The sequence below is a fragment of the Erwinia piriflorinigrans CFBP 5888 genome (assembly GCF_001050515.1).
In the GTDB taxonomy this organism is placed as follows: domain Bacteria; phylum Pseudomonadota; class Gammaproteobacteria; order Enterobacterales; family Enterobacteriaceae; genus Erwinia; species Erwinia piriflorinigrans.
Genome location: NZ_CAHS01000017.1, coordinates 1 through 115,343 on the forward strand (window position 1 = coordinate 1; position 115,343 = coordinate 115,343).

General features: G+C 54.2%; 99 protein-coding genes and 2 CRISPR repeat arrays (1 of these 101 running past the window's edge). Of the genes, 37 read left to right on the plus strand and 62 right to left on the minus strand.

All coding sequences use genetic code 11. From position 1 onward, the window contains the following. Positions 1-114: 114 nt before the first annotated feature. The gene (gmhB, locus tag EPIR_RS13090; RefSeq protein ID WP_023655917.1) at positions 115-675 is read right to left on the minus strand and encodes a D-glycero-beta-D-manno-heptose 1,7-bisphosphate 7-phosphatase; all 561 of its coding nucleotides are present in this window, start codon (positions 673-675) and stop codon (positions 115-117) included. 189 nt (positions 676-864) lie between these two features. On the opposite strand from gmhB, the gene metN reads away from it, so the two are divergent. From metN to EPIR_RS13125, 7 genes are all read left to right on the plus strand, one after another. Next, positions 865-1,896 carry a methionine ABC transporter ATP-binding protein MetN gene (gene metN, locus EPIR_RS13095; RefSeq protein ID WP_023655918.1) on the plus strand — a complete coding sequence of 344 codons (1,032 nt, stop codon included), beginning with the start codon at positions 865-867 and terminating at the stop codon, positions 1,894-1,896. Next, positions 1,889-2,542, plus strand: a complete 654-nt coding sequence (locus EPIR_RS13100; protein ID WP_023655919.1) for a methionine ABC transporter permease MetI — start codon at positions 1,889-1,891, stop codon at positions 2,540-2,542. Before metN ends, EPIR_RS13100 begins: the two co-directional genes overlap by 8 nt. Before the next feature lie 37 nt (positions 2,543-2,579). Next, positions 2,580-3,395: a MetQ/NlpA family lipoprotein gene (locus EPIR_RS13105; RefSeq protein WP_023655920.1), complete on the plus strand. Its 816-nt coding sequence runs from the start codon at positions 2,580-2,582 to the stop codon at positions 3,393-3,395. 135 nt (positions 3,396-3,530) lie between these two features. Next, positions 3,531-3,935, plus strand: a complete 405-nt coding sequence (gene rcsF / locus EPIR_RS13110) for an Rcs stress response system protein RcsF (protein ID WP_023655921.1) — start codon at positions 3,531-3,533, stop codon at positions 3,933-3,935. Then, positions 3,932-4,639 (plus strand): tRNA (N6-threonylcarbamoyladenosine(37)-N6)-methyltransferase TrmO, encoded by a 708-nt coding sequence (gene tsaA / locus EPIR_RS13115; protein ID WP_023655922.1) that lies wholly within the window; start codon positions 3,932-3,934, stop codon positions 4,637-4,639. Before rcsF ends, tsaA begins: the two co-directional genes overlap by 4 nt. Before the next feature lie 92 nt (positions 4,640-4,731). Continuing rightward, positions 4,732-6,450, plus strand: a complete 1,719-nt coding sequence (gene proS, locus EPIR_RS13120; RefSeq protein WP_023655923.1) for a proline--tRNA ligase — start codon at positions 4,732-4,734, stop codon at positions 6,448-6,450. A gap of 362 nt (positions 6,451-6,812) precedes the next feature. Further along, a complete protein-coding gene (locus EPIR_RS13125; RefSeq protein WP_023655924.1) occupies positions 6,813-7,835 on the plus strand; it encodes a hypothetical protein in 1,023 nt (340 codons plus the stop codon). A gap of 130 nt (positions 7,836-7,965) precedes the next feature. Here EPIR_RS13125 and arfB read toward each other — a convergent pair whose 3' ends face one another. Together arfB and EPIR_RS13135 are read right to left on the minus strand one after the other, a co-directional pair. After that, the gene (arfB, locus tag EPIR_RS13130; RefSeq protein ID WP_023655925.1) at positions 7,966-8,382 is read right to left on the minus strand and encodes an alternative ribosome rescue aminoacyl-tRNA hydrolase ArfB; all 417 of its coding nucleotides are present in this window, start codon (positions 8,380-8,382) and stop codon (positions 7,966-7,968) included. Next, complete coding sequence (locus EPIR_RS13135) at positions 8,379-8,933, minus strand: YaeQ family protein (RefSeq protein ID WP_023655926.1); 555 nt, start codon at positions 8,931-8,933, stop codon at positions 8,379-8,381. Before EPIR_RS13135 ends, arfB begins: the two co-directional genes overlap by 4 nt. Before the next feature lie 265 nt (positions 8,934-9,198). Here EPIR_RS13135 and rof point away from each other — a divergent pair, with 265 nt between their 5' ends. Further along, positions 9,199-9,462 (plus strand): Rho-binding antiterminator, encoded by a 264-nt coding sequence (rof, locus tag EPIR_RS13140; protein ID WP_023655927.1) that lies wholly within the window; start codon positions 9,199-9,201, stop codon positions 9,460-9,462. A 72-nt stretch (positions 9,463-9,534) separates the two neighbouring features. On the opposite strand, the gene tilS is transcribed toward rof, so the two are convergent. The 20 genes from tilS to rpsB form a co-directional block, all read right to left on the minus strand. After that, the gene (gene tilS, locus EPIR_RS13145; RefSeq protein ID WP_023655928.1) at positions 9,535-10,836 is read right to left on the minus strand and encodes a tRNA lysidine(34) synthetase TilS; all 1,302 of its coding nucleotides are present in this window, start codon (positions 10,834-10,836) and stop codon (positions 9,535-9,537) included. Positions 10,837-10,891: 55 nt separating this feature from the next. Beyond that, positions 10,892-11,287 carry a VOC family protein gene (locus EPIR_RS13150; protein WP_023655929.1) on the minus strand — a complete coding sequence of 132 codons (396 nt, stop codon included), beginning with the start codon at positions 11,285-11,287 and terminating at the stop codon, positions 10,892-10,894. Positions 11,288-11,319: 32 nt separating this feature from the next. Further along, the gene (locus EPIR_RS13155; RefSeq protein WP_023655930.1) at positions 11,320-13,479 is read right to left on the minus strand and encodes a lysine decarboxylase LdcC; all 2,160 of its coding nucleotides are present in this window, start codon (positions 13,477-13,479) and stop codon (positions 11,320-11,322) included. Positions 13,480-13,665: 186 nt separating this feature from the next. Continuing rightward, positions 13,666-14,625, minus strand: a complete 960-nt coding sequence (gene accA, locus EPIR_RS13160; RefSeq protein WP_023655932.1) for an acetyl-CoA carboxylase carboxyl transferase subunit alpha — start codon at positions 14,623-14,625, stop codon at positions 13,666-13,668. Between the two features lie 12 nt (positions 14,626-14,637). Then, on the minus strand, positions 14,638-18,120 hold the full coding sequence (dnaE, locus tag EPIR_RS13165) for a DNA polymerase III subunit alpha (RefSeq protein WP_023655933.1): 3,483 nt from the start codon (positions 18,118-18,120) through the stop codon (positions 14,638-14,640). Positions 18,121-18,150: 30 nt separating this feature from the next. Further along, positions 18,151-18,774: a ribonuclease HII gene (gene rnhB / locus EPIR_RS13170; RefSeq protein ID WP_023655934.1), complete on the minus strand. Its 624-nt coding sequence runs from the start codon at positions 18,772-18,774 to the stop codon at positions 18,151-18,153. After that, entirely contained in the window at positions 18,771-19,916 is a 1,146-nt protein-coding gene (gene lpxB / locus EPIR_RS13175) for a lipid-A-disaccharide synthase (protein WP_023655935.1), read from the minus strand. Before lpxB ends, rnhB begins: the two co-directional genes overlap by 4 nt. 3 nt (positions 19,917-19,919) lie before the next feature. Beyond that, positions 19,920-20,708, minus strand: a complete 789-nt coding sequence (lpxA, locus tag EPIR_RS13180) for an acyl-ACP--UDP-N-acetylglucosamine O-acyltransferase (protein WP_023655936.1) — start codon at positions 20,706-20,708, stop codon at positions 19,920-19,922. Positions 20,709-20,711: 3 nt separating this feature from the next. Continuing rightward, the gene (fabZ, locus tag EPIR_RS13185) at positions 20,712-21,167 is read right to left on the minus strand and encodes a 3-hydroxyacyl-ACP dehydratase FabZ (protein ID WP_023655937.1); all 456 of its coding nucleotides are present in this window, start codon (positions 21,165-21,167) and stop codon (positions 20,712-20,714) included. Between the two features lie 155 nt (positions 21,168-21,322). Then, entirely contained in the window at positions 21,323-22,345 is a 1,023-nt protein-coding gene (gene lpxD / locus EPIR_RS13190; RefSeq protein WP_023655938.1) for a UDP-3-O-(3-hydroxymyristoyl)glucosamine N-acyltransferase, read from the minus strand. 3 nt (positions 22,346-22,348) lie between these two features. Beyond that, complete coding sequence (gene skp, locus EPIR_RS13195; RefSeq protein WP_023655939.1) at positions 22,349-22,846, minus strand: molecular chaperone Skp; 498 nt, start codon at positions 22,844-22,846, stop codon at positions 22,349-22,351. A 121-nt stretch (positions 22,847-22,967) separates the two neighbouring features. Further along, positions 22,968-25,379, minus strand: coding sequence for an outer membrane protein assembly factor BamA (bamA, locus tag EPIR_RS13200; RefSeq protein ID WP_023655940.1), 2,412 nt, complete (start codon positions 25,377-25,379; stop codon positions 22,968-22,970). A 55-nt stretch (positions 25,380-25,434) separates the two neighbouring features. After that, on the minus strand, positions 25,435-26,784 hold the full coding sequence (gene rseP, locus EPIR_RS13205) for a sigma E protease regulator RseP (RefSeq protein WP_023655941.1): 1,350 nt from the start codon (positions 26,782-26,784) through the stop codon (positions 25,435-25,437). 9 nt (positions 26,785-26,793) lie between these two features. Continuing rightward, on the minus strand, positions 26,794-27,651 hold the full coding sequence (gene cdsA / locus EPIR_RS13210) for a phosphatidate cytidylyltransferase (protein ID WP_023655942.1): 858 nt from the start codon (positions 27,649-27,651) through the stop codon (positions 26,794-26,796). An 18-nt stretch (positions 27,652-27,669) separates the two neighbouring features. Continuing rightward, positions 27,670-28,422: a (2E,6E)-farnesyl-diphosphate-specific ditrans,polycis-undecaprenyl-diphosphate synthase gene (gene ispU / locus EPIR_RS13215; protein WP_023655943.1), complete on the minus strand. Its 753-nt coding sequence runs from the start codon at positions 28,420-28,422 to the stop codon at positions 27,670-27,672. 168 nt (positions 28,423-28,590) lie between these two features. After that, complete coding sequence (gene ispC / locus EPIR_RS13220; protein WP_023655944.1) at positions 28,591-29,805, minus strand: 1-deoxy-D-xylulose-5-phosphate reductoisomerase; 1,215 nt, start codon at positions 29,803-29,805, stop codon at positions 28,591-28,593. 148 nt (positions 29,806-29,953) lie between these two features. Beyond that, on the minus strand, positions 29,954-30,511 hold the full coding sequence (gene frr, locus EPIR_RS13225; RefSeq protein ID WP_023655945.1) for a ribosome recycling factor: 558 nt from the start codon (positions 30,509-30,511) through the stop codon (positions 29,954-29,956). Positions 30,512-30,633: 122 nt separating this feature from the next. Continuing rightward, positions 30,634-31,359 carry a UMP kinase gene (gene pyrH / locus EPIR_RS13230; protein ID WP_012440640.1) on the minus strand — a complete coding sequence of 242 codons (726 nt, stop codon included), beginning with the start codon at positions 31,357-31,359 and terminating at the stop codon, positions 30,634-30,636. A 154-nt stretch (positions 31,360-31,513) separates the two neighbouring features. Further along, positions 31,514-32,365 (minus strand): translation elongation factor Ts, encoded by an 852-nt coding sequence (tsf, locus tag EPIR_RS13235; protein ID WP_023655946.1) that lies wholly within the window; start codon positions 32,363-32,365, stop codon positions 31,514-31,516. Between the two features lie 201 nt (positions 32,366-32,566). After that, positions 32,567-33,292, minus strand: a complete 726-nt coding sequence (rpsB, locus tag EPIR_RS13240) for a 30S ribosomal protein S2 (protein ID WP_023655948.1) — start codon at positions 33,290-33,292, stop codon at positions 32,567-32,569. Between the two features lie 133 nt (positions 33,293-33,425). Here rpsB and EPIR_RS18760 point away from each other — a divergent pair, with 133 nt between their 5' ends. From EPIR_RS18760 to EPIR_RS13260, 5 genes are all read left to right on the plus strand, one after another. Next, positions 33,426-33,674, plus strand: a complete 249-nt coding sequence (locus tag EPIR_RS18760) for a hypothetical protein (RefSeq protein WP_157037532.1) — start codon at positions 33,426-33,428, stop codon at positions 33,672-33,674. Beyond that, a complete protein-coding gene (gene map, locus EPIR_RS13245) occupies positions 33,649-34,443 on the plus strand; it encodes a type I methionyl aminopeptidase (protein ID WP_023655949.1) in 795 nt (264 codons plus the stop codon). The genes EPIR_RS18760 and map overlap by 26 nt, the downstream gene beginning before the upstream one ends. Positions 34,444-34,535: 92 nt before the next feature. Next, a complete protein-coding gene (glnD, locus tag EPIR_RS13250) occupies positions 34,536-37,193 on the plus strand; it encodes a bifunctional uridylyltransferase/uridylyl-removing protein GlnD (protein ID WP_023655950.1) in 2,658 nt (885 codons plus the stop codon). A 92-nt stretch (positions 37,194-37,285) separates the two neighbouring features. Then, on the plus strand, positions 37,286-38,110 hold the full coding sequence (gene dapD, locus EPIR_RS13255; RefSeq protein WP_023655951.1) for a 2,3,4,5-tetrahydropyridine-2,6-dicarboxylate N-succinyltransferase: 825 nt from the start codon (positions 37,286-37,288) through the stop codon (positions 38,108-38,110). A 343-nt stretch (positions 38,111-38,453) separates the two neighbouring features. Continuing rightward, positions 38,454-38,846, plus strand: a complete 393-nt coding sequence (locus EPIR_RS13260) for a DUF3461 family protein (protein WP_012440633.1) — start codon at positions 38,454-38,456, stop codon at positions 38,844-38,846. An 86-nt stretch (positions 38,847-38,932) separates the two neighbouring features. Here EPIR_RS13260 and degP read toward each other — a convergent pair whose 3' ends face one another. Together degP and dgt are read right to left on the minus strand one after the other, a co-directional pair. Next, the gene (gene degP, locus EPIR_RS13265; protein WP_048697608.1) at positions 38,933-40,384 is read right to left on the minus strand and encodes a serine endoprotease DegP; all 1,452 of its coding nucleotides are present in this window, start codon (positions 40,382-40,384) and stop codon (positions 38,933-38,935) included. 147 nt (positions 40,385-40,531) lie between these two features. Next, the gene (gene dgt / locus EPIR_RS13270) at positions 40,532-42,037 is read right to left on the minus strand and encodes a dGTPase (protein ID WP_023655953.1); all 1,506 of its coding nucleotides are present in this window, start codon (positions 42,035-42,037) and stop codon (positions 40,532-40,534) included. A gap of 119 nt (positions 42,038-42,156) precedes the next feature. Between dgt and mtnN the strand changes: the two genes are divergently transcribed. Both mtnN and EPIR_RS13280 read left to right on the plus strand, forming a co-directional pair. Then, positions 42,157-42,855: a 5'-methylthioadenosine/S-adenosylhomocysteine nucleosidase gene (gene mtnN / locus EPIR_RS13275; RefSeq protein ID WP_048697611.1), complete on the plus strand. Its 699-nt coding sequence runs from the start codon at positions 42,157-42,159 to the stop codon at positions 42,853-42,855. A gap of 315 nt (positions 42,856-43,170) precedes the next feature. Then, complete coding sequence (locus EPIR_RS13280; RefSeq protein WP_023655955.1) at positions 43,171-43,425, plus strand: hypothetical protein; 255 nt, start codon at positions 43,171-43,173, stop codon at positions 43,423-43,425. Between the two features lie 99 nt (positions 43,426-43,524). On the opposite strand, the gene erpA is transcribed toward EPIR_RS13280, so the two are convergent. Beyond that, positions 43,525-43,869 carry an iron-sulfur cluster insertion protein ErpA gene (erpA, locus tag EPIR_RS13285; protein WP_012440628.1) on the minus strand — a complete coding sequence of 115 codons (345 nt, stop codon included), beginning with the start codon at positions 43,867-43,869 and terminating at the stop codon, positions 43,525-43,527. A 266-nt stretch (positions 43,870-44,135) separates the two neighbouring features. Between erpA and hemL the strand changes: the two genes are divergently transcribed. Beyond that, complete coding sequence (gene hemL, locus EPIR_RS13290) at positions 44,136-45,416, plus strand: glutamate-1-semialdehyde 2,1-aminomutase (RefSeq protein ID WP_023655956.1); 1,281 nt, start codon at positions 44,136-44,138, stop codon at positions 45,414-45,416. Between the two features lie 42 nt (positions 45,417-45,458). Here the strand turns inward: hemL and fhuB are convergent, their stop codons facing one another. From fhuB to fhuA, 4 genes are read right to left on the minus strand one after another with little or no spacing between them, the layout of a single operon-like run. Next, positions 45,459-47,435 (minus strand): Fe(3+)-hydroxamate ABC transporter permease FhuB, encoded by a 1,977-nt coding sequence (gene fhuB, locus EPIR_RS13295; RefSeq protein WP_023655957.1) that lies wholly within the window; start codon positions 47,433-47,435, stop codon positions 45,459-45,461. Continuing rightward, a complete protein-coding gene (gene fhuD, locus EPIR_RS13300; RefSeq protein WP_023655958.1) occupies positions 47,435-48,313 on the minus strand; it encodes a Fe(3+)-hydroxamate ABC transporter substrate-binding protein FhuD in 879 nt (292 codons plus the stop codon). The genes fhuB and fhuD overlap by 1 nt, the downstream gene beginning before the upstream one ends. Positions 48,314-48,327: 14 nt before the next feature. Then, positions 48,328-49,122, minus strand: coding sequence for a Fe3+-hydroxamate ABC transporter ATP-binding protein FhuC (gene fhuC, locus EPIR_RS13305; RefSeq protein WP_023655959.1), 795 nt, complete (start codon positions 49,120-49,122; stop codon positions 48,328-48,330). 48 nt (positions 49,123-49,170) lie between these two features. Then, positions 49,171-51,384, minus strand: coding sequence for a ferrichrome porin FhuA (gene fhuA / locus EPIR_RS13310; RefSeq protein ID WP_023655960.1), 2,214 nt, complete (start codon positions 51,382-51,384; stop codon positions 49,171-49,173). A 190-nt stretch (positions 51,385-51,574) separates the two neighbouring features. Between fhuA and EPIR_RS13315 the strand changes: the two genes are divergently transcribed. Next, positions 51,575-51,844, plus strand: coding sequence for a SymE family type I addiction module toxin (locus EPIR_RS13315; protein WP_023655961.1), 270 nt, complete (start codon positions 51,575-51,577; stop codon positions 51,842-51,844). A 56-nt stretch (positions 51,845-51,900) separates the two neighbouring features. Here EPIR_RS13315 and EPIR_RS13320 read toward each other — a convergent pair whose 3' ends face one another. The 5 genes from EPIR_RS13320 to hrpB all read right to left on the minus strand — a co-directional run bounded on the left by EPIR_RS13320 (position 51,901) and on the right by hrpB (position 62,278). Beyond that, entirely contained in the window at positions 51,901-52,332 is a 432-nt protein-coding gene (locus EPIR_RS13320) for an SMI1/KNR4 family protein (RefSeq protein WP_023655962.1), read from the minus strand. Then, on the minus strand, positions 52,329-56,591 hold the full coding sequence (locus tag EPIR_RS13325; protein ID WP_023655963.1) for an RHS repeat-associated core domain-containing protein: 4,263 nt from the start codon (positions 56,589-56,591) through the stop codon (positions 52,329-52,331). The genes EPIR_RS13320 and EPIR_RS13325 overlap by 4 nt, the downstream gene beginning before the upstream one ends. 12 nt (positions 56,592-56,603) lie before the next feature. Further along, the gene (locus EPIR_RS13330) at positions 56,604-57,053 is read right to left on the minus strand and encodes a DcrB-related protein (RefSeq protein ID WP_023655964.1); all 450 of its coding nucleotides are present in this window, start codon (positions 57,051-57,053) and stop codon (positions 56,604-56,606) included. 163 nt (positions 57,054-57,216) lie between these two features. Further along, positions 57,217-59,712 (minus strand): bifunctional glycosyl transferase/transpeptidase, encoded by a 2,496-nt coding sequence (gene mrcB, locus EPIR_RS13335; protein ID WP_023655965.1) that lies wholly within the window; start codon positions 59,710-59,712, stop codon positions 57,217-57,219. A 127-nt stretch (positions 59,713-59,839) separates the two neighbouring features. Continuing rightward, complete coding sequence (gene hrpB / locus EPIR_RS13340) at positions 59,840-62,278, minus strand: ATP-dependent helicase HrpB (protein WP_023655966.1); 2,439 nt, start codon at positions 62,276-62,278, stop codon at positions 59,840-59,842. Between the two features lie 77 nt (positions 62,279-62,355). Between hrpB and thpR the strand changes: the two genes are divergently transcribed. The 9 genes from thpR to panD all read left to right on the plus strand — a co-directional run bounded on the left by thpR (position 62,356) and on the right by panD (position 69,487). After that, positions 62,356-62,883, plus strand: coding sequence for an RNA 2',3'-cyclic phosphodiesterase (thpR, locus tag EPIR_RS13345; RefSeq protein ID WP_023655967.1), 528 nt, complete (start codon positions 62,356-62,358; stop codon positions 62,881-62,883). 9 nt (positions 62,884-62,892) lie between these two features. Beyond that, positions 62,893-63,597 (plus strand): DNA/RNA nuclease SfsA, encoded by a 705-nt coding sequence (gene sfsA, locus EPIR_RS13350; RefSeq protein WP_023655968.1) that lies wholly within the window; start codon positions 62,893-62,895, stop codon positions 63,595-63,597. 303 nt (positions 63,598-63,900) lie between these two features. Further along, positions 63,901-64,356 (plus strand): RNA polymerase-binding protein DksA, encoded by a 456-nt coding sequence (gene dksA, locus EPIR_RS13355; protein ID WP_023655969.1) that lies wholly within the window; start codon positions 63,901-63,903, stop codon positions 64,354-64,356. A gap of 70 nt (positions 64,357-64,426) precedes the next feature. Then, entirely contained in the window at positions 64,427-65,335 is a 909-nt protein-coding gene (gene gluQRS / locus EPIR_RS13360) for a tRNA glutamyl-Q(34) synthetase GluQRS (protein WP_023655970.1), read from the plus strand. Positions 65,336-65,393: 58 nt separating this feature from the next. Beyond that, a complete protein-coding gene (gene pcnB, locus EPIR_RS13365; RefSeq protein ID WP_240987366.1) occupies positions 65,394-66,824 on the plus strand; it encodes a polynucleotide adenylyltransferase PcnB in 1,431 nt (476 codons plus the stop codon). After that, complete coding sequence (gene folK / locus EPIR_RS13370; protein WP_023655972.1) at positions 66,821-67,300, plus strand: 2-amino-4-hydroxy-6-hydroxymethyldihydropteridine diphosphokinase; 480 nt, start codon at positions 66,821-66,823, stop codon at positions 67,298-67,300. The genes pcnB and folK overlap by 4 nt, the downstream gene beginning before the upstream one ends. 77 nt (positions 67,301-67,377) lie before the next feature. Continuing rightward, the gene (panB, locus tag EPIR_RS13375; protein WP_023655973.1) at positions 67,378-68,172 is read left to right on the plus strand and encodes a 3-methyl-2-oxobutanoate hydroxymethyltransferase; all 795 of its coding nucleotides are present in this window, start codon (positions 67,378-67,380) and stop codon (positions 68,170-68,172) included. Between the two features lie 15 nt (positions 68,173-68,187). Further along, a complete protein-coding gene (gene panC, locus EPIR_RS13380) occupies positions 68,188-69,042 on the plus strand; it encodes a pantoate--beta-alanine ligase (protein ID WP_023655974.1) in 855 nt (284 codons plus the stop codon). A gap of 64 nt (positions 69,043-69,106) precedes the next feature. Then, the gene (gene panD / locus EPIR_RS13385; protein WP_048697618.1) at positions 69,107-69,487 is read left to right on the plus strand and encodes an aspartate 1-decarboxylase; all 381 of its coding nucleotides are present in this window, start codon (positions 69,107-69,109) and stop codon (positions 69,485-69,487) included. Positions 69,488-69,563: 76 nt separating this feature from the next. On the opposite strand, the gene EPIR_RS13390 is transcribed toward panD, so the two are convergent. Then, on the minus strand, positions 69,564-70,334 hold the full coding sequence (locus EPIR_RS13390) for an ABC transporter permease (protein WP_023655976.1): 771 nt from the start codon (positions 70,332-70,334) through the stop codon (positions 69,564-69,566). After that, positions 70,331-71,257 (minus strand): ABC transporter ATP-binding protein, encoded by a 927-nt coding sequence (locus EPIR_RS13395; RefSeq protein ID WP_023655977.1) that lies wholly within the window; start codon positions 71,255-71,257, stop codon positions 70,331-70,333. The genes EPIR_RS13390 and EPIR_RS13395 overlap by 4 nt, the downstream gene beginning before the upstream one ends. Before the next feature lie 220 nt (positions 71,258-71,477). Between EPIR_RS13395 and can the strand changes: the two genes are divergently transcribed. Next, positions 71,478-72,140: a carbonate dehydratase gene (can, locus tag EPIR_RS13400; protein WP_048697699.1), complete on the plus strand. Its 663-nt coding sequence runs from the start codon at positions 71,478-71,480 to the stop codon at positions 72,138-72,140. A 112-nt stretch (positions 72,141-72,252) separates the two neighbouring features. Here can and hpt read toward each other — a convergent pair whose 3' ends face one another. Continuing rightward, on the minus strand, positions 72,253-72,789 hold the full coding sequence (gene hpt, locus EPIR_RS13405) for a hypoxanthine phosphoribosyltransferase (RefSeq protein ID WP_048697621.1): 537 nt from the start codon (positions 72,787-72,789) through the stop codon (positions 72,253-72,255). 253 nt (positions 72,790-73,042) lie between these two features. Here hpt and EPIR_RS13410 point away from each other — a divergent pair, with 253 nt between their 5' ends. Beyond that, positions 73,043-74,323 (plus strand): cystathionine gamma-synthase family protein, encoded by a 1,281-nt coding sequence (locus EPIR_RS13410; RefSeq protein ID WP_023655980.1) that lies wholly within the window; start codon positions 73,043-73,045, stop codon positions 74,321-74,323. Between the two features lie 312 nt (positions 74,324-74,635). Here EPIR_RS13410 and EPIR_RS13415 read toward each other — a convergent pair whose 3' ends face one another. From EPIR_RS13415 to cas1f, 10 genes are all read right to left on the minus strand, one after another. After that, complete coding sequence (locus tag EPIR_RS13415) at positions 74,636-75,313, minus strand: LuxR C-terminal-related transcriptional regulator (RefSeq protein ID WP_048697700.1); 678 nt, start codon at positions 75,311-75,313, stop codon at positions 74,636-74,638. A gap of 937 nt (positions 75,314-76,250) precedes the next feature. Next, on the minus strand, positions 76,251-76,979 hold the full coding sequence (locus tag EPIR_RS13420; RefSeq protein ID WP_023655984.1) for a helix-turn-helix transcriptional regulator: 729 nt from the start codon (positions 76,977-76,979) through the stop codon (positions 76,251-76,253). Positions 76,980-77,519: 540 nt separating this feature from the next. Then, a CRISPR array of direct repeats spans positions 77,520-77,908; the repeat unit is 28 nt; unit sequence CTTCTAAGCTGCCTGTGCGGCAGTGAAC. Positions 77,909-78,039: 131 nt separating this feature from the next. Next, on the minus strand, positions 78,040-78,594 hold the full coding sequence (cas6f, locus tag EPIR_RS13425; protein WP_023655986.1) for a type I-F CRISPR-associated endoribonuclease Cas6/Csy4: 555 nt from the start codon (positions 78,592-78,594) through the stop codon (positions 78,040-78,042). A 9-nt stretch (positions 78,595-78,603) separates the two neighbouring features. Continuing rightward, the gene (gene csy3 / locus EPIR_RS13430) at positions 78,604-79,608 is read right to left on the minus strand and encodes a type I-F CRISPR-associated protein Csy3 (RefSeq protein WP_023655987.1); all 1,005 of its coding nucleotides are present in this window, start codon (positions 79,606-79,608) and stop codon (positions 78,604-78,606) included. 23 nt (positions 79,609-79,631) lie between these two features. Beyond that, positions 79,632-80,573, minus strand: coding sequence for a type I-F CRISPR-associated protein Csy2 (gene csy2 / locus EPIR_RS13435; protein WP_023655988.1), 942 nt, complete (start codon positions 80,571-80,573; stop codon positions 79,632-79,634). Next, a complete protein-coding gene (gene csy1 / locus EPIR_RS13440) occupies positions 80,570-81,907 on the minus strand; it encodes a type I-F CRISPR-associated protein Csy1 (protein ID WP_023655989.1) in 1,338 nt (445 codons plus the stop codon). Before csy1 ends, csy2 begins: the two co-directional genes overlap by 4 nt. A gap of 460 nt (positions 81,908-82,367) precedes the next feature. Next, positions 82,368-82,664, minus strand: coding sequence for a BrnA antitoxin family protein (locus EPIR_RS13445; protein ID WP_023655991.1), 297 nt, complete (start codon positions 82,662-82,664; stop codon positions 82,368-82,370). Further along, positions 82,651-82,929, minus strand: a complete 279-nt coding sequence (locus tag EPIR_RS13450) for a BrnT family toxin (protein ID WP_012440588.1) — start codon at positions 82,927-82,929, stop codon at positions 82,651-82,653. Before EPIR_RS13450 ends, EPIR_RS13445 begins: the two co-directional genes overlap by 14 nt. Positions 82,930-83,002: 73 nt before the next feature. Further along, positions 83,003-86,302, minus strand: a complete 3,300-nt coding sequence (gene cas3f, locus EPIR_RS13455; RefSeq protein ID WP_023655992.1) for a type I-F CRISPR-associated helicase Cas3f — start codon at positions 86,300-86,302, stop codon at positions 83,003-83,005. Continuing rightward, the gene (cas1f, locus tag EPIR_RS13460) at positions 86,299-87,276 is read right to left on the minus strand and encodes a type I-F CRISPR-associated endonuclease Cas1f (protein WP_023655993.1); all 978 of its coding nucleotides are present in this window, start codon (positions 87,274-87,276) and stop codon (positions 86,299-86,301) included. The genes cas3f and cas1f overlap by 4 nt, the downstream gene beginning before the upstream one ends. Before the next feature lie 730 nt (positions 87,277-88,006). Between cas1f and EPIR_RS13470 the strand changes: the two genes are divergently transcribed. Then, positions 88,007-88,300, plus strand: a complete 294-nt coding sequence (locus tag EPIR_RS13470) for a hypothetical protein (RefSeq protein ID WP_023655994.1) — start codon at positions 88,007-88,009, stop codon at positions 88,298-88,300. 357 nt (positions 88,301-88,657) lie between these two features. Next, positions 88,658-89,585: direct repeats of the CRISPR family, unit length 28 nt; unit sequence CTTCTAAGCTGCCTGTACGGCAGTGAAC. A 186-nt stretch (positions 89,586-89,771) separates the two neighbouring features. On the opposite strand, the gene cueO is transcribed toward EPIR_RS13470, so the two are convergent. Beyond that, positions 89,772-91,382, minus strand: coding sequence for a multicopper oxidase CueO (gene cueO / locus EPIR_RS13480; protein ID WP_023655995.1), 1,611 nt, complete (start codon positions 91,380-91,382; stop codon positions 89,772-89,774). A 180-nt stretch (positions 91,383-91,562) separates the two neighbouring features. Here cueO and EPIR_RS13485 point away from each other — a divergent pair, with 180 nt between their 5' ends. The 3 genes from EPIR_RS13485 to speD all read left to right on the plus strand — a co-directional run bounded on the left by EPIR_RS13485 (position 91,563) and on the right by speD (position 93,689). Next, positions 91,563-91,910 carry a YacC family pilotin-like protein gene (locus EPIR_RS13485; RefSeq protein WP_023655996.1) on the plus strand — a complete coding sequence of 116 codons (348 nt, stop codon included), beginning with the start codon at positions 91,563-91,565 and terminating at the stop codon, positions 91,908-91,910. Positions 91,911-92,006: 96 nt separating this feature from the next. After that, entirely contained in the window at positions 92,007-92,864 is an 858-nt protein-coding gene (gene speE / locus EPIR_RS13490) for a polyamine aminopropyltransferase (protein WP_023655997.1), read from the plus strand. A 21-nt stretch (positions 92,865-92,885) separates the two neighbouring features. Continuing rightward, positions 92,886-93,689 (plus strand): adenosylmethionine decarboxylase, encoded by an 804-nt coding sequence (speD, locus tag EPIR_RS13495; protein WP_012440578.1) that lies wholly within the window; start codon positions 92,886-92,888, stop codon positions 93,687-93,689. 105 nt (positions 93,690-93,794) lie between these two features. Here speD and yacL read toward each other — a convergent pair whose 3' ends face one another. Further along, positions 93,795-94,157, minus strand: coding sequence for a protein YacL (gene yacL / locus EPIR_RS13500; protein WP_023655998.1), 363 nt, complete (start codon positions 94,155-94,157; stop codon positions 93,795-93,797). Between the two features lie 172 nt (positions 94,158-94,329). Next, the gene (acnB, locus tag EPIR_RS13505) at positions 94,330-96,927 is read right to left on the minus strand and encodes a bifunctional aconitate hydratase 2/2-methylisocitrate dehydratase (RefSeq protein WP_023655999.1); all 2,598 of its coding nucleotides are present in this window, start codon (positions 96,925-96,927) and stop codon (positions 94,330-94,332) included. Positions 96,928-97,797: 870 nt separating this feature from the next. Here acnB and EPIR_RS13510 point away from each other — a divergent pair. The 3 genes from EPIR_RS13510 (at position 97,798) to EPIR_RS13520 (ending at position 100,650) form a co-directional block, all read left to right on the plus strand. Further along, complete coding sequence (locus EPIR_RS13510; protein ID WP_023656000.1) at positions 97,798-98,556, plus strand: winged helix-turn-helix domain-containing protein; 759 nt, start codon at positions 97,798-97,800, stop codon at positions 98,554-98,556. 80 nt (positions 98,557-98,636) lie between these two features. Continuing rightward, the gene (locus tag EPIR_RS13515; protein ID WP_240987365.1) at positions 98,637-99,017 is read left to right on the plus strand and encodes a hypothetical protein; all 381 of its coding nucleotides are present in this window, start codon (positions 98,637-98,639) and stop codon (positions 99,015-99,017) included. A gap of 850 nt (positions 99,018-99,867) precedes the next feature. Next, positions 99,868-100,650 (plus strand): enoyl-CoA hydratase/isomerase family protein, encoded by a 783-nt coding sequence (locus EPIR_RS13520; RefSeq protein ID WP_023656004.1) that lies wholly within the window; start codon positions 99,868-99,870, stop codon positions 100,648-100,650. A 1-nt stretch (position 100,651) separates the two neighbouring features. Here EPIR_RS13520 and EPIR_RS13525 read toward each other — a convergent pair whose 3' ends face one another. The 3 genes from EPIR_RS13525 to EPIR_RS13535 are packed head-to-tail and all read right to left on the minus strand — an operon-like array spanning position 100,652 to position 103,747. After that, positions 100,652-101,848, minus strand: a complete 1,197-nt coding sequence (locus tag EPIR_RS13525; protein WP_023656005.1) for a thiolase family protein — start codon at positions 101,846-101,848, stop codon at positions 100,652-100,654. Further along, positions 101,811-103,313, minus strand: coding sequence for a class I adenylate-forming enzyme family protein (locus tag EPIR_RS13530; RefSeq protein WP_023656006.1), 1,503 nt, complete (start codon positions 103,311-103,313; stop codon positions 101,811-101,813). The genes EPIR_RS13525 and EPIR_RS13530 overlap by 38 nt, the downstream gene beginning before the upstream one ends. Further along, positions 103,313-103,747: an acyl-CoA thioesterase gene (locus EPIR_RS13535; protein ID WP_023656007.1), complete on the minus strand. Its 435-nt coding sequence runs from the start codon at positions 103,745-103,747 to the stop codon at positions 103,313-103,315. The genes EPIR_RS13530 and EPIR_RS13535 overlap by 1 nt, the downstream gene beginning before the upstream one ends. A gap of 46 nt (positions 103,748-103,793) precedes the next feature. On the opposite strand from EPIR_RS13535, the gene EPIR_RS13540 reads away from it, so the two are divergent. After that, positions 103,794-104,780 (plus strand): zinc-dependent alcohol dehydrogenase family protein, encoded by a 987-nt coding sequence (locus EPIR_RS13540; RefSeq protein ID WP_023656008.1) that lies wholly within the window; start codon positions 103,794-103,796, stop codon positions 104,778-104,780. A gap of 40 nt (positions 104,781-104,820) precedes the next feature. On the opposite strand, the gene EPIR_RS13545 is transcribed toward EPIR_RS13540, so the two are convergent. The 8 genes from EPIR_RS13545 to pdhR all read right to left on the minus strand — a co-directional run bounded on the left by EPIR_RS13545 (position 104,821) and on the right by pdhR (position 114,263). Further along, positions 104,821-105,432 carry a biotin transporter BioY gene (locus EPIR_RS13545; protein ID WP_023656009.1) on the minus strand — a complete coding sequence of 204 codons (612 nt, stop codon included), beginning with the start codon at positions 105,430-105,432 and terminating at the stop codon, positions 104,821-104,823. Beyond that, complete coding sequence (locus tag EPIR_RS13550; RefSeq protein ID WP_048697636.1) at positions 105,371-105,988, minus strand: energy-coupling factor transporter transmembrane component T family protein; 618 nt, start codon at positions 105,986-105,988, stop codon at positions 105,371-105,373. The genes EPIR_RS13545 and EPIR_RS13550 overlap by 62 nt, the downstream gene beginning before the upstream one ends. Next, positions 105,985-106,659, minus strand: a complete 675-nt coding sequence (locus tag EPIR_RS13555) for an energy-coupling factor ABC transporter ATP-binding protein (protein ID WP_023656010.1) — start codon at positions 106,657-106,659, stop codon at positions 105,985-105,987. Before EPIR_RS13555 ends, EPIR_RS13550 begins: the two co-directional genes overlap by 4 nt. Before the next feature lie 13 nt (positions 106,660-106,672). Next, complete coding sequence (locus EPIR_RS13560; RefSeq protein WP_023656011.1) at positions 106,673-107,377, minus strand: SDR family NAD(P)-dependent oxidoreductase; 705 nt, start codon at positions 107,375-107,377, stop codon at positions 106,673-106,675. A 106-nt stretch (positions 107,378-107,483) separates the two neighbouring features. Beyond that, positions 107,484-108,911, minus strand: coding sequence for a dihydrolipoyl dehydrogenase (gene lpdA, locus EPIR_RS13565; RefSeq protein ID WP_023656012.1), 1,428 nt, complete (start codon positions 108,909-108,911; stop codon positions 107,484-107,486). A 166-nt stretch (positions 108,912-109,077) separates the two neighbouring features. Beyond that, the gene (aceF, locus tag EPIR_RS13570) at positions 109,078-110,676 is read right to left on the minus strand and encodes a pyruvate dehydrogenase complex dihydrolipoyllysine-residue acetyltransferase (RefSeq protein WP_023656013.1); all 1,599 of its coding nucleotides are present in this window, start codon (positions 110,674-110,676) and stop codon (positions 109,078-109,080) included. 14 nt (positions 110,677-110,690) lie between these two features. Next, the gene (aceE, locus tag EPIR_RS13575; protein ID WP_023656014.1) at positions 110,691-113,354 is read right to left on the minus strand and encodes a pyruvate dehydrogenase (acetyl-transferring), homodimeric type; all 2,664 of its coding nucleotides are present in this window, start codon (positions 113,352-113,354) and stop codon (positions 110,691-110,693) included. 144 nt (positions 113,355-113,498) lie between these two features. Next, positions 113,499-114,263, minus strand: a complete 765-nt coding sequence (gene pdhR / locus EPIR_RS13580) for a pyruvate dehydrogenase complex transcriptional repressor PdhR (protein ID WP_048697707.1) — start codon at positions 114,261-114,263, stop codon at positions 113,499-113,501. A 556-nt stretch (positions 114,264-114,819) separates the two neighbouring features. Between pdhR and aroP the strand changes: the two genes are divergently transcribed. Next, positions 114,820-115,343 carry the 5' portion of an aromatic amino acid transporter AroP gene (gene aroP, locus EPIR_RS13585; RefSeq protein WP_023656016.1) on the plus strand. 832 nt of this gene lie beyond the right edge of the window, so only the first 524 of its 1,356 coding nucleotides appear in the window; it begins with the start codon at positions 114,820-114,822; its stop codon lies beyond the right edge, outside the window.

The window sequence follows — 115,343 nt, forward strand, 5'->3', positions numbered from 1 at the left end:
GTAAGCCGTTGTTCCGTGTCGATGGAGGCGCATTATAGGGAGGGTTCGCAGGAACGCAAGTGGAAATCTATAATAACTTACCACCTGCTTTATATTCATACGAAATGCTGTTTTTTAACCCTGTTTAATACGTCCAGGCAACTCTGCGAGGCTATTAAGCACCCAGTCGGCGGCATTCTCACCTTCTACGGTCACCGGTTTGCCGCTACGTACCAGCACCTTCTTACCGACGCCAGCGGCTGCGGCTGCCTGCATATCCTCTTTTTTGTCACCTACCATATAAGAAGCAGACATATCGATGTTCAATTCCTGCTGCGCAGTGAACAGCATGCCCGGCTGTGGTTTACGGCAGTCACAAGATTGCCTTAATACCTCTATAGTGCCGTCAGGATGATGCGGACAGAAATAGATGCCGTCCAGATCGACATCACGGTCTGCCAATGACCAGTCCATCCATTCGGTCAACGTCATAAATTGGTCTTCGCTAAACATTCCTCGTGCAATGCCCGACTGATTGGTGACCAGCACCAGCGCGAAACCCATCTGCTTTAGCTCACGCATCGCCTCAATGACGCCATCTATAAACTCAAAGTTGTCAATTTCAGAGACATAACCATGATCGACATTAATCGTGCCATCACGATCAAGAAAAATTGCGGGGACCTTATCAGTCACGTTGAAACTCCTGCTGCAAAAATTTGCCGTAGAGTATCGCATGATTGCCTTGAAAGAGAGAATGTCCGTTTGAATGACTTCGATTGATTTAGACGTCTGGATGCCTTACCATCCACTCAGTCCCAACATTGCGGGATACGGTTATCATCAACGCCACGGCTTAGCCCTATCACGATAATAAATAAATCAATGATTAAACTTTCAAATATTACCAAAGTGTTCCAGCAAGGTTCACGTACCATCACGGCGCTGTCTGATGTCAGTTTGCATGTGCCCACCGGACAAATTTATGGCGTTATCGGCGCATCGGGTGCAGGTAAAAGTACGCTGATCCGTTGCGTCAATCTGCTGGAGCGCCCAACCTCAGGTCAGGTTCTGGTTGATAATCAGGATCTCACGACGCTTTCAGAATCGCAGCTAACGCTAGCACGCCGTCAGATTGGGATGATTTTCCAACACTTTAATCTGCTTAACTCACGCACCGTTGCCGGAAATGTGGCGCTGCCGCTGGAGCTGGGCAATTTGACGAAAGGGGAAATTAGAACCCGCGTCACCGAGTTGCTGGATTTAGTCGGTCTGGCCGACAAACATGACGCCTGGCCTGCCAATCTTTCCGGCGGTCAGAAACAGCGCGTGGCGATTGCCCGTGCGCTGGCCAGCAATCCTAAAGTGCTGTTATGCGATGAAGCGACCAGCGCTCTGGATCCGGCCACCACACGCTCTATTCTCGAACTATTAAAAGACATTAATCGCCGTCTGGGCATTACCATCCTGCTGATCACGCATGAAATGGACGTGGTGAAACGCATCTGTGATTGTGTTGCCGTTATCAGCAATGGTCAGCTGATTGAGCAGGATACCGTCAGCGAAGTGTTCTCTCATCCTAAAACTCCGTTGGCACAGCAGTTTATTCAGTCAACGCTGCATCTGGATATTCCCGAGGACTATCAGCAGCGCCTGTCGTCCGAAGCCAGCGATACCGCCACACCACTATTACGTCTGGAATTTACCGGACAGTCGGTTGATGCCCCTCTGCTTTCAGAGTCGGCCCGGCGTTTTAACGTTAACAACAATATTATCAGCGCGCAGATGGATTATGCCGGAGGCGTAAAATTCGGCATTATGCTGGCCGAAATTCACGGCGAAGCCGCCAATATTCAGGCCGCCATCACGTTCCTGCAAGAACATCATGTAAAGGTAGAGGTACTGGGTTATGTCTGAGGCAATGATGTGGCTATTGGGTCGCGGCGTTTGGGAAACCCTGATGATGACCTTTGTCTCCGGTTTTTTTGGCTTTGTTCTCGGCCTGCCGGTTGGCGTGCTTCTCTACGTTACCCGTCCCGGACAGATTGTCGCCAATGCCAAACTGTATAGCGTGCTGTCAGCAACGGTGAATATCTTCCGTTCCATCCCTTTTATCATTTTACTGGTATGGATGATCCCCTTCACCAGGATTATCGTTGGCACATCAATCGGGCTACAGGCGGCGATTGTTCCACTTACCGTGGGCGCCGCCCCCTTTATTGCTCGCATGGTTGAGAATGCCCTGCTCGAACTACCCAGCGGTTTGATTGAAGCCTCCCGCGCTATGGGCGCAACCCCGCTGCAAATTATCCGCAAAGTTCTGTTGCCGGAGGCATTACCAGGTCTGGTGAATGCCGCTACTATTACCTTAATCACTCTGGTCGGCTACTCTGCAATGGGCGGTGCCGTCGGGGCAGGTGGTTTGGGTCAGATTGGTTATCAGTATGGCTATATCGGTTACAACGCCACGGTGATGAATACCGTATTAGTTCTGCTGGTTGTTCTGGTGTATTTGATTCAGCTCTGTGGCGATCGCATTGTTCGGGCTGTCAGCCATAAATAAACACAACTGTGATTTCTCTCTATATTAAGGAAGGGATATGTCTTTTAATTTGAAAACATTTGCCGCTGTAGGTGCGCTGATCGGAACCCTGGCTTTGGTAGGCTGCGATCAGAAAGCCAAAGATCCTAATCATATCAAAGTGGGCGTTATCGTTGGCAGTGAGCAGCAGGTTGCTGAAGTTGCAGCGAAAGTGGCCAAAGACAAATATGGCCTGGACGTTGAGTTGGTAACCTTCAATGATTACGTGTTACCTAATGAAGCGTTGAGCAAGGGCGATATCGATGCTAACGCTTTCCAGCACAAACCTTACCTCGATCAGCAGATTAAAGACCGTGGCTATAAGCTGGCTTCTGTCGGCAGTACTTTCGTTTACCCTATCGCCGGATATTCGAAAAAGATCAAGTCTCTGGATGAACTCCAGAACGGTGCCCAAATTGCCATTCCTAACGACCCCACCAATTTGGGTCGCACCCTGCTGCTGCTACAGAAAGTCGGCCTGATCAAACTGAAAGATGGCGTTGGCCTGCTGCCAACGTCACTGGACGTGGTTGAAAACCCGAAAAACCTGAAGCTAGTAGAGCTTGAAGCACCACAGCTACCACGTTCACTGGACGATCAGCAGATTGCCCTGGCGGTGATTAACACCACCTATGCCAGCCAGATCAATCTGACTCCGGCGAAAGACGGCATCTTCGTTGAAGATAAGAACTCACCTTACGTTAACCTCATCGTGGCTCGTGAAGATAACAAAGACGCGGAAAACGTGAAAAAATTCGTTCAGGCTTATCAGTCTGATGAAGTCAATGACGCGGCCAATAAAGTCTTTAACGGCGGCGCAGTAAAAGGCTGGTAACAGCTTAATGCGGGCAGCAGTCGCTGCCCGCAACGCTATTTATTCCTGCTGTATGCCCCTCCTGTACGCTATCTGCTTGTCATTTCTGCTCCAGCTTGCTTCAATAACGCCACTTCCCCGAATGAGGATTTTCCCATGCGTGTTTTACCGCTCTGTTTGTTAGCACTGACGCTGACAGGGTGTTCGTTGCTGACGCGGCCTTATAAACCCGTCACACCTTTTCCAACGTCAACACAAACCGAGTCAACCTCGAAGAAGCCGGCTGTGCATCCTGTTCCGGTAAAACTCTATACGGATCCTGCCGATCTGGTCAGTTTACCCTTCCGCGACCTCGGCGAAGTGTTTGGTGATGATTGCCAAAGCAATACACAAGATTCCCCACCAAACCTGGCCACCGCGCGTAAGCGTATGCAGCTGCGTGCCTCTGGCATGAAAGCCAATGCGGTGCTGGTGCACCAGTGCGAAATCGTCAATGCGACTCAGGGCTGCTTCCGCAAGGCGATATGTCAGGGCTCTGCACTCAAAGTCAGTAAGCCATGAGGGAATTCTCCTTCGCCCAGATTGGCGTGATCCACTCCCCGTGGAAGGAGAAGTTTGCCGTACCGCGTCAGCCCAGGCTGGTCGAAGACGGCGGCGGTGAGCTTCATTTGCAGGCCCCGTACAATCATCCGGATGCGGTAAGAGGTCTGGAAGCGTTTAGCCATCTTTGGCTACTGTTTGTCTTCCACCAGACGATGGATGGCGGCTGGCGTCCTACCGTTCGTCCCCCGCGTTTAGGCGGCAATGCGCGTATGGGCGTTTTCGCCACCCGCTCGACCTTCCGCCCCAACCCGGTGGGGATGTCACTGGTTGAGCTGAGAGGCATTCGCTGCCAAAAGCAGCAGGTCATTTTGCAATTAGGCAGCCTCGACCTGGTAGACGGCACGCCGATTATCGATATCAAACCCTATCTGCCCTTTGCCGAATCACTGCCTGATGCCAGTGCCGGCTTTGCCCAGCAGGCCCCCACTGCCGATATGCCGGTCAGTTTCAGCCCCGGAGCATGGCAGCAGCTGGTGCAATTGCAGCAACGCTATCCATACCTTGAGCGCTTTATCACTCAGGTACTGGCGCAGGACCCTCGCCCCGCGTATCGTAAAGGCGAAGAAGCCGGGCGCGAATACGCCGCATCGCTGCTGGAGTTCAATGTGCGCTGGCACGTTACCCCTTCGGGCAGCGAAGTCATTGCCATAGATCCACGTTAATTTATCACGGCATCTTTTGACTCCACCAACACGCTGCTACACTAGCGCACACACTTTTGGACTCTTTTTCCGTTTATATGGAATCGTAACTCATGCGCACTACTCAATATCTGCTCTCCACCCTGAAGGAGACACCTGCCGACGCTGAAGTGATCAGCCACCAGCTGATGCTGCGTGCCGGGATGATCCGCAAACTGGCATCTGGCCTGTATACCTGGTTGCCAACTGGTCTACGCGTACTGAAGAAAGTGGAAAACATCGTGCGCGAAGAGATGAACAACGCGGGGGCCATTGAAATTTCCATGCCGGTGGTACAACCCGCCGATTTGTGGCAGGAGAGTGGCCGTTGGGAGCAGTACGGCCCGGAACTATTGCGCCTGGTCGATCGTAGCGAGCGTCCTTTTGTGCTCGGCCCAACGCATGAAGAAGTGATTACCGATTTGATCCGTAATGAGCTGAGCTCGTATAAACAGCTGCCGCTTAATCTGTTCCAGATCCAGACTAAATTCCGCGATGAAGTACGCCCACGATTTGGCGTGATGCGTTCGCGTGAATTCATCATGAAAGATGCTTACTCATTCCACACCAGCCAGGGATCCTTACAGGAAACCTACGACGCCATGTACCGCGCTTACAGCCAGAGCTTCAGCCGCATGGGGCTTGATTTCCGTGCCGTGCAGGCAGATACCGGCTCTATTGGCGGCAACGCATCCCACGAATTTCAGGTACTGGCGCAGAGCGGCGAAGACGATATCGTTTTCTCTACCGAATCAGATTACGCAGCCAATATTGAGATGGCCGAGGCTCTGCCACCGGCAGGCGGCCGTGCCGCTGCCACGCAGCAACAGGTACAGTTCGCCACGCCTGAGGCAAAGACCATCGCCGAGCTGGTAGGGCAGTTTAATCTGCCGATCGAAAAAACCGTAAAAACCCTGATGGTCAAGGCGACCAAAGAGAGTGGCCATACGCTGGTTGCTCTGCTGGTGCGCGGCGACCATGAACTGAATGAAATTAAAGCAGAGAAGATCGATATCGTTGCCGCACCGCTGACATTTGCCAGTGAAGAAGAGATCCGCGCACAGGTTAATGCAGGCCCGGGTTCACTCGGCCCCGTTGGCCTGAACATGCCAATTGTGGCCGACCGCACCGTGGCTGCGATGAGTGATTTCAGCGCCGGAGCCAACATTGATGGTCAGCATTTTAGCGGCATTAACTGGGAGCGCGATCTGCCCCTGCCGCGTATCGCAGATATTCGTAATGTGGTTGAAGGCGATGCCAGCCCGGATGGTAGAGGCACGCTGTTGATCAAACGTGGTATCGAAGTCGGTCATATTTTCCAGCTTGGCACTAAATACTCTGAAGCGATGAAAGCCTCAGTACAGGGTGAAGATGGGCGTAATCAGACTTTGACCATGGGATGCTACGGCATTGGTATCACCCGTATCGTAGCTGCGGCGATAGAACAGAACCACGACGAGCGCGGGATTATCTGGTCTCCGGCGTTAGCGCCTTTCCAGGTTGCTATTCTGCCGATGAACATGCAGAAATCGTTCCGTGTCAAAGAGTTGGCGGAAGAGCTTTATCGTCAGCTGCGCGCTAAAGGTATTGACGTGATTCTGGACGATCGTAAAGAGCGCCCGGGCGTGATGTTTGCTGATATGGAGCTGATTGGCGTACCGCACAGTATTGTGATTGGCGAACGTAATCTTGACAACGAAGAGATTGAATATAAATCCCGTCGTGCCGGAGAGAAACGTTTAATTAAAACCCACGAAATCGTTGATTTCCTGGTGGCGGAACTAGCCCAGTAACTTATCAGGCAGACCGCAGCCGTTTCACGCAAAACCCCCTTTCGTTAATGAGCCAACGACTGGGGGTTTATTTATATCTGCAAGGTGACGTTTCTTTGCCCTTTAATCCCTCAAGCTGTCAATGTCTTCCGTGTCGGCCTGCCTGACTACCCTGCCGTTCGACACATCAGACACTCCCCCTTAAAATATCGAAACAATAGCAGTTAAGATATTAAAGATGATTAAAATCATTATAATCCGCGCCGGAATTCTCTCGAATCAATATACTAGCCGCAATTCATACACCACAAATTAGTCGGGAAAGTTAAAATAACATTTTAACTCTCGGCGACTATTCATTAAATCTGAAAGCAGAGAGAAAAATGAAACGCTTCACTGGAATTTGTCTTTTGGCCCTTTTTAAGCCAGCCGACGCTTTAGCCCATGTAAAATGGTTTGTTGATTACGACACGACAAAAGAACCTGTCCCCCTGATGGAAATGATGCAGTCTCCGGAATTTCTGGGACTGTTGTTCTTATCTACGCTGGTTATTTTCCTGACTTCCGTATTAGACAGAAAAATCCCCTCACCGATTGATGTCAGCCGCTGGCAGCCGCGCCTGCACTGTCTTGAAAGCCTGGTGCCTAAGGTGATGCGTTATGGTACTTCGGCATTCTTTCTGACTCTGGCGATATTTTTCCCTAACATCATCCTGACCCCAGAGCTGGTGATAGAAAATCCTGCTTTGGTTTATGTTCACTATCTGATTGCTTTCACTGCGTTTCATCAACGTACCAGCCTGATTGCTGGCGTGGCTATCCTGTTCCTTTATGGCTACGCTATTCAGCTGTATGGATTGTTCCATATGCTCGATTATCTGGTATTTATCGGAACTGGCGTCTATCTGATTATGCAGACGCTGCGCCCGGTAGCGCTACGCGGACTCGCAATAGAACTGGTACGTTTTACTCTCGCCTACTCTTTCCTGTGGGGCGCGATTGAGAAGTTCATGCACCCTGAGCTATTCCACCAGCTACTCACTGAACACAGCTACGTGGCAATGGGGCTTGACTGGTCGTTCTTTATTCGCGCCTGCGGTTTTGTTGAGTTCTGCTGTGCATGGCACATTTATAGCGGCAGGGCGGCGGGTTATGCCGGGATCGGCGTAATGGGCTTCTTTGTCACGGTGGCCGTTATTCCTTTCGGCATGATCGATTTCATCGGCCACTTCCTGTTTATTATCCCACTGGTCGCTATCTTATTTACTCCGCGTAAAAAACCGCTTTGTGCCACCGCGACCTGCAATACTTTTGGCTTTATATTTACGCTTGCGCTGTATATGGGCGTGTCTTATGCCACTTATTATATTTTGCACTTCTATATGCATATGCACTTATTTTCCTGACCTCATCTACGCTATCAGCCGTAGCGCTTAATCACTTAAAAGCCCTGGCGCCCTGATGGCGATCGCTCACAACAACGTCCTGGTTTCACCACCAGGACGTTGTCATTTTCAATGAACGACGATAACGGACTCAATCACCACGAACTTTGCTGCGCAGTGATTTGGTTGACGCTTTACGCGCCTTGCCTTCTAACCGCCTTTTCTTCGATGCCAGCGTCGGACGCGTTGCACGACGGGTTTTCTCCACCGTGGTCAGCTCCAGAATCAGATTCTCAAGACGCTTTAACGCGGCGTCACGATTCATCTCCTGACTGCGATACTCCTGTGCTTTGATAATCACAATCCCTTCCGGAGTGATAAGATGATGACTGACCGCCAGCATGCGCTGCTGGTAAAAGTCCGGCAGGCTGGAGGCGCGAATATCAAAGCGCAGATGGATCGCCGTCGAGCTTTTATTCACATGTTGACCACCAGCACCCTGCGCGCGGATCGCAGTAAGCTCGATTTCAGCATCAGGAATAATGATCCCGCGTGGCAGTACTATCACCTGTTTTTCCCGCCATCCTGCCACTGCTCGAATTGAATTTCCAGATGGTGATCGTCATCAGAAAGCCAGACCGTACCGTCCTGAATCGTCGCCTGAAGGGTCATTGAGCGTGAGGCCATTTGGGCCAGGGCGCTAAGCTGTTCGTCATTCAGATAACGCACCGTCAGATTGGGGTGCTGTGCCAGCTTGCTCTGCTGCTGTTGCCACCACGGCTGGGCTGCTCGTCCGTTATAGGCATACAGCCAGACCTGCTGCGAACGGCTACAGGCCTTTTTGATCCTGCGCTCATCAGGAAGCCCCAGCTCTATCCAGATATCAATACCATTGTGATCGTTGAGCTGCCACACCTCCGGCTCATCTTCAGCGCTCAGTCCGCGCGTGAAGACCAGACGTTCGTTGGCATGTACCATCCAGGCCAGAAGACGCAGCATCATCCTTTCTGCAGTTTCAGAAGGGTGGCGTGCCAGGGTCAGGGTATTGTCAATAAATACGTTACGGTCCATATCCGCGACATTAACCGTGGCTTTATAAATCGTTGCTTTCAGTGCCATAAGGATCCTTATCTCAGTTGCGCACTATTGTAACCCGATGACGCCTTAAATCACCTGATAACGGGCTGATTTCCCCAAAAGGGCTGTGCTATAGTCGGAATATTGCTAGCGAAACGCTCAAGGAGGTGCGGATGCAAAGGTATGGCGAACGAGAACAGGTGCCGTAACAGAAAGCACTCGGTGAGGTAGCAGCCGTTTTGCGCTACTCTCTATCCATCAGGGAACAGGCAGCACCCACTGCCGCAAGTTTATTAGGTGAGCAACTATGTTGACGAATGAAGTGTACAGACCGATCAACTGTGATGATTATGATAATCTGGAGCTCGCCTGCCAGAACAACTGGATGCTGGCGTTGACGTTAAAAAGCGGCGAGCAGCTGCAGGCAAAAGCGAAAGATATGGTGTCCCGTAAGAACGTGGAATATCTCAGTATTGAGGTTGCCGGAGCATGCCAGGAGCTACGTCTCGACCATATATTCAGCTTTAGCCATCCCCAACTCGGTACGGTGGTGGTCAGCGAGCCAGATTAACCCTCATCCAGCGGGTGGATCGACGATCTGCCCGCAGTTCCCGCCTTACCGCCTCCTCGTCCTTGCTCAGGTTTATCGACACCAGTCAATGTGCCAGGTTTTTGCGCCCGGCTGCACACTGCCCTCGTAGGTAACAAATACCCCCAGGGCGGCAATCAAACGATCGCCATAGAAAATTAGCGGAATGCGCTCACGCTGCCACGGCGGGATCCCATGCTCCTGCCACAGTTTTTTCAGCGAGCGGCTACCGACTCGACCAACAATGTGAAAAGCGCCCTGGGCCTGAAAACGCACGCTGACGATCTCTGCCGGCTGCGGATAACGCAGCGCGATCCCCGGTGATCGCGACAAGAGCTGTCCCAGGCCGTCCGGCAGCGTTAACGGTTGCCAGGGCGCAGACCATACCAGCTGGATCGTCCCCATTGGCAGCAGCGGCGGTAGCCAGTAGAGACGACCACGAAAACGCCGGACTTCACTGCTACCGATTCTGAGGCGCGGTTCTGCATCTGCGCGGCTACAGGCGACTTCCTGCCAGATACGCTGCAACGCGTCGCGTGACGGCATACTGCCGTGCTGTCGTGCAATCCAGCGCCGCAGCAGGGCAAAACGCCGGGCATCGCTCATCGTCAGCAGTGGGGTGAAATTCAACGCACCAGACTCATCCACCAGCGCATCAAGCGACTCGGACAGCAGCTCATCAAGCAGGTGCTCCTGCTCACCACACAGCTGCGCACTACGCGCCACCGCGCTGGCAAAATGGGGCCAGCGCTGGTTGAGCAACGGCATCACCTGTAAACGCAGGAAGTTGCGGTCGTAACGCGCATCCTGATTGCTGTCATCCTCAATCCAGTCGAGCTGGTAGCGATGCGCCCAGCTTTCCAGCTGCTGACGGCTTTGCGTCAGCAGTGGACGCAGATGACGACGATCTCCCTGACGCTGTTCCTGCGGCATCGCGGCCAGTCCGGCTGGGCCGCTGCCACGTTTCAACGCCAGCAGCAACGTTTCACTCTGATCGTCCAGATGCTGGGCAGTGAGCAGAGTTTCTCCCGCCTCAAGCTGCTGACGTAGCGCCTTGTAACGCGCCTGACGCGCCGCCGCTTCAATTCCCCCTTCCCGGGCATCGACCTGCACCCTGATCACCACCAGCGGCACCTGCCACTGCGCACACTGCTGCTGGCAGTGTGCCACCCAGCAGTCAGCCCGCGGATTCAACCCATGATGAATGTGAACCGCGCGCAGCTGTAGCTGCGGCCGCCGCTCTCTTAGCTGTACCAGCTGATGCAGCAGTACGCTGGAGTCAAGACCGCCGCTGTAGGCCAGCAACACGGCGTGCTCAGCCGCAAGCGAGTGTTCAAGATAAGCAATGGCAGACATGAGGCTCCTGACAAGAAGAGCCCGGCAACCGCGCCGGGCTTAACCGAAGGGTATTTTAGGCCTGGTACAGCTCTAACGGCAAACCATCCGGGTCATTAAAGAAGGTGAAAAGCCTGCCGGTCAGCGGGTCGCTGCGTACCGCTTCACAACCTATGCCATGATTTTCCAGATAGCGCGTGGCAGCATCAACATCATCGACGCTGAACGCCAGATGGCGTAAACCACAGGCTTCCGGCCGATCGACGCGTGCAGGCGGCACGGGGAATGAGAACAGTTCGATGGTGTAATCGCCATTCAGTGCCAGATCCCCTTTCCATGAATCGCGCTCCTGTCGGTATACCTCGCCCAGCAGGGTAAAGCCGAGGATATCGCAATAAAATGCCTTACTAACCTGATAGTCACTAGCGATAATCGCAACATGATGGACCTTTTTTAATGCTAAAACTGACATATCAGCTCCTGAATAGCACTTACCTGCCAACGTTAAACCGGCTCATTTTCACTATCCGGTTTCAGCACCCGCACCAGATACTGCCCCTCTTCGGTTAGGGTTGCACCATGAATATCGGTTTCAAAGCCGGGATAATGCCTGCCGATGGTACACAGCATCAGTAAGAAATCGAGCACCGGGCGGCTCTCTTCAGTAATCATCTCACCCGGCATCACCAGCGGCACGCCGGGTGGATAAGGCAGGATCATGTTGGCCGATACGCGCCCAACCAGCTGGCTGATATCAACCGTTTCCACATTGCCCTTTACCTGCTGCTGAAACATTTGATGGGGGGTCAACTTCATTTCCGGCAGCATGGCAAAGGCTTGCAGCATCAGGCGTGGCAAATCGTGTTGGCGGATCAGGCTGTGAATGCCCTGTGCCAGGGTCTGAATGCGCATATTGCGGTAGAAGTCAGGGTCCTCTGCGTAGAGGTCTGGCAGCATGTTTTTAACCCGCAGATTAAGATCGTAAGCGCGTTTAAACTCGGTCAGTCCGCGCAGAACGCTCATTGCCTTGGTTTTATCAATGCCAATACTGAAGAGGAACAGCAGGTTATAAGGCCCGGTTTTTTCCACCACCACGCCGCGCTCGTCAAGGAACTTGGCTACCAGCGCCGCCGGAATGCCCTCTTCTGCCATATCGCCCATCTCGCTCATTCCGGGCGTCAGGATCGTCACTTTGATCGGGTCCAAGTACATATGATCGGCATCGGCATCGCGGAAACCGTGCCACTCTTCCCCACCGGGCTGGATCGCCCAACATTCCGGTTCATCAATCCCGTCCGGCTGCCAGATATCGAAGAACCAGCCGTCTGACTCTTCACGCAAGCGCTGGACTTCGCGGCGAAAATGCAGTGCGCGCTCTACCGAACGGTTAATCAGACGTTTACCTGAGTTACCGCGCAGCATGGCCGCCGCCGTTTCGATAGAGGCTACGATGGCGTAGTTCGGCGATGTGGTGGTGTGCATCATATAGGCTTCGTTAAAGGTTTGTTCGTCGTAGTCGCCCTTAATGTGGATCAGCGAAGCCTGTGAGAACGCAGCCAGCAGCTTGTGAGTGGACTGCGTTTCGTAAATCACTTTACCCGGCGTGCGCTCCCCGCTCATGCCGCTCAGTCCCCGATAGATCGGGTGGAAGTTGGTGTAAGGCACCCACGCCGAGTCGAAGTGAATCGACGGCACCTCCAGCGTCTCTTTGATGTACTGCGTGCTGTAGAGCAGTCCATCGTAGGTCGAGTTGGTGATGACGGCATGTACCGGCCAGCCGGCACGCGGCGTTTGCGACACTTTCAGCGCGATGCTCTCTTTACTAAATTCGCGCTTCGGAATACCGCCGAGAATACCCAGCGCATTACGCGTTGGCTTCAGCCAGATGGGGATAATATCGCTCATCATCAGCAGATGGGTCAGGGATTTATGGCAGTTGCGATCTATCAACACGGTACTGCCTGCGGCGGCGGCGTACATCCCGACAATCTTATTTGAGGTGGAGGTGCCATTGGTGACCATATAGCTCTGTTCCGCGCCAAAGGTACGCGCAATGTACTCTTCTGCCTCAAGATGGGGGCCGGTATGGTCAAGCAGCGAACCTAACTCACTGACCGATATAGAGATATCCGCCTTCAGCGTATTGGCACCAAAGAAATCATAAAACAGACTGCCCACCGGGCTTTTCTGGAATGCCGTACCCGCCATATGCCCGGGAGTACAGAAAGTCGTTTTGCCCTCTTTAACGTAGTTAAACAGCGCTTTGGTCAACGGCGGCGTGATGGTATCGATGTATTCATCGGTATATTGACGAATACGCTGGGCGATCTCTTCACCGGCATTGAGCGCATACTCAAAGAACCAGATCGCCATACGCATCTCGTTGATGCCAACATCCATCGTCGAATGGGTATTAATAAATGCGTAGAGCGGCAGATATTCATTCAGCTGGTTGATCTCGCTACAGAGATCGAGACTGTACTCATCCCAGTCAAACACCACGCCACAAATGCGCGGATTATGCTCAATCAGTTTCAGCAAATCCTCGGCACCCTGCGGGTAAACGGTATGAAAACCCTGCTGTTTCAGTGAAACGTCCAGTTCACGGAAAGGCTCGTCTTTGTAGAAGACGTGATGCGGGCCCATGATGGCAATAATATTCATGACATTCTCCTTGATCGTTTTGCCTGCTCTACGCACGGCGTCAGACGGCAAAATAAGGATAGCCGGGCAGCAAGAGCACAGAAACAAAAAGGGCCAGACAGCAAATTGCAGCTGCAAATATCAGATCGAAATCCAACATTCGCAGTTCAATTCTCTGTCTGGCCCTTTATAAAGCAGAATCGGCTATCAGGCGTAACCGTAGCTCATCAGACGTTGATAGCGACGGTCCAGCAGTTCTGCGGTGGTCAGCGTATCCAGCTCGGCCAGATCGGCCAGCAGCTGTGCCTTCATTGACGCGCCAATCGCCAGCGGATCGCGATGCGCACCACCCAACGGCTCCGGGATCACGCTATCAATCAGCTTCAGCTCTTTCAGACGCGGGGCAATAATGCCCATTGCTTCAGCCGCCAGCGGCGCTTTATCTGCACTCTTCCACAGAATAGAAGCGCAGCCTTCCGGTGAAATCACCGAATAGGTGCTGTACTGCAACATATTGACCTTGTCACCCACGCCAATCGCCAGCGCGCCACCGGAACCACCTTCACCGATAACGGTACAAATGACCGGGACTTTCAGGCCGGACATCTCACGCAGATTGCGTGCGATAGCTTCCGACTGACCGCGCTCCTCTGCGCCGACGCCCGGATAGGCACCCGGCGTGTCGATAAAGGTAACGATCGGCATATTGAAACGCTCGGCCATTTCCATCAGGCGCAGTGCCTTACGGTAACCTTCTGGCGCGGGCATACCAAAGTTGCGACGGATTTTCTCTTTGGTTTCCCGCCCTTTCTGATGTCCGATAATCATCACCGGACGATCTTCCAGACGCGCAATACCGCCAACGATAGCTTTATCATCGGCATAAGCGCGATCGCCAGCCAGCTCGTCGAAGTCGGTAAACACGTTGCGCACATAATCCAGCGTATACGGGCGCAGCGGATGACGTGCCAACTTCGCGATCTGCCAGGCACCTAAATCGGAGAAGATTTTACGCGTCAGCTCAACGCTTTTATCGCGCAGACGCTGAACTTCTTCATCCAGATTAATATCCAGTTTTTCATCCTGACGGCCAACCGACTTAAGCGAATCAATTTTCGCTTCAAGCTCTGCGATTGGCTGTTCGAAATCCAGGTAATTAAGACTCATAATAATCCTGTTTTAGTCAAACTCTAGTTCCACCTGCTCCGATCCTATCAACGAGCGCAGATCGTTTAACAAACGATCGCTCGGTGATACGCGCCAGGTTGCACCGAAGCGCAACTTTGCCCGCGCATCCTCTCTCTGATAGTAGAGATGTACCGGAATTGTCCCCGAACGATAAGGCTCAAGGGATTGACGGAGACGGTTTAAAAGCTGGTCATCAATTTGCCTGTCCGTCAGCGAGATAGCAAGCCCGCGCGCATATTTTTCGCGTGCTTCATCGATGTCCATCATATCGCGGGCCATCATTTTAAGCCCGCCATTGAAGTCATCGAAGCTGACTTGCCCACTGACGATCAGGATACGGTCTTTCTCCAGCATATGCTGGAACTTGTCTAACGCATCTGTAAATAACATCACCTCCAGACGACCAGAACGATCGTCCAGCGTGCAGATGCCAATACGGTTACCGCGTTTAGTTACCATCACGCGGGCCGCCACCACCAGACCGGCTGCGGTGGTCATTTTTCCACGCTCGGTCGGGTGCATGTCTTTCAGGCGCTGTCCACCGACATAGCGCTCAATTTCTTTCAGATACTGGTTGATCGGGTGACCGGTCAGGTAAAGCCCTAAGGTTTCCCTTTCACCATCCAGCTGGACCTGTTCCGGCCACGGCTTCACGTCTGAGTAGGACTGCTCCACCTGCTCCGGGGCTTCTGCCAGCACGCCGAACATATCCACCTGACCAATCGCCTCTGCTTTCGCGTGCTGGTCGGCGGCTTTTAGCGCATCCGGCAACGCGCTCATCAAGGCGGCACGGTGCGGGCCTAAACGGTCAAACGCACCGGACATAATCAATTTTTCCAGCATCCGGCGGTTCATTTTTTTGGTGTCGGTGCGCGCGCACAGGTCAAATAGCTCGCGGAAATAACCGCCCTCGTTACGCGCTTCGATAATGGCTTCGATCGGCCCTTCACCCACCCCTTTGATCGCGCCGATACCGTAGACGATTTCACCTTCGTCATTGACGTGGAACTGATACAGGCCGGAATTGATATCCGGCGGCAGCAGCTTCAGCCCCATCCGCCAGCACTCATCCACCAAGCCAACCACCTTCTCGGTGTTGTCCATATCGGCGGTCATTACCGCCGCCATAAACTCCGCCGGATAATGCGCTTTCAGCCACAGCGTCTGATAGGAAACCAGGGCGTAGGCAGCGGAGTGCGATTTGTTAAAACCATACCCGGCGAACTTCTCTACCAGGTCGAAAATTTTGATCGCCAGCTCGCCGTCTATGCCGCGCGATTTCGCCCCGTCCTCAAAGCCGCCACGCTGTTTGGCCATCTCCTCCGGGTTCTTTTTACCCATTGCGCGGCGCAGCATATCAGCCCCGCCCAGGCTGTAACCGGCCAGCACCTGGGCTATCTGCATCACCTGTTCCTGGTAGAGGATAATGCCGTAGGTGGGTTCCAGCACCGGTTTGAGCGACTCGTGCTGCCACTGAATATCCGGGTAGGATATCTCTTCGCGCCCATGCTTACGGTCAATAAAGTTATCCACCATGCCGGACTGTAAAGGCCCCGGACGGAACAGCGCCACCAGCGCGATCATATCCTCAAAACAGTCGGGCTTCAGGCGCTTAATCAAATCCTTCATGCCGCGCGATTCAAGCTGGAATACCGCCGTGGTTTCCGAGCGTTGCAGCATATCGAAACTTTTTTTATCTTCAAGCGGGATCGCAGCGATATCTATCGGCGCTTCACCGCTTTTTGCGCGGCGGGCGTTAATCATCGCCAGCGCCCAATCGATAATAGTCAGCGTGCGCAGACCGAGGAAGTCAAACTTCACCAGCCCGGCATATTCGACATCATTCTTATCAAACTGGGTGACCGGATGGTTGCCGTTTTCATCACAGTACAGGGGGGCAAAATCGGTGATTTGCGTCGGCGCAATCACCACCCCCCCGGCATGCTTACCGGCGTTACGCGTCACGCCTTCCAGCTTGCGCGCCATATCGATCAGCGCTTTAACCTCTTCGTCCGCCTCGTAAATTTGCGGCAGCTGCGGTTCGGCAGCAAAGGCCTTTTCCAGCGTCATCCCCGGATCGGGCGGCACCAGCTTGGAGATGCGGTCCACAAAACCGTATGGGTGCCCCAGCACGCGCCCCACGTCGCGGATTACCGCTTTCGCCGCCATCGTACCGAAAGTGATAATCTGGGACACCGCCTTGCGGCCATACATTTCCGCAACGTGCTCAATCACCAGATCGCGTTTTTCCATGCAGAAGTCGACGTCAAAGTCAGGCATCGAAACACGTTCCGGGTTAAGGAAACGTTCGAACAGCAGGTCAAACTCCAGCGGATCGAGATCGGTGATCTTCAGTGCATAGGCCACCAGCGAACCGGCACCCGAACCACGCCCCGGCCCAACCGGCACATCGTTATCCTTAGACCACTGGATGAACTCCATCACTATCAGGAAGTAGCCGGGGAAGCCCATCTGATTGATCACGTTCAGTTCAATGTCCAGACGTTCATCATAGGCAGGGCGGCATTCAGCACGCACCTTCTCGTCCGGGAACAGGAATGCCAGACGCTCTTCCAGCCCCTGTTTCGACTTCACCACGAGGAAATCTTCCGTGGTCATCTCGCCCGTCGGGAACTGCGGCAGGAAATATTCGCCAAGACGTATCGTGACGTTACAACGCCGGGCAATTTCGACGCTGTTTTCCAACGCTTCGGGAATGTCCGAGAACAGCTCGCACATCTCCTCCTCGCTGCGCAGATACTGCTGCGGGCTGTAATGACGCGGGCGCTTGGGATCGTCAAGGGTGAAGCCGTCGTGGATCGCCACCCGGATCTCATGGGCATCAAAGTCCGATTCGGCAAGGAAACAGACTTCATTGGTGGCGACGACGGGCACGCCCTGCGCCACCGCCAGTTCTATCGCCGCGTGCAGATACGTCTCTTCATCGGGACGCCCAGTGCGGATCAGCTCGAGATAGTAGCGATCGGGAAAATGTTGCTGATAAAAGTTCAGGCACTCGTTCACCTGGGTATGGTTACCGCGCAACAGCATTTTGCCGATATCGCCACGGCGACCGCCGGAGAGCAAGATCAGGCCCTGTTGATGCTCGGCCAGCCAGTCACGATCGATGGTCGGCCCCGCTGGCCCGTATCCCCGCTGGTAAGCACGCGAAATCAGCAGCGTCAGGTTTTGATAGCCCTGGTTATCGGCGGCCAGCACGGTCATTTGCGTCAGCTCGTCGCCCATCGCGTCACTACTGACGTTGAAATCCGCGCCGATAATCGGCTTCATGCCCTGGCCGTGCGCCGTCCCGTAAAACTTCACCAGCCCACACAGGTTGGTAAAATCCGTCATGCCGATGGCCGGCATACCCATTTTTGCCGCGTATTTCACCAACGGGCCCGTTTTCGCCAGCCCATCGATCATCGAATAGTCGCTGTGGACGCGTAAATGAATAAAACGAGGTTCGGCCATCTGTGTTCCTGTTAACGCTAGGGAGAAGAATTACAGCGTGCGGGCAGCCGCAGCGGCCAGCTCGGCATCCAGCATCGCATTGCGTACCGGAGCAAAGCTACGGCGGTGCTGAGGCGTTACGCCAAACTGGGCCAGCTTTTCCATATGAACAGCAGTCGGATAGCCTTTATGCCGGGCAAAGCCATACTGGGGATACTGCTGATCCAGTTCGCACATCTCACGATCGCGCGTGACTTTAGCAATGATTGAAGCGGCGCCTATCTCTTGCACCAGGCTATCCCCTTTCACCACCGCCCGGCTTGGCATCGCCAGATGAGGACAGCGATTGCCGTCAATCAGCACAAAATCCGGCGTCAGATGCAATCCGGCCACCGCACGCTGCATCGCCAGCATGGTGGCATGCAGAATATTAAGCCGGTCAATTTCTTCCGGCTCTGCGCGGCCCAGACTCCAGCTAAGCGCTTTATCTTTGATCTCATCGTACAGTGCCAGCCGACGTTTTTCCGACAGCTTTTTCGAATCCCCCAGCCCGACAATCGGTCGGGTGGGATCGAGGATCACCGCAGCGGTAACCACCGCGCCGACCAGCGGCCCACGGCCCACTTCATCAACCCCGGCAATCAGCCGGGCTTCAGGATAGATAAATTCGCTCATCGACACAGCTCCAGTACCGCCGCCGCCGCCTGTTCATCGGCATTCCAGCGGATCTGATGATGCAGCTCGGCAAAGGTGGCCAGCAGCGTATCACGGGTTTCGCCTTCAGCCAGCAGCGGCTCCAACGCAGCTGCCAGCCGCTGCGGTTGGCAGTCATCCTGCAACAGCTCTGGCACCAGTTCACGGCCGGCCAGCAGGTTGGGCAGTGAAACATAATCCGTTTTCACCAGCCGCTTCGCCAGCCAGAAGGTGAAGGGCTTCATGCGGTAGCCTACCACCATCGGGCATTTTGCCAGCATGCACTCCAGTGCGGCGGTGCCGGAGGCCAACAGAGAGGCATCGCTCGCCTGCATCGCCTGGCGGCCTTTGCCATCCAGTAAATGCATCGGCAAATCCGGTGCCACTTCCGCTTTAATCGCTTCAAACTGCGTGCGGCGGCGCGGATTGACCAGCGGAACGACAATTTCCAGCTGCGGATATTTTTTCCGCAGCAGCATCGCCGTTTTCAGGAAATCAGCGCTCAGCATCTCAACTTCGGCACTGCGGCTGCCGGGCAGCAGCGCCAGGCACAGGGCCTGTGGTGCAATGCCCAACTCGCGGCGCACGGCCTGCTTGTCTGGCTCAATGGGCATCGCATCCGCCATTGTGTGGCCGATAAAGCGACACGGCACGTTGAAACGATCGTAGAACGCTTTTTCAAACGGTAAAAATGCCAGCACCAGGTCGGTGGCTCGGCCAATTTTAAACACGCGCTTTTGACGCCAGGCCCAAACCGAAGGGCTGACGTAATGAATAGTGCGGATGCCCTGCTGCTTCAGCCGCCCTTCCAGAGTAATGTTGAAATCCGGCGCATCAATGCCGACAAAGACATCGGGCTTCAGCGCAATAAAGCGGCGGGTGAGATCGCGGCGGATATGCAGTAGGCGGCGCAGGCGGCCCAGCACTTCAACAATGCCCATGACCGCCAGCTCTTCCATCTCATACCAGGCTTCACACCCTTCGGACTGCATCAGCGGCCCGGCTACGCCAACAAAGCGGGCGTCAGGATGTTTCTCTTTCAGCGCACGGATAAGACCGGCACCAAGAATATCGCCGGAAGTTTCTCCGGCGACAAGGGCAATCGTTAAGGGATGCTTTAGCATAAGTTAACGAATCAAGCCCCTTGTAGAACGGGCAAAGAAATCGTAAAACGGCTGAACTTCCGGATGCGCTTGCGCGATTTCAGCGATCTCCGGTTTAACTTCATCCAGCGTCTTACCACTGCGGTAAAGCAGTTTGTACGCGGCACGGATAGCGTGCAGCGCCTCTTTGCTGAAACCGCGTCGTTGCAGGCCGACAAGGTTGATGCCAAAAGGCGTGGCGTGATTGCCCTGAGCTATTACATACGGTGGGACATCCTGGGCAACGCCAGAACAGCCGCCAACCATAACATGCGCGCCAATAATACAAAACTGATGCACCGCCGTCATACCGCCAATGATCGCAAAATCATCAACGATAACATGCCCCGCCAGAGTCGCATTGTTAGCCAGAATGCAGTGGTTACCGACAACACAATCATGGGCAACATGTGCATTCACCATCAGCAGATTGTCATCGCCGACCCGGGTCACCCCGTCCGATTGTGCCGTGCCACGATGAATGGTGACGCTTTCACGAATACGGTTCCGATCGCCGATTTCAACTCGCGTGGGTTCTCCCGCGTATTTCAGATCCTGATTTGCCTCACCGATCGTAGCAAACTGGTAAACCGTATTATCTTTACCGATACGGGTATGACCATTCACCACGACATGCGATTTCAGCGTCGTGCCTTCGCCAATCGAAACGTTCGCGCCAATAACGCAAAACGGACCAATCTGGACGCCAGCACCAATAACAGCACCTTCTTCAACGATCGAGCTTGGGTGGATAACGGCGGTACTATCAATCACGAATTAAGCCTCCCGGCTGCGAGCACACATCATCGTCGCTTCGCAGACAATTTTACCGTCAACGGTCGCCACGCCTTTGAAGCGCGTCAACCCACGGCGGGTTTTTTCGAAGGTGACTTCCATGATCATTTGATCGCCAGGGACGACCGGGCGCTTGAAGCGCGCTTCGTCAATACCGGCGAAATAATACAGCTCGCCCGGGGCCAGTTTACCGACACTTTTAAAAGCCAGGATCCCGGTGGCCTGGGCCATAGCTTCGAGTATCAGCACGCCTGGGAAAATCGGTTTACCAGGGAAGTGTCCCTGGAAAAACGGTTCATTCACCGAGACGTTTTTTACCGCACGCAAATACTTGCTTTCTTCAAACTCAAGAACCCGATCGACCAACAAAAATGGGTAACGATGCGGTAAAAGTTCAATAATCTCTTCAATCTTCAGAGTATGAGTTTCAGTAGTCAAAATACTCTTCCTGTCCTAAAAATCAGATGGCATCAATAACACGGCCTGCAACAATCTGTCGATCGTCCGCAGGCCGCGAATCATTTCTGTGCGCCAGGCTTTCCCTGCTTCGTAGATTTTATTTATGAAGCCGGACAGCGTTGGTGCATGCTCGCTTAGTCTTGCATGACTTTGCGCTCGATGTTTTTTAAGCGTTTGCTTATTTCATCAATGTGCAGCACCAGTGCCGCAGTTTTGCGCCAGGTTTTGTTGGGCTGTAGCGGGATACCGGAGGAGTAAACTCCTGGCTCGGTAATCGGCCGCATCACCATTCCCATCCCGGTAACGGTCACTTTGTCACAAATTTCCATATGACCGTTTATCACGCTGGCACCGCCAATCATACAATAGCGGCCAATTTTGAGGCTTCCAGCCATGATAACGCCACCTGCCACCGCAGTATTGTCGCCAATCACCACGTTGTGTGCAATCTGGCACTGGTTATCTATGATAACACCATTACCGATTTGGGTGTTATCAAGTGCACCGCGATCGATAGTAGTACAGGCACCAATTTCGACGCGATCGCCAATAATTACCGTACCCAACTGCGGAATTTTCACCCAATTGCCGCGATCGTTGGCATAACCGAAGCCATCAGCGCCAATCACCGTCCCCGATTGAATCAGGCAATCGCGACCAATTTGTACTTCATGATAGACAGAAACGTTAGCCCAAAGACGGCTACCTGCGCCGATATGGGTCTTTTTACCAACAAAGCAACCCGGGCCGATAACCACGTTATCGCCGAGCACCACGTCGGATTCAATCACCGCGTTAGCGCCAATCGAGATGTTGTTACCCAGGCGGGCAGTGGCATCAATAACCGCACTCGCAGCTATATTTGTCGCTGGCTGCGGCGTGCTGTCCAGCAGCTGCGCCATACGGGCATAGGTCAGATAAGGGTTTTTAACCACCAGCGCAGCGCCAGGGAAAAATTCCAGATCCGCTTCCGTCAGCACCACGGCTGAAGCCTGACAGGCAGCGAGCTGCTCGCGGTAGCGGCTGTTCGAAAGAAAAGTTATCTGACCAGGTTGGGCGGATTGCATAGAAGCAATGCCGGAGATGGCGATATCGCCATCTCCGTGCAATTCTGCATCCAACTGCTGGGCTAAATCAGCCAGTCGAATTGAAGACATGACTTATTTAACCTGTTTCAGAACATCAGCAGTGATGTCTTTAGATTTAGCAACGTAAGCTACCGCATTCTGATCGACAACCACATCGTAGCCTTCACTATCGGCAACTTTCTGCACGGCGTCCTGAATACGGCTCAGGATTTTATTACGCTCTTCCATCTGGCGACGACGATTATCCTGCTCGAAAGCCTGCGCTTTAGTTGAGAACGCTTCACGCTGAGCCATTACATCTTTTTCCTGACGACTGCGCTCGCTGGCTTTCATGGTTGAGCCATCACGTTGCAGACGCTGCATTTTTGTTTGCAGATCGCGCTCCATACCCTGAAGCTCAGTTGCACGCCCTTTGAATTCATTTTCCAGCTGTTTCGCAACGGTCGCACGCGCTGGTAACTGTTGGAAAATGCTGGAAACGTTCACCACTGCAATTTTATCAGCAGCCTGAGCGCCAGCGGAAACCGCCAGTGCAAGACTCAGACCTGCGGCACACAACAACTTTTTCACTATAAACTCCTTACCATCAACGTTTGTGTCACGGACACATAGGTTGCGCGTTATCGTGGCCTATTAAATGCCACGATATATCGCGCGATACTCTGTTACTCCGCTTCCTTGCAGAACCGAATTACCAAGTTTTACCAATGTTAAACTGGAACTGTTCGGCTTTATCTCCGTCATACTTTTTGAACGGCTGGGCATACGAGAACACCAGCGGTCCAAGAGGTGACATCCATTGCAGGGCCAAGCCCGCAGACATGCGGATGTTGCCCGGTCTGCTGTAGTCAGGAATACCTGCACTGCTGGTCTCTGCGGTATTGTCCCAGTTGGTATCCCAGACGGTACCCGCATCGACAAACAGGGAGGTACGCACTGAATTGGCATACTTCTCACTGAGGAACGGCGTTGGCGTGATCAGCTCGGCACTGGCAACAGCCATCGCGTTACCGCCAACCGCATCGTCAGAACTACAGATTTTAGTGACGTCGCTGCCAGAACAGTTGGAAGAACCATTGTTGTAGTAGGCTGCTTTCGGACCAATGGTATTGGAGCGGAAGCCGCGTACGGTACTGGAACCACCGGCGTAGAAGTTCTCATAGAACGGCAGCTCTTTACCGCTCAAACCACCGCCATAACCAACGCGACCACGACCTAACAGTACCCAAGAATGATCCTGATCCAGCGGCACATACTGCTGCGTATCCAGCGTCGCTTTGTAGAACGCATTATCCGAGCCAGGTATCGTGACCTTACCATTCAGGTTAGTACGGTTACCCGCCGTAGGGAAGAAACCACGGTCCAGCGTGTTATACGTCCAGCCATAGTTAAAGGTGAAGTCGTCCGTCGAGAAGTCTTCATCCGTGGAAAGTGACGGATTCTTCCCGACAGAACGCAGATAACGCCACATCGCCACCTGCGGCTGCATGTTTGACAGGCTGTTATGTACATAGCCTAATCCCACACGCAAGGTGTTATTTTCGTTGACCGGGAAGCCCAGGGTGCCGTCGAGACCATAACTCTTGTTGGTATAGTCTGACAGGTCGGCATCATCGGCCTTAAAGTCGTTATAGAACAGACGTCCACCGAGACTGACGCCATCAACCGTGAAGTAAGGGTCGGTCAGTGAGAATTCCGCATAGGTCTGGTAATCGTTTTTCGTACCGCTAATGCCAACGGTATTACCGGTACCAAGCCAGTTCTCTTGGGTAATTCCCGCCTGGAAGCTGACGCCGCTCTCCGTACCGTAACCGACGCCGAAGTTCAGCGTACCGGTGTTACGTTCTTTGACTTTATACACCACGTCAACCTGGTCGGGTGAACCAGGCACACGCAGGGTATCGGTATCTACCGTTTCAAAGTAACCCAGACGGTTCAGACGATCTTTGCCCTGCTCAACCAGGTCGCTACCTAACCAGGCACCTTCCATCTGACGCATTTCGCGGCGCAACACGGCGTCTTTCGAGGTATCGTTCCCCTCAAAGCGGACTTTACGCACATAGTAGCGGTTACCTGCATCCACGTTGATATGCAGCTTAACGGTTTTGTTGGCATCATCAATTTCAGTCTGAGTCTGCACGCGCGGATAGGCATAGCCGTAACGGCCCAGCAGTTTCTTGATGTCGTCTTCCGTACGGGTGACTTTCGCTCCGTTATACAACTCACCGGGCTTCACTTTGCTCAGCCCTTCAATTTCAGCGGAGTGTCCGGCCAGGTTGCCGCTTACCGCAACGCCTGAAAGCTTATACTGCTCGCCTTCAGTAATGTTAACGGTGATGTAAATGCCTTTTTTATCCGGCGTCAGGCTAACCTGAGTCGAATCAATATTGAAACGAGCATAGCCGCGATCCAGATAGAAGCTGCGCAAGGTTTCAAGGTCACCGGCCAGTTTCTGCTTCTGATATTTACGATCGCCAACCAGGTTCCACCACGGCACTTCATCACGTAGCTGGAAGCGAGAGATCAGTTCGTCCGAGCTGAAAGCCTTGTTGCCCACCACGTTAATCTGTTGGATTTTGGCAGAAACACCTTCGGTAAACACCAGCTTCAGGTCAACACGGTTACGAGGCAATGGCGTGACGACCGCTTTCACGCTGGCGCTGTATTTGCCGACGCTATAGTAGAAGTCTTCCAGCCCCTTCTCGATTGTGCTGACGGTGGTGCGATCCAGGGCTTCACCTACGCGCACGCCAGAGGCTTCAAGGTTCTGCTTCAGCATATCCTCTTTCACCGCTTTATTGCCGGAAAAAGTGATGCTGGCAATGGTTGGGCGCTCTTTGACCTGAACAATCAGCGTGTTGCCATCTCGCAATACCTGAACGTCTTCAAAATTCCCGGTCGCAAACAGTGCACGGATCGTGTTACTGAGATCTTCATCGGAGACGGTATCTCCAACACGGACGGGCATACTGAGCAATGCCGCACCGACGGCGACTCGCTGCAGGCCATCGAAATGAATGTCCTTCACTACGAATCCATCTGCACCGTATACGGTAGCGCTGCTAAGCAGCAGCGACGCTATGAGCAACTTTTTCATCGCCATCGTTGTTATGCATTCTTCCTAGCTGGTTCTCATGAATCCATTGCCTGTTGGCAAATCAAAAACGTGAGAAATCATTGAATAGCGCAAGCCCCATTAACAGCACCAGCACAATTGAGCCGATGCGATAACTGAAGTCCTGAACTCGCTCGGACAACGGCTTTCCTTTGATTTTTTCAATCAGCAAGAAAAGCAGATGCCCACCATCTAACACCGGCAGTGGGAACAGATTGATAATACCGAGGTTCACGCTAATCAGAGCGAGAAACATCAGATAGTAAATCAAACCATATTCCGCTGACATCCCAGCACCCTGCGCGATCGAAATCGGCCCGCTAAGATTGTTCAGCTTCACATCGCCGACAATCAGTTTGCCCAACATATTCACCGTCAGCTTCATCAGTTGCCAGGTTTTCGCGCTGGCTTCACCGATTGCGGCAAACGGTCCATACTGGCGCACCGTTTTGTATTCATCAGGCAGTGGGATAATACGTGGTATCACCCCGGCAAACCCTTCAGCCTTGTTACGAGGATTGGCTTCTGGCGTCAGCGTCAACTGCACCATACTGCCTGCACGCTCCACCTCGATAGCAATCTTTTTTTCCGGATTATCGCGCACCGTAGTGACAAAACTCTGCCACTGGTTCAAAGGCTGACCACCGACTTTAACGATCCTATCGCCAGCTTGCAAACCCGCCCGACTTGCGGCGGAGTTCTTTTGTACCTCAGCCAACACCGATTCGATGCGCGGCCCACGGGGCTGAATGCCCAAGGATGTCACCGGATCCTGCTTATCTGGCTCAAACTGCCAGTGGCGCAGATTTAGGGTCTTTTCACTGGTCTGCTCGGTGCCAAAAGGTGCAAGAGAAATACGGGTATCATCATCCCCGATTCTTGCCACCAGCGCCATGCGCACAGCATCCCAGTCAGGCGTTTCGATACCGTCAACGGCTTTAAGTTCCATACCGGGGGCAATTTGTGCCTCTGCTGCGGGCGAACCGCTTATTATTTCACCAGTGACAGGACGAACGCCGGGCACGCCGATGATAAACACCAGCCAGTAAGCGAAGATAGCAAAGAGGAAATTAGCCGCCGGGCCGGCGCTCACGATAGCCGCACGTTGCAGCACGGTTTTGTTATTGAATGCCTGATGGCGGACTTCAGGTGGCACGCTGGCAACGCGCTCATCCAGCATCTTGACGTAGCCGCCTAGCGGGATCAGGGCGATAACGTATTCGGTACCCTGCTTGTCAAAGCGCCGCCAAAGTGCTTTACCAAAGCCAATTGAGAAGCGCTCGACCTTGACACCGCAGCGCCGAGCCACCCAGAAATGGCCGAACTCATGCACGGTAATTAAAATTCCCAGTGCAACGATAAAAGCAGCAAAACTCCAGAGTACACTCAGCATTGTGTTTCCCTACAATGTTCCAAAGACCAGCAATAACAGACAGGCAAATACCGGTACTGCCGCAGTCAAACTGTCAATGCGGTCAAGAATACCGCCGTGCCCGGGGATCAGGTTACCGCTGTCCTTAATACCCGCCTCGCGTTTGAACATACTTTCCGTTAAATCACCCAGAACGGACGCCAGTGCGGCAGCAATCGAACAAATCAGCAGGGTGGTGAGCGGGACATGCAGTGGCGCAAATTCGCTGAACAGCCAGCAAATTAGTGCTGAAGTCAGTAGCCCTCCGGCGAAACCTTCCCAGGTTTTTCCCGGGGAGACTTTGGGAGCCAGCTTATGTTTTCCAAACAGTTTGCCAAACATATAGGCCCCGGAATCCGCTCCCCAGACCAGAAACATCAGGTAGAGCAGCCACCAGGCGCCAGCAAAATGGTCTGACTCATAGTGATACTGTCGCAGCGTGAGCATGCCCCAAAAGAACGGCACAATGGTTAATAAACCAAAAATCACGCGTAATGGACGCGAATTGCGCCAAAATGAGGCCGAAGAGGGATAGAACAACACCAGAAGCAGCGCAACCATCCACCAGCCAAGGGCCACCCACAGTGAGTCGCTTATCTGTGGAAGATGTACCGAATGCTGGTAGGCCGGCAGTGTGAAAAGCATAAATGCCAATAGCAGACCACAGAGAAGCGCCAGCCAAACGCGCTGCGAACGGGCAGCAAAACCTGCCAGCTGCCCCCATTCCCATGCGGCCAGCATGCTGATGACTAAAATAGTGATGGCAAACCCTAACGGCGGCAGCAAAAACAGCGCTGCAATGACGATGGGAATCAAAATAAACGCGGTAATCAGGCGTGACTTTAACAAATATTACCCCCAGAGCGCTTATGCGCTACCGGGTGTTGCACCGCCAAAGCGACGCTCTCGTTGTGCAAACGCATTCAGTGCACCTTCAAAAACTTGTTCATCAAAATCAGGCCAAAGAGTATCGGTGAACCAGAACTCTGCATAGGCCACTTGCCACAGCAGGAAGTTACTGATGCGATGCTCTCCCCCGGTCCTTATTACGAGATCTACAGGTGCCATATCATTCAGGCAGAGGTGCGTCCCCAGGGTCTCTTCTTCGATTTGTTCCGGACGAAGAAGCCCTCCCTGCACCTGCTCTGCAATTTTTCTAACCCCGTGGATAATATCCCAACGTCCGCCATAATTCGCAGCAATGTTGAGCGTCAGTCCATTATTTTGTTGCGTCAGCTCTTCAGCACGGCGAATGCGCTCTTGTAGCCGGTTATTGAATCGACTGATATCGCCGATAATTTTCAGCCGGACATTATGCTTATGCAAACTCTTCACTTCGCTGTCGAGTGCCCAGACAAACAGCTCCATCAGCGCCAACACTTCCTGCTGTGGACGATTCCAATTTTCACTGCTGAAGGCATAAAGCGTGAGCGCATCCAGCTTGCGGCTGACCGCGAAACTGACGGCACGGCGAACCGATTTCACTCCCGCTTTATGACCAGAAATGCGCAGCTTGCCCTGGTTTTTTGCCCAGCGGCCGTTGCCATCCATAATGATGGCCACATGGCGGGGGCCTGTCCCCTGCGGGTCATCGGTTTGTAATTGATTTTCGGACGACATAACGCGTAATAATTCCTTGGTTCAGAATTCAACAGCTTCTGAAATATATCACCCGCCCGGCGCAAAAAGGCCGTCATTGCGCGGGTTGACTCCGCCTAACCACGCCATTACCCGTACGGTGGGGCAAGACTATACCACCTCCGTTCAGCGCTCACAAATGGCGGCGTGTTAATTCACGCTGACACGAGCGGCCGCAAAGCGCGGCAGTAAGGATTGCGCCGCTGCCCGAGCTTCGCAGTCAATGGCAATCACCGCATCGACGCTCTGCGGCTCCTGGCAGGACAAGCTCTCAAGCACCGCAATATTTAACGCGGCGATGTCAGTAAAGCGGATTTTTGACGCCAGAAACGCGGCTACCGCAATTTCATTCGCCGCATTCAACGTGGTTGTGGCGGCTTGTCCTGCTTTACTGGCATCAATCGCCAACTTGAGGCAAGGATAACGTGCGTAGTCAGGTTCAGCGAAGGTCATCGCCGACATACGTGTAAAATCAAGTGGTTGTGCACCTGAATTCACTCGTTCTGGCCAAGCCATAGCATGAGCAATTGGCGTACGCATATCCGGCGAACCAAGCTGGGCAATCACACTGCCATCACGGTAGCGAACCATTGAATGGATCACAGACTGCGGATGCAGAATCACTTCCATCTGCGCATCGGTGGCATTAAACAACCAGCGGGCTTCGATATATTCCAGGCCTTTATTCATCATGGTGGCCGAATCGACAGAAATTTTACGTCCCATCGACCAATTCGGATGCGCACACGCCTGGTCTGGCGTCATATGAGGCAATTCCACCAACGGCGTGTCACGAAAAGGGCCACCAGATCCGGTGAGAATAATGCTTTCAATGCCATTTTTCTCCAGAGAAGCGTACCCTAACTGCTGCTGGAGGGAAGCAGGCAAACTCTGAAAAATCGCGTTATGTTCGCTGTCTATTGGTAACAACTGGGCTTTAGAAGCGCTTACCGCCTCGAGAAAAAGACGGCCGCAGGTAACCAGTGATTCTTTATTCGCCAGCAGCACCTGCTTTCCAGCGCGAATAGCCGCCAGGGTAGGCAATAATCCCGCCGCGCCGACGATTGCCGCCATCACCTGGTCGACGTCATCCAGTGCCGCCAGATCGCAGGCTGCCTGCTCACCGCTCAGCACCTCGGTGGCAACATTGAGCTCTTTAAGACGTAGCCGCAGTTCCTCCGCAGCGCGCTTATCCGACATCGCGGCATATGCCGGACGGAACTCCAGGCATTGCCCGGTCATCAGTTCAACGTTGCGCCCGGCAACCAATGCCTTGACGGCAAAGCGCTGCGGGTTGGCGCGTATCACGGCCAGCGTGCTGGTGCCGATAGATCCCGTCGAACCGAGGATGGTCAGTTGCTTCATGCGTTTGCTCAGTATGATGACCCGGCACAACCACCGCTCATCAAGCGTGACGGGTAGCTGCCGGGCAAGTTAACAAATGCAAAACGCCGCCAGACTGCCCTTCATCTGAACGGTAGTCTGTACGGCGTTTAAGCGGAGAGTGACGAACTCAGAAGTCCATCAGCTCCGTTTCTTTATCTGCCAGGGAGGCATCCACTTTTTTAATAAAGGTATCGGTCATTTTCTGCACATCTTCCTGTGCGCGACGGTCGTCGTCTTCACCGATCTCTTTATCTTTCAGCAGTGCTTTCAGCTTATCGTTAGCATCACGGCGTACGTTACGCACGGAAACACGACCCTGCTCAGCTTCGCCGCGCACCACTTTAATCAGATCTTTACGACGTTCTTCGGTCAACGCTGGCAGCGGGACACGAATATCGCTACCTGCTGAACTTGGGTTCAGTCCGAGGTCAGATGTCATAATCGCTTTCTCAACGGCAGCACCGATTGAGCGATCGAAAACGTTGATTTTCAGCGTGCGCGAGTCTTCTACGGTGACGCTGGCCAGCTGGCGCAGTGGCGTAGGAGAACCGTAGTAATCAACCATGATACCGTCGAGAATACTCGGCGAGGCACGGCCAGTACGAATCTTGCTGATGTGGTTTTTGAATGCTTCTACGCATTTTTCCATGCGCGTTTCTGCATCTTTTTTGATGTCGTTAATCACGTTAAAACCCTTGGATTCTGTTTGATCCACCAGCCTCTGCCGGGCAGAAGCCGTTCAAATGCCCATTACTCTTAGATAATTCTGACAGGCAGAATATACCTTATTCTAACCGCAGACTGATATTAATGCGCGATCAGCGTGCCTTCTTTTTCGCCCATCACCACGCGGCGCAGTGCGCCTGGCTTGTTCATATTGAACACACGGATAGGCAGTGAATGGTCGCGGGCCAGAGTAAATGCCGCCAGATCCATCACTTTTAACTCTTTATCCAGCACTTCGGCGTAGGTCAGACGCTCGTGCAGGACAGCATCCGGGTTGCTCACCGGATCGGCAGAGTAGACGCCGTCTACTTTGGTGGCCTTCAGTACCACGTCGGCTTCGATTTCGATGCCGCGCAGGCAGGCTGCGGAGTCAGTGGTAAAGAACGGGTTGCCGGTACCGGCAGAAAAAATAACGACGCGGTTATTACGCAGCAGGCTGATCGCCTCTGCCCAGCTGTAGTTGTCGCAAACGCCGTTAAGTGGGATAGCGGACATCAGGCGGGCGTTGACATAGGCACGATGCAGCGCATCACGCATGGCCAGACCGTTCATCACCGTTGCCAGCATCCCCATATGGTCACCGACAACGCGATTCATACCAGCCTGCGCGAGACCAGCGCCACGGAACAGATTACCACCACCGATCACCACACCCACCTGAATGCCCAGCTCTACCAGCTCTTTCACTTCCTGAGCCATACGATCCAGCACGCTGGCATCGATACCGAAGCCTTCAGCACCTTGCAGTGCTTCACCGCTTAGTTTCAGCAGGATACGTTGATATACGGGTTTTGCATTGGTCGCCATGGTTATTTTCCTGGAAGATATCGTCGAAAAGGGGTGTTAACTGCGTGCGGTATCATCCTAAAAGCAACAAAGAAATACTATTGGGATGAGACTGAAAATGCGCTGCCGGAAGCAGGCAAAAAAGAACCGCCGTTTGGCGGTTCTTGTCAGACCATTAAGACTGCTTAGACATGGCCGCGACTTCTGCCGCGAAATCTGTCTCAGCTTTCTCAATGCCTTCGCCCACTTCAAAGCGGATGAAGCTAGTCACGTCTGCGTTTTTCTCTTTCAGCAGCTGGCCCACGGTCTTGCTTGGGTCGATGACGAAAGGCTGACCGGTCAGAGAGACTTCGCCGGTGAATTTCTTCATGCGGCCTTCAACCATTTTCTCAGCGATTTCTTTTGGCTTGCCGGACTGCATGGCGATGTCCAGCTGAACCTGGTACTCTTTGTCTACCACTTCAGCAGACACGTCTTCTGGCTTAACGAATTCTGGCTTGCTTGCTGCTACGTGCATAGCCAGCTGCTTAACCAGCTCTTCATCTGCCGCAGTCGCGGAGATCAGAACGCCGATACGCGCGCCGTGCAGGTAGCTGCCCAGCACGTCGCCTTCCAGGGAAGCCACGCGGCGAATGTTGATGTTCTCACCAATTTTCGCTACCAGCGCAACGCGCTCTTCTTCGAACTGCGCTTTCAGCACGTCAACATCAGTGATTTTACCGGCAAAAGCCGCATCCAGCACTTTATCAGCGAACGCCTGGAAACCGGCATCTTTCGCCACGAAGTCAGTCTGGCAGTTCACTTCCAGAATCACGCCGTAGTGGCCTTCGATACGGGTTTTGATCACGCCGTCAGCAGCAACGTTGCCTGCTTTTTTCGCCGCTTTGATCGCGCCAGATTTACGCATGTTCTCGATTGCCAGCTCGATGTCGCCATTGGCTTCGGTCAGTGCTTTCTTACAATCCATCATGCCTGCGCCAGTACGCTCACGCAGTTCTTTTACCAGAGCAGCGGTAATGTCAGCCATTCTCTAATCCTCGGTTAGCTTGCATCTGTCAGCAATGCCCGCAGGCCTTCACCACAAATGCTGGTCTCGGGAGAAACATTCTGCCCCGCCGATTGTGACAACCGGCAAAGCGAAGTCAAAAAAATAAAGGGGCCAATTCAGGCCCCTTCGTTACAGATTGATATCTGATTGATAAGGGGCTCTTTAACAGAGCAAGCCTTATTACTCAGCTTCAGCGAAGGTTTCTTCAGCCTGCTGAGCCAGATCCTGTGAACGACCTTCACGTACAGTGGTAGCCACTGCGGTCAGGTACAGGTTAACAGCACGGATCGCATCGTCATTACCTGGGATAATGAAGTCAACGCCGTCTGGATCAGAGTTGGTATCAACGATAGAAAACACTGGGATACCCAGGTTGTTTGCTTCTTTGATAGCGATGTGTTCGTGATCGGCATCGACAACAAACAGTGCATCTGGCAGGCCGCCCATGTCTTTGATACCACCCAGGCTGTTTTCCAGCTTGGCCAGTTCACGAGCGCGCATCAGTGCTTCTTTCTTAGTCAGTTTGTCGAAAGTGCCATCCTGAGACTGAATTTCCAGATCTTTCAGACGTTTGATTGACTGACGAACGGTTTTCCAGTTAGTCAGCATGCCACCCAACCAGCGGTGGTTAACGAAGAACTGGTCGCAGCTCAGAGCTTGCTCTTTTACCGCTTCGCTTGCAGCGCGCTTAGTACCAACAAACAGGATCTTACCTTTACGGGAAGAGATCTTGCTCAGCTCAGCCAGGGCTTCGTTGAACATTGGTACAGTTTTCTCAAGGTTGATGATGTGAACTTTGTTACGAGCACCGAAGATGAATGGCTTCATTTTCGGGTTCCAGTAACGAGTCTGGTGACCAAAGTGAACACCGGCCTGGAGCATGTCGCGCATGGAAACAGTTGCCATGATTACCTCTATAAATAGTTTGGGGTTAAGCCTCCACGTATCCCATACAACCGACCCATCGGTTCTCTCGAACCAGCAAGGCACCCCGGCGTAGGTGTCGATACGTGTGTGTTATTTACACATAGTGAGATTTATGCGTTTCTTTGCAACAATGAAATTCAACGTACAAAGAATCGTCGGCGCGCTTTATACCACAAAGTCGACATTGAAGCCAACTGTTGTTGCTTTTGCCGTCCGTCGTTTCGTGCCGGGCAGCTCAGAGATCAAACTCCAATTGGCAGCGTCCTGGTGGGCTGCTACCATTGCCCTACTCTCATTATTATTGTCGAAAATGACGACAAATGCGGACCAAATGAATGGCAATTTCAATAAAAACCCCTGAAGAGATCGAAAAAATGCGTGTGGCCGGTCGCCTGGCCGCAGAAGTTCTGGAAATGATTGCAGAACACGTGGTTCCCGGCGTCAGCACCGCTGAACTGGACCGCCTTTGTGACGATCATATTGTCAACAAGCAGCACGCAGTTTCCGCCTGCCTCGGCTATCACGGCTTCCCTAAATCCGTGTGCATTTCAGTCAACGAGGTGGTGTGCCACGGCATCCCGAGCGACGATAAAATTCTCAAGGATGGTGATATCGTCAACATCGACGTCACGGTCATTAAAGATGAATATCATGGCGACACCTCCACCATGTTTATCGTCGGCAAGCCGACTATTCAGGGCGAGCGCCTGTGCCGTGTCACGCAAGAAAGCCTGTATCTCGCGTTGCGCATGGTGAAGCCAGGCATCCGCCTGCGCACCCTCGGCCGCGAGATCCAGAAGTTTGTCGAAGCCCAGGACTTCTCGGTAGTGCGCGAGTACTGCGGCCACGGCATTGGCAAGGGCTTCCATGAAGAACCTCAGGTACTGCACTACGATGCTGATGATGGCGGCGTGGTGTTACAGCCGGGCATGGCATTTACCATTGAACCTATGGTCAATGCAGGCGACTACCGCATCCGCAGCATGAAAGATGGCTGGACGGTAAAAACCAAAGATCGTAGCCTGTCTGCACAGTATGAACACACGATTGTGGTGACTGAAAACGGCTGTGAAATCATGACACTGCGTAAAGATGACACCATCCCGGCGGTTCTGACGCACGAAAGCTAACATCCCGCAGGTGGCCAGACAGGGCCGCGTGACATGTTCAGCAATCTTAAGCCGGCCGCCGCCGGCTTTTTTTATCTCTTCGGAGCGGTGAAATGAATAAAGAAGTGACGGAAGTCAGCATCCTGAAGAAACTCACCAAAGCCCCGCGACGCTGGGAAGATGCGGAGTTGAACCGCGATACGCTGCGGCATCATCTTGATACTTTCCAGCAGCATCTCGCCACCGCCTTTGACGCCGGACAGGATGCGGAAAGCCTGATCGCTGCGCGTACTCTGTTTATTGACCGACTGCTGCGCCGCCTGTGGCGTTTTTTTGCCTTTCCTGAAAAAGAGGGCATAGCCCTGGTGGCGGTCGGCGGCTACGGTCGTGGTGAACTGCATCCGCTGTCCGACATTGATATTTTGATCCTCAGCCGCCAGCCCCTTTCCGACAGTGACGCCCAGCGAGCCGGTGAACTGTTGACGTTGATGTGGGATTTAAAGCTGGAGGTGGGCCATAGCGTGCGTACTCTGGAAGAGTGCCTGCTTGAAGGGCTTTCCGACCTCACCGTTGCCACTAATTTGGTCGAGTCACGTATGCTGACCGGCGATTTGGCGCTGTTCCTCGAAATGCAGAAAAACGTATTTAGCGACGGATTCTGGCCATCTGACCGCTTTTTCTCGGCGAAAATCGCTGAACAGCAGGAGCGTCACCAGCGTTACCACGGCACCAGCTACAATCTGGAGCCAGATATTAAAAGCAGCCCCGGCGGCCTGCGCGATATCCACACTCTGCTTTGGGTCGCCCGTCGCCACTTCGGTGCGACCTCGATGACCGAGATGGTCGGCTTTGGTTTTCTCACTGAAGCGGAACGCAACGAGCTGAACGAGTGCCAGAGCTTCCTGTGGCGCATCCGTTTTGCGCTCCATCTCTCCCTGACCCGTTATGACAACCGCCTGCTGTTCGACCGACAGCTCAGCGTTGCTCAGCGCCTGAACTATCAGGGCGAGGGGAATGAGCCGGTGGAACGCATGATGAAGGATTTCTTCCGCGTGACGCACCGCGTTGGCGAACTGAATCAGATGCTGTTACAGCTGTTTGACGAGGCGATTCTGGCACTTGGCGCTGACGAGAAGCCGCGTCCGCTGGATGACGAATTTCAGCTACGCGGCACGCTGATCGACCTGCAAGACGCAACGCTATTTGTCCGCCAGCCGGAAGCGATCATGCGGATGTTTTATGCTATGGCGCGCACGCCGAATATCACCGGTATCTACTCCACCACCCTGCGCCATCTGCGCCATGCACGCCGCCATCTGAAACAGCCGTTGTGTACGATTCCTGAAGCTCGCAAGCTGTTTATGGCGATTCTGCGTCATCCGAGAGCCGTCAGTCAGGCGCTGGTGCCCATGCACCGGCACAGCGTGCTTTCGGCCTATATGCCGCAATGGAGCAGTATCGTCGGCCAGATGCAGTTTGACCTGTTCCATGCTTATACCGTGGATGAACACACTATCCGCGTATTGCAGAAGCTGGAAAGCTTCGCCGATGAAAGCGTGCGTCCACGTCACCCTCTTTGCGTAGAGCTGTGGCCACGCCTGCCCCAGCCGGAGCTGCTGCTGATGGCAGCACTGTTCCATGACATCGCCAAAGGACGCGGAGGCGATCACTCAATCCTCGGCGCACAGGACGCACTTGAATTTGCCGACATGCACGGCCTGAATTCGCGCGAAACGCAGCTGGTTGCCTGGCTGGTGCGCCACCATCTGCTGATGTCGGTGACCGCGCAGCGCCGCGATATCCAGGACCCCGGCGAAATCCAGCAGTTCGCCGAAGTGATGCAAAATGAGAACCGCCTGCGCCATCTGGTCTGCCTGACGGTGGCGGATATTTGCGCAACCAATGAGACCCTGTGGAATAGCTGGAAACAGAGTCTGTTACGGGAGCTATTCTTTGCCACCGAGAAACAGCTGCGCCGTGGTATGGAAAACAGCCCGGATCTGCGTGAGCGTGTGCGCCATCATCGCCTACAGGCGCTGGCATTGCTGCGGATGGATAATATCGATGAAGAGGCGCTGCACCAAATCTGGGGGCGCTGCCGCGCCGACTATTTCCTGCGCCACACGCCTAACCAACTCGCCTGGCATGCTCGCCATCTGGTGGTTCACGATCTTAGCAAGCCGCTGATCCTTGTCAGTCCGCAGGCAACGCGCGGCGGCACCGAAATTTTTATCTGGAGTCCGGACAGGCCGTATCTGTTTGCCGCCGTCGCCGGAGAGCTGGAGCGGCGTAACCTCAGTGTTCATGACGCGCAGATTTTTACCAGCCGCGATGGTATGGCAATGGACACCTTTATCGTACTGGAACCAGACGGCAGCCCGCTGGCGACCGATCGCCATGAGATAACCCGCCAGGCGCTGGAGCAGGTCATTTTTCAGCCCAACTGGCAGCCCCTGCGCAACCGCCGTCAGTCTGCACGTCTCAAGCACTTTAACGTGGAAACCTCGGTGAACTTTCTCCCCACCCACACCGACAGGCGGACCTATCTGGAGCTTGTGGCGCTCGATCGCCCCGGTTTACTGGCTCGCGTGGGTGAAGTCTTCGCCGATTTAGGCGTGTCACTGCATGGCGCACGCATCAGCACCATCGGCGAACGTGTCGAGGACTTGTTTATTCTCGCCGACAGCGAACGGCACGCGCTAAACACAGAATTGCGCGAAGTACTGCAACAACGGTTGACAGAGGCCCTGAATCCAAACGATAAAGTGTGACCCGATTCAATTTTTAACAGCGCCACCCCGCTCCCGCTCCGGTGGGAACGTTTTTTCAACAGCGGTTGGCAAAAACCAGGAAGAGACTAACTATGCAACAGTTACAGAATGTTATTGAAGCGGCCTTCGAGCGCCGGGCTGATATTACCCCGGCCAACGCCGATACGGCGACCCGTGAAGCGGTCAGTCAGGCTATCGCCCTGCTGGACAGCGGCGCTCTGCGCGTCGCCGAGAAGATCGACGGTCAGTGGATCACCCACCAGTGGCTGAAGAAAGCGGTTCTGCTCTCTTTCCGCATCAATGACAATCAGGTAATTGAGGGTGCAGAGAGTCGTTTTTACGACAAGGTACCGATGAAATTTGCCGACTACGATGAAGCACGCTTCAAAAAAGAAGGCTTCCGTGTGGTGCCACCAGCAGCAGTGCGTCAGGGATCGTTTATTGCCCGCAATACCGTACTGATGCCCTCTTATGTCAACATTGGCGCTTACGTCGATGAAGGTTCAATGGTCGATACCTGGGCCACCGTGGGTTCCTGTGCGCAGATTGGTAAGAACGTACACCTGTCAGGCGGCGTCGGCATTGGTGGCGTGCTGGAGCCATTACAGGCGAATCCCACCATTATTGAAGATAACTGCTTTATCGGCGCACGCTCTGAAATCGTAGAAGGCGTCATCGTGGAAGAAGGTTCAGTGATCTCCATGGGCGTCTATATCGGTCAGAGCACTAAAATCTACGATCGCGAAACCGGCGAAGTGCATTACGGCCGCGTTCCGGCGGGTTCGGTCGTGGTGTCCGGCAACCTGCCGTCAAAAGACGGCAGCTACAGCCTGTACTGCGCCGTGATCGTGAAAAAAGTGGACGCTAAAACCTTGGGCAAAACCGGCATCAACGAACTGCTGCGCACTATCGACTAATCTCGTCTGCGGGCTGCTGTGGCGGCCCGCACTCTCCCGTAACGTTAACTTTACAAACCCGCAGATAGCAACCTTTTCCATACCGCGCAGCAAGTGATGCTATTGAGCACAATTTGAGCCATAATCCGCGCCGTTCAGCGCAATGACGCTCTTCCCCCGATTCATTTTCTTCATTTTGCACATATACTCACCAGAGTACGGGACGAGCGGACTGAGCAAAGAGAGGGTGTACAGCGCACATCAGCCGGAACGTCCAGACAGGTACGTATGGACAGCCCGCTGCACAAACCCGTATTTGCGACGCGCAGCCGAAAAGACAATCTCCCGCATAAGGATCACAACCATGTATGACAATTTGAAAGGATTGGGCATTGCTTCACCAGAGGACATTGACCGCTACAGCCTGCGTCAGGAAGCCAACAATGACATCCTGAAAATCTATTTCCGCAAGGATAAAGGCGAATTTTTTGCCAAAAGCGTGAAGTTCAAATACCCACGCCAGCGTAAAACCGTGGTAGCGGATAACGCCAGTCAGGGCTACAAAGAGGTGCAGGAAATCAGCCCTAACCTGCGCTATGTGATTGATGAACTTGATCAGATTTGTCAGCAGGATCGCATCGAAGTCGATCTGAAGCGCAAAATACTGGATGACTTGCGTCATCTGGAAAGCGTGGTATCCAACAAGATCACAGAAATTGAATCCGATCTGGAAAAACTGACCCGCAACGGGCGTTAATTCAGACCAAAAAAACGGTGCCAGGCGGCACCGTTTTGTTATCTGTCATCTATAACCAACACATAACGAATTTTTAGCCGCGACGATTACTGCGTCAGCAGATAGATCGAGCTGTCCCCGCGCTTGATACTCAGTGCCAGTACCGACGGTTTACTGTCGAGAATTTTTCGCAGTTCACCCAGATTAACCACCGGCTGCTGGTTAACCCCAAGAATAATATCATCTTTCCTCAGGCCGATGCGCGCGGCGGCAGAGCCCGGTTTCAGGTCGTCAACCTTAACGCCCTTCACCCCTTTGACATCGTAATTGCTGAGGTCGGCCCCTTCGATACCGGTATAGATGGTGGCGGAATCGACCTTCGCCGCGCTGCTCTGTTGCAGCGCCAGATTAACCGTAATCGGCTTACCGTCGCGGATCAGGCCCAGCTCCATTTTGGTACCTACCGGCAGCGAACCCACCTGAGCACGCAGGGCAGCAAAGCTGGAGATCGGCTTGTTATTGATTGAGACGATCACGTCACCCGCCTGAATGCCGGCCTGGGCCGCTGAAGACTTAGGCAACACCTGGCTGACAAACGCACCGCGCTGCGCATCAACTTTCATCGCTTTCGCCAGCTCGGAGTTCAGTTCGGTGCCGATGATGCCCAGCTCCCCGCGTTTGACCTGGCCGTACTCAACCATCTGAGCGCTCAGGTTTTTCACCATGTTCGACGGAATGGCGAAGCCAATACCGATATTCCCGCCGTCCGGTGCCAGGATCGCGGTATTGATGCCGATCAGTTCACCGTTCAGGTTGACCAGCGCACCGCCAGAGTTACCACGGTTAATCGCGGCGTCAGTCTGGATAAAGTTTTCATAGTTTTCCACATTCAGGCCACTGCGCCCCAGGGCAGAGACAATACCTGAAGTCACGGTTTCGCCAAGACCGTAAGGATTACCGATCGCGACGGTATAATCCCCTACCCGCAGATTATCGGAGTCGGCTATCTTGATGGCGGTCAGATTCTTGGCATCGATCAGCTGAATCAACGCGATATCGGAACGGGGATCTTTACCGATGACTTTCGCATCATATTTACGGCCGTCGCTCAGCTGAACCTGGATTTTTGTCGCATTATCAACAACGTGGTTGTTCGTCACCACATAGCCCTTCGTCGCGTCAATCACCACGCCGGAACCCAGCGCACGGAATTTCTGCTGCGGGCTGTCTGCGCCATCGTTACCGCCGGGCAAGCCGCCCTGGCACAGCGGGGAGCCGAAGAAGGGTGAGCCTTCCTGGCAGAACGGTGAATTACCACCAAAGAACTGTTGGAACTGCTGGAACTGTTGCGACTGCTGCGATTTACGCGGCGTGGCGCCCTCAACGTTGATACTGACCACTGAAGGCATCACCGTTTCCAGCATCGGAGCCAGACTGGGTAATTGTTGCGTCGTCGCGGGAGAGGAAGAGGCGGTTTCAGCCGCGATGGACGTTAAAGGGTTTAACGCCAGACCCAGGCTTAAAGCCAGCGCACTCAATACTAACGTATTCTTTTTCATTAGGCGGATTCTCGAGTAATTAGATGAAGTAACCATCAGGTCGGTTATGCATAATGAGATTGATATATACGCGCTAAGTTCATGTTTCAAGATGAAGAATAAGTAAAAAAATATTGTTCTTCTTTACAAAAGTTAGCGCTTCACCCCTTACTCAACCGCCATCAGGCGCCGATACTCATCCCAGGCATACAAATCTGTCATACCGCTAATGTAATCCTGCAACAGGCGTACGCGATAATAATATTCCCAGATTTCCTCTTCCTGTGGACTTTTATCCAATTGCTTCACGGCTTCGCTGTAAGCCAGACGAAAACGGCTGGAGAGTTTATGAAAAAGTCGTGTTTCAATGGGATAGCCTTTTAAATAATCCTTTTCAGTCAGTTCACTGAACTCTTCACGCGTCAAGAGTAATAACGGACGATAAATATCTAACAGACCACGGATCACCCGATAACCCTGTAATTCCAGCTGTTCGACGTCAGGATGGTTAAATACATGCCGGAAAGCGACTTTTTTGAAAATATCCAGCAGCTGGCTGTGGGGGCTGCCATCTTCCAGCAGCGCTTCGTTAAAGTCCCCGCGATAAACGGCAGGCAAATTATCAATAAAACGACTGGCGGCATGCGGTACCAGTTGTGCCACGGTGTTGACGCGTAAATACATAAAGAACTGGTCTTCACTGTAGCAATGCGTCTGCTCACTGCGTGATTTATCCAGCGCGCTGGTCACCACGGTGGCAAACAGGTCTCCCGGCTGGTGACGGGGCCAAATCTGATAAAGATAGTGATAGAGCTGTTCAACGTTGAACATATTTTTCTCCACCGCATCTTCCAGGTCAGCTACGCAATACGAGATATCGTCGGCGGCCTCCATAATATAGGTCAACGGGAAACGGCAGTGCGGCTGAATATCTAATTGCTCCCGCAGTTTAGCGATATATTCTTCTTCTGCGAGGTAGAACCCTGGCTTTTTCATTAAATAGTTATGGCTGGCGGGGAGGGGATCGGTCAGCCAGGCGGGACGGGTATATTTCAGAATACAGCCGACCTGTGCCCAGGTCAGATTCATTTTCATCAGCGTGTGCACCATGCGGATCGCCTGGGCATTCCCTTCGAAGTGCGCTAAATCCTGCCGCACCTTCGCGCGCAATACGTCCATTTCATCATGCTGATGGTGCAGAACCCGTGTGACGCAGCGGTCTTCACGTCCGCTTTCCGGCAGCCAACCCGCGTCCAGCTGCTGGCAGAACCAGTCATTGATCGCCGACTCACCAAAATGACCAAACGGGGGATTGCCAATATCGTGCATCAAACAGGCCATTTCGACGATACTTTCAAACGGGCCGGTAAGCTGCGCCAGTCCGAGGGTTTCCAGTTGCCCTGTCTCCTGCAAACGCGTCAGCACTTCTTTGGCAATATAGCGCCCGACCTGCTGCACCTCCAGCGAATGAGTCAGCCGGGTACGCACCGCCGCATTGCGCTCCAGCGGGAAAACCTGGGTTTTCTGCTGGAGGCGGCGGATGGCCGCCGAATTGATGATGCGGCCACGATCGCTCTCGAAGATACGCAAAATTTCATGCTCATCTTTCGGCCCCTGGTCAGGCCGATAGCAACGCTGCCAGTTAATTTTGTTGCGAAAGTCGATCGCGGTCATACCTTACTCCCTTTCATTTGAGGCGCGCCGATGGCCGCAGAGCAGATCTCTGTCAGGTTGCCATGATAGACTATGCGCCGAAATGAATGGCAAATTCCACTAATTCAGAGAGTATCCCTATGAAAGCAGGCATTATTGGCGCAATGGAACAGGAAGTGACGCTGCTGCGTGACAAGATTGAAAACCGTCAAACTCTGACGCTGGCAGGCTGCGAAATTTATACCGGCACCTTGAATGGCGTGGAAGTTGCCCTGCTGAAATCGGGCATCGGCAAAGTGTCTGCGGCGCTGGGCACCACTCTGCTGCTGGAGCTGTGCAAGCCGGATGTGGTGATCAACACCGGTTCAGCGGGCGGGCTGGCGGCAACGTTGAAGGTAGGCGACATTGTGGTGTCGGACGAAGTACGCTATCACGATGCCGACGTCACCGCATTTGGTTATGAAGCGGGCCAGATGGCAGGCTGCCCGGCGGCGTTCAAAGCCGACGAGAAGCTGATTACCGCAGTGGAGCAGTGTATTCACCAGCTGGGCCTGCACGCGGTGCGCGGCCTGGTAGTCAGTGGCGATGCCTTTATCAACGGCGCGGCACCGCTGGCACGCATTCGCCACACCTTCCCGCAGGCGATTGCGGTTGAAATGGAAGCAACCGCCATTGGTCATGTCTGCCACCAGTTCGGTACGCCTTTTGTCGTGGTGCGTGCTATCTCAGACGTGGCGGACAAGGAGTCGCATCTCAGCTTTGATGAGTTCCTGGCGGTGGCGGCTAAGCAGTCGTCCCTGTTGGTAGAAAACCTGCTAACCCATCTGGCACAGGGCTAAACGCCCTACCCCCGTGACTACCGTGGCTGGCTTTCGCCGCCACGGCTGGAAGCGCACTCCCCGATAAAATTGCTCAAATTACCACCAAAACTTATCAGGCAGGACTGGCTCATCTTCTTCGAAACCAGTATGATGCGAGCTGCGCAAAAAATGTACGGCCGCTACAATGTTCCGGACCGTCTGACGCGCAAAAAATCACCTTCGAAGTGATTAAAGGTTCACCATAAATAGTCGTTAACTTAACCAGGCGCAGCATAACGCGCAATTAAATACAAAGCTCAGGCTTTTTTACTATAAACACCAGGAACTCCCCGCATGAAAAATGTTTATCTGGCCCTTGGGCTGATGATGACGAGTAATGCTTTTGCAGGTTCAATGTCTGGCAGCATTGGCGTGAAAGTTGTTATCTACTCACAGTGCAGCATTAACGGGAATAATTTGCCTGCCCAGGGCGCGACCACCATTCCCTGTGCAAACGGCTCTCAAGTACAGCCTAAAGTCACGAAAAGCCTGCTGATGCGCGATGCAAAAACCGGCCGAGAAAATAACTTAGTCACCGTAGAATGGTAAAAAAAGGCTTCCTGGTTCATCACGATCAGGAAGCCTTTTTTCAATTAACATTATGCCGTACTCGTCCTACAAGCCCATAAAGAGTGAACGCTGACGCACTCAAATGCTGAACGAAGAGCCACACCCACAGGTGGTTTTGGCATTCGGATTCGTCACGATAAAACGTGAGCCCTCCAACCCTTCCGTATAATCAACCGAACCGCCCACCAGATATTGCAGGCTCATGGGGTCCACCACCAGCGCCACGCCCGATTTTTCAATGGTCATATCACCTTCGTTAACCTTATCGTCAAAGGTAAACCCATACTGAAAACCGCTACAGCCGCCGCCGGTAATATAGACACGCAGCTTCAGGTCGGGATTATTCTCGTCGGAAATCAGATTCTTAACTTTACTGGCCGCAGCATCAGTAAATTGCAGAGGCAGTGCTACATCGTCAGTCATTGCAAACTCCAGTATTCGTACAGGCCGGGTGCCTGACAGGTCATTATTCGACCATAATTGCACCCATTATCTTATAGCCAGGTACAGCAATCAAGCCTTGCCACCCCGAGTGCGCCTGCCAGATAAGACCATAGCACAGCATGACACTTCCTTCGTGGCGAAATAATTGCGACCAAATCGTGCCTGAAACGCCGGTGGCCTTTCGCCGGGCGGTGAAGTTCCCTTAGAATAGGTACGTTTTTATCACGAATTTCAGGAGCGGTTCCATGAGTAAGTCTGAAAACCTGTACGCTCAGGCGCAGCAGTTAATCCCCGGCGGCGTCAACTCGCCGGTGCGAGCCTTTAACGGCGTGGGCGGCGTGCCGCTGTTTATCGAGCGTGCCAACGGGGCTTATCTGTATGACGCAGACGGTAAAGCCTATCTTGACTACGTCGGCTCATGGGGGCCAATGGTGCTGGGCCATAACCATCCGGCCATTCGCAATGCGGTGATCGAGGCGGCCGAACGCGGTCTCAGCTTTGGCGCACCGACCGAGATGGAAGTCAAAATGGCGGCGCTGGTCACCGAACTGGTGCCAACGATGGATATGGTGCGCATGGTGAACTCCGGCACCGAAGCCACCATGAGCGCCATCCGCCTGGCGCGTGGCTTCACGCACCGCGACAAAATCATCAAGTTCGAAGGCTGCTATCACGGCCATGCCGACTGCCTGCTGGTGAAAGCCGGTTCCGGCGCGTTAACCCTCGGCCAGCCGAACTCTCCCGGTGTACCGGCGGATTTCGCCAAACATACGCTGACCTGTACCTTTAATGACCTCACTTCGGTGCGTGCCGCTTTTGAGCAATATCCGCAGGAGATCGCCTGCATTATCGTTGAGCCGGTGGCCGGGAATATGAACTGCGTGCTCCCGCTGCCGGACTTCCTGCCGGGGCTTCGCGCGCTGTGCGATGAATTTGGCGCGCTGCTGATTATCGATGAAGTGATGACCGGCTTCCGCGTGGCGCTGGCTGGCGCTCAGGCCCATTACGGCGTCGAACCGGATCTGACCTGCCTCGGCAAAATCATCGGCGGTGGGATGCCAGTGGGGGCATTTGGTGGTCGTCGCGAAGTGATGGAAGCCCTGGCTCCCGGTGGCCCGGTGTATCAGGCCGGAACGCTGTCGGGGAACCCGATTGCGATGGCAGCGGGCTTTGCCTGTCTGACCGAAGTCTCCCAGCCCGGTACGCACGCTACCCTGACCGAACTCACCAACCAGCTGGCTGATGGCCTGTTAGCGGCAGCGAAAGCAGAAAACATCCCGCTGGTGGTCAACCACGTTGGCGGCATGTTCGGACTGTTCTTCACCGAAGCAAAAAGCGTGACCAGCTATGCAGACGTCACCCGCTGTGACGTCGAGCGCTTTAAACGTTTCTTCCATCTGATGCTGGCAGAAGGCGTTTACCTCGCACCCTCGGCGTTTGAAGCTGGCTTTATGTCGCTGGCACATAGCCCGGCGGATATTCAGCACACTATTGACGCTGCCCGCCGCAGCTTTACCAAACTGTAATCTCACGGGGCGGGCGGCAACAGGCCGTTTCGCCCCGCTGCCTCATACCTTGCGTAGCAGATAGATAAAGTACGGGGCACCAATAAAGGTTGCCAGCAGCCCTGCCGGGATCTGGTCCGGGAACGACAGCATCCGTCCGCACCAGTCCGCCATCACCATCAACCCACCGCCCAATAATGCCGCCATCACCTGCTGTGGCAATGCGCGGCGGAAACCCAGCATCCGCGCCATATGGGGTGCCATCAACCCGACAAAACTTAACGGCCCGATAGTCAGGGTTGCCGCTGCCGTCAATACTGCGGCCAGCAGCAGCAAAGCCAGACGTGACGGCGTTAACGCCATCCCCACCGCGCGTGCGGTAACGCCCCCCAGCGGCAGAATAGTGAGCCAGCGACGACACAGCGGCACCAGCGCCATCAGCACCAGCGCAATCACCAGCGTACGCTGCGCCTGCGCAGCATCAATCGGGTAGGTAGAGCCAGATATCCACGTCATGATGCCCCTCATACGCGGATCGCCGCTGGCCAGCAGCAGCATCATCAGGGTACTGAATGCAGTACTGAGCGCCATTCCGGCCAACAGCATGCGCTCGGGCGAGAAACCACCGCGCCCGGCGACAATAGAAATGATCATTAGCGTTAATCCGGCCCCCAGGCTACCGGCCGGCAGCAGCCAGCCAAACGCATCACCCGGAACGATAAACAGCATGATCACCACGCCAAAAGCCGCACCGGAACTGATGCCCAGGACTTCCGGGCTGGCCATCGGGTTGCCGGTCAGACGCTGCACCACGCAGCCCGCCACGCCCAGCATCATACCGGTTGCCGGCGCGGCCGCCAGACGAGGCCCTCGCCACGGCAATAGCTGCTGCCACAGTTCACCGCTGGCCCATATCCAACCGCCGGCACTGCGCCCCAGGCTCAGCCCGACCGCTAACAGCAACAGCAGAACGCCGCCGCCCAGCAGCGCCCACCACAACACGCGCTGGCGCTCGGTCGGGATCTTGTCCCCCAGATCCAGCGCCGGAGGCTGCGCCGCGCTGCGCAGACGCGGCAACAGCCACAGCAGTAGAGGCGCGCCGATAACCGCAGTCACCGTCCCGGTAGAGATCTCCCCGATGCGATCGGTCAGCGCCAGCACTGACTGATCCGCCAGCCACAGCAGCAACGCGCCAATCAGCGGTGCGATAATCAGCCGACTAGCCAGACGACGAAAGCCGAGCATTTTTGCCAGCAGCGGTGAAAACAGCCCGATAAAACCGATAATACCGGCGGCATTGACCAGCGCGGCACTGATTAATATCGCCAGCGCCAGCGTGGCGATACGCGTCAGCGAAATGGCCAGACCCAGATTTTTTGCCACGCCATCATCCAGCCCCATCAGAGTCATCGGGCGCAGTAACAACAGCGTCAGCAGCAGCCCGCACAGCAGATAAGGCCAGAGAAACGCAACGTTGCTCCAGTCCATCTGATTCAGCGAACCGGTGCTCCAGAGAAACATATTTTGCAGCTGATCGTGATTAAAAATGGCAACGATTTGATTGACCGCACCGCAGTACAGTGACACCACCAGCCCGGCCAGGATCAGCGTCACCGGCGACAGGCGTTTTCCCCAAGCCACGCCAAATACAATCACCCCGACCAGCACCGCGCCGATCGGCGCCGCCAGCGGCTGCGGCACCACATTTGCGGCAGCCCCCCACAGAGTCACCACCGTCACCCCAAGCTGAGCGCCGCTGGCAACGCCAAGCGTTGCTGGCTCGGCCAGCGGATTGCGCAATACCTGTTGGAACAGCAGTCCTGCCAGCCCGAGGCCCGCACCGACTAACAGCGCCAGCGACAGGCGCGGCAGCAGGCTATAGTGAAACACCATCTGAGCAATATTGTTGATATCGGGCGCACTGAGCGCGCTAAACCACTGTTTGACGGGCAGATGTTGTTGCAGATTAAACAGGGTTAACGCCAGCGCCACGACAAACAGCAGCGGCAGCAGCAATAGCGATAAACGAGACTGACGCATCATTTCTCCCCCAGCTCGCGGTCAAGGCAGTGGATAAACTGCATCGCCGATAGCGTGGCACCATAGAACCAGACGCGCGGCACCTGTCGGAAGCGCCGTTCACGCACAAACGGCATTGACTGCCATAGCGGACTGGCGGTGACCTGCTGCATCAAATTCTCATTGCCGTGTTCGAAGCAGATAGCCTCGACATTATGCATATTTGCCAACCTTTCAATGCCGATCACCGCGCTGCCCCAAAAGGTTTTTTCGCCCTGCCAGGCATTTTCCAGCCCGAGATGATCCATCACTTCCTGGAACAGGCCGTTAGCGGTAAACACGATGGCGTGACGCGCATCCAGTATCGACATCAGCAGTAAGGGACGATGGGCACGGCCAGCCAGCCGTGTTTTTACCTGCTGCATCAGCGCATCAAGCTGCGCCAGGTGCGTCTGTGCCTGCGCCACGCGGTCAATACGATTTGCCAGCGCCATCAACGCATGGCGTGCGCTGGTCAACGGTTTATCGCTGCCATCGTTAAAGGTAAAGCCCATATGCGGCGCAATACGCTGTAAGCGCGCGGGAGCAGGCCCGTATCCCTGTGAATAGAGGATCAGCGATGGCTGCATCTGGGTGATCAGTTCAAGATTGGGTTCGGTACGCAGCCCGACATCCACCACCGACGGTGGCAGTTCGGGTTTCCCCACCCACAGGCGGTAGTTATGCAGTTCCGCTGCCCCCAGCGGCATGACGCCCAGCGCCATCAGCAGTTCGAGCGGTAGCCATTCCAGCGCGATAATACGCGGTGCGCTGGCAGCATGTGCAACGCCGGGAAGCCTTACCAGCAGTGGAGAAAAAGCCAGAGCCGTTAACAGACGGCGACGTGGTAAATCCGGCATTACGATATCAATCCTTAGTAAACAAAACTGACCGGAGCACCGCCCTGCGGGTGCGGTAAAATCCCCATCGGGATGCCATAAATCTGTTCCAGCACCGTAGCCTGCATAATATCTGCGGGATCGCCCTGAGCAATCACTTCCCCGGCGCGCAGCGCAACCAGGCTGTCGCAGTAGCGGGCGGCCATATTAATATCGTGCAGCACGGCGATCACCGTCAGGCCGCGTTCGCGACTGAGACGCTGGATCAGCGCCAGCACCTCAACCTGGTGAGCAATATCCAGCGCCGAGGTCGGCTCATCCAGCAGCAGACAGCGGCTATTCTGCGCCACCAGCATGGCAATCCAGGCACGCTGCCGTTCGCCGCCGGACAGGCTGTCCACCAGGCGCTGCGCAAAAGGTTTTAGCCCGACCAGCGCGATAGCCTCATCAACCCGCTGACGATCCTCCGCGCCATAGCGCCCCAACGCACCGTGCCACGGATAGCGGCCAATCGCCACCAGCTCACGCACCGTCATCCCTTCGGCGGCGGGCAGCTGCTGCGGCAAATAGGCCACTTCACGGGCAAACGCCTTGCTGTGCCATGCGCCCAGCGGCTGCTGATTAAGCAACACCTGCCCCGCCGTGGCGCTATGATGGCGGCCCAGCATTTTCAGCAGGGTCGATTTCCCAGAGCCGTTATGGCCGATCAGCCCACAGACTTTTCCGGCCGGAAAGGCCAGCGACAGCGGCTGTAGCAGGGTTCTGCCCGGAACGCTAAAACTGACGTTATCCAGGGTAAAAGAGGTTTCGCTTGCGTGCGGTTGATACATGGTTTTCTTCTGCCAGGCGGGCGCGGCGAACCGCACCCGGTTTGAGAGTTAGAAACGGAAGGTCGCCGTGCCAACAATTTGGCGCTCGGCACCCCAGTAGCAGGCGTAATCACGGTAACAGCTGGCGACATATTGACGATCAAACAGGTTGTTTACGTTGACACCGACTGACGAACCTGGCATGCCGAAACGTCCTAAATCATATTTAATGGCCGCATCAACGATGGAGTAGCTGGCCACGCTAAAATTCTGATTGTTAAGCTCGGTGGTGGTGTACTGTCCCACGCTGTTGCCAACATAACGTATTCCGCTGCCGATAGTCAGGCCGCTCAATGCGGTTTCGTTGAAAGTGTAGTCCCCCCACAGAGAAGCCATATTTCTTGGTACCTGTACCGGCCGTTGTCCCTTCAACTCGCTATCTTCAGTGTATTTCGCATCGGTAAAGGTGTAAGACGCCGTCAGGTTGATATTGGCATTCACCGCTGCTTTCGCTTCCAGTTCCACGCCTCGTGAACGAATTTCGCCGCCCTGGATACTGTAGAATGCGTGCTCAGGATCGGCCGTCAGATTCTTAGTTTTGGTAAGCTGATAAACTGCGGCGGTCATCACCAATGGGCGATCTTTTGGTGCGAACTTCACTCCGGCTTCATATTGTTTGGCACGGGAAGGCTCAAATGCCATTGCACCATAAGCGGCTCCGGCGGTCGGAATAAATGATTCACTGTAACTGGCGTATGGCGCAATACCTTTATCGAATACATAGTTTATGCCGCCACGCCAGGTAAAGGCCTGATCGTTTCGCTTATCCAACGCGTTGCTGCCTGCGGAAGCATTACGATTATAAACCGAGGTCATCGCGTAATCATAACGGCCACCCAGGGTAAATACCCAACGATCCCACGCCATCTGATCCTGCGCATACAGGCCAGTCTGCTGCTGTTTATCCATAGCACTGTTCGCATAGTTTGTTTCCATTGCGTCAGTGTTGTACTGCGGATCCAACAGATTCAGCGAACTACCCAATAGATAGCCGAAGTTGGCGTTGATGTCGTTGCGAGTACGCTGATAGTCAACTCCCAATAACAACGTGTGGCCCATATCTCCAGTCGCGAATGTAGCCTGCGCCTGGGTGTCCACGGCGAACGTTGTCAGCTCTTCTTTAGATAAGGCCGTTGATCTTTGTAAGGTGGTAGTGCCGGGAATAATCCCATAACCGTAAATGCTGCGGTAGTCGGTATTCAGTTTGGCGAAACGCAGATTCTGACGCACGGTCCATGTATCGTTGAACTCATGATCGAAGCTGTACCCTATCATCTGCTGTTTACGGGAAATCTTGTTTTTACCATCGCCCTCGTCAAAATCGGTCGGTAACTTGTGCTGATTGCCATTCGTATCTACCAGCGGAACGACGGTGCCTTCACGCGGCAACCAGCCGTAATAGCCGGTCTCTGGCTGATTCTGGAAATAGCTCAGGAAAGTGAAGTTAGTTTTTTCATCGGGCTGCCAGCTAAAGGAAGGGGCGATGGTGTAGCGCTTCTCTTTATTCATCTGCTGCTGGGCGTCCGCGCTGCGTGCCAGCCCCGTCAGACGGTAAGAGAACTCCCCGCTATCATCCAGCGCACCACCGAAATCAAACCCGGTGGAAAACAGATTGTCGGTCCCCATCTTAAACTGCACTTCACGCAGGGTCTCCGTCGTCGGGCGCTTGCTGACCATCGCCAGCACGCCGCCGGGATTACTCTTTCCATACAGTACCGATACCGGGCCGCGCAGCAGTTCTGCACGCTCCAGGAAATAAGGATCCATATTGAATTCTGAATAGAAATCTGCCGGTAACTTGAGCCCGTCAAGATACTGGTTGGTATTGGTTTCGCTAAAGCCACGGATCGACAGAGCGTCAATCACGTTAGATGCTCCACGGTTACCAACCATGACTCCGGTGGTATAGCCCAGCGCCTCTTTCACTGACGCAGGCTGATGAATATCCATCTCCTGGCGCGTGACCACAGAAACCGACTGCGGATTTTTCTCAATCGGCGTATCCGTTTTAGTGCCGGTTGCGCTGCGTTTAGCCGCAACGGTCGCTGACGGCCCCCAGGCGCTTTCCGCAGACTCGCTGCTGGCGCTGGCATTGACGGACATCGTTTGCTCAGCGGCAACGGCAGATCCGCTGGCCAAAGAGAGAGCAATCAGAAGCGATAGCTTGCCTCTGACTGGGTTAACTGATGAAACACGGGGAGATATTGTGCGCGTACTGGCCATGATCTTTCTCTGGTAAAAGAATTGTTGAATGGGAAACGAAACGATAATTATTCTTATAACGCCGGGATAATATGCGAAACAAAGCGCGATCTGCAAGGAAAAAGCCTTAGCAGGTATAGCCTGCTGCTGGCAGATTGTTGCTGATCGGATCAAACACGATCCTGCCCTGTTTTCCGGGTCATTGCAGGCAATGGCAAAAACGCAGCGGCGCGTTACCGTCGGCTACCGCCCGAAAGGCGGCGAACGCGACACGCCACAGGTCAGTATTGCGGGCAAGTGGCTGGCGGAAGCGGGATTTTCCGTGGGAACCGGCGTGAGCCTGGCGGTGCTGGACGGCTGTCTGCGGATGATCCCCGACAGCCGCGAAGAGATGCGGCTGCGGGCAATGGAGCAGCAGCTGAAGGTGCAGCAGCAGGAGCTGGAGCAGGCTAAACGGCGGATGATCGCCATGCTGGCGTGAAGGGCGGCTGAAGGTAAAGGGCCGGAAGGATCTTTGGGATCGTTTCCGGCTATAATTTAGATATAGGACATTAATCTTTTATAAACATATTCAATGAAGTCATTTGCATACTTTTCTTCTTTATTTCCAAAGAGAACATACACAGATGCAATATCGCTAGTTTTAAAATAAAACTCCTCACCAAAATCAGTATTAGATAAGACTATTTTACCAAGAGCCAAGTTTTTATTTGCAATAGTGTTTTGATAGACTATATCCCCGCCTACCGCTTCATCAAATGGCATGCAGTAAATACTATATATTTCTTCCCCGCATATTTCACCACCCCCGAACTCACCTAAAAACCATTTATAACCTTCTGGCAAGGTAACACCCAGCGCTTGCTCACACTTATCGATCCACTGAGATTCCGGCGCATCTTCTGAACTTCCTAAGTTAACAATATCTTCATGTTTCTTAAGAACATTCAGTAAGTCGTTTCTGTTCATAGATATCCACCCGCTCTATGCATCCAATATTGTGTTCGCCAAGTATTAAACTCGGCCCTGTTAATACCTGATGGTATTGTATTAGGATTTATATGAATCACACCATGATTAACTTTATGGAAGGTTTGACTCATCTCGGCAATAGGGCCTTTTTGAGATTGCAACATATGATGTAAGTTCACGGCATTCCCATCATATCCAACCGGTGCCCGCCCTGTAGCCATTCTGTCAATATTTGTACCTTTAAATACTTTACCTTTATCACGCCAGGTAGTCATTTTATAAGGATCAAACAAATCATCACGCTGATAAACTTTATTACCTTTAAATTGAACCGGTTCATTCGGCCAATGTTCTCTACCCGTTGAGCACTTACTCAAACCAAGAGGATCGATCCACCCATACGGATTCGGCGCATACTGGTATAAGTTCATCCCCCCCGACAGCCCCACCGGATCCTGGGTCGTAAACCTTCCCACTTCAGGCTCGTAGTAACGGAACAGATTATAGTGCAGTCCGCTCTCGTTGTCCTGGTACTGCCCGGCGTAGCGCAGCGGCTGGTCGTAGACTGTCCCCGTGCGTTGTGCCGCTCCGGCGGTGGTCTGGCCCAGCAGCTTGCCAAAGGTATCGTACTGTCCCGACCAACGCAGATTACCCTCTGCATCGGTGACCTCCAGCGGCGCGCTGTTAAGGTCGCTGTTCAGCCAGTAAATATCCGCCTGCGGCCCCTCTCCGGCCTGTTCGATAGCCGCCAGCGGCGTCCACGGGCTTTCCGGGTCGTAACTCCATGTGCGGCGCGTGCCGTTGGCGCGCTGCTCTTGCAGCAGCCGGTAGCCCTGCCACAGAAAACGCGTGGTCTGCGGCGCTTTATCTGCGTAGGTCACCTCTTTACGGCTACGCCTGCCCAGCGCGTCATAGTGATACTGTGCACTGAACTCGCCCTGCGGACCCCAGCCTCGGGCGCGTATCAGGCGGTTATCGGCGTCATAGGTGTAATGCTGCTCGTTGACCCCGTGACGGCGGCTGACCAGATTGCCCCAGGCATCGTAACGGTAGAACAGCCGCTGCCAGTGCGCCAGGCGGTTGTCGCTTAGCGGCTGCGGCGGCAGGTACTGTTCCGGGTCGTCGTGTGGGCTTTTCTCGCCCAGCAGGTTATCGGCGGCATCATACAACAGTCGGCTGCCCGTCTTGCCGGACTTCAGCTCGCGGTGCTGCAACAGGCGACCTTCGGCATCGTAGCCGTAGTGTACTTCACCACGCAGCGCATCGCTGACGCCCGCCAGCTCACCACGCCCGGTATAGCGGAACGCACGCCACAGAATGCCCTCTTCCGGCCGGGTTATCTTGCCGTCACTGAAGGCGCTGCTCTGCCAGCTGCGTCTGCCCAGCGCATCGTAGCGGCGCTGTTGGTGCAGCGCGCCCTGGCTGCGCCCGGTTTCGCGGTGCAGGCGGTCACGGGTAAATTCACTGACCAGCTGCTGGTTAAACTTCAGCGCACTGGCGTGGCCGGAGCCGTAGTGCAGCCATTGCAGGCTGTCGCCCTGCGGCAGCGTCAATGCCTGTAGGTTAGCCAGCGCGTCCCATTGGTAGTGCAGCTCACCATTCACGCCGCGCTCGTACAGCAGGTTGCCTGCCCTATCGTACTTCAGCTCAATGCAGTCCGCTTCAATCCCCAGCTCTGCCCCAGCGGCGGTGGGCGTACGCGTAAGCCGGGTCAGTCTGCCTGCTGCGTCATAGTGATGCTGCCATTCGGCGCTGTCGTTGCCGCGCCATTCCAGCCGCCCCGCCCCGTCAAAGCGGAAGCGGTGCAGGCGATGAGGCGGCGGCGTGAGGCTGTTCTGCGGGCCGGTTTCCCGATGTTCGGCAAGCTGGCCGTCCGTGCCGTAGCGGTACAGGTGGTCGGTGTTGTCCGGGCGGCGTTCGGCGGTCATGCGCCCGGCGGCATCGTAGCTGAACTGATACTCGCCGCCGTTGCCGTTCTCCAGACGCGTCAGCCAGCCGCGCGGGGTGTAGTGATAGTTTCGTGTGCGGTCGATGCGGTCGGTGACGCTGAGCGGCTGACCCAGCAGGTTGTAGCGCCAGCGCGTCTCGCTGCCAAGCGGGTCCTGATGGCGCGCCAGCTGCCCGCGTTCGTTCCAGGCGAAGTGCTCCTCGCTGCCGTCCGCGTGGCGCAGGGTGTGCAAACGCCCGGCAGCATCCCACAGATATTGGGTCAGATGGCCTTCCGCATCGGTACGGTCGGTGAGCTGTCCGTAAACGTCATAGGCATATGCGGTGACGCTGCCGGAACAGTCGGTATAGCGCGTCAGCAGCCCCTGACCGTTCCACTCAAGCCGAGCCACGCCGCCGAGGGCGTCGGTGATACGGGTCGGCAGGCTCTCTTCTTCATCCGGATAGTGATAAAGCGTGGTGTTTTCAGCCGCATCGGTCTGTTTAATCAGGCGTCCGTGGCTGTCCCGCTGCTGGGACTCGCGGCTGCCGTCCGGGTGGGTGACAGAGACCAGACGGTCGCTGTTACGTTCGTACTGGTAAAAGGTTTTGCGCCCGGACGGGTCAGTTTCACTCAGCAGTCGCCCATAGCGATCCCACTCGCTCTGGCGCTGGCCGCCGCCCGGCAACAGCACGCTGCACAGCTCGCCGCGTGCGTAGACAAACGCCAGCCGACGACCGTCATAATCGGTGAACTGCGCCACGCTGTCGTCATCGTCCAGCTGCCAGCTGGCCTGCATACCGTCGTCGCGCACCGCCCGGCGCGTGCCGCCGTTAAAATCGTAGTGCAGCGCCAGCTCTTCCCCGGCGCTGTGCCGCCAACCGGTGACGCGCGGCAGGCCGTCAATCTCCCGCCACAGATATTCGTTCAGCAGCCCGTTGGCATCCTGGTGGCTGGCCATCAGCCCGTCATGCCAGGTGAAACGGCGCGTGACCTCGCCAGCGCGGTTGCTCACGGTGACAAGCTGCCCTTCGTCGTCATAGCCGTAGCTGACCAGCACACGCTCACCGTCCGGGGTATGCAGCAGCACCGCACTCAGGCGGCAATGCCCGGCGGCGGTGGTCAGGTAGCGGCAGCTCAGGCGCTGGCCTGCGCTGTCCACCAGTTCGCTCAGCTGTCCCTGCTCATCGTAAAACAGCGAGGTCGCGTTGCCGCTGGCGTCCGTCAACATGTTTAGCCGGGCGGGATGCTCCCCTTCCAGCGGCGGATAGTGCCAGACCTGTTCACTGACGTCGAACAACTGCCAGCTGCCGTCGGGGTTGTGCATCAGCCAGCACTTCTCCGCCTCGCAGTAGGTTTTGCGGCCGCGCGGCACCATCGGGAACGGGACAAAATCGCCGGACGGCGCGCGCCACACCAGGCCGTCGCCGTAGGGTTGCAGGCTGCTTTCCCAGAACAGGCTCCAGCCGCGCCCCAGCACGCTCTCCGCCGGGTTGCCGCTGCGCCAGTAGCGCTGCCATTCGACCGGCAGGCGCGACGGCAGCACGAAGTCCAGCTCGTCGTCGCCGGAGAGAAACTTCTGCCCGCTGATGATATCCACCGGGCGGGCGATAATGCCCGCAGCGGCGCTGGCGGTCATCAGCGTGCCGAAGCGGCAGGCCACCTGTCCCAACTTGTTGATGCCGGGCAGTTTGCTCAGCAGTTTACCCACCTTGCCCACCTTGCTGAGCGCGCCACCCGCGCCGCCGATCAGCCCGGTAAACAGCAGCGTCAGGTCAGATGCCTTGTATACCCACTCCGGCACCTCGGGTTTTATCGCCAGCGTGGTGACGGTGCCGCCGCCGATGCGCACATTGGACGAGCCTGCCATCACCGTGGCATCACAGTTAGTTTTGTCGCCGACGCGCGCGGCGGGCTGGCCGTTAATAAACACCTTGTCGGAGCCCTGCGCCATCTGCATCGACGGCCCGTCCTTATCGCAGCCCACCTGGCTTACCGTGGCGATGGCCGCCGGTTTACCGTTGATAAACACGTTCGGCGAACCGGTCAGTATCTGACCTGAAGCGGACATGCTGCCCGCCCCGGCCCCGGCAATGCCGTCTCGCGCCGCCGTGGCCGCCTCGCCGGTGAGATAACCCACCGCAAGGCTGGCCCCAATCAGCAATACGCCGACGCCGAGACAGGACGAGGCCAATCCGGCGACAAACAGCGCTCCGGCAGCCACGGATCCGGCGGCGGCAATCAGCCCGCCGACTATCGTACCGCCAATCATTCCGGCCAGCGCCTGGGAATGACCGATGGCGTCACCAACGCGTGCGGCTTCACTCATAATAAATTCCTTTTATCCCTGACTGTTATCCATGGGTGCGCGGTAGCTTGCCAGCACCTGTTGCAGCAGAGCATCATCCTGCGGCGACAGCTTGCGCGGCTGCGCCAGGGTAAATACCAGCACGCGCCCTTCCGCCAGCGCAAACACCGCCTGGCGCTGCCAGATACGTTGGCCGTCACGCAGATAGCTGGCAAACACGCTTTCGCCGGGCAGCTGTTCCTCGCCCAGTGCCGCCGGTTCGCGGCCTTTCAGCACCCAGCCTTTCAGGCTGCGGGACAGGGTATCAAGCTGACGGGTGATGTAGTCCGCTGCAGCTTCATCGGGCTGTAGCGTATCGCGCGAGATATTCAGAGAGGGGGAGGCATCGTCACCGGCCAGCAGCACGTTAACGGTGCGATCGCTGTAACCTTCCGGCAGGGTCACGCTGCCTTCCGTAAAGGTACAACGGGAATAATCGGGCATTACCTGAGTCCTTTTGATAAATGGGGCTTAAGCATCGCATAAGGAAAAGGGAAATTAAATCCTTTAATCGGTTATGTGAACCGCAGCCGATAAGGAGAATAATCCCAGATAAAACAGGTGAAAAGCCGGTTCCCCGGCTTTTCACTCTGCGCGACTTCTGCCATTACTGACCGAACATATCCTTTATCCAGCCAGATACGCCGTTAGCGTCTTTCTGCTGGTCCTGCTGCTGTAACATATGTTGTTGCTGCTGAACCTGCTGCTGTTGTTGCTGACAGAGCGCACTGGCGTCCGTGGTCCACACCGGCAGACGACGCCAGCTGCTGCTGGCGCTGTCGCAGACGAAATTACCGGCAGAGTCGACGTTCATCGGCGCGATATCTTCCGGTGGATTCAGCATCAACGGCAGCGGAGCCTGGTTTTCCAGGTAGCGACGATAAAGCTGCATCGCACCGGTACCGCCGTACAGTTTGGTTGGCTGGTTGTTGTCGCGACCGATCCAGGTGATCGCCACTTCTTTGCCGTCAATACCGGCAAACCAGCTGTCCACCAGGTTGTTGGTCGTACCGGTTTTCCCCGCCAGCGTTGCTTTAGGGTATTTCGCCCCCAGCGCACGCGCCGTACCGTGGTCAACCACCTGCTGCATGCTGTACAGCGTCAGGTACGCCGCCTGGGCTGGCACCGCGCGTTCCGCCTGCGGGAAGCTTTGATACAGCACGCTGCCATCTTCGGCAATCACCGAGCGTAGCGCCGACAGCGGCGCACGGCTGCCGCCGCTGGCAATGGTCTGGAAGGCCTGAGCCACTTCAACCGGAGTCAGGTTCAGCGCCCCCAGCAGCATCGCCGGAACCGGCTGTAGCTGATCTTTCGGCGCGCCAAGCCGGGTCCAGGTATCCACCACCTGCGGCAACCCCAGCGTCATACCAAGATTGACCGTCGGCACGTTCATTGAGTTGGTCAGCGCATCCACCAGCATCACCTGGCCGCTGAAGCGGCGATCGTCGTTCTGCGGTCGCCACACCTGGCCATTCGGCTGTTTCAGCGCCAGCGGATTATCGGCGATCCAGCTGTTCAGGCGATAAACATCCGGCTGGCTCAACGCGGTGAGATAGGTGGCCGGTTTCGCCAGTGAACCGATTGAACGGCGCGCCTGTAGCGCACGGTTATAACCGGCAAACTGCGGATCGGCACCGCCTACCATCGCGCGCACTTCACCGCTGAAACGATCGACCACCACCATCGCGGTTTCCAGATCGTTCAGGCCACGCTGTTTACGCAGCGCCGGGATACCCTCTTCCACTGACTTCTCGGCCGCATCCTGCGATACCGGATCGAGGGTGGTGAAGATTTTCACCCCGGAGAGATCCTTCACTTTATCGCCGAGGCTGGCCTGTAGCTCATTACGCACCATCTGCATAAAGGCGGGCTGCGGGGTGATCACACCGCCTTTCGGCTGCACGCCCAGCGGGCGGGCGCTCAGCATCGTGTACAGCTCCTCGTCGATCACCTTCTGCTGTTGCAGCAGGCGCAGCACCAGGTTACGGCGTTCCAGCGCCAGCTTCGGGTTGCGCCACGGGTTGTAAAGCGATGCCCCTTTCACCATACCGACCAGCAGCGCCTGCTGGTCAAGGCTCAGCTCATCCACCGGACGACCAAAGTAGTAGAGGCTGGCCAGCGGGAAGCCACGGATCTGATCGCTGCCCGCCTGGCCGAGATAGACCTCGTTCAGATAAAGCTCAAGGATACGATCTTTGTTGTAGCGCGCATCCATGATCAGCGCCATATAGGCTTCGTTGGCTTTACGCCACAGCGAACGCTCGTTGGTCAGGAACAGGTTTTTCACCAGCTGCTGGGTCAGGGTACTCCCCCCCTGTACGGCACGTCCGGCGGTGATGTTGGCGAGGAAGGCGCGGCCAATGGAATAGAAACTGATTCCGTCATGCTGATAGAAGTGACGGTCTTCGGTTGCCACCAGCGTATCTACCAGCAGATCCGGGAAACCGGCACGCGGCACAAACAGACGCTGTTCGCCATTTGGCGACTGCAACATGGTAATCAGACGCGGATCGAGGCGGAAAAAGCCAAAATCACGTCCGCTTTCCAGGTTTTTTATCTCGCTCAGGCGGTCGTTACTGAAACTGAGGCGCGCGTGTATTTGCCCTTCTTTGCTGTCGGGGAAATCAAACGGGCGGCGGATCATCTCAATGCTGTTAGCCTGCACGGTAAATTCACCGGGGCGCGTCATGCGCGTTACCTGGCGATACTGTGTTCCTTCCAGCAGTGCGATCATCTCTTTCTTGTTATACGACATGCCCGGCTCAAGACTGACCATGCGCCCGTATACCGTGGCCGGAAGCTGCCAGACCTTGCCATCAATACGGCTGCGGATCTGGCTGTCCAGCCAGAAGCCATAGGCCGCCATCACCACAACGAAAATCAGGAAAAGCTTAATAAACAGGCCTAACCAGCTTCTTTTTTTACGCGCCGGGCGTGCTTTTGCTTTACGTGGCACCGGGGTTATCTCCTCGTCATCCAGGTCATCATCCTGATCGTCATAATCATCATACTGCGGTTCCCTGCGGCGACCTCGCCCCGCTTTGTTACGCGGTGGCTGGGGCGGCTTTCCTTTGCGTCCGATAGGTTCGCGATCGTCAGACATCTGTTTCAGTTCTCCAGGGGCAGGCGTCGGCCGGGCCGACTACTCTCTTCTCACAACGGCCTTTGCGGAACCAGAACCTTCTGAATCGTCCGGTCGCTGCGTGAAATCCGTCAGTCGGGCATATAAATTACGGCGTGGAAAATTTTTTCACCCGCCGTGTGGGTAAGGTATTGGCCGGGTCGTCAGGCCACAGATGCTTAGGATAGCGCCCTTTCATCTCTTTCTGTACTTCGCGCCAGGCACCGGCCCAGAATCCGGCCAGATCGCGGGTGATTTGCAGCGGGCGCTGCGCCGGAGATAACAGCTCCAGCACCAGCGCCACGCGCCCCTGTGCGATGCACGGATTTTGCGCCTCGCCGTACATCTCCTGCAAACGCACCGCCAGCGCCGGAGGCTTATCATGATAATAGCGGATCGGCAGACGACTTCCGGTCGGCACAGTGTAATGAGTTGGCAGCGCACTATCCAGCTGCTGACGCTGGGTCCATGTCAGTAATGGTAATAGAGCGCTGGTCATATCGACCTGGCGCAGCCCTTTTGCATCACGTACGCCCCCCATCGCTGGCAGTAGCCACTGTTCCAGCGAAGCCAGCAGCGCACTCTCGTCGGCAGCAGGCCAGCCGCCTTCCGGCAGCCACTGTGCGGCGCACAGCAGTCGTAGCCGCAGCTGTTCGGCCTGCGGTGTCCAGTTAAGCACCGATAGTCCCTTCTGTCTCACCCAGCGCAGCATCGCCGCATGCAGCTCGTCTTCGTCAGGTTTTGCCAGCGGCTGTGATTTCAGAACCAGCTGACCAATCTGCTCACGTCGCCAGGCGCGTAGAGTGCCCTTTTCCTCATCCCATTCTACCTCGGTTTGTTGCTGTACCAGCGCAGGGCACAGGCGGATAAGCAGGTCGATATCCAGCGGCAGCGCTTGCAGAATGCGTGCATCCGGCTGGGCATTGCCCTGTAACAGGGCGGGTGCAATCAGCCATTTATAGCGTGTCAGGCCATCTTCGCGCTCCAGCGCGGCTCCGCTGCCGTTAGCCAACTGATAGCGCCCTTCTGTACCGCGCCGCCGGGCGATGCGATCAGGAAATGCAGCGGCCAACAGCACGGCCAGCCTTCCTTCATCCATTCTGCCGCCGCTGATATTCAGGCGCTGCTGGAGCTGGCGCGCACGGCGCTGCCACTGCGGCAATCGGCGCTGGAAATCGTCACGCAGATCGACCGATCCCCGCACAGGCTCCTCCAGCATTGCCACCAGCTGCGCCGCCGTGGCGACCGCATCCGCATTATCTCCGGCGGCAATCAGCAGGGCGGCATAACGCGGTTCACTGCCAAGCTCCGCCATTTTGCGACCGCTGGCCGTCAGCCTGCCGTCGCTGTCGGTTGCCCCTAACTGCAACAGCAGCTGTTGGGCGGCGGCAATGGCGGCTGGCGGCGGTGCATCCAGCCAGTTTAGCTGACTGACGTCGTGGCAGCCCCACTGCAACAGATCAAGCCACAGCGCAGAGAGATCGCTGTTAAGCATTTCAGGCTCGCCGTGCGCCGCCGCGCGTTCTGCCTGCTCTTGCGCCAGCAGATGCAGACAAATACCCGGCTCCAGTCGCCCGGCACGCCCGGCGCGCTGGGTCATTGAGGCCTGGCTGACGCGCTGGGTTTGCAGGCGGGTGAGTCCGCTGCGCACGTCGAACAGCGCGCCACGCTCGAGGGTGCTGTCCACCACCAGACGGATGCCTTCAATGGTCAGGCTGGTTTCAGCTATGTTGGTCGCCAGCACTACTTTACGCCGCCCGGCTGGAGAAGGCAGGATCGCCCGGCGTTGTTCCGCCAGCGATAGCGCACCGTACAGTGGGCAGAGATCGACATCGCTGGCGATAAGCCCAGCCAGCTGGGTCTGCACGCGCTGAATTTCCGCCACGCCGGGCAGAAACAGCAGTAGCGATCCCGGCTCTTCGCGCAGCAGCTGGCTGGTCTGACGGGCCACCGCCTCCTCAAATCGTAGGCTGCCGTTTAATGGCTGATAGCGCCGTTCCACCGGCCAGCTGCGTCCGGCCGAGGCGATCAGCGGGGCATTGGGCAGCCATGCGCTTAAACGCGAATTATCCAGCGTTGCCGACATAATCAGCACGCGCAGATCGTCACGCAGCGCGGTCTGCACGTCGAGCAGCAGGCTCAGTGCCAGGTCACCCTGTAGGCTGCGCTCGTGGAATTCGTCGAGGATAACCAGCGACACGTCTTCCAGCATCGGGTCCTGTTGCAGCATGCGCGTCAGTATCCCTTCCGTCACCACCTCCAGCCGGGTATTGGCTCCGCTACGGCTTTCGCCACGCATACGGTAGCCAACGGTTGCGCCCGGTTCTTCACCCAACTGTTCCGCCAGCCGCTGGGCGACATTGCGCGCCGCCAGCCTGCGTGGCTCCAGCAGCAGAATACGCCCGTTAAACCCGGCCAGTTGCAGGATCTGTAATGGCAGCCAGGTGGATTTACCCGCCCCGGTCGGGGCCGCCAGCAGGACCTGGGGTGAAGATTGCAGCGCGGTTAACAGTTCGGGTAATACGGCGCTGACCGGTAATGAACTCACGTTTTGACTCCATAACAACATGGCCTAAATCTGCTGCGCATTGTAGCATTGGCGCGTTTGATTTACCGGAGGAGCGGATGGGCGAAGCAAAACGGCTATTTTTTGGCCTTGAACTGCCGGATAGCTGTAAACAGAGCATTATCCAGTGGCGAGCCCAGACCTTTCCGGCGGAAGCAGGTCGCCCGGTAGCCGCCGATGCCCTGCACCTGACGCTGGCATTCCTCGGCGAGGTCAGTGATGAAAAAGCACGGGCGCTGATGCAGCTGGCCGGGCGCATTCAGCAGCCCTCGTTTTCCCTGACGCTGGATGATGCCGGACACTGGCCGCGTTCCGGCGTGGTATGGCTGGGGCCGCGCCAGGCGCCGCGCGGACTGCTTCAGCTGGCGCAGTTATTACGCTCGCAGGCGGCGCGCAGTGGCTGCGCCCAACCTGCACAATCGTTTCATCCCCATGTCACTATATTGCGCCAGGCTACGCAGTCGGTCGTGCTACCGTCGCACAGCTTTCACGGCTCGCTGCCCGTAGAGCGTTTTGTGCTGTTTCAGTCGCAGTTTACCGGTGGGCGTACCCGCTATAAGGCAATCGCCGCATGGCCACTGTTATAAGGAATGGCGATGAATTTTAGCCCCGTTTTACGCCCCGCGCGGCTGGTGAAACGTTACAAACGCTTTCTGGCGGACGTGGTAACCCCCGAAGGAGACGCGCTGACCATTCACTGCGCCAACACCGGCGCGATGACCGGATGCGCCACGCCGGGCGATACCGTCTGGTACTCCACATCAGACAGCCTGACGCGCAAATATCCGCACAGCTGGGAGCTGACAGAGACGCAGCAGGGCCATTGGATTTGCGTCAATACCTTACGCGCCAATGGGTTAGTGCGTGAGGCGCTGAACGTCGGGCAGATTGCCGAGCTGGCCGGTTACTCAACGCTGCTGCCGGAAGTGAAGTACGGTCACGAAAAAAGCCGTATTGACTTCCTCTTACAGGCAGACAGTCGCCGCAACTGCTATATTGAAGTCAAATCGGTAACATTGTTACAACAGGGCAAAGGATATTTCCCGGATGCGGTGACCACACGCGGGCAGAAGCATCTGCGCGAACTGATTCACATCGCTGAATCTGGCCAGCGTGCGGTGCTGTTTTTCGCCGTGCTGCATTCGGGTATTGATGACGTTTCACCCGCAAGGCATATCGATGTGCGTTATGCCGAATTGCTGGAACAGGCGCGTGAAAAGGGTGTCGAAGTTCTATGTTATAAGGCGCAGTTATCCCCGCAGGGGATTATGCTGCAGGGTGCCCTGAAAGGGGAGTTGTAAAATATCGCGCAATTTGCTTTTATACGGCGCTTATCTCTCTGCCGTTTACCCATTGCTCACTATAAAACGGTGTAGCAGCGGTTTGCAGGCGGACCGCAGGTTGCCAAATACGCTTTTCTTTGCATGGCTGTCAAGGCATGTTGAGGAAAAATTGCTAACATTGACCGCTTCTGTTATTTATAGCGACCTGTTTTTTCCCCTTGTGGGATCGATACCCGGGTATTTGGCGTGCAGGAAAGGGCTTACGCCCCTGCCCCCTGAATATTGAAGGGTGTGTAGTGCGTGTTATCCAGGAGACACAACATGCAAGAAGGGCAAAGCCGTAAAACTTCGTCACTGAGTATTCTCGCCATCGCTGGGGTGGAGCCGTATCAAGAGAAGCCTGGCGAAGAGTATATGAATGAGGCCCAGCTGGGGCACTTCAGGAAAATTCTTGAAGCGTGGCGTAATCAGCTTCGGGATGAAGTCGATCGTACGGTCACACATATGCAGGACGAAGCTGCTAACTTCCCGGATCCGGTAGACCGTGCCGCTCAGGAAGAAGAGTTCAGTCTTGAACTGCGTAACCGCGACCGCGAACGCAAGTTGATCAAAAAGATCGAGAAAACCCTGAAAAAGGTTGAAGACGACGATTTTGGCTACTGCGAATCCTGTGGCGTTGAAATCGGTATCCGTCGTCTTGAAGCGCGTCCTACCGCCGATCTGTGCATCGACTGTAAAACGCTGGCGGAAATCCGCGAAAAGCAGATGGCTGGCTAACGGCCTATAGATTGTGCAGTGAAGCAGGAAACCCCTCCCGTTTGCGCTTCACTGCCCATCTTTCCTCAATATGTCATCATCCTATATCGGGCGTTTTGCCCCATCCCCCTCCGGCGACCTGCATTTTGGTTCACTGATTGCGGCTTTAGGCAGTTATCTTCAGGCGCGCGCGCAGGACGGCATCTGGCGGGTTCGCATCGAAGATATCGACCCACCGCGTGAAGTGCCCGGTGCGGCAACGCGTATTTTGCAACAGCTGGAAAACTACGGCCTTGAGTGGGACGGCGAAGTGCTGTGGCAGTCGCAGCGCTATGAGGCTTATCGCGCCGCCCTTGACCAACTTCAGCAACTGGGGATGAGCTATTACTGCACCTGCTCACGTAGCCGTATTCAGCAGTGCGGCGGGCTGTATGACGGCCACTGCCGGGAACGGCACCGTGGCCCTGATCAGGCCGCCATGCGCCTGAAAGTAGACAACCCAGTACTGGCTTTTCACGACCAGCTGCGCGGCTGCATCCAGGCTGACCCGAAACTGGCGCGGGAAGACTTTATTATTCACCGCCGCGATGGCCTGTTTGCTTACAATCTGGCGGTAGTGGTGGACGATCATTTTCAGGGCATCACTGAAGTCGTTCGTGGTGCGGATTTGATTGAGCCAACGGTGCGGCAAATCGCCCTTTATCAGCAGTTTGGCTGGCTCACGCCGCGCCATTTACATCTGCCGCTGGCAATCAATCACGACGGGAATAAACTGTCGAAGCAAAATCATGCGCCGTCGTTGCCGACGGGCGATGTACGCCCTGTGCTAGTACAGGCACTGCATTTTCTCGGCCAGGCTATAACGGATGAGTGGCGGGACATGACCCCCGCCACGCTGTTACAGCAGGCAATTATCGGTTGGCAGCAGGCTAAAATCCCCAGAAACAACGCCATGCTGACGGATACGACGACTTCGGCATTCTCAAACGGCTCACTCTGAGCTATGATTAGCCGCTGTTTTTATCGACCAGATTTTTTTGTCACTATCGAGGTGTCCCATTTTTACCCGAGTTGCTAATTTTTGCCGAAAAGTCCTCAGTCGCGAAGAAGTCGCACCAACCGAGGTCGCGGAAGTGCGTCAGGTGGCGATCGTCCCGCGTGACAGTCATAACATCTCGCGCAAGGACATCAGTGAAAATGCCCTCAAGGTGCTCTATCGCCTGAATAAAGCGGGATATGAAGCTTACCTGGTTGGCGGCGGCGTGCGCGATTTGCTGCTGGGTAAAAAGCCGAAAGACTTCGATGTGACCACCAACGCCACGCCGGATCAGATGCGTAAGTTATTCCGCAACTGCCGCCTGGTGGGTCGGCGCTTCCGCCTCGCCCATGTGATGTTCGGCCCGGAAATTATCGAGGTCGCCACCTTCCGTGGTCACCACGAAGCTGAACAGCAGGTTTCTGAAGATCGTAACACCTCACAGCGCGACCAGAATGGCATGCTACTGCGGGATAACATTTTCGGTACGATTGAAGATGACGCCCAGCGCCGCGATCTGACGATTAACAGCCTCTATTACAGCGTTGCCGATTTCACGGTTCGTGATTATGTGGGTGGCCTGAGCGATCTGCAACAGGGCATCATCCGCATGATTGGTGACCCGGAAACCCGCTACCGTGAAGATCCGGTACGCATGCTGCGCGTAGTGCGCTTTGCCGCCAAGCTGGATATGAGCATCGCCGCCGAGACCGGGGAACCGATCCCGCGCCTGGCGACCCTGTTGCACGATATTCCCCCGGCGCGTCTGTTCGAAGAGACGCTGAAGTTGCTACAGGCCGGTTATGGTCACAGCACTTACCTCAAGCTGCTTGAATATCAGCTGTTCCAGCCGTTGTTCCCGACGATTACCCGCTACGTTACCGAACAGGGTGACAGTAACATGGAGCGGATGATCCTGCTGGTGCTGAAAAATACCGATACGCGCATCCATAGTCAGATGCGCGTGAATCCGGCCTTCCTGTTTGCCGCAATGTTCTGGTATCCCCAGCTGGAAATGGCACAGAAAATTGCTCAGGAGAGCGGCCTCGTCTATTACGATGCTTTCGCGCTGGCGATGAATGAAGTGCTGGATGAAGCCTGTCGCTCTCTGGCGATCCCTAAACGCATTACCACACTGGTGCGCGATATCTGGCAGCTCCAGCTGCGCCTGTCACGTCGCCACGGTAAACGCGCGTGGAAGCTGATGGAGCATCCTAAGTTCCGCGCCGCCTACGATCTGCTGGCGCTGCGTGCCGAAGTGGAAAATAACCACGAGCTACAGCGTCTGACGACCTGGTGGAGCGAGTTCCAGGTCTCCGCACCGCCGCAGCAGAAGACGATGATGAACACCCTCGGCGACGATCCGGCTCCGCGCCGCCGCACCCGCCGTCCGCGCAAACGCGTACCCGGCAACGCACGTCGCGACAGCAGTAACAGCAATCGCCAGCAATGACCCGCGTTTATCTGGCGTTGGGCAGTAATCTGGCCGACCCGCTGCATCAGGTGCAATCCGCGCTTGATGCGTTGGCGGCGATGCCGGATTGCCGGCTGGTTGCCATCTCTTCGCTGTACCGCACGCCACCTTACGGCCCTGCGGATCAACCCGATTTTCTCAACGCGGCTGTCGCCATCGATACCGGTCTTGACGCTGAAACGCTGCTCGATCATACCCAACGTATTGAGCTGGAGCAGGGGCGCATACGCAAGGCGCACCGCTGGGGGCCACGCACGCTCGACCTTGATATTATGCTGTTCGGTGAGCAGACGCTAAATACGCCTCGCCTGACGGTGCCGCATTACGATATGCATAACCGGGCCTTTATGTTGAAGCCACTGCTGGAGATAGCGCCCGCGCTCTGCCTGCCGGACGGCAGGCGGCTGGCTGATATATTGGCTACCCTCGACAGCAGTGCCATTCGTCCCTGGTGAACCATTATACAGCGGCTATGCACCCCTATTTCATTGCTTTAAACTACGCCAAACAGAAGATTCCTGATGAGGATACGATGAAACCGACTACCGTCTCGACGTTACGCCAGTGGAAACAGCAGGGAGAGAAATTCGCCTCTATCACCGCTTATGATTTTAGTTTTGCCCGCCTGTTTGCCGATGAAGGTATTCAGGTGATGCTGGTAGGCGACTCGCTGGGTATGGTGGTACAGGGCCACGATTCGACGCTGCCGGTGACCGTTGCCGATATTGTTTACCATACCGAAGCGGTGCGCCGTGGGGCACCCGCCGCGCTGCTGCTCGCCGACCTGCCTTTTATGAGTTACAGCACTCCGCAACAGACCTTTGACAGCGCGGCGCAGCTGATGCGTGCTGGCGCAAACATGATCAAACTGGAAGGCGGAAAATGGCTGGCGGAGACGGTTAAACAGCTGACCGAGCGTGCTGTTCCGGTCTGCGGCCATCTCGGTTTGACCCCGCAGTCGGTGAATATTTTCGGCGGTTATAAGGTTCAGGGTCGAGAAGCGGAAGCCGCCGACCGACTGCTGGATGACGCCCTGGCGCTGGAAGCCGCTGGTATGCAGCTGCTGGTGCTGGAGTGCGTACCGACAGCGCTGGCAAAACGCGTGACCGACGCGCTGACCGTGCCGGTGATTGGCATCGGTGCCGGTAATGCCACCGATGGTCAGATCCTGGTGATGCACGATGCCTTTGGGATCACCGGTGGCCATATTCCTAAATTTGCTAAAAACTTCCTCGCCGAAACCGGCGATATTCGCGCCGCAGCGCGTCAATATGCGGAAGAAGTGAAAGCCGGTAGCTACCCGGCAGAAGAACACAGCTTTCAGTAACCGAGGAGTCACAGCGTGCTGATTATTGAAACCCTGCCGATGCTGCGCCGTGAAGTGCGGCGCTGGCGTCAGGATGGCAAACGTGTTGCGCTGGTTCCCACGATGGGAAACCTGCATGACGGGCATATGACGCTGGTCGATGAAGCGCGTGAGCGTGCGGATATCGTTATCGTGTCGATTTTTGTTAATCCGATGCAGTTTGAACGCCCTGACGATCTGGCACGTTATCCGCGCACCCTTCAGCAGGATTGCGAAAAGCTGAATCGCCGTGGCGTCGATCTGGTTTTCTCCCCTGCTCCCGGGGATATTTATCCTCAAGGGCTGGATGAACAGACCTTTGTTGATGTTCCCAGCCTTTCTACGCTGTTAGAAGGTGCCAGCCGCCCCGGTCATTTTCGCGGCGTATCCACCATTGTTAGCAAGCTGTTTAACCTGGTGCAGCCGGATCTCGCCTGCTTTGGTGAAAAAGATTATCAGCAGCTGGCGCTGATCCGCAGAATGGTGGCGGATATGGGCTACGATATTGATATTATCGGCGTGCCCACCGTGCGCGCCAAAGATGGCCTGGCGCTCAGTTCTCGCAACGGCTACCTGACGGCGGAAGAGCGTAAAATCGCCCCTGAACTCAGTAAAGTGATGCAGCAAATCGCTGAACGGCTTATTCAGGGAGAGCGCCATATTGAAGAGACGATTGCTCATGCAGAAAACGCGTTGGCTGAGAAGGGCTTACGGGCCGATGGCCTGGCGATAGTCGATGCCGATACCCTACTGCCGCTGAATGTCGACAGCCAGCGAGCGGTGATTTTAATGGCCGCATGGCTCGGTAAGGCACGTCTGATTGATAATCAGCAGGTCGATCTCACGCAGTAGACAGCAGCGCCGGTTCAGATAATACTGGCGCTAGTTTTTTGAATTGATTGCAGAGTAATGAATGATGAATCGTACTATGTTGCAGGGCAAACTCCACCGGGTGAAAGTGACCCAGGCAGACCTGAATTACGAAGGCTCCTGCGCCATCGACCAGGATTTTCTCGACGCTTCCGGCATTCTGCAATACGAAGCTATCGATATTTATAACGTGAATAACGGCCAGCGTTTCTCTACCTATGCTATCGCCGCCGAACGCGGTTCTAAAATCATCTCAGTGAACGGCGCAGCAGCACGCTGCGCCTGTGAGGGCGACCTGCTGATTATCTGTTCTTACGTGCAGATGTCGGATGAGCAGGCGCGCGCCTGGCAGCCTAAAGTCGCTTATTTCGAAGGTGATAATCAGATGAAACGCGTAGCGAAAGCGGTGCCGGTTCAGGTCGCCTGATCTGATCTGCGCCCTTAACCAGGGCCATATTCAGACAAGGGCCGAACGGTTTTGCCGTCCGGCCCTTGTGATATCATCAGGTACGCAGCCCTCGCCCACGCTGAATTAATCCCCACACTACCGCATAAAACACCAGAATAAACCCCACCAGCACACCGATGGTGAAGCCCAGCGGCACGTCATTGATGCCGAGAAAACCGTAGCGGAAGCCGCTGATCATGTAGACGATCGGATTCAGCTTCGACACCATCTGCCACACCGGCGGCAGCAGCGACAGGGAATAAAACACGCCGCCAAGATAGGTTAACGGTGTCAACACGAAGGTCGGGATCAGGCTGATATCATCAAAGGTTCGGGCAAACACCGCGTTCAGCAGGCCCGCCAGCGAGAACAGTATCGCCGTCAGCAGCAGCGTAACCGCCACCATCAGCCACGAGTGAACGTGAAACGGCACGAAGAACAGCGAGATGGCCGTCACCAGCACGCCAACACAGATCCCCCGGGCCACGCCGCCGCCAACATAGCCAGCAATAATCACATGGGTTGGCACCGGAGCTACCAGCAGCTCCTCAATGTTGCGCTGAAATTTGGCGCTGAAGAATGAGGATGCCACGTTGGCATAGGCATTGGTGATCACCGCCATCATAATCAGCCCCGGCACGATAAACTGCATGTAGCTAAAACCGTGCATTTCACCAATGCGTGAACCGATCAGGTTGCCAAAAATAATAAAGTAGAGCGTCATAGTGATAACCGGCGGTACCAGCGTCTGGATCCAGATACGCGCAAAACGGTTAACTTCCTTGCCCCAGATACTCTTCAGGGCCACCCAGTACAAATGTGTCATGCTTTGTCTCCTTTGCGACCGTTTACCAGGTCAACAAACAGCTCCTCAAGGCGGTTTGCCTTGTTGCGCATACTCAAAACCTGCACGCCCTGATGGCTAAGCTGGCTAAAGACGCTGTTTAAGCCCTGCTCGCGCAGCACTTCGACCTCCAGGGTTGTGGTGTCGGTTAGCCGGTACTGAAAGCCTTCCAGCTTAGGCAGCGGACTTTTTGCTGCCAGATCGAGGATAAAAGTTTCCGATTTCAGTTTAGCCAGCAGCCCCTTCATCGAGGTGTTTTCCACCAGTTCACCATGCTGGATAATGCCGATATTGCGACACAGCATCTCAGCTTCTTCCAGGTAATGCGTGGTGAGAATAATAGTGGTTCCCTGCGCATTCAGTTCTTGCAGGAAGGTCCACATTGAGCGGCGCAGTTCAATATCAACCCCGGCAGTCGGTTCATCCAGGATCAGCAGTTTCGGTTCATGCATCAGGGCGCGGGCAATCATCAGACGGCGCTTCATTCCGCCCGACAGCATACGCGCACGCTCGTGACGTTTGCCCCACAGATCCAACTGCGTCAGGTATTTTTCAGCCCGTTGCAGCGCAACCGCCTTTTCCACGCCGTATAATCCGGCCTGGCTCACCACAATCTGCATGACGGTTTCGAACTGGTTAAAATTGAATTCCTGCGGCACCAGCCCCAGCTGTCGTTTCGCATTAACCACGTCTTTTTGCAGGTCATAACCGAACACCCGCACCTTTCCGGTGGTTTTATTCACCAGCGAGCTGATAATGCCTATAGTGGTCGATTTACCGGCGCCGTTAGGGCCGAGCAGGGCATAGAAATCACCGGCTTCGACGGCAAGGTCAATGCCCTTTAGCGCCTGAACCCCGCCCTGATAGGTTTTGGTTAGCTTTTCAAGTTCCAGTGCATAAGTCATAAGTTAAAAAGTGCCCTGTTTTAGGTATATCCGCAGCGTTTAGAGCAGCAGTGAAATGTGCGGAAGTGGTTTCTCTTCATCACCGATTTGTCGGGATGCAGCTCCCCGCGCCCCTTGTGCAACTCGATTTTCGGTTATTGATTTCTTGTTAGTCGTTTTCAATTATGCTGCGCTGGCCTATATTGTTGCCACGCATTTTGAGCTATTGGTCAACACCCTTATGAAAGATATTAATACCCTTATCAGCAACAATCGCCAGTGGTCCAGACTGCTCAAAGAAGAAGATCCCGGCTTTTTTGAACGCCTTTCTCTGGCGCAAAAGCCTCGATTTCTTTGGATCGGCTGCTCAGACAGCCGCGTACCCGCCGAGCGGCTGACCGGGCTGGAGCCGGGCGAACTGTTCGTTCACCGCAACGTCGCCAACCTGGTTGTCCACACGGATTTAAACTGCCTGTCGGTGGTGCAATACGCGGTTGAAGTGCTGGAAGTGGAACACATTATCATCTGTGGCCACTACGGCTGCGGCGGCGTTCAGGCGGCGTTGGAAAACCCGGAACTGGGGCTGATTGACAACTGGCTGCTGCATATCCGCGATTTATGGTACAAGCATAGCGCGTTATTGGGCGAACTGCCGCCGGAGAAGCGCGTGGACAAGCTCTGTGAGATTAATGTAATCGAACAGGTGTACAACCTGGGTCACTCTACTATCATGCAGTCCGCATGGAAGCGCGGCCAACAGGTTAATCTTCATGGCTGGGTATACGGCATCCAGGATGGCTACCTGCGCGACCTGGAAGTCTCGGCCACCAACCGCGAAACGCTGGAACAGCGATACCGCCACGGCATAGCCAATTTGCTTAACGACCCGGACCTTAACCCGTAATTTGCCTACTGCCGCAAGCATCAGGCTGACCCGAATTCACAAAAGCCGCTTATGTTATAACAGGCCGGAATGTCCGGCCTTAGTCGATCGTGCTGTTGCGCGCCTGACGGGATTATTCGTCCAGCAACACCACTTTGCCCACATACGGCAGATGACGATAGCGCTGGGCGTAATCAATTCCGTAACCCACCACGAATTCATCGGGGATGGCAAAACCCACGTACTCAACCGGCACATCCACCTCACGCCTTGAAGGCTTATCTAGCAGGGTACAGATGGCCATTGATTTTGGCCCACGCAGGCTAAGGATTTCACGTACTTTGCTCAACGTATTACCTGAATCGATAATATCCTCAACGATAAGCACATCCTTACCGCGAATATCTTCGTCCAAATCCTTGAGGATTTTCACATCACGGGAGCTGGTCGTGCTGTTGCCATAGCTGGAAGCGGTCATAAAATCGACTTCGTGGGAAACGTCAATGGCGCGGCAAAGATCGGCCATAAACATAAAGGAGCCGCGTAGCAGGCCCACCAGCACCATATCACTGCCGCTGTCGCGGTAGTGCTCACTGATTTGCAGACCTAATTCGGTAATACGGGAGGCGATCTCAGCTTCGGAGATCATAACTTCAACGGTGTGTTTCATTATTAGCGCTTCGTCGATGGCTTCAGGAAAGCGACAAAGTTTACCACACTTCGTCGTCTTTACGCTCATCGTTGCGCAACAAGACAGAGCCATTGCTCTCAGCAGACATACAGACTGCTATACGTCAAGATAGCCCTATTTCATAGCGCATAATGGTTTAACCTTAGAGCAATTATTCATTTATCACCGCATCTGGCCCTGTGTTAGCTTAGCCACCATAATGATAAAACACGCCTCTCTGGCAGGAGATTTAATGCCTTCCTCACACTCTAAAAAAACGCATATTGGCCAGCGCGAGCTACAGCCTGAAACCCAGATGCTGAATTACGGCTATGACCCGGCGCTATCTGAAGGCGCGGTCAAACCGCCGGTGTTTCTGACCTCAACCTTTATCTTTAACAGTGCTGAAGAAGGGCGTGACTTCTTTGACTATGTGTCCGGGCGACGTGAGCCACCAGCCGGGGAAGGCAACGGGCTGGTTTATTCGCGTTTTAACCATCCCAACAGCGAAATTGTTGAAGACAGACTGGCTATCTATGAACGTACCGAAAGTGCGGCGCTGTTCTCGTCCGGCATGTCAGCTATCGCGACCACACTGCTAACCTTTGTCAGGCCCGGCGATACCATCCTCCATTCGCAGCCGCTGTACGGCGGTAGCGAGACGCTACTCAGTAAAACCTTTGGCAACCTCGGCGTGGCGGCCGTTGGCTTTGCCGATGGGATCGATGAAGCATCGGTGCAGGCGGCGGCAGATAAAGCGATGGCCCAGGGGCGTGTGTCGGCGATCCTGATTGAGTCCCCGGCCAACCCGACCAATAGCCTGGTGGACATTACCTTAATGAAGCGCGTAGCCGATCGTATTGAACAGCAGCAGCAGCACCGTCCGGTCATCGCTTGCGATAATACTCTGCTCGGCCCGGTATTCTCACGGCCGATCGAACATGGCGCGGATATCTCACTTTACTCGCTGACCAAGTATGTGGGTGGACACTCCGATCTTATCGCCGGAGCAGCAATCGGAAACCGGGCGTTGATCCGCCAGGTAAAAGCATTGCGCAGCGCCATCGGCACGCAGCTCGATCCGCACTCCAGTTGGATGATTGGGCGCTCGCTGGAAACCCTTGCGCTGCGCATGGAGCGTGCTAACGACAATGCTGCTGCTGTAGCAGAGTTCCTGCACAGACATCCTCAGGTCGAACAGATCCACTACCTGCCGTTCCTCAGCCCGGACTCAGCGGCAGGAAAAATCTTTAGCGCTCAGTGTAGCGGGGCCGGCTCGACTTTCTCTTTTGATATCCGTGGCGGTCAGGATGCGGCATTCCGCTTTCTCAATAATCTGCAACTGTTCAAGCTGGCGGTCAGCCTGGGGGGTACGGAGTCTCTTGCCAGCCATCCGGCCAGCACCACTCATTCCGGGGTAGCACTGGAAGTCCGTGAACGCATTGGCATTAAATCGACCACCATCCGCTTATCTATTGGTATTGAGAATAAGGATGATCTGATTGAGGATCTGCGGCTGGCGCTGGGCGTGTAACGTTCAACGTCAGCGCGGTCATCGCAAGGTAACATCAGCAGATTGGTGAAAGCCATTGGCTTATCTCGACTCATGATGACATTTCCCTGATGCCCTGTGGGCAGCATACCCACAGGGCTGTGCGCTGGCGCTTGCTTGAAAAGTCAGTATTTAGCGCATACTCCGTAAGCCTGTTTGCAACAAAATTTTTTACATTCAAACCAATAAAAACAGACGTATTTATCACAACCATTTGAATTAAAAAATAGAATTATTATCAGATCCGTTAAATCGTATTATTTTCTCACATTGGATTATTTATCCACCACCATTTTATTGGGAGGCCGACATACTCTTTTCTGAAGGAGAACTGCTTTTCGCATTTAATAAAAGTTTTAGATCCCGGTGAAAGGGCCTACCAAGCAGAAAGAAATGAGAAATGTTTTTGCAACCCACCTTTGAGAGGGCGGATAACTTATGAGCACTCACCGTTTTCTGGCAAATATTTAGCTGTAAACTAATCTCATTTTCTTTTTCCCCTCTAAATAGCTCAAGAATAATATTCATCTCTCTGTTTGTCAGACCTCTTTTTCTTTCAAACTTAGGGTGCCATTTGGCTAAATTCATTTTAAATTTATTAGAAGCCAACTCTGAGAAAAATGATGAACTTAATTTCCTGTCAACCTTGCATAATCCGGGATAAAGCATATCTGTAATAATCTCTTGAAAGACATTCGATGTCAGCATCACCACATCTTCAGGCTTTCTATTTTTTATCATTTTGTCATAAAAAGAAGTCTCATTGCTTGATTTGAAAAAGACCCAGGAGAGCATATCAATGACGAGTATGGCATCCGCACATACGCTTTCTTTCATAAACTGGTCAAAACCTAAGGCTGTCATGGTCAGACTATTTGGATTGGAATACTTCAACCCCAGATAAAAATAGCTATCATCAGTCACTAACACTATTTTTTTGGCCGAGCCTAATCTTTGAGCGTAAATGTCCATAATTCCCTCTTCGATAACAACTTCCATCATTCCATTTAAGCCTCTATCAGAAACCAAAAACAGATCATTTTCAATACCTTAAACCAAAGCCTTTTTGACTTCACAAGTCATTGATCTATTTTGAGCTTATGTTAACGTTACCTCGCTATTTACTGGAAAGGATATCTGTAAATGTTAGGAATCATAATAGTGATCGCCCTGTTATTCACCCTCGCTGTAAGTCTTATTTTACATTTTACTCAGACTAAAAAACGTCAACCATACCTATTAAGAGAGCACCGTAGAAGAAAAAACAAAAAAAGGAGTATATTTGGCAAGCATTGAATTTTCTGGAACAGACAAAACAATAACAACCATAAAATCACCACTAAAAAAATAAAACAATCACAGCGGATAATATAAAAAATCGAATAAGGTTATTATTTTTCGGTTTGAAAAAAACCAAAACCCCGAATTAAGCGCTATCAAATTAAGAACTTTAACCGGGGTTTTTTCTTACTTACATTCATTACAGTTTAACGTGATACTGCAACGAGCCGTATATTGACTGCATTTAATTGTGCGGATTTCGTAGCATCAGAAGCAGTCGCTCAATCTGATATAGAGATGTAAGGGGTAATGATTCTGCTTATCACCCCTGCATTCATATCAAGTGAGGAACCCCATCCTTGTCTGTATCCACCCTCTCTTCACGCTTTTCCCGTGAAGTCACATTCATCCGTTCCTGATGATGGAAGAATAGCGCTCACAGACAGGCTTTTCGGTTACAAATAAAGAGTGGTGCATACTCTTTGAGGGCAGAAAAAAATTAATGTTCTGCCTGGCACATTAAGCTGTAATGCAGAATTTCCCGGAATTGATGAGCAACATGACAAACGGAGATATGTCCCTGATGATATGTAAGGTGCTTTATCAAATCATCAGGGCACGGGGAGGTTCAGATTAGCGGCATATAGGGGTTAAGATTAATAAACCGATTAGGGGCATATTTGTCATAACCGTGATTTCTGCAATACTCTATCATCTGGCTTAATGCACTGACGCCAACTTTGTCGTAAATAGAGTGGAGGTAGTTTTCCACCGTATTGTGAGAAATGTTCAATTTTTTAGCAATTTCTTTCGCGCTTAATGATTGCAGCGCAAAGAAGACCACATCGAACTCCCTGTCGGTGAACAGGTCGGTGGGTTTACCAAATGATAATGATTCAGGACATTTATTATTCTCGAGGTGATACATCGAGTAAATCTCTAACTTTTTAGCCCGCCCCACTACGCCAATCGATTTGCCATCTTTGACCAGCGGTGTGACGTCTGCCAGAAATGGCTGAATCAGCTTTTCCTTGCCGCCATACATAAATGTCATTAGCGTTGGAATCACTTTCTGGCTCTCCATGACATTCCTGTCATTAGCCTGAATGATATCAGCAATCTCTGACCAATAAACCGGACACTCGCTATCAAGTTTTCCTTCGGGATTGAACCCTTTGGGTAATCCGCTGTAGTGAAGTCCGTAGTCATTCATATAAATAAACCTGGACTCATGATCTTTTATGTACCAGAACTCATTACTATGTTCCATATATGAAATCAGAGCATCGAAACTTCTCGATCGGATATCCATATCCTTATTAAGTGAAAACTCCATATAGTTACTCCCCTTATCCATAATTTCCTCTCTGTAACCGTCAGATACGGTGTTTTTTTCATCTTCGGAGGAGGTTACGCCTTGATTTAAGGGATCTCAAGCAGTTCTTTTCTACGCTCTGGCACTCATCACTATCATTAGTTTAACTTATTGAAATATCGATAAACAGAGCGAGAATGGGGTAACAGAAAGCGACAAGCTATTATCATTAATTAGAAATTTTATCAAGGGTGGTTTTTAAGGGTAACACCCCTCTTTTTTTAGTAATAATATCTATATCAGTTTAGAGAAGACAAATTATACATCGTCATACCAGGGACTTAATTTCATAAATAAATTATAAATATCACTCTTCGCTACACTTTATAACCTGTTCTTAATTAAGCGCTATTTCAGCGACGGACCGCAACAATTTCCTATCCTGTTTTCTGCACCATCCGCTACGATCGTTAAGTGCCAAAGCAGTGCAGCAGTCAGTGCGACTACTGTAGATGGCTATGGATTTAAGATTGCCTGTACGACAGTGAACGTCGATTTCGTAACTATTCCACGCTATTTCCCTTTTTAAGCTGCCTGTGCGGCAGTGAACATCAAATGTCCAGCGGCATCTTTTCGCAAATGCCTCTAAGCTGCCTGTGCGGCAGTGAACGTGCAGGCGGTACGCCAGATTGCTGTGCCGTGCTTCTAAGCTGCCTGTGCGGCAGTGAACACGGCCGTTTCACCCGCCGCGTGGATGTCGAGCTTCTAAGCTGCCTGTGCGGCAGTGAACTTAATGGCCGGGCGTGGTGCATTCCACGGAAACTTCTAAGCTGCCTGTGCGGCAGTGAACTCCATCATCGCCCACGGGTTGTTCGTTGAATTCTTCTAAGCTGCCTGTGCGGCAGTGAACAACTTAGCGCTGCAATGTTAGCCCTGATTGCAGCTTCTAAGCTGCCTGTGCGGCAGTGAACCGTTAGTAATACAAACTAACCCGCTATAAAACAAGCTAAAAACCCTGAATCCGCTTTAAAACCCTTTTTTACCACTTACCGCTAACGCCACCTGAAATCAACAGGTTAGCGTTAGCGGAAAAAAAAAAGGGTTAAAACCAGGGCACGGTGGCCGTGGCACTTAGCCCGTAGGAGCTAAAGCTGCCCTCGCAGCGGGCGGACAGCAGCGGGCCATGCTCAATAAACAGCCGCCAGGCGTGACCATTTGAACCACTCTTTATCTGCAAATAGGGTAAATCGCTGCGCTGCTCGTTAACCACGCTGATCCGCTCTGCGGCCTGCGCTTCGTTGAGCCAGCCCTTATTGACCGAGCGGCGGCGCAGGCGTTCAGCACTGCTTTTAACCTGTACACGCCGCACGCTGCGCCACACGGCTTGCGGTGGAACCGGGGCGATATCGGTACAGGAGATATAATCGGTTAACCCCCTGTCCCAACCGCTGTGCTGCAAGGCATGTAAATCATCCTGCGTACCGTGCAGCCGGATGCGGTCGCCCAGCGTCACCTTGACGCCGGGGAAGCTGATACCGATACGGCCATTCGCCGTCTGCCTCAGCACCTGATGCAGGCGCATAAACACCTGTGCCAGCAGTACCGCTTCACCGATCTCCTCATCCACCCGCACGCGAATATCCTGATAGCGATCCATCATGCCCCCTTACTCGCTTTTCTCGCCAAATACGCCACCACGGATTAAAATCGCCATCACGTAGTGCTGCTGCTCCATATCCGGTTGTTTATCTTTGGTCACCCAGTTATCCAGCAGGGTATAAAAATCCATTTTCTTTATCGGCTGACGATAAGCGATTCCCCGGCTGGTCACCGAACCGTAAGGTTCAACGGAGATCGGCCCTACGTCCAGTTCATCCGCGTCCGGATACCAGCTATCGATGGTGCGCAGCGCATTGCCAATCTTCTGCGAGTGAATGGCCGCCGTGTCGTCAATCTGGTAGAGCAGCTTGCTTTTTTTACTGTTGCCATCCAGCACCAGCTCCTGCGAAGGGAATACCTCCTGGCCGTTACCGAGATAGACCTGGGCTTCGACGTTAAACAGCGCAAAGCTGTTGCCGCTCAATCCCTGTTCTATCGCCTGTGCCAGCTCCAGTAAATCGCCCTGCGGCTGGCTGAATGCCAGTAGGCTGTAGTTATGGCCGTCAAACTTCCAGCGCTTTTCGCCGCTGGTTACCTGCACCGCAACACGCCCGGCACCCAGGCGGTTACGCCATAAGAAGCGCCCGTTAGCGATGTTTTCAGCGTAGCGTGCGGCAAGCGTGCTGAAGCCGTGCTGAGCAATATAGCCGTCAATCACCGCCGCCAGCGCCGCCTGATACGCCCTGTCGTTACATACCGCTGGTGTGGCAAGATCGCCCAACACGCGCAGGGTAAAACAGACTTTCAGGCTGTCGCAGTTATAAGGCAACGCGGCCACATCAACCTTCTGAAGATTCGGTTTTTGGATCTCAGCATCCAGTTTTAGCGGATCGCTGGCGATGGCGTTTTTCAGGCGGTTGGAAATAGTGCCGCGTACCGCTTTCTCCTGAATTTTTATCGGCGTCCAGTTTTGCTTATCCTGCCATTTCCCGGCCAGCATAATGGCATCAGAGTTAGATAACTTGCGCTCGAAGGCCAGCACGGAGGCGGTTTTAATAGCTGATTTAGCCATAATTATTTCCTTATAAGGTCAAATTAGTTGTAGTTGATGTCATCATCTTCATCGTCAGGATAATCCTGGTCGCACGCCGTTTGTTCGCCACGGCACAGGTAATAGTCGTCCTGATGGTGATAGCGCCACAGCAGATGGCGTAAATCATCGATGCGGTGCAGCCCGCGCCACTCGCCCACGCCGTACACCGCCTCGGTAAAACGAAACGGCGTTTCCGTATCGCGGCTGTTGGCCACCTCTCCCGGCGGATAGAGCGGCGAGATGGCGCGATAGCCGGTCATCAGCGGCACCAGGTAGCCTGCGCCGGGTTTCGGCTGGTATTGCCACTGCACATTGCTGTCCGCTGGCGTTGCCCCGTCATCCGCCTGCATTTTTAAGGCGGCAAAATCGAGCCATGCATCCAGCATCTCCGCCTGCGGCTGCTGGTCGTGGTGCTGCGCCAGCAGCGCGGAGCGATCCAGTAAGGCGAAACCGGGCAGCAGGCGGCGCATGATTTTGCGCGTCTCGCCGTCATCCTGCGGCCAGCCGCCGATCTGCACCTGGCCGACCGAGGTGACCGTACCGCCAGCCAGCCGTAAGCGCTGACACAGATTAGCCAGCGTTTGCGTTAGCTCTGCCACCCCCTGTTCGCCACCGGCAATGCTGCCGTGACACTCCATCAGCAGTGAAACCGTCATATGCATGCGCCCTTCTTCATTAAAGGCGGCGGTTTTCGCTTCTTTGGTCAACGGATTACGCGTGAGTGCAAACTGGTAGTCGTGCCCTGACGTATAGGCATGTACCTGCTGCTGATGGCAAATCACCCCACAGCCGGACAGAGTGATATTGTGGCTCTGCTGTAGCTTGCGCGATAAGGCATGGGTAAAGCCGAGAAAATGAGTGATGGCCGGAAAGCCCCAGGTCAGGCCGGCAATGGCATTGGCGTTTTCAACCCGCAGATGGCGTAAGACAATCAGCGCGCTCATGGCAGATCCTCCGCAAGGTCTTTTTCCAGCTCGCGCAGCCGCTGCTTAAACAACAGAGCGGTTGAGAAGTGACGGCGTTCCGTCTCGCCCATATTCAGCCTGTCACTGTGTAAATGACGGCTTAGCCAGTGGCCGAAATCACGCGCCACTTCGTTTTTCCAGTCGCCGCCCTCACGTTCGAACTGAAATTCCGTATCATCCTGGCTGCGCCACGGGTCAAGCCACAGCTGCTGCGAACGTTTTAGTACGCAGTCTGGATGCGCGCTCCAGCCACGCAGTTCCGTCTGGTTCTGCACCCCGGCGACATAGTTAAACAGGATATCGATAATTTCATCGGTCATCGCCAGCCGCTGCTGGCGAATGTCCAGCGGCTTGACACGCCGTAAAAAGCGGCCCAGTCGCTGAATGACCGGCCACGCCTGGCGGGAAAAGTCGTTAGAGGAATTAAAGATCGATTTGTGTTGTGACGGCGGGCGGTTCTGGGTTTGCCACACCGGCGGGGCGCAGGGCAATAACCAAACTTTTCCGCCGCGTACGCTGTTTAAATAGGAGATATTCTGCGGCTTGGTGCCGCCGAACTGGGTAATGGCGGTACCCGGAAAAGTCACCAGCGCTTCACCATGCCAGCTTTTGGCTTTCAGCGCCGCTCGCGCCGCTTTGGTCTCTTCACTAAATTTGGTGCTGATAATACGTTGATTCAGGGCATGGGCCAGCGAGGAAGAGAACAGCGGGCTAAGCAGATGATACTGCCCGTCAGCAATGGGAAAGTAGATCTGTTTGGCCAGCTTATGGCTGGCAGGCTGGCGATCAACCAGCACCTGCTTAAATCCGCTTACCCAGCTGGCGCACAGTTCAGGATCATCGGTGAGCGACTCCAGTGCCGAGTAGTCGCCACGTTGCAGGCTGGCAATTAATGAATCCCCTTCCACCTCGCTTTGCAGCAGTTTGGCAACGTCGAGAGCGGCAGCATTGCAGGCGATATCAAGCGCCGACTTTTGCAGGGTTACGGTGGAGAGATACGCTTCATGCTGACCGCTGCCGCTGGTAAATATGCTGCTGCCGCGTGCATCGCTATGGGTAAATTTTACGGCGTGTGTCACCAGCTTGATCTGCCCGGCGCGGCTGGCGGCATCACTAAGCCAGGCCTGCGGCTGGTACTTTTGCTCCAGCTCGGCGCGCTGTTGCTGAAGCTGCTGGCGCAGCACGCTGATTGCATCCTCTGACGCTAACGCGGCCAGTTTTTTCGCGCTCTCTTTATCAAACGCTTCCAGCTTTGCCGTTTTCCGGGCGGCAATATAGCTGGTGATAAAAGACGCCAGGGTTTCTCGCAGCATATGATCTCCTTTGCTATGCATGCACTGAATTAAACTCCAAAATCCCTATAACCTTATGATATTTAAGTTAACATTAATACTGAGGGAATCGATCTGTGAATTACAGGCCAGTATGATGATAGCCAAACTTATGACGACCCAAAGTAAATTTCTAAGCAGCACACTCAACACATCACTCCTAAATTTAAAAAACCTATATTTTTAAGATACTCCAGTCTGAAGCGCAGTGCCACCAAGTTTGCGGAATTTTATGCCCGGCGTGTGGGAAGCTGCTGATTCTGGCTCAGCATGGTTAAAAATCTTGATAGCGGGAAAAGTAATGCTGTACTCTTGCCAGCACTGCTGAACAAGCAGCTTAGAAATAAATTTAAAATATCTATATTTTCCCACTGCCGAACAGGCAGAAACTGATTGATTTTGATAAAAAAACGGCACCCTTACGGATGCCGTTCTCTTTTCTTCAGAGCTTTATTTCTGTTGGCTGATGGGTCTTTAACCAATCCTGTAGCGCCATATCCATCCGCGTTTGCCAGCCCGCGCCCGATGCCTTAAACGCACCGATCACCTCCGGCGTATAGCGCACGCTTACCGCTATCTTTGGCTGTGCTTTTTGCGGACGACCGCGCTTTTTCAACGGCTTCAGTTTCAGCTGCGGATCTTCCAGAAGCATGCTGTCTTCATCATCCGCCACGGCGGCATAAATTTTTGCGTCTTCTTCTGCGCTGGGGAAGACGGTTCCCGGTTTAAGTTTCGGCATAACGCTGAATCTCCTTCCTGGTGGCAAGGCGCAAACTGATTATCCGGTAAACCTCTTCATGCTCGGTGAAACAGACGGAAAAAATTCTATTACCCAGCCTGGCAAGGCCATAGGTTAAACCAATCAACCGGATTTCATCAAAAGGCTGCCGATTATCTTCATATACGACCATTTCATCCCAGTCCAGCAAGGCGCTGTCAGCGAGTGAGTAGCCGTGCTTACGTCTGTTTTTCACATCCTTGTCAGGATCGTAGCAGATATCCATAGATTAATGTACCTACAAAAAAGATAAAGTCAAAATCCCTGTGACCGGCAGCGCATACCGCCTGGCTGGCAATCTACTCCGGCTGAAACACGCCTAATAGCGGATGAAAGTGCCATTCTTCGCTCTCAGGCAGAGTGCGCAGCACGATTTCACCAAAGCGCAGACTGACCTCCTCCAGCTCCATCGTCAGGCTGTCGGCCAGCTGCTGCCAGACCTGCTGATAGTCCGGGGTAATCCAGGCACTGACCCCGGCAGCGAACGTCAGATCGGGATAGGCGATCATGCTCTTTTTGCGCCCGGACGGGCCATCGTCAGGCTGCCAGATTTCTGGCTGATCACCCTCCTCGGCTATCAGCATAAAGTGCATATCTTCAGGCGTTGACTGACGAAACGGCTTACGCCGCTGCATTTCGCCACACCAGCTGGCCTGTTCGCGCCACCATAAGGCCGCACAGTACTCATTCGGCTCTTTCTGCTTTCCCTGCAACTCCACCATCAGTCGCTGGTGTTCCAGATCGGCCAGGTTAGCAAACAATGGACCTTTACCCACTTTTTGCCGGGACTGAATTCGTGGAATCGCGCTGATTGTCTGATACTGCTCTTTGTCGAGGATCTTCTGTAAATCGTGGCTCGCCAGCATATAGCCTTTTTGCTCAAACCCTGGCTTGCAGTAGGTCGGTTTCTGGCTATCCTGCGCCTTTAATGAGCAAATATTCTGCTGCAAAATATGCACATTTTCGCTCTGTGCTTCCTGCTGACGATGGCGCTGTACCCTGCCCGCCAGCTGGATCAGCGATCGCATTGAGCTGGGTTCGGCAATCGCCCAGTCGTAATCGTGATCGCGACCCACTTCCGCTACCGAGGTCGCCAGCACTACAAACAGATGATGCTGTTGCGGATGCTGCTCCATCGCTTCGGCGATCTCCGCCACCTGCCAGATCGCATCGGGCTGATGGCGAGTTAAGGTGGCATCCAACCGCTGTTCAAAATGCGAACGCATCGCCAGCGGGTGCCGACTGTGATAAACACAGTAATGAATATGAGTATCTTCCGCTGCCTCAGTCGCCAGCAGCTGCTGAGCAACGGCCACCAGTGGATTGATATTGGCGAAGCGCACCACGCCTACCGATACCGTTTTGGGCAACTCCTTATGGCGCTGATGGTGAGCATGATGCAGCGTCATCATCGACTGCAAAATGACCTGCGCCATATGGGGGTAAATCGTCGCCTCATCCCGCGCGGGGGGAGCCACCGGCGCTATCCAGCCACGCCTCAGTACCGGCTGTTTAGACAGCCAGCCGACTCGCCTCGCAACAAACTCTTGATGCTTTTGCATAAACTCCTGCGGCAGGCTCGGCTGGGCGGTAAGCACCTTCTCTGCAACATTTTCATCAAACCATGCGCAGCAAATATTGCCGTCAACGGGCAGGCCACAGGCGTGCTGGAAGATCTCGCGCCCGCTGCGGTAAGCGTTAAACAGCGCCAGTACCAGCGCGGGCGCCAGGGTTGCCGAGGAGAGCAGCACGCGCGAACCCAGCATACCTGCCCAGTTCACCAGCCGACACAGCGCGGGCAGATCGTCGATATCAAAATCGTCCGGCTCGTCGAGGACCAGATCCGAGGTTAACAGTCTTAGCATCGGCGCTATCTGCCTGCCGCCGCGTAACCCTTCGGTCGCCCCGATTAAATGATCGATGGTAGTCACCAGCACCGGAGCGCTCAGCAGCTTATTTAACTTAGTATTACCTTTGAGCCAGCGGCTTAAGCCCCCTTCATCAAGGCTGCCGTCGTAGCTGACGTACTGGTTTTCCTCTAGCAACGCCTCTGCTGATTCACTGCCGGTATCGTGCGAAACCGGGCTATCTTTAGCCTGCTGATGCAGCTGGGTCACCGCCTGTGAACCCACCAGTACCGCCAGATCGTCCTGTTCCAGCTTCAATTTTTCCCGCAGCGCATCGCCGGTTTGCAGCGTTAAGGTGCGTAGCCCCAGCGCCACCGCAAAGCGACAGCCTTTTTGTTCGTCGCTCAGCGCATACATAATGCGCGCATTGGCAAAGGTTTTACCGCAGCCGGTCGACGCCATATTAATGCCGAAAAAACCCTGTTGAAAGGCGCTCTCGCGCAGATCGCAGGTCTCCTGCCAGGCATTATCCTGCCAGCGGAACTTCTCATCTGTGCTGCGTTTTTTAAATCCTTTATGACGGGTAATCGCTGGCAGGGTTTTGCGTAAATGCGGCAGGCTACGCGCCAGCAGCAGAGCATTTTGCGCCACGCCGATATTATGCTCGTCCAGCCGCTGCTTCAGGCTGCCGCTGTCGCGGTCGGTATTGGCATACAGCAGACAGTCCGCGTCCTGCCAGCCCGGCGTAGCCGGTTGCGCGGAGTAGACGTGATCGGCCAGCATTAATGCCAGCCGCGCCATATGGCAGCTAAAGCGCTGATTGATATCGATTTGTGCCAGCCACGCTGGCTGAGCCAGCAGGCGCTGTGCCAGCTTGTGCGCTTTGCCACACCAGCGGCCGCTGCGCATCGGCGTCCCCTGCGGGAACTGCCACTGTTCCTGAAGATCGGCGGGTTTCCAGTCCTGATGATGATTGGCGGCGTTCCAAAGCGCATCCAGCTCCCTGATCAGCCAGCCATCGCAGTGTTCCAAGTCAGGCGGTAAATATGAAGCTGACTTTGATAAATCATTCTTTTTCGGGTAAACCGGCATACGGTGATGGGAGAGGATCAGCCACGCCACCACGCGCGCCACTGGCGATAAGGGGGCAAAAGGATTTGTAGTGTCCATCAGACCATCTTTTTCCAGCCCGGTCAGCATCGCCTGCTCATCCTGTGGCTCTATCTCACTAAGGGCAGCAATCCATGTCAGATCGTCACGCCCCGCAACCCAGGCACAGAACAGCCGCAGCGAAACCCACTCATGGCGGTAGGGCTGACAGCCTTTGATCCCTTTTTTCCCAACAAGCATCTGCTGAAACAAGCTGTTGGACTTACCAAAATCATGAAACAACCCGGCAATAGCGGCCAGCAGGCTGACAGCCTCGACGCTGTGCCAGCTGTTTTCATCAGCGCTTTTCAGCACATCGCGCGAGGTGGTATCCGTTGGCACCCCGCCTTGCACGTTAAAACGGCGCAGATTGCCAACAACCCACAGCAGTTCGCTCTGTCCGGTGCTTTTTATCTGGTGGCAGGCCACGGCGGTATTGCGCCGTGCGGTTTTGCGCAGCAGCTTACGCAAGGTCAACAGCCCCTGTTGCGTAATGGCGGTTTGCCAGCAGCGGTCGCCTTTACGTTCGGCAAACTGATCGAGGATACGGCGGCTCTCTTCCAGCGCACGTTTGTTACACTGAGCAATCAATAAAACATTCATTTTCCCACCTGGCTGTGCTGTCGGGCGGTGGCTTCCAGCGCGGCGATCATCGTATCTAACGCTTCAGCATTTTGCAGGCTGGTCAGGCAGCGCTGGCGGAACTCCTGCTCCTCTTCGCCCGCCATTGCGGCAAGAAACGCCTGTGGCAGAATCAACGCGTCCTTAATCAGATCGGCAACGTCAAACACCAGCCCACCACGGCGGGTTTTGCCATGCAGCACCGGCAGCCCGTGCGGCAATCCTATTACCCAGCAGGCGACCGCCGCCAGGCCGTAGGCAAGATAATTGCCATGATCGAGAAAACGGTTGGCCGCATCGCTGCCGCCACCGCGTTTGGCACGGACAAAATCGCCGTAGTTCGCCGCCTGTGCCGCCAGTTTATATAGCGCTTTGGTCATCACCGCTTCAAGAGCCAGCAGATCGGTGCTGTTGTTACAGCGCGCCAAGCCCTGTTCAAAGCGGTCAAGGATCGCCGTTAGCCTGGGTTCGCTAAGAGTAAAATTCTGCTCACGCATCATTTTGCTACCCAGCCATGACTGGCGTATCTGACTGATGCGCACGCGCTGAAACGCAATGGCGGTGCTGAGCCGTTTCTGCTCATCGAACCAGAAGCTGACCCAGTGCTGAAGATATTCAGTGGGGCGGTATTCACTTTGTGAGTTGAGCCACGAGACGTCGACCTCAACTTCATTGGCCGCATACAGCGGCGTTCCGCCGCCGCCGCAAAACCCGACCAGGACCCCGGCGCGGGCAAACTCACGCATAGCCGCCTGGGTTACCGATGTGCCGGTACCCAGCATCACCACCGTGGTATTGGCAATGGGAATATTCCAGTACAGAGACTGTTTACCTTCGTCGGTGACATATTCCACCCGGCCGCCGTTCACCAGCACCCGGCAGTATTGCAGATAATAAATATTGCTGCGTTTTGAGTGCAGAATGGTTTTTAAATCTGAAGGCTTAATCATTTCCATATGGAGCTTCCTTGTGGCAGGGTTATTTGCTTGCTGATATCGGTGAAGTGGTGATATTCCCTGGATTAGTGATGTAGAACATACCATAACGTGTCGAAATCTGCCGCCGCGCACAGGGGCTATATCGGCTATAAATAGTTGGCGGGCATGTCACGGTGTTGAGCTGAAAGTCATAACCTTCCTTTTTTTCTTCACCAACGAATCTACCCCTGCCCCTCATGAACTGGATAGCTATAGTGGTAGTCGTAGCGGTTTTGGCCGATATTGATTCGCATTAACGCTGGCTGAAGCGTTATTTGTCATATCATCGAAAAGCCAAGAGGATTAATTCGCTCTGAAAGTTCCCGTAGTTAAACAGTCTTCGCCTTTTGCCTCTATAATCTTGTCAAAGGTAAAAAAACGGCGCACCTTGTTGTGTGACCATGATTATAATTATTAAAATATTAAGCCAATTGTTGATTACATATGTTGACAAGGAAATTTTCAGTAGTCAGGATTGATTGCTCATATAATGAGGGATTAAATATGAAGACGACAGTCACTTGGATTTTCTTTTTTTTAATATTTTACCTTTCCATGTGGTTTTTCAGTAAGATTTTTTCCAGTGATTTTGATCATGTCGATACAGTATCGTTCTCTATAGTTATGTCCGGAATAATGGCAATTTTTTTTAGTAAAATTAAAAAAAACGTCATCCGTAAATCATAAACACATTTTAAGAGGGATATTTATGAATGAGTTAATTCACATTGAATTGACAGCAGTTTCTGGCGGTGATGATTTTAGCTATGTGGGTTTAGCTGGCGCAGTCGGAGCAGGTGCCGTAACAGGCGCACTGACCGGTGCGGCCTTAGGTGGCATTGGTGCTGGTCCTGGTGCCATAGGTGGTGCGGCTATTGCCGGGGCTGGGTATAGCGCAAATCATTTGGTGCAGGGGGCCATTGATCATGATCCCTCATGGTGGGGATGGGGGTACGCGACCTTATGTGAACAGAAAGGTATGGGAGTAGGGTACAGTTGCTGAAAAGCTATATCCTGTAACTCTTAGCCTACAGAGTAAATAACAGGAACAATAGGCCTGTAATTTCCTTTAAAATACACGGGAGTCCAGAGGGGGGGGTTAGAATAGTTTTTTATATTGCCTTCCACGGCCAAATATTGATTGCTGGAATGGTATATATATTTTTCGGTCCAGAAACCCTCCTGTACTCCAAAACGTAGATCCTCAAACTTATACTTGGTTAATGCTGTTTTCAACCGCTTGTTAACGATAACACTGGAAACGGTTCCTGCTGTCGCTCTGCTCCAAATAATATCAGGGGGGCACATGCGCTGCCTGTACGGTAGTGAACGATAATGGATTTTGCATCAATAGCGGAGTTTTTTAAGCTGCCTGTACGGCAGTGAACGGGTTCCACTTGTTGCTCACTACATTTCGGTACTTCTAAGCTGCCTGTACGGCAGTGACCCCACGCGATTGCGTAGCATATCCACAGGTAGTCTTCTAAGCTGCCTGTACGGCAGTGAACAAGTTACGTTGTGGTTAAGGCCGGAACAGCCGCTTCTAAGCTGCCTGTACGGCAGTGAACAAATGGCAGAGGGTTACCCACCGAGCAGAATACTTCTAAGCTGCCTGTACGGCAGTGAACGTTGGCAAAAATAAACCCATCCATTTCTACAGCTTCTAAGCTGCCTGTACGGCAGTGAACTGGTGGGTATCAGATGCCTGGATTCTCCGGGTCTTCTAAGCTGCCTGTACGGCAGTGAACTCGATTACTCCAGCACTACAGCCACACAATGACTTCTAAGCTGCCTGTACGGCAGTGAACACGGCTACCGACCAAAACCGGCATTTCTCCAACTTCTAAGCTGCCTGTACGGCAGTGAACTTTGCTGGCTAAAGCACCACCCCGATCCCCATCTTCTAAGCTGCCTGTACGGCAGTGAACATAAATGTACTTATATCTTGCTTCAATTTCAGCTTCTAAGCTGCCTGTACGGCAGTGAACGCTTTTTGATGGCGCTTTTTCCGGTGGTGGTGCTTCTAAGCTGCCTGTACGGCAGTGAACAATGCCTACGGTCGTTTGTTATGTATGCCACTCTTCTAAGCTGCCTGTACGGCAGTGAACCTTTATTGCTGCCTCAGCAACACACACTGGAACTTCTAAGCTGCCTGTACGGCAGTGAACTAGTACGGCGGGTCGGTAGCAATCAGATCGATCTTCTAAGCTGCCTGTACGGCAGTGAACGAGAGGTCACCACCTTTAACGGCGTTTCTCCGCTTCTAAGCTGCCTGTACGGCAGTGAACCGTTACTCTACAACGCTAACCTGCTTAGCGCATTCACTTTTTCCCACTTTCACTGTGCTAAACCCTTTTTTTCTCCCTGATAATCTCGCTATATAAATCAATAAGTTGAATACGAGCGAAAAAAAAGGGTCCGCCGGGCGTTAACCATTCCCCGGCAATTCCCCCGGTAGCAACCGCCCACTTTTATCACGCCACGGTAAAGCCCAACATCATCCCGGTATCTTCGTGTTCCAGCAGATGACAGTGGGCCATGTAGGCATTCGCTTTGTCGGCCTGATGGTTAAAACGCAGCAACACCTCGCTGCGGCCCCCTTCGACACGCACCGTATCTTTCCAGCCGCTGCGGTGCGCGGCAGGAGGCTTGCCGTTCTCCGACAGAATGCGGAACTGGGTGCCGTGAATATGGAACGGATGCAGCATCTCATCGCCTTCGCCCGAGATCGTCCACTTCTCATACACGCCCTGCCTGACTTCAAACGACGGTTTATTCATATCAAACGCCACGCCGTTAATCTGATTGCCATTGTGGAAATCAACCTCTTTTTGCGCGGAATGATTGCCGTGATCCATTCCTGCCATCTCTCCGTGATCCATCGCCGGCATTGCGTCTTGATGCGCACCGGCTTTTTTCTCGCTGTCGTGTGCATCCATACTCATGCCGGCCATCGATGCATGACCGTATTTATCCATTAACGCCTGCATACCGCGACGATCCAGCTCCGGGTCCATCATCAGCTGTAGCCGGCGGGTGTTCAGCCCCTGCGATAAGGAGATAGCGGGCAGATCGACCAGCTTATCCGGCAGCGTACCGCTGGCCTGTATCTGCAAAGGAACAATCGACAGTACCGGCAACGGCTGATTAAAGGGCGCCAGCGTCATGCCCATTTGCCGTACCGGCAGGGTTTGCAGGTCAAACGCTTTACCATCAGCCGTATTCACCAGCACTTCATAGCGTTCACCCGGCATCATCGGCAACTCGCTGACCTGCACCGGTTCCCCCAGCAGACCGCCATCACTGGCAATCACATACATCGGGCGTTTATCGCTGGTGGTCAGATTTAGCGAGCGCGCATTGCAGCCGTTCAGCAGGCGCAGTCGTAGCCAGCCGCGCGGAACGCCGTGCTGCGGATAGATCGCCCCGTTAGTCAGCATGGTATCGCCAAACCAGCCCGCCGCCGCGCTCATGATATCCAACTGATAATCGATGCGGCTGCCGTCGGCGCTCAGGCGCTTATCCTGGAGGATCAGCGGGATATCATCGATGCCCCACTGTTTTGGCAACAGCAGCCTGCCGCTTTCCGGGTCGTTAACCAATACCAGCCCGGCCAGCCCCTGCGCTACCTGATAACCGGTGCGGCCATGCTGATGCGGATGGAACCAGCAGGTTGCCGCCGGCTGATCGGGGGTGAAAGTGACGCGGCGGCTACGGTTTGGCTCAATGCGCGCCTGTGGCCCGCCGTCGACATCGCCCGGTAATTCAAGGCCATGCCAGTGTACCGTGGTGGCCTCAGGCAGGCGGTTATGGACGGTGATATTCACCTCTTTGCCGCGTTCCAGTTGGATAGCCGGGCCAAGCAGATTACCGTTATAGCCCCAGGTAGGAACGCGGTTGCCGTGCCAGCTGCTGCTGCCCGTCTGGGCTGTCAGACTGATTTCACTGCGCGCATCGGGGGTCAATAAGGTGGGGATCGGCAATAGCGGTCGCTGCTCTGCCGCCATCAACGTGCGGCTCCAGCCTGTTAGCGCACTGGCTGCGCCCAGCGCGGCGGTGAGTTTGATAAAATCACGACGTTGCATTATCCATTCCTTTTTATGCTGGCGTTAGTGAGCGTCAGCATAAACCCTGCCCCAGCGGGAAGGTCAAGCGTGCAATAAATGTCGTGAGGAGAGGATTCAGGAATTTTCCACGGTAAAAGTGGCTGGTGCCTGACGTGAACTATGCTAACGTCTGATGATGGCAGACGTTAGAGATTAATCATGAAGAAAAGCATCAAAGCTCTTTTACTGTTTGGGCTGTTTGGCTGCTCCTCTTCCAGCTTTGCGATCAGCGAACCGGAAGCAGAAGATTTGGCAGATTTAACCGCAGTATTTGTTTATTTAAAGAATGATTGTGGCTATCAGAACCTTCCCGATAGCCAGATACGCCGCGCGCTGCTCTTTTTTGCCCAGCAAAATCGCTGGGATTTAAGCAACTACACCAGTTTTAATATGAAAGCTCTGGGCGAAGACAGCTATCGTGACCTTAGCGGTATTGCCATTCCTAACGATACTAAATGTAAATCGTTGGCGCGTGACTCCCTGAATCTGCTGGCCTGGGTGAAGTAAGTTCACCTTATCCCTCCTGCCGGGCAGTAGACCGTGCAACTAAGGCGATAAATAGCTATCATACTGCGCCCATTTTCATGAAAAGGAATGCCCATCATGGCGACTAATGAAATGTGGTATGAGACGCTTCATACCGGATTCGGGCAGTATTTTTCTGTCGACAATATCATTTACCGCGAAAAAACCGATCATCAGGATCTGGTGATTTTTGAAAATGCAGCCCTGGGTCGCATTATGGCATTGGACGGCGTGGTGCAAACCACCGAACGCGATGAATTCATCTATCATGAGATGATGACCCACGTTCCCCTGCTGGCTCACGGTGCGCCAAAGCGCGTGCTGATCATCGGTGGCGGAGATGGCGCAATGCTGCGTGAAGTGTGCCGTCATAAAAACATCGAACAGATCACTATGGTTGAAATCGATGCGGGCGTGGTGACGTTTTGCAAGCAGTACCTGCCGAATCATAACGCCGGAGCCTATGATGATGCACGTTTCAAGCTGGTCATTGATGATGGTGTAAACTTCGTTAATCAAACCAGTGATAAATTCGACGTGATTATCTCTGACTGTACCGATCCGATCGGGCCAGGAGAAAGTCTGTTTACTTCGGAGTTTTATCAGGGATGTCGCCGCTGTCTGAATCAGGACGGCATTTTTGTGGCGCAGAACGGCGTTTGTTTCCTGCAACAGGATGAAGCGGTCAACAGCCATCGTAAACTGAGCCACTATTTTGGCGATGTCAGTTTCTACCAGGCTGCGATCCCGACCTACTACGGCGGTATTATGACTTTTGCCTGGGCAAGCGATAACCCTGCGCTGCGACAGCTGGATACGGCCACACTTACCGCGCGCTTCTCTGAAGCAGGCCTGAACTGTCGTTATTACAATCCGGCAATCCATACTGGCAGCTTTGCCCTGCCGCAATATTTGTTAAATGCGCTGGCAGACTAGCCGGGCATTTTAAGGGGGTGAATGAAATTGCAAAAGCTGAAATTACATGGCTTCAACAATCTGACCAAAAGCCTGAGCTTTTGTATCTACGATATCTGCTACGCGAACACAGAAGCTGAACGCGACGGGTATATTGCGTACATTGATGAACAGTACAATGCTAACCGCCTGACCGAAATCCTGAGTGAAACCTGCTCAATTATCGGTGCCAACGTGCTGAATATTGCGCGTCAGGATTATGAACCACAGGGTGCCAGCGTCACCATTTTGGTCAGTGAAGAACCCATTGACCCGCGTGATATCGATACTTCAGAGCATCCAGGCCCGCTGCCGAACTCGGTCGTTGCCCACTTGGATAAAAGCCATATCTGTGTGCATACCTACCCGGAAAGCCACCCCGAGGGCGGTCTTTGTACGTTCCGTGCTGATATCGAAGTGTCCACCTGTGGTGTGATTTCGCCGTTAAAGGCGTTGAACTATTTAATACACCAGCTCGAATCTGACATTGTCACTATCGACTATCGCGTGCGCGGCTTTACCCGTGACGTCAACGGCGTTAAGCATTTTATCGATCATGAAATCAATTCGATTCAGAACTTTATGTCGGAAGATATGAAGTCAATGTATGACATGATGGATGTGAACGTGTATCAGGAAAATATGTTCCACACCAAAATGCTGCTGAAAGAGTTTGATCTTAAACATTACCTGTTTAATACCAAACCGGAAGATCTCAGCGCACAGGAACATAAACGCATTACCGATCTGTTATGGAAAGAGATGCGCGAGATTTATTACGGTCGAAATATACCGGCCATCGGATAATCTCGCCGCAGCACATTGCTACGACCAGGCGGCCGCAAGGCCGCTTTTGTGATTAACCCGCTCAACCAGAGTTCTGACAACGCTCAATTAAGCCGTTCGTCTTTGCTAGCGCCCCAGTAAAAAAGCCCGGTAAGCGGCGATGACCATCAAAAAGTCTTCGACACCACAGAATGACAGACTCTCTTCATCGTAGTAGTTCATCCCCTCTTCCATTTCATCCCCTTCGAACCCAAGCTGATTAGCCCGGATCATCACCTGTTCCTCATCAAGCAACAGCGTATACTCCCGGCCTACCCGCTGCCATTGACGTTCGCTGCCTTTGACTTGGGCTATCGCCGCTTCCACCTCTGCCAGGAGGCCGGTATCGCCATTAACCTCATCATTAAACCAGTGGCCAATAGCCTCATGGCCCATCGACATGCGAACTTTCACCACTCCGGTGACATCTGTTAAAAATTCATATTCCATAGTGCTTTCCTTCCGGCCAACTGACTGCGCACGCTGAAATCATTTTGCGCGTCCGGCTGATGAATACTGAGCGTTAGTGCGCATTATCGCAGCCCGTGGGCGGAAAAGCAGTGCTTTTGCTTCAGACGAAAAAAAACCGGGACTGCGCCCGGTTTTTCAGCAATGACGGGAATTAAACAGCCGTCTGGAAAATCACCGCTTCCGCTTTGTCGGTATACTGCGTCAGCTGGTCAAAGTTCAGATAGCGATAGGTATCCACGGCCGTTTTATCCACCTGATCCATAAACGTCTGATACTCATCTGGCGTAGGCAGTTTACCCAACAGCGACGCCACCGCTGACAGCTCGGCTGATGCCAGGAAAACATTTGCCCCGGTGCCAAGACGATTCGGGAAGTTACGCGTTGAGGTCGACACCACGGTCGCGCCATCCGCCACCCGAGCCTGGTTCCCCATGCAAAGCGAACAACCGGGGATTTCAATACGCGCACCGCTTTTGCCGAACACGCTGTAGTAACCCTCTTCAGTCAACTGCGCCGCATCCATTTTGGTCGGTGGTGCCACCCAAAGACGGGTTGGCAGCTGGCCTTTATGGCTATCCAGCAGCTTACCGGCAGCGCGGAAGTGACCGATGTTGGTCATGCATGAACCAATAAACACTTCGTCGATTTTGGTTCCCTGCACATCAGACAGCAGACGGGCATCGTCCGGATCGTTTGGCGCGCACAGAATTGGCTCTTTGATCTCTGCCAGATCGATGTCGATCACCGCTGCATAATCTGCATCAGCATCGCCTTCCAGCAGCTGAGGATCGGCCAGCCATTTTTCCATGCCCTGAATGCGGCGCTCAATCGTACGGCGGTCGCCGTAACCTTCCGAGATCATCCACTTCAGCAACACGATATTGGAGTTGAGATACTCAATAATCGGATCTTTGCCAAGCTTAATGGTACAGCCTGCGGCAGAGCGCTCTGCGGAAGCGTCAGACAGCTCAAAGGCCTGCTCGACCTTCAGATCCGGCAGTCCTTCGATTTCGAGGATGCGACCAGAGAAGATGTTTTTCTTACCTTTCTTCTCTACGGTCAGCAGGCCTGCTTTGATCGCATACAGCGGAATGGCATGAACCAGATCGCGCAGGGTAATACCCGGCTGCATTTTGCCTTTAAAGCGAACCAATACCGACTCTGGCATATCCAGCGGCATCACGCCGGTCGCAGCGGCGAATGCCACCAAACCAGAACCCGCCGGGAAAGAGATACCGATTGGGAAACGCGTGTGGGAATCACCGCCTGTACCGACGGTATCCGGCAGCAGCATACGGTTCAGCCAGCTATGGATAATGCCATCGCCGGGACGCAGCGACACGCCACCACGGTTCATAATAAAGTCGGGCAGTGTATGGTGAGTGGTCACATCCACAGGCTTAGGATAAGCCGCAGTATGACAGAAAGACTGCATCACCAGATCCGCAGAGAAGCCCAGACAAGCCAGGTCTTTAAGCTCATCGCGGGTCATTGGGCCAGTGGTATCCTGAGAACCTACTGACGTCATTTTAGGCTCACAGTAAGCGCCAGGACGAACGCCCTCAACACCGCAGGCGCGACCGACCATCTTCTGCGCCAGTGAGAAACCACGCGTGCTGGCCGCAACGTCTTTCGCCTGACGGAACACATCGCTGTGCGGCAGGCCTAAAGATTCGCGCGCTTTGGTGGTCAAACCACGGCCGATAATCAGCGGAATACGGCCACCGGCACGGACTTCATCCAATAGCACTTCGGTTTTAAGCTCAAAATTAGCCAGCACTTCGCCGTTTTCGTGATGACGTACTTCGCCTTTATAGGGATAGATATCAATCACATCGCCCATATTCAGACAATCGACGTCGACTTCAATCGGTAACGCACCGGCATCTTCCATCGTGTTAAAGAAAATCGGTGCGATTTTGCCGCCGAGGCACACGCCGCCGCCCTTCTTATTGGGGACATAGGGAATATCATCGCCCATAAACCACAGCACCGAGTTGGTCGCCGATTTACGCGAAGAGCCGGTACCAACCACATCACCCACATAAGCCAGCGGGAAACCTTTTTCTTGTAAGGCATCGATCTGCTTGATGGGGCCTACATTGCCAGCGTCATCGGGTTCGATGCCTTCACGCGCGTTTTTCAGCATTGCCAGCGCGTGCAGTGGAATATCCGGGCGGGACCAGGCATCCGGCGCTGGGGAAAGATCGTCGGTATTGGTCTCGCCGGTCACTTTAAACACGGTGACGGTAATTTTTTCTGCCAGCTTAGGACGTTTCAGGAACCACTCGGCGTCAGCCCACGACTGAATAATTTTTTTGGCGTGTGGGTTGCCCGCTTTCGCTTTATCTTCAACATCATAGAAGTTATCGAACATCAGCAGCGTATGGGAAAGGGATGCAGCAGCAAGCGGGGCCAGTTTTTCATCATCAAGCGCATCGATCAGCGCATGAATGTTATATCCGCCCTGCATGGTACCCAGCAGCTCAATCGCTTTTTCAGGAGTAACCAGAGGAGAAGTCGCTTCACCCTTCGCGACGGCGGCCAGGAAACCGGCTTTGACATACGCCGCTTCGTCAACACCCGGCGGCACTCGATTGATTAACAGATCGGACAGAAATTCTTCTTCGCCCGCAGGAGGGGCTTTTAGCAGTTCAACCAGCGCGGCCATTTGGGAAGCATCTAATGGTTTAGGAACAATCCCCTGGGCTGCACGCTCGGCAACGTGCTTACGGTATTCTTCTAGCACGACGTTCTCCTCGCTCTCATTGTATTTGGCATACCGGGCTACCTCAGTCGCAGCTCACAGTGAGAACAATCCTATGCGTAGGGTAAGGTGCCCGGTTGTGCGGAGGGCAGCATAGCAGGAATTCATCATCTTGTTAATCCGTTTACAAAATGGCAACATCATTCATCCGACTGTTTCCCCGGAAAAACAATCAGCTTGCCAGATACTTAATCCATTTTTTTGAACAAAACATAAAGATTATTCTTATCAATGTCTTAAAAAACGGCAAATGTATCATTCAGAAGCAGGCTGTGCCTTATCCAGTAGCGTGGCAGTGATATAGGATCACCAAAAAACGCTGTCGCACCTGGAAGTCAATATGCCAGTCAATCACCTCTGCCGATTAATTAACGTTCGGCAAGCGAAAAGCCCCCTGTTCAAACGCAAATTCCCACGCAGCTAAACCTGTCAAAAATTTATCACTGCTGCCCGACGGGTAAATTTATGGTATATTTCGACAAGAGGAATACTTCATATTAAATAACTTAATTTTCACAAAGTCACTACGGCTGTTTGCATTTATGAAAATCGATATACAATTTTCCAGGCCATGCCCGAGACTTGCTATTAAAAAGGTCCGACATTGATACTGAAAAAATTCAATCATCAATCACATCAATTCCTCCAATTTTTTAAACACCTTACACAATAGTCATAATTAAGAAAAAATAATCGAGTAACACATGAGTGTCACCCAGAAAAAACAGGGTTGTTACAAGTATTAAAATGATAATCATAAGTGAATTTTCAATACCAGGCTGAAATAACCATTCCCTGAACTACTGCTTTTAACTATAATTAGCAAAACTTATGTTTTCAAGGGAAGCACAAATGCGCGTGTATTTCAAACCCGACAATTGTATTTTGAGCAATGATGAGAGGAGCATCAAAATAACCATTCAGGAAGCGAGGTGCCTGGTGTATTTCGTTAAAAATGAGGGGAAACTCATAAAAAGAGAAACACTCCTGCAAGAGTGCTGGGTTAAACGCGGAGTGACGGTTTCCGATAGTGCTGTCAGGCAAAGTCTTTATCGGTTGAGGCGGGCACTTGAAGATGCCGGACTGCCGACCATGACGTTAACAACTCAGGCGAGAAAAGGCCATATTCTACAAAAAGGAAGCATCACCTTAATCCACTCCGATACAAACATGGACGCTCATATTGATAGTGGCATTAATCATAGCATGGGGAAACTGACAAATCAGGAGACATGCAAGAACATTAAACCTCATCTACCCGTTACAACCCTGTTACCGATTGCTAAATTATTATTGTTATTTATCGTATTGTTCCTTGCCGGATTCTGTTCGCACCAGAAAACAATGTTAACCGATATTAAATATCATCATTCAGAAGAAAAAGAAGGGCGAATCTATTTTTATCGTAAAAATCATACTTCCCCTCAAAGCACTATCGAAAGGATTAATTACTGGTTGAAAAAAAAGCACGTCAATTACGATGATATGAAATTCGTATATCTTAGTAACGCATGGGGGGGTAACACGTCCTTTTACCTTTGCAACAGTGAAATCGGTAGCACGGGTAGTGATTGCACCTCCGTTACGATTATTGGAGAACATCATCCGTGATAAAAATTTACGTTATTTTTGCATCACTTTTCACCTTCGCATGTGGCTGGTTTTTTTTTACGTGGGTATCAACTTACACGATGAAAGACTGCATCTCTAAAAATATCATCATCTATGATGAACCTGACAGATATATTGTCAGCCGCAGCACCTGGTACACTTGGTGGAGTGGCAATGAACACAAATATTCTGCACAGGTACTTATTGATGGCCCACAGGGAAAGTTAGAGAGCTTTTCTTCAGAGAGGGTTATCGAAACTGAGTACCGTTTCAATTTCGACTCAATCAACGTCAGTACCATCAAATCATTCAGAATCGCGGGGCCGTTAATCAACGACCCACGTACAGAGAAGTATATCGACCCACAAGCCAAAGAGGGATTTACCGGGCGTTTATACCTTTTCCGTTATAAAGATAGCTGTATCCTTTCCGGCTTTAAGGGAATCCTGCTTAATCTCTGACTGTAACCGGAATAGCAGGATAATTCTGTCAATACGGTCAGCATGTGACGCTCGCAAACTATCTCACTGATCTTAGAAAGTTTTTCACCGCCCTCTGTTTCTACCAACTTTTCCCCACGCTAAAACGCGCACGGATCCGCGACTTAAAACGGGGGAAATCGGGTTGATACGCGGTCAAATATAAGGGGCAAAGGGCTTAGCAAATATCTTTAATAGAGCGGAAGAGACAATCTGGAGGCGAAAAAAACCCGGTCTGTAAAACCGGGTTATTTTTCTCTTCCGAAGTGGTTGGTGGCCACTTTGAGAAGCGGTGCTGCCTGTACCTGCTAACTGTTTTTGATAGTAATGCTAAGCGCTACGCAGGTCAACATTTCAGCGATTGAAATGATGTCGGTGGCGCGTTTATATTCGTACTTCGTTAGCAATCGTACGTGGTTGCAGCCTCTTTACGTGGGTTTGGGCGCAGATACGCAAGTTTCAAACCCGATCGGCAACAGGTGGTGCTGTCCGGTTTGCTTCCACGCAATGAGTGCTGCCTGTACCTGCTAACAACCGGTACGCGCCGTGAAGGGTAGCCCAAAAGCATTCACCGGCTGCGCGCACTCTCCTTGATGAAGGAGATGCAAGTGATAACGCTGGGAGCAATCCTGCTGATATTGCAAATACTGCACGTCAGTTTGCTGATTATCGTTGCCATTAAGCAACTGACCGGACGCCCATAAGGGTTGAAGGGACTTGAATAAGGCAGGGAGTTAACCGCCCCCTGCCTTTATTCGTGGGCGCTTTCCGGGTTACAGACTACGGCGTGATACACTCTCACGCTCTCTGCCCATTCTTAGCGGAAGCCGTAATGAATACCGATAACCCAATAACCCCGCTGGTGCTGTACGATCGCCCGACTGAACATGTGGTGCGCCTGACGCTGAATCGCCCTGCCCGGCGCAATGCCTATAATGCGCAGATGGTTAGCGAACTGGAGCAGTGGCTGACCTGGTGCGAACGGCAGTCGGCGGTGCGCACGGTGATCCTGACAGGTTGCGGCGAGGCGTTTTGCAGCGGCGCAGATCTGCACGAGGCGTTCACCCACGGCGGTGAGGGGCTGCGTAACTCACGCGGCGGCTATCATCCGCTCCAGCATCTGCCACGGCGCAAAATCTGGATTGCTGCGCTCAATGGTCATGCTATTGGCGGCGGGCTGGAGATGGCGCTGGCGTGCGATTTTATCGTCGCCAGTGAGGACTCCCGTATTGCCCTACCGGAAGTGCGCCACGGGCTGCTGCCGCTGGGCGGGGCCATCAGCCAGCTGGCGGCGCGTCTGCCGCCGAATATTGCCCGTGAGCTGCTGCTGACCGGTGAGACGATGGAGGCCCAGCGCGCGCTGGCACTGGGTTTGTTTAACCAGGTGGTGAATGCAGAACGGCTGGCAGACACTGCGCTGGCGCTGGCTGAACGCCTCAACCAGGCCGCACCGCTGGCGATACAGGCCTGCAATGCCCTGCTGAACCAGGCGCTGGCTGCCGATATCTGTCAGCAGGGCGACAGGGAATTGCAGCAGTTACAGCGCAGCGAGGATTACCAGGAGAGCCTGCGTGCGTTTGCCGAACGCCGCGCCGCGCAGTGGCAGGGGCGCTGATTTACAGCTGCACGCCCTGAAACAATGCGCTCAGCCCCAGCCCGCCAGCGATCCCCAGCATCGCCAGCCCGTAGCCTTCGCTCCGCCGCTGGCTAACCAGCTGGCTGAACAGCCGCGTCACCATGATCGCCCCGGAAGCACCGTATGGATGCCCCAAAGCAATCGCGCCCCCCTGCGGGTTGATCCTGTGTTCATCAATGCCGAGCGCATCTACCGATGCCAGCACCTGGGCGGCAAAGGCTTCATTGAATTCGATCGCCTCAACCCTCTCCAGCGTCAGGCCCGGCTGACGCAGCAGCAGTTTTTGCGTGGCGGGAACCGGGCCGAGGCCGAGTAAATTCGGGTCCACGCCCGCGCTACAGGCATCGGCAAACAGCAGCCCCTGGGTGAAGCCGCACTCCCGCGCCCTGCGTCGGCTCATCACCAGCAGCAGCGCAGCCCCGTCATTCAGCGGGCAGCAGTTACCCGCCGTTACCGAGCCATCGGCGGCAAATCCCGGCGGTAACGCCGCCAGTTGTTCCAGCGAGGTGTCAGGACGCGGACACTCGTCGTTTTCAACCCGCTGGTGGTTAACGTCAAGCGGGACGATCTCCTCACGGAATGCGCCCTGCTGCGCGGCGGCCAGCGCGCGCTGGTGGCTGCGCAGCGCAAAACGATCCTGCCGTTCCCGGCTGATGGCGTACTGACGCGCGACGTTTTCGGCGGCGATGCCCATGTCAGGATCGCCGATCTCATCCGGCGAAAAACGTGCGCGCGGATAAAAACGCGGCATCTGCTTTAGCGTGGCAGGCTTCTCCACCCGCCAGGGCGCGTTGCTGACGCTCTCCACGCCGCCGGCCAGATAGCATTCTCCCGCCCTGGCCTGCACCAGCCGGCAGGCGTTGATCACCGCTTCCAGCCCCGAGCCGCACTGCCTGTCCACCGTCACGGCGGGAACCGTCAGCGGCACGCCCGCCCCCAGCGCCGCCAGCCGCGCAATATTGCCGCCGCCGCCGGTGGCATTGCCGATAATCACCTCATCAATCGCCGCCATACCTGCTGGCAACAGCTTGTTAAACAGGGGGGCCAGCAGCGCCTCCGGCGGCATGCTGGCCAGAGAACCATAAGCCCTGCCGACAGGAGTACGGCAGGCAGCCACGATCACCGGCTGCCAGTCATCCTCAGGCTGATAATTCAGTAAGCTCTGTGCAGCTGCCATCTTTGATCCTCTGTTCCAGCTCGGCGCGTTTGATTTTTCCGCTCGACGTTAGCGGCCAATATTTAATCTGATAGTAGTGACGGGGACGTTTATATTTTGCCAGCAACAGGCGACTTTGCTGCGGCAGCTGGTGGATAACATCGTCACCGGCTTCAATCACCGCCACCATTTTTTTACCCAGATAAGCATCATCGACCGCAATCACCACCGCTTCAGTCACGCCGGGCAGGCTTTTAATCACCGATTCAATTTCAGACAGATAGATATTATTGCCACCGCTGAGGATCATATTTCCCCGGCGGCCAATAAGATGCAGGCGCTGCTGCGCGTCGAGATAACCGATATCGGCAACCGTGGCTCCCCACGGCCGTTTTTTGAAGGCGCTGTCGTCATCGCCCCATAAATAGCCGTCAATAATCTGTTCGCTGGACAACCAGATAGTGCCCGGCTGCCCGGCAGGCAATAATTCACCCTCGTCATTGCGGATGGCGATCTCCGTCGCGGGAAAAGCCTGCCCAACGCTGGCCAGCGATGCGCTGATATGGTCATCATCGAGGGTGGAAACGGCAACAAAGCCCAGCTCGGAGGCACCGTAATACTCCTGCATGACCGCCTGCGGGAACAGCGCCCTGGCCAGACGCCAGTGATTAAGCTCCAGCTTGGCTCCGGCGCTCAGCAGAGAGCGCAAGCCGGGATAATCTGACTGCGCGGCGGCGGCGGCCAGCCCGGCGATCATCGTCGGCACCACCACCAGGCGCTCAATCTGCTGCTGCGCCAATAGCATCAGCACCGCCTGCGGCTGCCAGCGCGCGGTGCTGTAAAAACAGCCGCCCGCATAAAGGGTTTCATTCAGGCAGTAAAGCCCGATACCGTGCGACAGCGGGCCGGGGAACAGCGTCGATGGGGCATCCGCCAGCCGAAAGATCTCCACACCGTTTTCAAAGCTGCAACGCCAGGATCGACGCGAGCGGATAAACGCCTTTGGCAGGCTGGTGGTGCCGGAGGTAAAGCCGATGAGAAACGGCGTTGCCGCCTGCATCTCCGCGCAGAAAGCGCTATCGTCGGCGACCGGCTGCGCATGCTGCCAGCCATCCAGCGCCAGCCAGCGGATCTCCAACCGCTGCGCCAGCGCGATCAGTCGGCGATCCTGGCGTTGCAGCAGCAGCAGGTCCGGTTTCAGGCGATTAAATATGTCGCGCAGATTATCTTCCGGCGTCAGCGGATCGATAACCGCCGCCGTAAACGGCTGCGCGGTCGCCGCCAGCCAGGCAATGGGAAAGGTCGTATCATTGGCGCTGGCGATCGCCACCACGCCTTTGGCTAACGACAGCTGGCAAAGATGCTGATACAGCGCGTTTGAACTTTGCCACAGCTGAAGCCAGCTCAGCGTCTCGCCATCGATATTCAGCGCAACATTATGTGGCTGATTTACCGCATGGCGCTGCACGCGATCCTGTACCGGCATCAGACGCTGGCCTCAATAAATGGCAGGTGCTGGCGCAATGCGGCACGGGTGTTATCCGGGATCGGGCAGGGGTTATTATCCCGTGGATTAACGCATACCCAGATGAGTTTCCCTTCGGCACAAAGCGTGCTTTTATCCGCCAGCAGCAGTTTTATGGCGAAAATCACGCTGCTGTTGCCCAGTTTTTCGACAGCCACCTGCGGCATCACTTCGTCATCCACCGTCAGCGGATGGTGGAACGTTGCCTCACATTTTTTCACATGATAGGCTACGCCAGCGCTCTGTGGACGGAATAATGGCAGCAGATGGTGGCGGCGAAAGGCGTTAACCACCGCGTCTTCAAAGTAATCTAAATAGACCGAATTGTGCACATGACCATTCAAATCAATATCCCGCATTGAGATACGAAACGTTTCGCTGTCGCGCTGCTGCATAAAAAAAGCTCACCTGTAAACCGAGTCACACTGAAGAAAAGATACCATGAAAGCCAGTTTATTCACCAGAGCGATGGTCCGCGAGTTTGGTCATATTGAAGATATCCTGCGGCTTGAACAGGCCGAACTGCCTGAACTCGCCGCCGGGCAGGTACGGGTAAAAATGTCTTTTGCCACCATTAACCCTTCCGATGTGATCACTATTTCCGGTGCCTACCGCTCGCGTATTGCCCTGCCCTTTGTGCCGGGTTTTGAAGGCGTGGGAAGCATCTGCCAAAGTGCCGATCCGACGCTGGCAGTCGGCCAGCGCGTGCTGCCGGTGGGCAGCATGGGGGCCTGGCAAAACTACAAAGACAGCGAGGCACAGTGGTGTTTTACCCTGCCTGATTTCGTCAGCGATCGTCAGGCGGCCACCGGCTACGTCAACCCAATGACCGCGCTGCTGATGCTGAGTGAAGAGCTGAACTTCACCCCCGGTATGCGCATTATTATCAATGCGGCCAATTCAGCTATCGGCAAAATGCTGATCCGCATCGCCAACCATAGGGGGCTGGAGCCGATTGCCATCGTGCGTAAGGCGGAAAACCTCGGGCTGTTTGCCGGTTACGCCACCCAACGGCTGCTGAACAGCAGTGCGCCGGATTATCCCCAGGCGCTGGCCGCTCTGCAACGCAGCGGCGGCGTGGCGGCGATCTTCGACTGTATCGGCGGTGAAGAGTCGCTGACGCTGGCTCAGGCACTGGCCCCCGGCGGGCAGTTTATCCACTATGGCCTGCTGTCGGGCCAGCCAATCCCGCCAGCCTTCTGGCGCAGCCGCCCCGACATTCGTTTTTCCCATTTCCATCTGCGCATGTGGGTACACAGCCACGACAAGGCGGTGGTACAAGACAAAATCGATGAGGTGATGGCGCTGATCCGTGACGGGGTGATTGCCACCGAGGTTGTCGCCGAATATGCGCTGGCGGAAATTGATAAAGCCGTTGCTGCTGTGAAGTCGGGTACGCTGAAAGGCAAGATCTTACTGCGGCTGTAAGCATGGACGGAGCGGAAAAATCCGCTCCGTCCCATTGGCGTTATTCCAGAGTTGGCCAAGCGCGCCGCACCGTGCGTACGATAGCCACCACCAGCACCACTTTCACCAGGTCGCCCGGCAGGAACCCCAACGATGCAACGGCCGCCTGCTTCAGGGAGATGCCCGCCACGGCGGCAATCCACGGGATGCCAATGGCGTAGATCAGCGCCAGCCCGCCCAGCGTAATAATCAGCAGCTCTTTCACCCGCGTCAGGGAACGAAGGCTGCGGCGATAGAGCCAGCCAATCAGCAGCGCCGCCAGCGGCCAGGCGAGAATAAAGCCGCCGCTGGGGCCAATAAAGATGCCAAACCCACCGCGCCCTCCGGCCAGCAGCGGTAGCCCGATGGCCACCAGCAGGTCAAACAGTACCATTGCCAGCGCGCCGCGTTTCGCTCCGGCAATCGCCCCGGCAAACATGCAGCCCATTGACTGGGCGGTGATCGGCACGCCAATTACCGGCAGATTAAATGCCGGGAACAGGCCCAGTGCCGCCGTCATCGCAGCAAACAGCGCGATATACACAATATCTTTGGTGGACATAAATACTCTCTCAGGTTTTACGTTGCGGCTGCGGGTCGTAAGCGCGGGCTTCCAGCGCAGCGGCGATATCATCAGCCATTTTCAAGGTGCGCACAATCACCGGCACGGCGACGGCCAGAATGCTGTTATCCAGTCCACGTGCTCTTTGCGCTTCGCGCACGTCAACCGTAATGGCCGCCAGCACCGGGATAAAACGTAACGCCAGTGCCAACGCCAGGCTGATTTTTGCCGGGTTAATGCGTATATAGCGCAACCAGAACAGCCCTTTTTCCAGCGCCTCAATCATCGCGCTGGTGCGGGTGGTGAGCGTTACCAGCGCCGCCATCAGCATTAACGCCGCCAGGCGCACTATCACCAGCAGGCCGGACTGCCAGCTCACCATCCACCACTGCACGGCAAACAGCAGCAGCAATAGCCACAACAGCGGCTTGAGTTGCAGCAGCAGGGTGCGCACGGGAATATGCGCCAGCGGATAAAACAGCACGATGACCAGCAGTGCAGCAACGGCAAATTCCAGCCGGGGAAAAATAAACAGTAGCGTGCCCAGCGCCGCCAGCGCCATGATCTTGATCCCCGGCGGCAGGCGGTGGATCGCTGAATCTCCCGGCAGGTAATCACTCACCGTCATGACATCATCCTGATATAGGCATTCAGCGCCACGGCGGGGAGATCATCTGCCACCACCTGACCGCCATCAAATACCAGCACGCGGTCAAAATCCTGTAAGAAGTCCAGATCGTGCGACACCACGATAGCGGTTTGCTCCAGTCCGGCAATCGCTTCGGCAATGCGGCGCTTGTTGCGCAGATCGAGCAGCGTGGTCGGTTCGTCAAACACGATATATTGCGGCTCCATCACCAGCACCCCCGAAATCGCCAGCAGCTGCTTTTGTCCACCGCTTAGCAGGTGTGCCGGGTGCTGACGCAGATCCTGCATATCGTAGCGCGCCAGCGCGGCGTCGGTGCGTTCGCGGATCGTCGCTTTCGACAGCCCGAGATTCTTCATGCCGAAAGCCAGATCCTCTTCCACCAGCGGAAAAACAATCTGATTATCCGGGTTCTGAAACACAAACCCCACTTTACGCCGCACCGCTTTGCCGTGCTGGCGGGTATTCAGGCCATCAACCAGCACCTCGCCCTGCTTCGGCAGCAGCAGGCCGTTCAGCAACCGGGCAAAGGTACTTTTGCCGCAGCCATTGCTGCCGACGATGCCGATGCGCTTTTCAGTCAGTTGTAAATTGATGTTGTTGAGTACCTGACGCTCACCGAACGCGTGAGATACTCCCTGTAGTTCCAGCATGAAAGCTCCTGAGTCAGACGGGTTGACGCGGGCGCGGCTGACGCCCGATGGTCAACAGATCGACCACCGCCGCCGGCGACAGCGACATGACAAAATCGACGGCGCGACAGATATCGGCGGTGCTCAGCATCTCGTGCGTTTCCAGGCCGCTACCCTGTGCCATATCGGTATCCACCACGTCCGGGCACAGAGTGGTGACCTTAATCCCCTGCGCGCCCAGCTCGCGGGCAATGGAGCGGCTGTAGCCCACCAGCGCATGTTTGCTGGCGGCATAGCTGGCAACGCTACCATAAGGCTGAACGCCGCTAACTGATGCAAGGTTAAAGATGCGGCCTTCAGACGATTGCAGCAGCCACGGGGTACACAGCTGGCAAAGGTGGTGGATGGCGGTGACGTTGGTCGCCAGCAGCGCGCTGAAGTCGGCCAGCGGGGTTTGCGTTGAACCCGGGCGGAAAATCCCGGCGGCGTTGATCAGCACATCAAGCTGCTGATGCGCTGCCAGCGCCTGCTGAAGCTGTCGTGCCGCCGCCGGATAATCACAGAGATCCAGCGCCAGCGTCTGCACGCGCTGCGCATCAAAGGTAGCGGTCAATGCCGCCAGCCGCTGCGCATCACGCGCCACTAAAATCAGGTGGTAGCCCTGCGCATAAAAATGGCGGGCAAGATGGTGACCGATACCACGGGAGGCACCGGTGATCAGGGCAACTTTCTCGGACACAACGCGCCTTTCAATCGCTATTCAAAGGCTGCAAAGATACGCTATTTTGCCGCAGAAATGCAAAACGGCCCCCGCTGGAGCCGTTATTTTCTACGCCAATCGCGAGTTATTTCTTTTTCGCTTTCGGGTTCGGCAGGTCGGTAATGCTGCCTTCGAAGATTTCCGCCGCCAGGCCAACCGATTCATGCAGGGTTGGGTGCGCGTGGATGGTCAGTGCGATATCTTCCGCATCACAGCCCATTTCGATGGCCAGACCGATTTCACCCAGCAGTTCGCCGCCGTTGGTGCCGACAATCGCACCACCGATAATACGGTGCGTGGTTTTGTCGAAGATAAGCTTGGTCATGCCGTCTGCACAGTCGGAAGCGATAGCGCGACCTGAAGCTGCCCACGGGAAGGTGGACGTTTCATAGCTGATGCCCTTCTCTTTCGCTTCTTTCTCGGTCAGACCAACCCAGGCAACTTCTGGCTCGGTGTAGGCGATGGATGGGATCACTTTCGGATCGAAGTAGTGTTTCTTACCGGAGATCACTTCTGCCGCTACGTGGCCTTCATGCACGCCTTTGTGCGCCAGCATTGGCTGACCGACGATATCGCCGATGGCGAAAATGTGCGGCACGTTGGTACGCATCTGCTTATCCACGCGGATAAAGCCACGGTCGTCCACTTCAACACCGGCTTTGCCCGCGTCCAGACCTTTACCGTTTGGTACACGGCCAATGGCGACCAGCACCGCGTCGTATCGCTGTGGCTCTGACGGCGCTTTTTTGCCTTCCATCGTGACATAGATACCGTCTTCTTTCGCTTCAACGGCAGTCACTTTGGTTTCCAGCATCAGGTTGAACTGCTTGGAAATACGTTTGGTGAAGACTTTCACCACGTCTTTATCCGCAGCAGGGATCACCTGATCAAACATCTCTACCACGTCGATCTGTGAACCCAGCGCGTGATAAACGGTTCCCATTTCCAGGCCGATAATGCCGCCGCCCATCACCAGCAGGCGCTCTGGCACTTCTTTCAGCTCCAGCGCATCGGTGGAATCCCAAACGCGTGGGTCTTCGTGCGGAATAAACGGCAGTTCAATCGGACGTGAACCGGCAGCGATAATCGCATTGTCGAAAGTGATGGTGGTTTTCGAACCATCTTCTGCGGTCACTTCCAGCGTGTTGGCGGCGGTGAATTTACCGAGCCCGTTAACCACGTTCACCTTACGGCCTTTCGCCATTCCGGCCAAACCGCCGGTCAGCTGAGAGATAACTTTCTCTTTCCAGCCGCGAATTTTATCAACGTCAGTCTGCGGCTTGCCGAAGACAATGCCGTGTGCTTCCAGCGCTTTCGCTTCTTCAATCACTTTGGCAACGTGCAGCAAGGCTTTAGAAGGGATACAGCCAACATTCAGACAAACACCGCCCAGGGTGCTGTAGCGCTCAACGATAACGGTCTCCAGACCTAAATCAGCTGCACGGAATGCCGCAGAGTAGCCTGCAGGACCTGCCCCAAGTACCACGACCTGAGTTTTAATTTCTGTACTCATCATGACCTCTTAATTGATAGTCCGGCGGGTCAGACTTTAATTCAACGTCCTTCATCCACCGGGACGCGTTCACCGCAAGAGTTTACAGAATTGTTAATAAACTGCAAACCACGGTGCCACGAATCTTTACAACAAGGCCGGCTTACGCCGGCCTTAATCAATGGTCCTACATCACCAGACGGCGGATGTCGGCCAGGGTGTTATTAATGATGGTTATGAAGCGCGCACCATCCGCACCGTCGATCACCCGGTGGTCGAAGGAGAGTGAAATCGGCATCATCAGACGCGGCATAAACTCTTTACCATTCCACACCGGCTCCATCGCCGACTTGGATACGCCGAGGATAGCCACTTCCGGCGCGTTAACGATTGGCGCAAAGTGGGTGGTGCCCAGGCCGCCAATGCTGGAGATGGTGAAGCAACCGCCCTGCATTTCGCCGGCGGTCAGTTTGCCATCACGCGCTTTTTTGGAGATGGCGGTCAGTTCACGCGACAGCTCAACAATCCCTTTTTTGTTGACGTCTTTGAATACCGGAACCACCAGGCCATTTGGCGTATCAACCGCCACGCCGATGTTGATGTATTTTTTCAGCGTCAGTTTCTGCGCATCTTCGGACAGCGAGCTGTTAAAGCGCGGCATCTGCTCAAGCGCAGCGGCAACGGCTTTCATGATGAACACCACCGGGGTGAACTTCACGTCCAGCTTACGCTTCTCTGCTTCGGCATTCTGCTGTTTGCGGAACGCTTCCAGATCGGTGATATCGGTTTTGTCGAAGTGGGTAACGTGCGGGATCATCACCCAGTTACGGCTCAGGTTAGCACCAGAGATTTTCTGAATGCGGCCCAGCTCCACTTCTTCAACTTCACCAAACTTGCTGTAGTCGATTTTCGGCCACGGCAGCATGCCCGGCATTCCGCCACCGGCAGGCGCCGGGGCTTCGGCGCGGTTCACCGCGTCTTTCACGTAGCTCTGCACGTCTTCTTTCAGAATACGTGATTTACGTCCGGTGCCCTTGACCTTCGCCAGGTTAACGCCGAATTCACGCGCCAGACGGCGGATAACCGGGGTGGCGTGCACGTAGGCGTCGTTTTCAGCAAATTCAGACTTCGCTTCTGCTTTAGCAGGAGCCGCTGCCGGAGCGGCTTTTTCTTCCTGCTTAGCCGCAGCTGGCGCTGGCGCTTCACTCTTAGCCGCCGGAGCAGCGGCTGGAGCCGCGCCCTCGACGTCAAAGACCATCACCAGAGAACCGGTGCTGACTTTATCGCCTGCGCTGATTTTGATCTCTTTAACCGTACCGGCGAAAGGTGCAGGTACTTCCATTGAGGCTTTGTCGCCTTCAACGGTGAGGATTGACTGCTCGGCTTCCACTTTGTCGCCGACTTTCACCATGATCTCGGTGACTTCAACTTCATCGCCGCCGATATCCGGTACGTTCACTTCTTTTGCCGCGCTGGCAGCCGCCGGGGCCGCAGCAGGCGCGGCCGGAGCCGCTTCCTGCTTCTCTTGCGCGGCAGCCGGTGCTGGCGCATCGCCAGCCGCTTCGAAGATCATAACCAGTTTACCGGTTTCAACCCGGTCGCCGGTGGCGATTTTGATCTCTTTCACCACGCCAGCCTGCGGCGAAGGCACTTCCATTGAAGCTTTGTCGCCTTCAACCACCAGTATTGACTGCTCAACTTCTACCGTGTCGCCAACCTTGACCAGGATCTCGGTGACTTCAACTTCGTCTGCCCCGATATCAGGAACATTAATTTCGATAGCCATTACTCTATTACCTCTTATGCCAGACGCGGGTTAACTTTATCAGCATCGATGTCGAATCTGGCGATCGCTTCAGCAACGACTTTCTTATCGATTTCGCCACGTTTAGCCAGTTCACCCAGCGCTGCAACCACTACGTAAGACGCGTCCACTTCGAAGTGGTGACGCAGATTTTCACGACTGTCTGAACGACCGAAACCGTCAGTACCCAGTACGCGATAATCGCTGGCCGGAATAAAGCTGCGCACCTGCTCGGCAAACAGCTTCATGTAGTCGGTAGATGCCACGGCAGGCGCATCATTCATCACCTGAGCGATGTACGGTACGCGGGCTTCCTCGGTTGGGTGCAGCATATTCCAGCGCTCACAATCCTGACCGTCACGCGCCAGTTCGGTGAACGACGTCACGCTGTACACGTCAGAACCGACGCCATAGTCTTTCGCCAGAATCTCTGCCGCTTCACGGACGTGACGCAGAATAGAGCCTGAACCCAGTAGCTGTACTTTGCCTTTGCTACCTTCAATCGTGTCCAGCTTGTAGATACCCTTACGGATACCCTCTTCTGCACCGGCCGGCATAGCAGGCATATGGTAGTTTTCGTTCAGCGTGGTGATGTAGTAGTAAACGTTTTCCTGCGCTTCACCGTACATACGCACCAGGCCATCGTGCATGATAACCGCCACTTCATAGGCGTAGGCCGGATCGTAGGAGATACAGTTCGGGATAGTCAGCGACTGAATGTGGCTGTGGCCATCTTCATGCTGCAAGCCTTCACCGTTCAGGGTGGTACGACCGGAGGTGCCGCCGACCAGGAAGCCGCGCGCCTGCTGGTCACCCGCTGCCCAGCACAGATCGCCGATACGCTGGAAGCCGAACATCGAGTAGTAGATATAGAATGGGATCATTGGCAGATTGTTGGTGCTGTAAGACGTTGCCGCCGCCAGCCAGGATGCGCCTGCCCCCAGTTCGTTGATCCCTTCCTGTAGGATCTGACCTTTCTCATCTTCTTTATAATAAGCAACCTGCTCACGGTCCTGCGGGGTGTACTGCTGGCCGTTCGGGCTGTAAATACCGATCTGACGGAACAGGCCTTCCATCCCGAAGGTACGCGCTTCGTCGGCAATGATTGGCACCAGGCGATCTTTGATCGATGGGTTCTTCAGCATCACGTTCAGGGCGCGCACGAAGGCGATAGTGGTTGAGATCTCTTTGTTCTGCTCATCCAGCAGCTGGCGGAAATCCTCCAGCGCCGGCATTTCCAGCTTCTCGCTGAATTTCGCTTCGCGCGTTGGCAGGTAACCGCCCAGTTTTTCGCGCTGACCGTGCAGATAGTTATGCTCGTCTGACCCTTTTTCGAAGGTCACATACGGCAGTTTTTCGATGTTGGCATCGTCAACCGGCACGTTGAAACGATCGCGGATGTAGCGTACGCCATCCATGTTCATTTTCTTCACCTGGTGGGCAATGTTTTTGCCCTCGGCGGTTTCACCCATACCGTAACCTTTCACGGTATGCGCGAGGATCACCACCGGCTTACCTTTGGTGTCCTGCGCTTTTTTCAGCGCGGCGTAGATTTTCTTCGGATCGTGACCGCCACGGTTCAGTGACCAGATCTCGTCGTCGGTCATATCTTTCACCAGCTCGGCGGTTTCCGGATAGCGACCGAAGAAGTGCTCACGCACGTAGGCACCGCTTTTCGATTTGAAGGTCTGGTAGTCACCGTCAACGGTTTCGTTCATCAGCTGGATCAGTTTGCCGCTGGTATCTTTGCGCAGCAGCTCGTCCCAACGACCGCCCCAGATCACTTTGATCACTTCCCAACCGGCGCCACCAAAGATGCCGTCCAGTTCGTTGATGATCTTGCCGTTACCGGTGACCGGACCGTCCAGGCGCTGTAGGTTACAGTTGATGATGAACACCAGGTTATCCAGTTTTTCACGGGTGGCGATGGTGATCGCCCCTTTGGATTCCGGTTCATCCATCTCGCCGTCGCCGAGGAAGGCGTAAACGGTCTGCGCAGAAGTGTCTTTCAGGCCACGGTGTTCCAGATATTTCAGGAATTTAGCCTGATAGATAGCCCCCAGTGGGCCAAGGCCCATAGAAACGGTCGGGAACTGCCAGAAGTCAGGCATCAGTTTAGGATGCGGGTAAGAGGAGAGGCCTTTACCGTGCACTTCCTGACGGAAGTTGTTCAGCTGGTCTTCGGTCAGACGGCCTTCAAGGAAGGCACGAGCGTATACGCCCGGAGAGATATGGCCCTGGAAGTACACCAGATCGCCGCCGTCTTTTTCGGTGCGCGCACGGAAGAAGTGGTTAAAGCACACTTCATACACGGTGGCAGAAGACTGGAAGGAGGACATATGACCACCCAGTTCCAGATCTTTTTTCGACGCACGCAGAACGGTCATGATCGCATTCCAGCGGATAGCGGAACGGATACGGCGCTCTAAAGAAGCGTTGCCAGGATACTCCGGCTCATCTTCAACGGCAATAGAGTTGATGTAGTTACTGGCGGACGTACCGGCAGCCACATTAACGCCACCTTTACGTGCTCCGCTCAATACCTGGTCGATCAGATACTGCGCACGCTCAACACCTTCTTCACGGATGACCGACTCGATCGCTTCTAACCAGTCGCGAGTTTCAATCGGATCCACGTCATTGTTTAAACGTTCTGACATGGGGGTATTCCTTATCTGTGTCTAATTTCGTTAAATTGTCTGGAACCTGTCTCTCTGTGCTCTTGTTTGCGATAAAGCACAGAGAGACAGGTTCTTGGTGAGTCACATACCGTTTTCGGGTACGCGCCGCGTTATATCTACGCGTTAGTCCTTACGTTGCTGCAAACGGCGCAAGGAGCGTTCTCTACGACTTTGCTCCCGACTTCTGTCCAGCAATACTTCCTCGATAAACGCCAGATGGCGGTGTGAAGCTTCACGCGCCTTTTCCGGCTCGCGTGCCACAATCGCCGTGAAAATACTGGCGCGATGTTCGCTAACCCGCGCCAGGGTTTCACGGCGCGCGTAGAGCATTTCAAAGTTCTGCCTGACGTTCAGTTCCAGCATCGGTCCCATGCTACGCAATAAATGCAGCAGCACGACATTATGTGCCGCTTCTGTGACAGCAATCTGATACTGCATCACGGCATCCGCTTCCGCATCCAGATCGCCATTTTGCTGGGCGGTTTGAATCTGAAAATGACAGTCGCGAATACGTGCCAGATCTTCATCAGTGCCGCGCAGCGCGGCGTAATAGGCAGCAATGCCTTCCAACGCGTGACGCGTTTCTAACAGGTCAAACTGGGATTCAGAATGGCTGGCCAGTAATTCAGCCAGCGGGTCACTAAGACTTTTCCACAGACTCTTCTGCACGAAAGTGCCACCGCCCTGACGGCGTAATAGTAGCCCCTTCGCTTCCAGACGCTGAATAGCTTCACGCAGTGATGGACGGGAGACGTCAAACTGCAATGCCAGCTCACGCTCGGGCAGCAGCTTTTCTCCGGGACGCAGCGTCCCTTCCATAATCAGGGACTCAAGCTGTTGCTCAATAGCATCAGAGAGCTTTGGTTGGCGGATCTTGCTGTAGGCCATCATCCCTTCTCTATACGATTAGCCGAAGTAAATTGGTCATACCAATTTCAAAAAGGTGCCAGTAAACTAACAAAGTATTCACCTGATGTCCATATGGTAACCCGTGGAAACCAGACCTTGCTCTCATACCCTGGCGGCGCTCAGGCATCCTGTTACCGTTATCTCAAGTGGATAAAAAGCCGTGATCTAAAGTTGTTACATAAGATCGTTTTTTTGAATCGAGGCAGCGAGTTAGTGCAAAAATCGCGGTGCGTCATAAGAGAATATTATTCGTCATTCTGGTGGATTTGTGACAAAAGAAGGAGGTCGTGTTATCTGATACACACGCTGTTTTTTTACGCAACCTTACTCATATAATGCGAAACCGGGTGCATTAGCCGGCCCTTACCACTATTCTCTGCGCTGGGATAGCTTCTGACCGATATTTTGCTTATCAGAGACGTAAAGATTTCGATACATTGCAACATCAGGATGAAAAGCACAGCTAATAACTCTGCGGCTTTAGCATGGCAGAGATTGAAAGCCTGACACAGGCACTAATAAGAAAGAGGTTTCTATGGAACAACAGCAGGCCGACACGCTGAAGCGCGGCTTAAAAAATCGCCATATCCAGCTGATTGCGTTGGGGGGAGCCGTCGGAACAGGACTCTTTCTCGGTAGCGCCTCGGTCATCCAATCCGCAGGCCCCGGCGTCATACTTGGCTATGCCCTCGCTGGATTTATTGCCTTCCTGATTATGCGCCAGCTGGGCGAAATGGTGGTGGAAGAGCCGGTCGCCGGTAGCTTTAGCCACTTCGCCTACAAGTACTGGGGTAACTTTGCCGGTTTCGCCTCTGGCTGGAACTACTGGGTGCTGTATGTGCTGGTGGCGATGGCTGAACTGACCGCCGTAGGTAAATATATTCAATTCTGGTACCCGGAAATCCCCACCTGGATGTCTGCTGCCGCCTTCTTCGTGCTGATCAACGCCATCAACCTGACTAACGTGAAGGTTTTTGGCGAGATGGAGTTCTGGTTCGCCATTATTAAAGTGGTGGCGGTGGTCGCCATGATCCTGTTCGGCTGCTGGCTGCTGTTTAG

Bases quoted from the DNA above. Each gene is read 5' to 3' on its own strand.
- metN (WP_023655918.1), top strand. From the start codon at position 865: ATGATTAAACTTTCAAATATTACCAAAGTGTTCCAGCAAGGTTCACGT.
- EPIR_RS13100 (WP_023655919.1), top strand. From the start codon at position 1,889: ATGTCTGAGGCAATGATGTGGCTATTGGGTCGCGGCGTTTGGGAAACC.
- EPIR_RS13105 (WP_023655920.1), top strand. From the start codon at position 2,580: ATGTCTTTTAATTTGAAAACATTTGCCGCTGTAGGTGCGCTGATCGGA.
- rcsF (WP_023655921.1), top strand. From the start codon at position 3,531: ATGCGTGTTTTACCGCTCTGTTTGTTAGCACTGACGCTGACAGGGTGT.
- tsaA (WP_023655922.1), top strand. From the start codon at position 3,932: ATGAGGGAATTCTCCTTCGCCCAGATTGGCGTGATCCACTCCCCGTGG.
- proS (WP_023655923.1), top strand. From the start codon at position 4,732: ATGCGCACTACTCAATATCTGCTCTCCACCCTGAAGGAGACACCTGCC.
- EPIR_RS13125 (WP_023655924.1), top strand. From the start codon at position 6,813: ATGAAACGCTTCACTGGAATTTGTCTTTTGGCCCTTTTTAAGCCAGCC.
- EPIR_RS13135 (WP_023655926.1), bottom strand. From the start codon at position 8,933: ATGGCACTGAAAGCAACGATTTATAAAGCCACGGTTAATGTCGCGGAT.
- rof (WP_023655927.1), top strand. From the start codon at position 9,199: ATGTTGACGAATGAAGTGTACAGACCGATCAACTGTGATGATTATGAT.
- tilS (WP_023655928.1), bottom strand. From the start codon at position 10,836: ATGTCTGCCATTGCTTATCTTGAACACTCGCTTGCGGCTGAGCACGCC.
- EPIR_RS13150 (WP_023655929.1), bottom strand. From the start codon at position 11,287: ATGTCAGTTTTAGCATTAAAAAAGGTCCATCATGTTGCGATTATCGCT.
- EPIR_RS13155 (WP_023655930.1), bottom strand. From the start codon at position 13,479: ATGAATATTATTGCCATCATGGGCCCGCATCACGTCTTCTACAAAGAC.
- accA (WP_023655932.1), bottom strand. From the start codon at position 14,625: ATGAGTCTTAATTACCTGGATTTCGAACAGCCAATCGCAGAGCTTGAA.
- dnaE (WP_023655933.1), bottom strand. From the start codon at position 18,120: ATGGCCGAACCTCGTTTTATTCATTTACGCGTCCACAGCGACTATTCG.
- rnhB (WP_023655934.1), bottom strand. From the start codon at position 18,774: ATGAGCGAATTTATCTATCCTGAAGCCCGGCTGATTGCCGGGGTTGAT.
- lpxB (WP_023655935.1), bottom strand. From the start codon at position 19,916: ATGCTAAAGCATCCCTTAACGATTGCCCTTGTCGCCGGAGAAACTTCC.
- lpxD (WP_023655938.1), bottom strand. From the start codon at position 22,345: ATGTCTTCAATTCGACTGGCTGATTTAGCCCAGCAGTTGGATGCAGAA.
- bamA (WP_023655940.1), bottom strand. From the start codon at position 25,379: ATGGCGATGAAAAAGTTGCTCATAGCGTCGCTGCTGCTTAGCAGCGCT.
- rseP (WP_023655941.1), bottom strand. From the start codon at position 26,784: ATGCTGAGTGTACTCTGGAGTTTTGCTGCTTTTATCGTTGCACTGGGA.
- ispU (WP_023655943.1), bottom strand. From the start codon at position 28,422: ATGTCGTCCGAAAATCAATTACAAACCGATGACCCGCAGGGGACAGGC.
- ispC (WP_023655944.1), bottom strand. From the start codon at position 29,805: ATGAAGCAACTGACCATCCTCGGTTCGACGGGATCTATCGGCACCAGC.
- pyrH (WP_012440640.1), bottom strand. From the start codon at position 31,359: ATGGCGACCAATGCAAAACCCGTATATCAACGTATCCTGCTGAAACTA.
- tsf (WP_023655946.1), bottom strand. From the start codon at position 32,365: ATGGCTGACATTACCGCTGCTCTGGTAAAAGAACTGCGTGAGCGTACT.
- rpsB (WP_023655948.1), bottom strand. From the start codon at position 33,292: ATGGCAACTGTTTCCATGCGCGACATGCTCCAGGCCGGTGTTCACTTT.
- EPIR_RS18760 (WP_157037532.1), top strand. From the start codon at position 33,426: ATGCGTTTCTTTGCAACAATGAAATTCAACGTACAAAGAATCGTCGGC.
- map (WP_023655949.1), top strand. From the start codon at position 33,649: ATGGCAATTTCAATAAAAACCCCTGAAGAGATCGAAAAAATGCGTGTG.
- glnD (WP_023655950.1), top strand. From the start codon at position 34,536: ATGAATAAAGAAGTGACGGAAGTCAGCATCCTGAAGAAACTCACCAAA.
- dapD (WP_023655951.1), top strand. From the start codon at position 37,286: ATGCAACAGTTACAGAATGTTATTGAAGCGGCCTTCGAGCGCCGGGCT.
- EPIR_RS13260 (WP_012440633.1), top strand. From the start codon at position 38,454: ATGTATGACAATTTGAAAGGATTGGGCATTGCTTCACCAGAGGACATT.
- degP (WP_048697608.1), bottom strand. From the start codon at position 40,384: ATGAAAAAGAATACGTTAGTATTGAGTGCGCTGGCTTTAAGCCTGGGT.
- dgt (WP_023655953.1), bottom strand. From the start codon at position 42,037: ATGACCGCGATCGACTTTCGCAACAAAATTAACTGGCAGCGTTGCTAT.
- mtnN (WP_048697611.1), top strand. From the start codon at position 42,157: ATGAAAGCAGGCATTATTGGCGCAATGGAACAGGAAGTGACGCTGCTG.
- EPIR_RS13280 (WP_023655955.1), top strand. From the start codon at position 43,171: ATGAAAAATGTTTATCTGGCCCTTGGGCTGATGATGACGAGTAATGCT.
- erpA (WP_012440628.1), bottom strand. From the start codon at position 43,869: ATGACTGACGATGTAGCACTGCCTCTGCAATTTACTGATGCTGCGGCC.
- hemL (WP_023655956.1), top strand. From the start codon at position 44,136: ATGAGTAAGTCTGAAAACCTGTACGCTCAGGCGCAGCAGTTAATCCCC.
- fhuB (WP_023655957.1), bottom strand. From the start codon at position 47,435: ATGCGTCAGTCTCGTTTATCGCTATTGCTGCTGCCGCTGCTGTTTGTC.
- fhuD (WP_023655958.1), bottom strand. From the start codon at position 48,313: ATGCCGGATTTACCACGTCGCCGTCTGTTAACGGCTCTGGCTTTTTCT.
- fhuC (WP_023655959.1), bottom strand. From the start codon at position 49,122: ATGTATCAACCGCACGCAAGCGAAACCTCTTTTACCCTGGATAACGTC.
- fhuA (WP_023655960.1), bottom strand. From the start codon at position 51,384: ATGGCCAGTACGCGCACAATATCTCCCCGTGTTTCATCAGTTAACCCA.
- EPIR_RS13315 (WP_023655961.1), top strand. From the start codon at position 51,575: ATGGCAAAAACGCAGCGGCGCGTTACCGTCGGCTACCGCCCGAAAGGC.
- EPIR_RS13320 (WP_023655962.1), bottom strand. From the start codon at position 52,332: ATGAACAGAAACGACTTACTGAATGTTCTTAAGAAACATGAAGATATT.
- EPIR_RS13325 (WP_023655963.1), bottom strand. From the start codon at position 56,591: ATGAGTGAAGCCGCACGCGTTGGTGACGCCATCGGTCATTCCCAGGCG.
- EPIR_RS13330 (WP_023655964.1), bottom strand. From the start codon at position 57,053: ATGCCCGATTATTCCCGTTGTACCTTTACGGAAGGCAGCGTGACCCTG.
- mrcB (WP_023655965.1), bottom strand. From the start codon at position 59,712: ATGTCTGACGATCGCGAACCTATCGGACGCAAAGGAAAGCCGCCCCAG.
- thpR (WP_023655967.1), top strand. From the start codon at position 62,356: ATGGGCGAAGCAAAACGGCTATTTTTTGGCCTTGAACTGCCGGATAGC.
- sfsA (WP_023655968.1), top strand. From the start codon at position 62,893: ATGAATTTTAGCCCCGTTTTACGCCCCGCGCGGCTGGTGAAACGTTAC.
- dksA (WP_023655969.1), top strand. From the start codon at position 63,901: ATGCAAGAAGGGCAAAGCCGTAAAACTTCGTCACTGAGTATTCTCGCC.
- gluQRS (WP_023655970.1), top strand. From the start codon at position 64,427: ATGTCATCATCCTATATCGGGCGTTTTGCCCCATCCCCCTCCGGCGAC.
- folK (WP_023655972.1), top strand. From the start codon at position 66,821: ATGACCCGCGTTTATCTGGCGTTGGGCAGTAATCTGGCCGACCCGCTG.
- panB (WP_023655973.1), top strand. From the start codon at position 67,378: ATGAAACCGACTACCGTCTCGACGTTACGCCAGTGGAAACAGCAGGGA.
- panD (WP_048697618.1), top strand. From the start codon at position 69,107: ATGAATCGTACTATGTTGCAGGGCAAACTCCACCGGGTGAAAGTGACC.
- EPIR_RS13390 (WP_023655976.1), bottom strand. From the start codon at position 70,334: ATGACACATTTGTACTGGGTGGCCCTGAAGAGTATCTGGGGCAAGGAA.
- EPIR_RS13395 (WP_023655977.1), bottom strand. From the start codon at position 71,257: ATGACTTATGCACTGGAACTTGAAAAGCTAACCAAAACCTATCAGGGC.
- can (WP_048697699.1), top strand. From the start codon at position 71,478: ATGAAAGATATTAATACCCTTATCAGCAACAATCGCCAGTGGTCCAGA.
- hpt (WP_048697621.1), bottom strand. From the start codon at position 72,789: ATGAAACACACCGTTGAAGTTATGATCTCCGAAGCTGAGATCGCCTCC.
- EPIR_RS13410 (WP_023655980.1), top strand. From the start codon at position 73,043: ATGCCTTCCTCACACTCTAAAAAAACGCATATTGGCCAGCGCGAGCTA.
- EPIR_RS13415 (WP_048697700.1), bottom strand. From the start codon at position 75,313: ATGGACATTTACGCTCAAAGATTAGGCTCGGCCAAAAAAATAGTGTTA.
- EPIR_RS13420 (WP_023655984.1), bottom strand. From the start codon at position 76,979: ATGGATAAGGGGAGTAACTATATGGAGTTTTCACTTAATAAGGATATG.
- cas6f (WP_023655986.1), bottom strand. From the start codon at position 78,594: ATGGATCGCTATCAGGATATTCGCGTGCGGGTGGATGAGGAGATCGGT.
- csy3 (WP_023655987.1), bottom strand. From the start codon at position 79,608: ATGGCTAAATCAGCTATTAAAACCGCCTCCGTGCTGGCCTTCGAGCGC.
- csy2 (WP_023655988.1), bottom strand. From the start codon at position 80,573: ATGAGCGCGCTGATTGTCTTACGCCATCTGCGGGTTGAAAACGCCAAT.
- csy1 (WP_023655989.1), bottom strand. From the start codon at position 81,907: ATGCTGCGAGAAACCCTGGCGTCTTTTATCACCAGCTATATTGCCGCC.
- EPIR_RS13445 (WP_023655991.1), bottom strand. From the start codon at position 82,664: ATGCCGAAACTTAAACCGGGAACCGTCTTCCCCAGCGCAGAAGAAGAC.
- EPIR_RS13450 (WP_012440588.1), bottom strand. From the start codon at position 82,929: ATGGATATCTGCTACGATCCTGACAAGGATGTGAAAAACAGACGTAAG.
- cas3f (WP_023655992.1), bottom strand. From the start codon at position 86,302: ATGAATGTTTTATTGATTGCTCAGTGTAACAAACGTGCGCTGGAAGAG.
- cas1f (WP_023655993.1), bottom strand. From the start codon at position 87,276: ATGGAAATGATTAAGCCTTCAGATTTAAAAACCATTCTGCACTCAAAA.
- EPIR_RS13470 (WP_023655994.1), top strand. From the start codon at position 88,007: ATGAATGAGTTAATTCACATTGAATTGACAGCAGTTTCTGGCGGTGAT.
- cueO (WP_023655995.1), bottom strand. From the start codon at position 91,382: ATGCAACGTCGTGATTTTATCAAACTCACCGCCGCGCTGGGCGCAGCC.
- EPIR_RS13485 (WP_023655996.1), top strand. From the start codon at position 91,563: ATGAAGAAAAGCATCAAAGCTCTTTTACTGTTTGGGCTGTTTGGCTGC.
- speE (WP_023655997.1), top strand. From the start codon at position 92,007: ATGGCGACTAATGAAATGTGGTATGAGACGCTTCATACCGGATTCGGG.
- speD (WP_012440578.1), top strand. From the start codon at position 92,886: ATGAAATTGCAAAAGCTGAAATTACATGGCTTCAACAATCTGACCAAA.
- yacL (WP_023655998.1), bottom strand. From the start codon at position 94,157: ATGGAATATGAATTTTTAACAGATGTCACCGGAGTGGTGAAAGTTCGC.
- EPIR_RS13510 (WP_023656000.1), top strand. From the start codon at position 97,798: ATGCGCGTGTATTTCAAACCCGACAATTGTATTTTGAGCAATGATGAG.
- EPIR_RS13515 (WP_240987365.1), top strand. From the start codon at position 98,637: ATGAAAGACTGCATCTCTAAAAATATCATCATCTATGATGAACCTGAC.
- EPIR_RS13520 (WP_023656004.1), top strand. From the start codon at position 99,868: ATGAATACCGATAACCCAATAACCCCGCTGGTGCTGTACGATCGCCCG.
- EPIR_RS13525 (WP_023656005.1), bottom strand. From the start codon at position 101,848: ATGGCAGCTGCACAGAGCTTACTGAATTATCAGCCTGAGGATGACTGG.
- EPIR_RS13530 (WP_023656006.1), bottom strand. From the start codon at position 103,313: ATGCCGGTACAGGATCGCGTGCAGCGCCATGCGGTAAATCAGCCACAT.
- EPIR_RS13535 (WP_023656007.1), bottom strand. From the start codon at position 103,747: ATGCAGCAGCGCGACAGCGAAACGTTTCGTATCTCAATGCGGGATATT.
- EPIR_RS13540 (WP_023656008.1), top strand. From the start codon at position 103,794: ATGAAAGCCAGTTTATTCACCAGAGCGATGGTCCGCGAGTTTGGTCAT.
- EPIR_RS13545 (WP_023656009.1), bottom strand. From the start codon at position 105,432: ATGATATCGCCGCTGCGCTGGAAGCCCGCGCTTACGACCCGCAGCCGC.
- EPIR_RS13550 (WP_048697636.1), bottom strand. From the start codon at position 105,988: ATGACGGTGAGTGATTACCTGCCGGGAGATTCAGCGATCCACCGCCTG.
- EPIR_RS13555 (WP_023656010.1), bottom strand. From the start codon at position 106,659: ATGCTGGAACTACAGGGAGTATCTCACGCGTTCGGTGAGCGTCAGGTA.
- lpdA (WP_023656012.1), bottom strand. From the start codon at position 108,911: ATGAGTACAGAAATTAAAACTCAGGTCGTGGTACTTGGGGCAGGTCCT.
- aceF (WP_023656013.1), bottom strand. From the start codon at position 110,676: ATGGCTATCGAAATTAATGTTCCTGATATCGGGGCAGACGAAGTTGAA.
- aceE (WP_023656014.1), bottom strand. From the start codon at position 113,354: ATGTCAGAACGTTTAAACAATGACGTGGATCCGATTGAAACTCGCGAC.
- pdhR (WP_048697707.1), bottom strand. From the start codon at position 114,263: ATGGCCTACAGCAAGATCCGCCAACCAAAGCTCTCTGATGCTATTGAG.